General features: G+C 70.2%; 90 protein-coding genes and 7 pseudogenes (1 of these 97 running past the window's edge). 49 read left to right on the forward strand and 48 right to left on the reverse strand.

Annotation, left to right across the window (positions count from 1 at the left end):
- Window positions 1–573, forward strand: the 3' portion of a protein-coding gene (locus ACZ418_RS32170; RefSeq protein WP_468370065.1) for a helix-turn-helix transcriptional regulator. 60 nt of this gene lie to the left of the window's left edge; only the last 573 of its 633 coding nucleotides appear in the window; the start codon falls outside the window, past its left edge; its stop codon occupies window positions 571–573.
- 87 nt (window positions 574–660) lie between these two features.
- Here ACZ418_RS32170 and ACZ418_RS32175 read toward each other — a convergent pair whose 3' ends face one another.
- Both ACZ418_RS32175 and ACZ418_RS32180 read right to left on the reverse strand, forming a co-directional pair.
- On the reverse strand, window positions 661–1,458 hold the full coding sequence (locus tag ACZ418_RS32175) for a PIG-L deacetylase family protein (protein ID WP_468370068.1): 798 nt from the start codon (window positions 1,456–1,458) through the stop codon (window positions 661–663).
- Between the two features lie 14 nt (window positions 1,459–1,472).
- Window positions 1,473–2,288: a class I SAM-dependent methyltransferase gene (locus ACZ418_RS32180; protein ID WP_468370071.1), complete on the reverse strand. Its 816-nt coding sequence runs from the start codon at window positions 2,286–2,288 to the stop codon at window positions 1,473–1,475.
- Window positions 2,289–2,391: 103 nt separating this feature from the next.
- On the opposite strand from ACZ418_RS32180, the gene ACZ418_RS32185 reads away from it, so the two are divergent.
- From ACZ418_RS32185 to ACZ418_RS32195, 3 genes are all read left to right on the forward strand, one after another.
- On the forward strand, window positions 2,392–2,943 hold the full coding sequence (locus ACZ418_RS32185; protein ID WP_468370074.1) for a YciI family protein: 552 nt from the start codon (window positions 2,392–2,394) through the stop codon (window positions 2,941–2,943).
- A 418-nt stretch (window positions 2,944–3,361) separates the two neighbouring features.
- Window positions 3,362–3,619: a hypothetical protein gene (locus ACZ418_RS32190; protein WP_468370076.1), complete on the forward strand. Its 258-nt coding sequence runs from the start codon at window positions 3,362–3,364 to the stop codon at window positions 3,617–3,619.
- Window positions 3,620–3,769: 150 nt separating this feature from the next.
- Window positions 3,770–4,174, forward strand: a complete 405-nt coding sequence (locus tag ACZ418_RS32195) for a VOC family protein (RefSeq protein WP_468370078.1) — start codon at window positions 3,770–3,772, stop codon at window positions 4,172–4,174.
- A gap of 777 nt (window positions 4,175–4,951) precedes the next feature.
- On the opposite strand, the gene ACZ418_RS32200 is transcribed toward ACZ418_RS32195, so the two are convergent.
- On the reverse strand, window positions 4,952–5,935 hold the full coding sequence (locus tag ACZ418_RS32200) for an alpha/beta hydrolase (RefSeq protein ID WP_468370081.1): 984 nt from the start codon (window positions 5,933–5,935) through the stop codon (window positions 4,952–4,954).
- A 125-nt stretch (window positions 5,936–6,060) separates the two neighbouring features.
- Entirely contained in the window at window positions 6,061–6,984 is a 924-nt protein-coding gene (locus ACZ418_RS32205; protein WP_468370084.1) for an SDR family oxidoreductase, read from the reverse strand.
- A gap of 137 nt (window positions 6,985–7,121) precedes the next feature.
- Between ACZ418_RS32205 and ACZ418_RS32210 the strand changes: the two genes are divergently transcribed.
- Window positions 7,122–7,379: a helix-turn-helix domain-containing protein gene (locus ACZ418_RS32210; RefSeq protein WP_468370086.1), complete on the forward strand. Its 258-nt coding sequence runs from the start codon at window positions 7,122–7,124 to the stop codon at window positions 7,377–7,379.
- 35 nt (window positions 7,380–7,414) lie between these two features.
- Window positions 7,415–7,738, forward strand: coding sequence for an acyl-CoA-like ligand-binding transcription factor (locus tag ACZ418_RS32215; RefSeq protein WP_468370297.1), 324 nt, complete (start codon window positions 7,415–7,417; stop codon window positions 7,736–7,738).
- Between the two features lie 119 nt (window positions 7,739–7,857).
- Here ACZ418_RS32215 and ACZ418_RS32220 read toward each other — a convergent pair whose 3' ends face one another.
- On the reverse strand, window positions 7,858–8,697 hold the full coding sequence (locus ACZ418_RS32220) for a Tn3 family transposase (RefSeq protein WP_468370089.1): 840 nt from the start codon (window positions 8,695–8,697) through the stop codon (window positions 7,858–7,860).
- Between ACZ418_RS32220 and ACZ418_RS32225 the strand changes: the two genes are divergently transcribed.
- From ACZ418_RS32225 to ACZ418_RS32270, 10 genes and pseudogenes are all read left to right on the forward strand, one after another.
- On the forward strand, window positions 8,683–9,114 hold the full coding sequence (locus ACZ418_RS32225; RefSeq protein WP_468370092.1) for a hypothetical protein: 432 nt from the start codon (window positions 8,683–8,685) through the stop codon (window positions 9,112–9,114). The genes ACZ418_RS32220 and ACZ418_RS32225 overlap by 15 nt on opposite strands.
- Before the next feature lie 390 nt (window positions 9,115–9,504).
- Complete coding sequence (locus ACZ418_RS32230) at window positions 9,505–13,578, forward strand: molybdopterin-dependent oxidoreductase (RefSeq protein WP_468370300.1); 4,074 nt, start codon at window positions 9,505–9,507, stop codon at window positions 13,576–13,578.
- 152 nt (window positions 13,579–13,730) lie between these two features.
- On the forward strand, window positions 13,731–14,747 hold the full coding sequence (locus ACZ418_RS32235) for a cytochrome c oxidase assembly protein (RefSeq protein WP_468370095.1): 1,017 nt from the start codon (window positions 13,731–13,733) through the stop codon (window positions 14,745–14,747).
- Between the two features lie 72 nt (window positions 14,748–14,819).
- A pseudogene (locus ACZ418_RS32240) lies at window positions 14,820–15,308 on the forward strand (flavin reductase family protein); the annotation flags it as partial.
- 125 nt (window positions 15,309–15,433) lie between these two features.
- A complete protein-coding gene (locus ACZ418_RS32245) occupies window positions 15,434–16,729 on the forward strand; it encodes an FAD-dependent oxidoreductase (protein ID WP_468370097.1) in 1,296 nt (431 codons plus the stop codon).
- A gap of 96 nt (window positions 16,730–16,825) precedes the next feature.
- On the forward strand, window positions 16,826–17,167 hold the full coding sequence (locus ACZ418_RS32250) for a YciI family protein (protein ID WP_388631366.1): 342 nt from the start codon (window positions 16,826–16,828) through the stop codon (window positions 17,165–17,167).
- A complete protein-coding gene (locus tag ACZ418_RS32255) occupies window positions 17,154–18,389 on the forward strand; it encodes an RNA polymerase sigma factor (protein WP_468370099.1) in 1,236 nt (411 codons plus the stop codon). The genes ACZ418_RS32250 and ACZ418_RS32255 overlap by 14 nt, the downstream gene beginning before the upstream one ends.
- Before the next feature lie 674 nt (window positions 18,390–19,063).
- Window positions 19,064–19,153 (forward strand): annotated as a pseudogene (locus tag ACZ418_RS32260) (FMN-binding negative transcriptional regulator); the annotation flags it as partial.
- A gap of 61 nt (window positions 19,154–19,214) precedes the next feature.
- Entirely contained in the window at window positions 19,215–19,370 is a 156-nt protein-coding gene (locus ACZ418_RS32265; protein WP_468370102.1) for a hypothetical protein, read from the forward strand.
- Window positions 19,371–19,424: 54 nt separating this feature from the next.
- The gene (locus tag ACZ418_RS32270) at window positions 19,425–20,132 is read left to right on the forward strand and encodes a B3/B4 domain-containing protein (protein WP_468370106.1); all 708 of its coding nucleotides are present in this window, start codon (window positions 19,425–19,427) and stop codon (window positions 20,130–20,132) included.
- A gap of 35 nt (window positions 20,133–20,167) precedes the next feature.
- On the opposite strand, the gene lpdA is transcribed toward ACZ418_RS32270, so the two are convergent.
- On the reverse strand, window positions 20,168–21,580 hold the full coding sequence (gene lpdA / locus ACZ418_RS32275) for a dihydrolipoyl dehydrogenase (protein WP_468370303.1): 1,413 nt from the start codon (window positions 21,578–21,580) through the stop codon (window positions 20,168–20,170).
- A gap of 182 nt (window positions 21,581–21,762) precedes the next feature.
- On the opposite strand from lpdA, the gene ACZ418_RS32280 reads away from it, so the two are divergent.
- Window positions 21,763–22,632, forward strand: coding sequence for a helix-turn-helix domain-containing protein (locus ACZ418_RS32280; protein WP_468370109.1), 870 nt, complete (start codon window positions 21,763–21,765; stop codon window positions 22,630–22,632).
- 22 nt (window positions 22,633–22,654) lie between these two features.
- On the opposite strand, the gene ACZ418_RS32285 is transcribed toward ACZ418_RS32280, so the two are convergent.
- From ACZ418_RS32285 to ACZ418_RS32305, 5 genes are read right to left on the reverse strand one after another with little or no spacing between them, the layout of a single operon-like run.
- Complete coding sequence (locus tag ACZ418_RS32285; protein WP_468370111.1) at window positions 22,655–23,845, reverse strand: thiolase family protein; 1,191 nt, start codon at window positions 23,843–23,845, stop codon at window positions 22,655–22,657.
- Window positions 23,842–24,486: a CoA transferase subunit B gene (locus ACZ418_RS32290; protein WP_468370114.1), complete on the reverse strand. Its 645-nt coding sequence runs from the start codon at window positions 24,484–24,486 to the stop codon at window positions 23,842–23,844. Before ACZ418_RS32290 ends, ACZ418_RS32285 begins: the two co-directional genes overlap by 4 nt.
- Window positions 24,483–25,241, reverse strand: a complete 759-nt coding sequence (locus ACZ418_RS32295; protein WP_468370117.1) for a CoA transferase subunit A — start codon at window positions 25,239–25,241, stop codon at window positions 24,483–24,485. The genes ACZ418_RS32290 and ACZ418_RS32295 overlap by 4 nt, the downstream gene beginning before the upstream one ends.
- Window positions 25,242–25,253: 12 nt before the next feature.
- The gene (locus ACZ418_RS32300; protein ID WP_468370119.1) at window positions 25,254–27,026 is read right to left on the reverse strand and encodes an FAD-dependent oxidoreductase; all 1,773 of its coding nucleotides are present in this window, start codon (window positions 27,024–27,026) and stop codon (window positions 25,254–25,256) included.
- Window positions 27,027–27,043: 17 nt separating this feature from the next.
- Window positions 27,044–28,972 carry a maleylacetate reductase and hydroxyquinol 1,2-dioxygenase domain-containing protein gene (locus ACZ418_RS32305; protein ID WP_468370122.1) on the reverse strand — a complete coding sequence of 643 codons (1,929 nt, stop codon included), beginning with the start codon at window positions 28,970–28,972 and terminating at the stop codon, window positions 27,044–27,046.
- A gap of 336 nt (window positions 28,973–29,308) precedes the next feature.
- Between ACZ418_RS32305 and ACZ418_RS32310 the strand changes: the two genes are divergently transcribed.
- On the forward strand, window positions 29,309–29,992 hold the full coding sequence (locus ACZ418_RS32310; RefSeq protein WP_468370124.1) for a response regulator: 684 nt from the start codon (window positions 29,309–29,311) through the stop codon (window positions 29,990–29,992).
- 244 nt (window positions 29,993–30,236) lie between these two features.
- Window positions 30,237–31,328 (forward strand): hypothetical protein, encoded by a 1,092-nt coding sequence (locus ACZ418_RS32315; protein ID WP_468370127.1) that lies wholly within the window; start codon window positions 30,237–30,239, stop codon window positions 31,326–31,328.
- Between the two features lie 224 nt (window positions 31,329–31,552).
- On the opposite strand, the gene ACZ418_RS32320 is transcribed toward ACZ418_RS32315, so the two are convergent.
- Window positions 31,553–31,903, reverse strand: a complete 351-nt coding sequence (locus tag ACZ418_RS32320) for a hypothetical protein (RefSeq protein WP_468370129.1) — start codon at window positions 31,901–31,903, stop codon at window positions 31,553–31,555.
- Window positions 31,904–32,373: 470 nt separating this feature from the next.
- On the opposite strand from ACZ418_RS32320, the gene ACZ418_RS32325 reads away from it, so the two are divergent.
- Window positions 32,374–34,443 (forward strand): SpoIIE family protein phosphatase, encoded by a 2,070-nt coding sequence (locus tag ACZ418_RS32325; RefSeq protein ID WP_468370131.1) that lies wholly within the window; start codon window positions 32,374–32,376, stop codon window positions 34,441–34,443.
- Between the two features lie 922 nt (window positions 34,444–35,365).
- Here the strand turns inward: ACZ418_RS32325 and ACZ418_RS32330 are convergent.
- Complete coding sequence (locus ACZ418_RS32330; RefSeq protein WP_468370133.1) at window positions 35,366–36,073, reverse strand: TetR/AcrR family transcriptional regulator; 708 nt, start codon at window positions 36,071–36,073, stop codon at window positions 35,366–35,368.
- A 154-nt stretch (window positions 36,074–36,227) separates the two neighbouring features.
- Between ACZ418_RS32330 and ACZ418_RS32335 the strand changes: the two genes are divergently transcribed.
- Complete coding sequence (locus tag ACZ418_RS32335) at window positions 36,228–37,451, forward strand: saccharopine dehydrogenase family protein (protein WP_468370136.1); 1,224 nt, start codon at window positions 36,228–36,230, stop codon at window positions 37,449–37,451.
- A 52-nt stretch (window positions 37,452–37,503) separates the two neighbouring features.
- On the opposite strand, the gene ACZ418_RS32340 is transcribed toward ACZ418_RS32335, so the two are convergent.
- A complete protein-coding gene (locus tag ACZ418_RS32340; protein WP_468370139.1) occupies window positions 37,504–38,781 on the reverse strand; it encodes an ATP-binding protein in 1,278 nt (425 codons plus the stop codon).
- A gap of 191 nt (window positions 38,782–38,972) precedes the next feature.
- Between ACZ418_RS32340 and ACZ418_RS32345 the strand changes: the two genes are divergently transcribed.
- Window positions 38,973–39,512, forward strand: coding sequence for a hypothetical protein (locus tag ACZ418_RS32345; protein WP_468370142.1), 540 nt, complete (start codon window positions 38,973–38,975; stop codon window positions 39,510–39,512).
- 60 nt (window positions 39,513–39,572) lie between these two features.
- Here ACZ418_RS32345 and ACZ418_RS32350 read toward each other — a convergent pair whose 3' ends face one another.
- The 5 genes and pseudogenes from ACZ418_RS32350 to ACZ418_RS32370 form a co-directional block, all read right to left on the reverse strand.
- Entirely contained in the window at window positions 39,573–40,067 is a 495-nt protein-coding gene (locus tag ACZ418_RS32350) for a hypothetical protein (RefSeq protein ID WP_468370145.1), read from the reverse strand.
- A gap of 185 nt (window positions 40,068–40,252) precedes the next feature.
- Window positions 40,253–40,819: a nucleotide exchange factor GrpE gene (grpE, locus tag ACZ418_RS32355; protein WP_468370147.1), complete on the reverse strand. Its 567-nt coding sequence runs from the start codon at window positions 40,817–40,819 to the stop codon at window positions 40,253–40,255.
- A 2-nt stretch (window positions 40,820–40,821) separates the two neighbouring features.
- On the reverse strand, window positions 40,822–42,678 hold the full coding sequence (gene dnaK / locus ACZ418_RS32360) for a molecular chaperone DnaK (RefSeq protein WP_468370149.1): 1,857 nt from the start codon (window positions 42,676–42,678) through the stop codon (window positions 40,822–40,824).
- A gap of 78 nt (window positions 42,679–42,756) precedes the next feature.
- Complete coding sequence (locus ACZ418_RS32365) at window positions 42,757–43,641, reverse strand: hypothetical protein (RefSeq protein ID WP_468370151.1); 885 nt, start codon at window positions 43,639–43,641, stop codon at window positions 42,757–42,759.
- A 60-nt stretch (window positions 43,642–43,701) separates the two neighbouring features.
- A pseudogene (locus ACZ418_RS32370) lies at window positions 43,702–44,331 on the reverse strand (GntT/GntP/DsdX family permease); the annotation flags it as partial.
- A 161-nt stretch (window positions 44,332–44,492) separates the two neighbouring features.
- Between ACZ418_RS32370 and ACZ418_RS32375 the strand changes: the two are divergent.
- Window positions 44,493–44,777 (forward strand): hypothetical protein, encoded by a 285-nt coding sequence (locus ACZ418_RS32375; RefSeq protein WP_468370154.1) that lies wholly within the window; start codon window positions 44,493–44,495, stop codon window positions 44,775–44,777.
- Window positions 44,778–44,804: 27 nt separating this feature from the next.
- On the opposite strand, the gene ACZ418_RS32380 is transcribed toward ACZ418_RS32375, so the two are convergent.
- Window positions 44,805–45,617 (reverse strand): amidohydrolase family protein, encoded by an 813-nt coding sequence (locus tag ACZ418_RS32380; protein ID WP_468370156.1) that lies wholly within the window; start codon window positions 45,615–45,617, stop codon window positions 44,805–44,807.
- 957 nt (window positions 45,618–46,574) lie between these two features.
- Here ACZ418_RS32380 and ACZ418_RS32385 point away from each other — a divergent pair.
- The 3 genes from ACZ418_RS32385 (at window position 46,575) to ACZ418_RS32395 (ending at window position 49,145) form a co-directional block, all read left to right on the forward strand.
- Window positions 46,575–47,723, forward strand: coding sequence for a carboxylate-amine ligase (locus ACZ418_RS32385; protein ID WP_468370159.1), 1,149 nt, complete (start codon window positions 46,575–46,577; stop codon window positions 47,721–47,723).
- A 244-nt stretch (window positions 47,724–47,967) separates the two neighbouring features.
- Window positions 47,968–48,168 carry a hypothetical protein gene (locus ACZ418_RS32390; RefSeq protein ID WP_468370162.1) on the forward strand — a complete coding sequence of 67 codons (201 nt, stop codon included), beginning with the start codon at window positions 47,968–47,970 and terminating at the stop codon, window positions 48,166–48,168.
- 212 nt (window positions 48,169–48,380) lie between these two features.
- A complete protein-coding gene (locus ACZ418_RS32395) occupies window positions 48,381–49,145 on the forward strand; it encodes a DUF1963 domain-containing protein (protein ID WP_468370165.1) in 765 nt (254 codons plus the stop codon).
- Window positions 49,146–49,266: 121 nt separating this feature from the next.
- On the opposite strand, the gene ACZ418_RS32400 is transcribed toward ACZ418_RS32395, so the two are convergent.
- The 5 genes from ACZ418_RS32400 to ACZ418_RS32420 all read right to left on the reverse strand — a co-directional run bounded on the left by ACZ418_RS32400 (window position 49,267) and on the right by ACZ418_RS32420 (window position 56,791).
- Complete coding sequence (locus ACZ418_RS32400; protein WP_468370168.1) at window positions 49,267–50,448, reverse strand: permease; 1,182 nt, start codon at window positions 50,446–50,448, stop codon at window positions 49,267–49,269.
- Between the two features lie 175 nt (window positions 50,449–50,623).
- Complete coding sequence (locus ACZ418_RS32405; protein ID WP_451003389.1) at window positions 50,624–51,046, reverse strand: hypothetical protein; 423 nt, start codon at window positions 51,044–51,046, stop codon at window positions 50,624–50,626.
- A 700-nt stretch (window positions 51,047–51,746) separates the two neighbouring features.
- The gene (locus ACZ418_RS32410; RefSeq protein WP_468370170.1) at window positions 51,747–53,651 is read right to left on the reverse strand and encodes a glycosyltransferase family 39 protein; all 1,905 of its coding nucleotides are present in this window, start codon (window positions 53,649–53,651) and stop codon (window positions 51,747–51,749) included.
- 763 nt (window positions 53,652–54,414) lie between these two features.
- A complete protein-coding gene (locus ACZ418_RS32415; protein WP_468370173.1) occupies window positions 54,415–55,752 on the reverse strand; it encodes an alpha/beta hydrolase family protein in 1,338 nt (445 codons plus the stop codon).
- A 124-nt stretch (window positions 55,753–55,876) separates the two neighbouring features.
- Complete coding sequence (locus tag ACZ418_RS32420; RefSeq protein ID WP_468370176.1) at window positions 55,877–56,791, reverse strand: GNAT family N-acetyltransferase; 915 nt, start codon at window positions 56,789–56,791, stop codon at window positions 55,877–55,879.
- A 191-nt stretch (window positions 56,792–56,982) separates the two neighbouring features.
- Between ACZ418_RS32420 and ACZ418_RS32425 the strand changes: the two genes are divergently transcribed.
- The 3 genes from ACZ418_RS32425 (at window position 56,983) to ACZ418_RS32435 (ending at window position 59,234) form a co-directional block, all read left to right on the forward strand.
- A complete protein-coding gene (locus ACZ418_RS32425; RefSeq protein ID WP_468370179.1) occupies window positions 56,983–57,153 on the forward strand; it encodes a hypothetical protein in 171 nt (56 codons plus the stop codon).
- 681 nt (window positions 57,154–57,834) lie between these two features.
- Window positions 57,835–58,401: a DUF2243 domain-containing protein gene (locus ACZ418_RS32430; protein WP_468370182.1), complete on the forward strand. Its 567-nt coding sequence runs from the start codon at window positions 57,835–57,837 to the stop codon at window positions 58,399–58,401.
- Window positions 58,402–58,409: 8 nt separating this feature from the next.
- On the forward strand, window positions 58,410–59,234 hold the full coding sequence (locus tag ACZ418_RS32435; protein ID WP_468370185.1) for a cytochrome c oxidase assembly protein: 825 nt from the start codon (window positions 58,410–58,412) through the stop codon (window positions 59,232–59,234).
- A 146-nt stretch (window positions 59,235–59,380) separates the two neighbouring features.
- Here ACZ418_RS32435 and ACZ418_RS32440 read toward each other — a convergent pair whose 3' ends face one another.
- On the reverse strand, window positions 59,381–60,514 hold the full coding sequence (locus ACZ418_RS32440) for an FAD-dependent oxidoreductase (protein ID WP_468370188.1): 1,134 nt from the start codon (window positions 60,512–60,514) through the stop codon (window positions 59,381–59,383).
- A 140-nt stretch (window positions 60,515–60,654) separates the two neighbouring features.
- Here ACZ418_RS32440 and ACZ418_RS32445 point away from each other — a divergent pair, with 140 nt between their 5' ends.
- A complete protein-coding gene (locus ACZ418_RS32445) occupies window positions 60,655–61,326 on the forward strand; it encodes a TetR/AcrR family transcriptional regulator (RefSeq protein ID WP_468370191.1) in 672 nt (223 codons plus the stop codon).
- Window positions 61,327–61,675: 349 nt separating this feature from the next.
- On the opposite strand, the pseudogene ACZ418_RS32450 reads toward ACZ418_RS32445, so the two are convergent.
- From ACZ418_RS32450 to ACZ418_RS32475, 6 genes and pseudogenes are all read right to left on the reverse strand, one after another.
- A pseudogene (locus ACZ418_RS32450) lies at window positions 61,676–61,969 on the reverse strand (M23 family peptidase); the annotation flags it as partial.
- Between the two features lie 1,721 nt (window positions 61,970–63,690).
- The gene (locus ACZ418_RS32455) at window positions 63,691–67,302 is read right to left on the reverse strand and encodes a glycoside hydrolase family 172 protein (RefSeq protein ID WP_468370193.1); all 3,612 of its coding nucleotides are present in this window, start codon (window positions 67,300–67,302) and stop codon (window positions 63,691–63,693) included.
- Window positions 67,303–67,333: 31 nt separating this feature from the next.
- On the reverse strand, window positions 67,334–68,332 hold the full coding sequence (locus ACZ418_RS32460) for a C40 family peptidase (protein ID WP_468370196.1): 999 nt from the start codon (window positions 68,330–68,332) through the stop codon (window positions 67,334–67,336).
- Window positions 68,333–68,357: 25 nt separating this feature from the next.
- Complete coding sequence (locus ACZ418_RS32465) at window positions 68,358–69,632, reverse strand: SH3 domain-containing protein (RefSeq protein ID WP_468370198.1); 1,275 nt, start codon at window positions 69,630–69,632, stop codon at window positions 68,358–68,360.
- Window positions 69,633–69,719: 87 nt separating this feature from the next.
- Complete coding sequence (locus tag ACZ418_RS32470; protein ID WP_468370201.1) at window positions 69,720–71,291, reverse strand: DUF1906 domain-containing protein; 1,572 nt, start codon at window positions 71,289–71,291, stop codon at window positions 69,720–69,722.
- A gap of 316 nt (window positions 71,292–71,607) precedes the next feature.
- Window positions 71,608–73,323, reverse strand: a complete 1,716-nt coding sequence (locus tag ACZ418_RS32475) for a glycoside hydrolase family 43 protein (RefSeq protein WP_468370204.1) — start codon at window positions 73,321–73,323, stop codon at window positions 71,608–71,610.
- A gap of 731 nt (window positions 73,324–74,054) precedes the next feature.
- On the opposite strand from ACZ418_RS32475, the gene ACZ418_RS32480 reads away from it, so the two are divergent.
- Together ACZ418_RS32480 and ACZ418_RS32485 are read left to right on the forward strand one after the other, a co-directional pair.
- A complete protein-coding gene (locus ACZ418_RS32480; protein WP_468370207.1) occupies window positions 74,055–74,660 on the forward strand; it encodes a TetR/AcrR family transcriptional regulator in 606 nt (201 codons plus the stop codon).
- A 47-nt stretch (window positions 74,661–74,707) separates the two neighbouring features.
- Window positions 74,708–75,667, forward strand: a complete 960-nt coding sequence (locus ACZ418_RS32485; RefSeq protein WP_468370209.1) for a DMT family transporter — start codon at window positions 74,708–74,710, stop codon at window positions 75,665–75,667.
- 204 nt (window positions 75,668–75,871) lie between these two features.
- Here ACZ418_RS32485 and ACZ418_RS32490 read toward each other — a convergent pair whose 3' ends face one another.
- Window positions 75,872–76,222 carry a hypothetical protein gene (locus ACZ418_RS32490; protein ID WP_468370306.1) on the reverse strand — a complete coding sequence of 117 codons (351 nt, stop codon included), beginning with the start codon at window positions 76,220–76,222 and terminating at the stop codon, window positions 75,872–75,874.
- Between the two features lie 245 nt (window positions 76,223–76,467).
- On the opposite strand from ACZ418_RS32490, the gene ACZ418_RS32495 reads away from it, so the two are divergent.
- Window positions 76,468–76,929 (forward strand): DUF6228 family protein, encoded by a 462-nt coding sequence (locus ACZ418_RS32495; RefSeq protein WP_468370211.1) that lies wholly within the window; start codon window positions 76,468–76,470, stop codon window positions 76,927–76,929.
- A gap of 304 nt (window positions 76,930–77,233) precedes the next feature.
- Window positions 77,234–77,731 (forward strand): GNAT family N-acetyltransferase, encoded by a 498-nt coding sequence (locus tag ACZ418_RS32500; protein WP_468370213.1) that lies wholly within the window; start codon window positions 77,234–77,236, stop codon window positions 77,729–77,731.
- 62 nt (window positions 77,732–77,793) lie between these two features.
- On the opposite strand, the gene ACZ418_RS32505 is transcribed toward ACZ418_RS32500, so the two are convergent.
- Window positions 77,794–78,390, reverse strand: coding sequence for an IS630 family transposase (locus ACZ418_RS32505; RefSeq protein WP_468370215.1), 597 nt, complete (start codon window positions 78,388–78,390; stop codon window positions 77,794–77,796).
- A 14-nt stretch (window positions 78,391–78,404) separates the two neighbouring features.
- Between ACZ418_RS32505 and ACZ418_RS32510 the strand changes: the two are divergent.
- Window positions 78,405–78,628, forward strand: a pseudogene (locus tag ACZ418_RS32510) (IS5/IS1182 family transposase); the annotation flags it as partial.
- A gap of 233 nt (window positions 78,629–78,861) precedes the next feature.
- Here ACZ418_RS32510 and ACZ418_RS32515 read toward each other — a convergent pair.
- Window positions 78,862–79,017, reverse strand: a complete 156-nt coding sequence (locus ACZ418_RS32515; RefSeq protein ID WP_468370218.1) for a DUF6131 family protein — start codon at window positions 79,015–79,017, stop codon at window positions 78,862–78,864.
- Between the two features lie 332 nt (window positions 79,018–79,349).
- A complete protein-coding gene (locus ACZ418_RS32520) occupies window positions 79,350–79,646 on the reverse strand; it encodes a hypothetical protein (RefSeq protein WP_468370220.1) in 297 nt (98 codons plus the stop codon).
- A gap of 174 nt (window positions 79,647–79,820) precedes the next feature.
- Between ACZ418_RS32520 and ACZ418_RS32525 the strand changes: the two genes are divergently transcribed.
- Together ACZ418_RS32525 and ACZ418_RS32530 are read left to right on the forward strand one after the other, a co-directional pair.
- On the forward strand, window positions 79,821–81,104 hold the full coding sequence (locus tag ACZ418_RS32525) for a phosphatase PAP2 family protein (protein WP_468370222.1): 1,284 nt from the start codon (window positions 79,821–79,823) through the stop codon (window positions 81,102–81,104).
- Between the two features lie 109 nt (window positions 81,105–81,213).
- Entirely contained in the window at window positions 81,214–81,801 is a 588-nt protein-coding gene (locus ACZ418_RS32530) for a histidine phosphatase family protein (protein WP_468370224.1), read from the forward strand.
- A 285-nt stretch (window positions 81,802–82,086) separates the two neighbouring features.
- Here ACZ418_RS32530 and ACZ418_RS32535 read toward each other — a convergent pair whose 3' ends face one another.
- Window positions 82,087–82,245 (reverse strand): hypothetical protein, encoded by a 159-nt coding sequence (locus tag ACZ418_RS32535; RefSeq protein ID WP_468370226.1) that lies wholly within the window; start codon window positions 82,243–82,245, stop codon window positions 82,087–82,089.
- Window positions 82,246–82,404: 159 nt separating this feature from the next.
- Here ACZ418_RS32535 and ACZ418_RS32540 point away from each other — a divergent pair, with 159 nt between their 5' ends.
- On the forward strand, window positions 82,405–82,704 hold the full coding sequence (locus ACZ418_RS32540) for a hypothetical protein (RefSeq protein ID WP_468370308.1): 300 nt from the start codon (window positions 82,405–82,407) through the stop codon (window positions 82,702–82,704).
- Window positions 82,705–83,000: 296 nt separating this feature from the next.
- Here ACZ418_RS32540 and ACZ418_RS32545 read toward each other — a convergent pair whose 3' ends face one another.
- The 9 genes and pseudogenes from ACZ418_RS32545 to ACZ418_RS32585 all read right to left on the reverse strand — a co-directional run bounded on the left by ACZ418_RS32545 (window position 83,001) and on the right by ACZ418_RS32585 (window position 97,178).
- The gene (locus ACZ418_RS32545; RefSeq protein WP_468370228.1) at window positions 83,001–84,752 is read right to left on the reverse strand and encodes a cellulase family glycosylhydrolase; all 1,752 of its coding nucleotides are present in this window, start codon (window positions 84,750–84,752) and stop codon (window positions 83,001–83,003) included.
- A 48-nt stretch (window positions 84,753–84,800) separates the two neighbouring features.
- Entirely contained in the window at window positions 84,801–86,312 is a 1,512-nt protein-coding gene (locus ACZ418_RS32550) for a glycoside hydrolase family 43 protein (RefSeq protein ID WP_468370231.1), read from the reverse strand.
- An 84-nt stretch (window positions 86,313–86,396) separates the two neighbouring features.
- On the reverse strand, window positions 86,397–88,166 hold the full coding sequence (locus ACZ418_RS32555; protein ID WP_468370234.1) for a cellulose binding domain-containing protein: 1,770 nt from the start codon (window positions 88,164–88,166) through the stop codon (window positions 86,397–86,399).
- 170 nt (window positions 88,167–88,336) lie between these two features.
- A pseudogene (locus ACZ418_RS32560) lies at window positions 88,337–90,477 on the reverse strand (glycoside hydrolase family 36 protein).
- A gap of 34 nt (window positions 90,478–90,511) precedes the next feature.
- Complete coding sequence (locus ACZ418_RS32565; RefSeq protein ID WP_468370237.1) at window positions 90,512–92,497, reverse strand: beta-galactosidase; 1,986 nt, start codon at window positions 92,495–92,497, stop codon at window positions 90,512–90,514.
- 27 nt (window positions 92,498–92,524) lie between these two features.
- The gene (locus tag ACZ418_RS32570; protein ID WP_468370239.1) at window positions 92,525–93,553 is read right to left on the reverse strand and encodes a LacI family DNA-binding transcriptional regulator; all 1,029 of its coding nucleotides are present in this window, start codon (window positions 93,551–93,553) and stop codon (window positions 92,525–92,527) included.
- 96 nt (window positions 93,554–93,649) lie between these two features.
- The gene (locus ACZ418_RS32575) at window positions 93,650–94,624 is read right to left on the reverse strand and encodes a carbohydrate ABC transporter permease (RefSeq protein WP_468370242.1); all 975 of its coding nucleotides are present in this window, start codon (window positions 94,622–94,624) and stop codon (window positions 93,650–93,652) included.
- The gene (locus ACZ418_RS32580) at window positions 94,621–95,610 is read right to left on the reverse strand and encodes an ABC transporter permease (RefSeq protein WP_468370245.1); all 990 of its coding nucleotides are present in this window, start codon (window positions 95,608–95,610) and stop codon (window positions 94,621–94,623) included. Before ACZ418_RS32580 ends, ACZ418_RS32575 begins: the two co-directional genes overlap by 4 nt.
- On the reverse strand, window positions 95,565–97,178 hold the full coding sequence (locus ACZ418_RS32585; protein WP_468370247.1) for a type 2 periplasmic-binding domain-containing protein: 1,614 nt from the start codon (window positions 97,176–97,178) through the stop codon (window positions 95,565–95,567). Before ACZ418_RS32585 ends, ACZ418_RS32580 begins: the two co-directional genes overlap by 46 nt.
- Before the next feature lie 278 nt (window positions 97,179–97,456).
- Between ACZ418_RS32585 and ACZ418_RS32590 the strand changes: the two genes are divergently transcribed.
- The 9 genes and pseudogenes from ACZ418_RS32590 (at window position 97,457) to ACZ418_RS32630 (ending at window position 111,051) form a co-directional block, all read left to right on the forward strand.
- Window positions 97,457–100,312 carry a glycoside hydrolase family 3 C-terminal domain-containing protein gene (locus ACZ418_RS32590; RefSeq protein ID WP_468370249.1) on the forward strand — a complete coding sequence of 952 codons (2,856 nt, stop codon included), beginning with the start codon at window positions 97,457–97,459 and terminating at the stop codon, window positions 100,310–100,312.
- 143 nt (window positions 100,313–100,455) lie between these two features.
- Window positions 100,456–101,499: an acetylxylan esterase gene (locus tag ACZ418_RS32595; protein ID WP_468370251.1), complete on the forward strand. Its 1,044-nt coding sequence runs from the start codon at window positions 100,456–100,458 to the stop codon at window positions 101,497–101,499.
- Between the two features lie 48 nt (window positions 101,500–101,547).
- Window positions 101,548–102,948 (forward strand): GH1 family beta-glucosidase, encoded by a 1,401-nt coding sequence (locus tag ACZ418_RS32600; protein WP_468370253.1) that lies wholly within the window; start codon window positions 101,548–101,550, stop codon window positions 102,946–102,948.
- Window positions 102,945–105,227 (forward strand): alpha-xylosidase, encoded by a 2,283-nt coding sequence (gene yicI / locus ACZ418_RS32605; RefSeq protein ID WP_468370255.1) that lies wholly within the window; start codon window positions 102,945–102,947, stop codon window positions 105,225–105,227. Before ACZ418_RS32600 ends, yicI begins: the two co-directional genes overlap by 4 nt.
- A gap of 86 nt (window positions 105,228–105,313) precedes the next feature.
- A complete protein-coding gene (locus ACZ418_RS32610) occupies window positions 105,314–106,303 on the forward strand; it encodes a phosphotransferase family protein (protein WP_468370257.1) in 990 nt (329 codons plus the stop codon).
- A gap of 108 nt (window positions 106,304–106,411) precedes the next feature.
- The gene (locus ACZ418_RS32615; RefSeq protein ID WP_468370260.1) at window positions 106,412–108,394 is read left to right on the forward strand and encodes a glycoside hydrolase family 31 protein; all 1,983 of its coding nucleotides are present in this window, start codon (window positions 106,412–106,414) and stop codon (window positions 108,392–108,394) included.
- Between the two features lie 23 nt (window positions 108,395–108,417).
- Entirely contained in the window at window positions 108,418–108,867 is a 450-nt protein-coding gene (locus ACZ418_RS32620; protein ID WP_468370262.1) for an IS110 family transposase, read from the forward strand.
- Window positions 108,773–109,357, forward strand: a pseudogene (locus ACZ418_RS32625) (transposase family protein); the annotation flags it as partial. The gene ACZ418_RS32620 and the pseudogene ACZ418_RS32625, both read left to right, overlap by 95 nt.
- A gap of 275 nt (window positions 109,358–109,632) precedes the next feature.
- Complete coding sequence (locus tag ACZ418_RS32630) at window positions 109,633–111,051, forward strand: non-reducing end alpha-L-arabinofuranosidase family hydrolase (RefSeq protein ID WP_468370265.1); 1,419 nt, start codon at window positions 109,633–109,635, stop codon at window positions 111,049–111,051.
- 205 nt (window positions 111,052–111,256) lie between these two features.
- Here ACZ418_RS32630 and ACZ418_RS32635 read toward each other — a convergent pair whose 3' ends face one another.
- Window positions 111,257–112,051, reverse strand: coding sequence for an AraC family transcriptional regulator (locus ACZ418_RS32635; protein WP_468370268.1), 795 nt, complete (start codon window positions 112,049–112,051; stop codon window positions 111,257–111,259).
- 73 nt (window positions 112,052–112,124) lie between these two features.
- Between ACZ418_RS32635 and ACZ418_RS32640 the strand changes: the two genes are divergently transcribed.
- Window positions 112,125–112,943: a phytanoyl-CoA dioxygenase family protein gene (locus ACZ418_RS32640; protein WP_468370270.1), complete on the forward strand. Its 819-nt coding sequence runs from the start codon at window positions 112,125–112,127 to the stop codon at window positions 112,941–112,943.
- A complete protein-coding gene (locus ACZ418_RS32645) occupies window positions 112,940–113,215 on the forward strand; it encodes a hypothetical protein (RefSeq protein WP_468370273.1) in 276 nt (91 codons plus the stop codon). The genes ACZ418_RS32640 and ACZ418_RS32645 overlap by 4 nt, the downstream gene beginning before the upstream one ends.
- A gap of 707 nt (window positions 113,216–113,922) precedes the next feature.
- Here the strand turns inward: ACZ418_RS32645 and ACZ418_RS32650 are convergent.
- The gene (locus ACZ418_RS32650) at window positions 113,923–114,384 is read right to left on the reverse strand and encodes an SRPBCC family protein (protein WP_468370276.1); all 462 of its coding nucleotides are present in this window, start codon (window positions 114,382–114,384) and stop codon (window positions 113,923–113,925) included.
- Window positions 114,385–114,884: the final 500 nt, after the last annotated feature.

A 114,884-nucleotide genomic window follows, 5' to 3' on the forward strand; every position in this document is an offset into this window, starting at 1 on the left:
CTGGGGCGCATGTTCCCGGGGCTGTGCGAGGTGGTGCTCCACGATCTGCGGGATCCCGAGCACGCGATCCGGGCGATCGAGAACAACCTCTCCGGCCGTCGGGTCGGGGACTCCGCCACGGAGCTGGGCCTGGCCCGTATCGAGGACCCCGACTACCCCAGTGTCATTCAGAATTACCCCAATCAGTTCCCGGACGGCCGCCCCGCGAAGAGCACGTCCATCGGCATCAAGAACGCCGCGGGGGAGTACATCGCGGCTCTCTGCCTGAACCTGGACGTGTCCGTGCTCTCGCCGGTGACCCTCGCCCTGTCCAACCTGGTGGCCACGGACACCGAGCACCGCGAGCAGCCGCTGGAGAGCCTGCGCGACCGCACCGCCCGCGAGCTGCGCCAGGCGGTGGAGGCACATGCCGCGGAGCGCGCCGCGACGCCCCGCTCGCTGAGCCGGGAGGACAAGAAGGCGCTCGTACGGCAGTTGCAGCGGGACGGCTACTTCGACTCGCGCGACGCCGCACAGACCATCGCCGACCTGCTGGGTGTGTCCCGGGCGACCGTCTACAACTACGCCAAGTAGGGGCAAAGGCCTGCACCTGCTCGGTGTCTCGGCACCGGAACGGATGTGAGGCCGGTTGGCAGACGCTGGACGGCCGGTTGGCAGACGTTACGAGACCGGTTGGAATATGTCGCCGATGACGTCGGACGACGCCGTCGCCGCCTGTGCCGCCACGAACCACTCCCGCCCGAGCAGCCACCCGAAGACAGGGGCCGGAATGCGGACCAGCACCCTGAGCACCGGAGCAAGCCGACCCGTGCCCGACACCTGCGAACGATGAGCCGCGAGAGCCGCCTGCTTCCGCGCCGCGAACCGTCGGACGTCCACGGTGTGGGTGATGGCGGCGCGCTCGGTGTAGGCGGTGCGCACCGCGTCCGCGTCGAACCGGAACGGGATCCTCAGCACACGCACCAGCCGCACCAGACGCGCCATCACATCGCGTGGGATCGTCGCCTCCAGCACACGCGGCACCCCGGCGAGCTCGGCGGTACGCCTGCCGACCTCGTGCACCCTGACGTGGTCGCGGTGGCCGTACCCGCCGCGTGCGTCGTAGCTGAGCAGCAGGTCCACCTCTTCCTCGCGGAGGATGGCGGCCAGCCGCTCGGCCGCCTCCTCCGTGTCAGCCCGCACGAAACGTGTCCGGTCCGGCGGATCCGGATAGAGCACCGCACCGTGGCCGCTGTCCGCATACCCCAGATGCGTCACCCGCTGCACGCCCAGCACGGCAGCACTCGCCCGAAGCTCGTCCAGCCGTGGTGCTCCGCCCTCCGGCACGGCGTCCATCAGCCCGTCCGCGGCGACCACGATCACGACACGATGCCCCTCGGCCGCGGCCCGTGCGAGCGTGCCGCCCGTCAGAAACACCTCGTCGTCCGGGTGCGCGTGAAAAGCGAGGACAGTTGCCATGGGCCAATCCTGTACTACACAGGCGCGTGCACGCTCGCGTCGGCCGTGCCGGACCCGCTGTCTCCCGCGATGAGCAGTCGATAGCCGTAGTCCATGGCGTCCTGGTTCAGCAGATCGGCGTGGCTGCGCTGCCAGGCGCCGGAGGCCAGGTCCGCCCGCAGTCTCGCGATCGCCGGTTCGACCATGGACGGCGGGAGTTGGGCGAACGTCGAACTGGCCTGCCGGATGACGGGGTCCAGGTAGTACTCCGGGCGGCGCCAGTACGCGATCTGGAAGCCGTCGCTGAAGTCATGCGGGATGGCGAAGGGCACCACGGTGTGTGCGTCCACCACGTCGGCCAGGGGCGTGAAGCGGGCCTGTTCGAGCTGCCTGATCTCGGGGAGGTACTCCTCGATCAGCCACAGCTCGGGCAGATGCCGGGGATCCCAGGTGAAGACGACCTGCCGCCGGGATACGCGCCGCAGTTCGCCGAGGCCGCGACGAAGGTCGGGCCAGTGGTGCACGGTCATCACAGCCATGGCGGCTTCGAACGCGCCGTCCTCGAAGGGGAGTTCCTCCGCCCCGGCGAGGATCTTCCGGCGGCCGGGATGCTGATCCAGCATGACCCGTGACGGATCCACCGCGGTGACCTCCGCGTCGGCCGGCTCATAGGACCCGGTACCGGCCCCCACGTTGACGACCGTGCGCGCCCCGGCCAGGGCGTGGTGAAGCAGCGTGGACAGACGGGGGTCGGGCCGGCGGACTTCCCGGTATCCGATGCCGATGCGGTCGTACGTCGCCGTCGCCGGACTTCCCCCAGGCGCAGAACCAGAAGCAGTCATGCGGATCATCTCACCAGGCTGATCACACCGAGGCGAGACCCGAGGTGCCCACTGAGTCGTTCTCACCGATAACCGCTGTGCTGTGGCGCCCCGGGACCGACAGACTGCGCGTATGGAATTCTTCTGCTACCACCGCGATCGGCGAGGCTCGCTCGCGCAGCGCATGGAGCTGCTGGAAGCGCACTGGTCCTACATGGACCGGTTCGACAAGGAGATGATCGCCCGCGGCCCGACCCTCACCGACGACGGCGAAGTGCCCACCGGCAGCGTGCACATCGTCGACCTGCCCGATCCCGCCGCCGCCCGCGCATTCGCCTTCGACGAGCCCGGCTACCAGGCCGGTGTGTACCGTGACGTGCTGCTGCGCCGATGGCACAACGTGCTGGGCCGCACCATGTGGGACTTTCCCGGAGGGCGCACCGGCGGCCGCCGGTACCTCGTGCTCGGCCTCGGCCAGGGAGTGGCCGCCGACCTCACCGTGCCCCCGGAGCACAACGAGCTGATCGCATACGGGCCACTGCTGTCCGACGACGGCAACACCTGGCTGGGTACCGCAGCGCTGGTCCGGGCGCCGGACCCGGCCACGGCGCGCGCCGTGCTGACCGTGGACCGGTATGCCGACATCGAGGTCCACAACTGGCAGTTCGGCGGACGGCAGTCCTGAACGGGTACCGATCAGCTGCCGGTGCAGCTCAGGCGTTGCAGTGCCGTCAGGTCGGCCGGCTCCTGGGCGCCACCGTGGGCGTCGGCGGCGGGACGTCGAGGGGCCCTTCGCTGGTTCGCTCACCGGAGCGTCGCCGGACTCGATGCGACGGGCAAGCGGCACAGGCATGCCGACCCCCGGGCCCAGCCGGCTCTCGCCTCGACGGTCATCCTGTTGAACACGGCTGCCGCGAGACCGCATTCCTCGTGCGACGACCATGACCTGAGCGGCCGTCAGAACGCGGAAGTCTTTGCCCGGGCCGATGCGTTTCTTGGGCTGGACGCGGCATGACGGTCTGCTGGCGTACATGTTCCGCCTCTCGGATGTCGGTGCACGACGCGCACCCGCTCGCCGACTCGACACAGTCCGAGGAGAAGCCATGTCCCGACGTCCGGCCCACCCCGCACGTTCCGTCACGGCGGCCGCGGCCGCGCCCGGCTCCGCGCACCCGGCTGCCCGGCATGTCCTGCTGCTGTCCGTCGACGGTCTGCACCAGTCCGACCTTGCCTGGTACATCGCCCGGCACCCCCACTCGGCGCTCGCCCGGCTCACCGCCGGCGGTGAGCAGGCCCTGGGTACTGGTGGGCTCGCGTATTGGACTGTCGCCAGTTCTCGACCTGGCCTGGGTATGGGGTGACGCTCCGTGGCCGAAAAGGTCTACCTCCTCGGAAGATGCCTCGACGGCGTGGGCGCTGCTGTTTAAGATCATGCGCACGCATCGCGTGTCGGTCACCGGCTGGGTGAGACATGGAGGTGCCGTGAGGTGCCTTACGGAGGCATTCCACACATGTCAGTCGAGTTGAATCACACCATCATCCATGCCCGGGACAACCGGGAGTCGGCCGAGTTCCTGGCGCGCATCCTGGGGCTTGAGGTCGGGACCGAGTGGGGCCCGTTCATTCCCGTGGCCACCAGCAACGGGGTCACCCTGGACTTCGCCGCCATTCCGGCGGAGTCGATCGTCATGCAGCACTACGCGTTCCTCGTCTCCGACGAGGAGTTCGACGCGGCCTTCGCGCGGATCCAGCAGGCCGGGATCACGTACTACGCCGATCCGCATCTGAAGCAGCCTGGAGAGATCAACCACCACCACGGTGGGCGCGGCCTGTACTTCATGGATCCGGCCGGGCACGGCATGGAGATCATCACGCGGCCCTATGGCAGCCACGAGCAGACACCGACGGCTTCGTGAGGCAGTGGCAGGTCAGGTCGTGCCCTGGCCTGCCACTCCGTTGCCCGGTTCAACTGCCGTGAGTATCTTGCGGAGTCCAGCCTGCGGGTGGTCGTGTGTGGTCGCCGGGGGCGTATCGGCTCCATGCCCCGCCGACCTCGTTGCGGAGCCGGGCGGTGGTCTTGTCGTGGTAGCCGAGGGCGTCCGCGACAACGGGGGCGGGCAGTTCGAGGAGCTGCTGCCGGATAGCGGCGCCGCGGGCCGCGGCGGTCGGGACCCCGACCTCGTTCAGGAGCGCGGACAGGTGATCCGGGCGGGACGGTTGGCCTGCCCGGCGCCCTGGGAAGAGCCCGAAGCCAGCCCCTACATGGACCACGATGAGACCCGAGGCGCGGGTATCGTCACCTCCGGAGACCACGCTCAAGTCCGCAGGTCCGCGGCCCCATTGCCCTCGTCTCCTCGGAGATTCGCAGACTGTCGCGAGTTAGAATCGGATGCAATTGGCGGCGGTCGGAGTATCGGAACGGGAATTAGCGGTAGCGGCTGACGCGGCGCCGTGTCAGCGAGCGGGTTCCGTCGTCGGCGTGCGCGGGCTGGGAAGTTCGCCGGGCTGGAGGTCGGCGAAGTCGGTGTGTGCCTGTTCGATGGCTTCGGGGTATGCCTCGCGCTTGGCGTGCTCGGCGAGCGCCCGGTAGATGCTGGCGACGGACGGGTTCTGTCCCTTGCGCTTCCCAGTGGGGATGATCAGGTCGGGCTGGATCTGCTCGACCGACTCCCCGTTCGCCCGGCGCCGGACGCTCAGGGCTGACGGGCAGTGAACTGGCGGCGCAGGTATCCGTACCAGGCGTGGACGTACGCGGCACTCACCGCGGCTTCGGGAGCGAAGAGGTCCCAGGCGTGGTAGGCGCCGGGGTACAGGTGCAGTTCGACGGGCACGCCGCTGGCCTGGAGCCTGGTCGCGTAGCTCAGGTCCTCGTCGCGGAAGACGTCGAGTTCGGCGGCTGCGATGAAGGTGGGCGGCAGGCCGGTGAGGTCCGTCGCGCGGGCGGGTGCGCTGTACGGCTGCACCTCGTCGGCGTCGGCGCGGTCCCCGAGGATCAGGTTCCAGGCCAGGATGTTGGTCGCGCGGTCCCAGATACCGATGTCGGTGACCTCGTGACTCGAAGCGGTGGTGTTGCGGTCATCGAGCATCGGATAGCTCAGCGCCTGGAACAGCGGCGCCGGCTCGCCCTGGTCGCGGATCATGAGCGCGGTGGCTGCGGCGATGCCCCCGCCGCCGCTTTGCCCGGCCAGGGCGACGCGGCCCTCGTCGATGCCGAGCGCGGCTGCCTGACTGCGAAGCCAGCGATAGGCGAGCAGTCCGTCCTCGGCGGCGGCCGGGGCGGGCGCCTCCGGTGCGAGCCGGTAGTCGACGGAGGCGACGATGCAGCCGACCTCCAGGACCAGGTGCTTGAGGGTGGGATCGTCCTGGGCCGCGTACCCGAGGACCTGCCCGCCGCCGTGGAACCAGAGCAGCACCGGAAGCGGCCCGGCTGCCTCGGTGGGCCGCAGCAGCCGGATGGGGAGGGTGGATCCGTCCGGGCGGACCACGGCGACCTCTTCGACCGACACGGACGGCTCGTCCGGTATCTGGGCCGCGATCGCCTCGGCGAAGGCGCGGACGCCTGCGCGCGTGCCCTCCAGGTCGCTGAGGTCGAACACCCCAGCCTCCGTCATCGGCACCGCCTTCAGGACCTCGGCGAGTTCGGGGTCGAGCCGCTCGTGTGCGTTCTTGGTGTTCATGTCGTTCGTTTCCTCTCGGCTGCGCAGCAGCCGGTCGTACAGGGGGGATGGTGGGTCGTTTGGACCGGTTCCGCCGGGCCGTCTGGATGGGCGAGGTGACCGGACCGGGATGGAGAAGAGGGGCCTCAGCGCGGGGTGGTCGCGGGGGCGTCGAAGTAGTGGCCCTGGCCGAGGTCGTCGATGAGGCCGGGCTGGACGGGCTTCCAGCCCAGGAGGTCGCGGGTCAGCGTGCTCGAGGACGGGTTGTCGGCCTGGGCGTGGGCGCTCAGGAAGCCGAAGTGGGCCTCGGCCTGGGTCGGCGGGATGCTGACCACGGGCAGGTTCAGGCCGCGGCCGATGCCCTCGGCGATCTGGCGGAAGGTGATCCCCTCGTCGTCGACGGCGTGCAGCCGTGACCTGGCCGGGGCGGATTCCAGCGCCAGCCGGTACAGGCGTGCCGCATCCAGCGTGTGCACGGCGGGCCAGCGGTTGGCCCCGTCGCCGACGTAAGCCGAGACGCCCTTGGAGCGGGCGATGGAGATGAAGGTCGGGATGAAGCCGTTGTGGTCGAGCGAGCTGTGCACGGTCGGAGTGAGCCGGACGACGGACGACCGGATGCCGCGCTCGGCGAGTGCGACCACCGCGTTCTCGGCGTCGATCCGCGGTCCTGCGTCGAGCACGTCGGCCTCGGTGAGGACGCCCTGCAGTCCCGCGAAGGCGAACAGCGCGGTTCCCGACGTGGCCACCAAAGGCTTGCCGGTGCCGGCGAGCGCGTCCCCGAGCGTGTTGATGGCGCGCAGATCCGCTGCGACCGCGCCGTCGAAGTCGCCGGCGAACATGGCGTCGTGCTTGAAGGCCAGGTGGATGACCCCGTCGGCCGCAGCGGCGGCCACGGCGAGGCCGTCGAGATCGTCGAGGTCGCCTCGGTGCACCTCAGCGCCAGCAGCCGTCAACGCGGCGGCGGACTTGTCCGAGCGTGCGAGCCCGACGACCTGGTGTCCCGCTTCGAGGAGCTCAGGGACGACGGCGGAGCCGAGATGTCCGGAGGCTCCAGTGACGAATACGCGCATGGTGTTGCCCTTTGCTGCGGGCTCCCCACCAGGGGCGAAGAGCCGTGATGTCAGTTCGTGACATCACCGTAGCACCCATGTCAGCCTCTGTCATCACTTTGATGTCAGATTCTGTCATCGGTGGGTAGGATCGGAGCATGAGCCGATGGAAACCCGACGCACGAGGCCGCCTGGAGAAGGCGGCGATGGAGCTCTACAACGACAAGGGCTTCGAGGCCACCACCGTGGCGGAGATCGCCGCCCGGGCCGAGGTCACCGAACGCACCTTCTACCGGCACTTCGTCGACAAACGGGAAGTCCTCTTCCAGCCCAACGCCCTCGCTGACGTCCTCGCGCACGCCACGGCCACCGCCGCCGCCCCTCTGGCGCCACTGGAGGTGATCACCACGCCCTGACCGAAGCCGCTCCGGTCTTCGAAGAACGGGCAGAACTGGTACGGCAGCGCCAAGCCGTCATCGCCGCCAATCCCGAACTGCAGGAACGTGAACTGGCCAAACTGGCCTCACTCGTCTCCACCCTCGCCCACGCGCTTCGGGAACGCGGTCTGGATTCCACCACCGCAGCACTCGCGGCCGAAATCGGGATCGCCGCGTTCAAGGTCGCCTTCGAACGCTGGATCGACGACCCCGACCGGCACACCCTCGCCCAGCACATTCGGGAAACCCTGGACGCCACCAGGCACCTCGCCGCGCCCGCCGAACATGCCGCCGCGACCGACGACGGGAGCCTCCCAGGCCAGGAGAACGTGGCATGAATGCGGTGGGCACCCCGAGCAAGGGGCCCGCGGCTAACCATCCTCTCCGTCGCCCGTCGCGTCGTCTCCGTACGGGTCGCGCAGCCGCCGCAGGCCCGGCGCCGGCGGCCGGGTGAAGGCTAGCGGCCGAGGAAGTTGATGTGGTCGTACTGGAGCGGGGACAGCCGGGCGAGCAACTCGTCGGTGACGGGAAAGCCGTCGGCCGCGAGCTGCTTGACGGCGGCGTCGATGTAGAGGCTGTTGAACAGCACCACGGCGTTCAGCGCCAGGCCGAGCGCGCCGAGCTGGTCCTCCATGCCCTCGCGGTAGTGCTGGCGCAGTTCGCCGCGCTGACCGAAGAAGATCTTCCGGGCGAGGCGGTGGCGGGCCTCGGTGACGTTGAGCTGGGCACCGATCATCCGCCGGTACCCCTCGTCGGAGACGAACTGGAGCAGGTGCAGGGTCTTGAAGATCCGCCCGTAGTGGGCGAATGCGTCGCCGAGCCCGGTGGGCTTGCCGTCGCGGGAGAGCATGCGGATCAGGTCGTGGCCGCGGATCTCCCCCAGGGTGAGCGACCCGGCCACGCGGAGCATGTCGCCCCAGTGGGCGCGTATCCGGTCCAGGCGGATGGTGTGGTTCGAGACCGGCTGGAGCGGCCCGTAGTCGGCCGTGGTGTTCGTGCGCCACAGCCGGGCGTCGGAGATGTCGGCGATCCTCGGCGAGAACTGGTAGCCGCAGATCGCGAACAGGCCGAAGACGATGTCGGAGTACGACGCGGTGTCCGTGATGACGGTCTCCGGCTTCGGCCCGCCGTCGCGGGCGTGGATGGCGTCCAGGATGAACAGCGAGTCGCGCAGCGTGCCCGGCACGACCACGCCGCCTAGCCCCATCACCTGGTCGTTTACCACGTTTAGCCAGGTGGCGCCCTTGTACCGCAGGCCGAAGTACCGGGGATTCGAACCCGCGTGCAGGGTCTGCACGGGGACCGTGAAGCGGACGCCGTCGGCGGAGGCGACCAGGCCGCCGCCCCAGGCCCCGCCCTCCTGCCGGCCGGCACGACCAACTGCGCCGGCGCCAAGCCCGGCGCCGAGCTCGACCTCACCGAGGACCTCGACAAGAACCAGGACTCGCTCGAGGTCGGCCGGGGCCTGAGCGGACTGCCCGGCAGCATCCTGCAGATGACCGGCAACGCCGACACCGCGGTCCTGCGCGACGACCGCGGCCGCCTCGTCGACGCCGTCTCCTGGGGCCGCCGCAGCCACCGCGCCGAGGACCTGGACCGCCGCGACGAGGCCGGATGGCACGACGGCGGTCTCCGCCACCACGGCGACGGCCACTACGTCCCTGGCGCCGGCGACTACCACCCCGGCGACCACGTCGGCGGCTACCGCCGCTGATCCGCCGACCCGCGGCCCGCGCCGCGGGTGCACCACCGCCGACACATGTGCACGGGTACAGCAGCCCCGGACGGCCTCCTCGCCGACCGGGGCCCCTGCCTGGCGTCGGCGGCACGCAGGCCATGAGCCGGGCCGGACCTCGGCGCCGACGCGGGTGGCCGGCGTGCCCCTGGCCGGGGCTCACACCCTGCTCCCGAGCCCTGTGCGGCGGGCGTAACCCCTGATGATCAGGCGCCGAGACACCTCCGTAATGAGCGGTTCGTACCGTCACGAAGGGTGGGATCGGGTCGAGCACAGGAGAGGGAGGCGCCCGTGGCCGCGCCGGGCTCGCGGAGCGAGGGCACGACGAAGGTGCGGACGGTCTGCTCGTACTGCGGCGTCGGCTGCGGCATGGTCCTCGACATCGGCAGGGGACCGGACGGGCGGCGTGCGGTCCTGAAGGCGACGGGCGACAAGGAGCACCCGGCGAACTTCGGCCGGCTGTGCACCAAGGGCGCGACCACCGCCGACATGCTCGCCGCGCCGGGCCGGCTCACCACCGCCCTCGTCCGGCCGGACCGCGGCGAGGAGCCACGGCCCGCGCCCCTCGCGGCCGCCGTCGCCGAGACCGCCCGGCGCCTGCGCGCGATCATCGACGAGCACGGCCCCGACGCGGTCGCCCTCTATGTCTCCGGACAGATGAGCCTGGAGGCGCAGTACCTGGCGAACAAGCTGGCCAAGGGCTTCATACGGACCAACCAGATCGAGTCGAACTCCCGGCTGTGCATGGCGAGCGCCGGCACCGGATACAAGCTGTCGCTCGGAGCGGACGGGCCGCCCGGCTCGTACCAGGACTTCGACAAGGCCGACGTGTTCTTCGTCATCGGCTCCAACATGGCCGACTGCCACCCCATCCTCTTCCTGCGCATGATGGACCGGGTGAAGTCGGCGGGCGCCAAGCTGATCGTCGTGGACCCGCGGCGCACCACGACCGCCGCCAAGGCCGACCTCTTCCTGCAGATCAGGCCCGGCACCGACCTCGCCCTGCTCAACGGTCTGCTGCACCTGCTGCACGCGAACGGCCGCACGAACCCCGAATTCATCGCCGCGCACACCGAGGGCTGGGAGGCAATGCCCGCCTTCCTCGCCGACTACCCGCCCGCCACCGTCGCCGAGATCACCGGCCTTCCGGAAGCCGGCATCCGGGAGGCCGCCCGGCTCATCGGTGAGGCGGGGGAGTGGACGAGCTGCTGGACGATGGGCCTGAACCAGTCCACGCACGGCACCTGGAACACCAACGCCCTGGTCAATCTGCACCTCGCCACCGGCGCGATCTGCCGCCCGGGCTCCGGACCCTTCTCCCTGACCGGCCAGCCCAACGCCATGGGCGGCCGGGAAATGGGCTACATGGGGCCCGGGCTGCCCGGACAGCGCTCGGTCCTCGTCGATGCCGACCGGGCCTTCGTCGAGGAGCTGTGGGAACTGGAACCGGGGACCCTGCGGGCCGACGGCGTCGGCAAGGGCACGGTCGAGATGTTCCGGAAGATGGCCGACGGGGACATCAAGGCGTGCTGGATCATCTGCACCAACCCGGTCGCCTCCGTCGCGAACCGCAAGACGGTCATCGAGGGCCTGGAGGCCGCCGAGTTCGTCGTCACCCAGGACGTGTTCACCGAGACGGAGACGAACGCGTACGCCGATGTCGTCCTGCCCGGCGCGCTGTGGACCGAGACCGAGGGCGTCCTGGTCAACAGCGAGCGCAACCTCACGCTGGCCCAGCCGGCCGCCGATCCGCCCGGCGAGGCGACGGCGGACTGGCGGATCATCGCCGCCGTGGCCCGAGAGATGGGTTACGAGAAGGGCTTCGCGTACGACAGCGCCGAGGAGGTCTTCGAGGAGATCAAGCGCGCCTGGAACCCGGCGACCGGCTGGGACCTGCGCGGAGTGAGCCACGAGCGGCTGCGCACCACCCCGGTGCAATGGCCGGCGGCGAGCGAGGAAGGGCCCGACCGCAACCCGATCCGGTACGTCGGAGCGGACGGCTCGCCCACCTTCCCGACCGCGAGCGGCCGCGCGGTCTTCCACGCCCGCCCGCACATCCCGGCGGCGGAGCTGCCCGACGACGACTACCCGTACGTCCTCAACACCGGCCGCCTCCAGCACCAGTGGCACACCCTGACCAAGACGGCGAAGGTGGCCAAGCTGAACAAGCTCGACCCCGGACCCTTCGTGGAGATCCACCCGCAGGACGCGGCCGAACTGAGCCTCGCCGACGGGGACTCGGTGGAGGTCGCCTCGCGGCGCGGGCGGGCCGTGCTGCCCGCGGTCGTCACCGACCGGGTGCGGCCCGGCTGCTGTTTCGCGCCGTTCCACTGGAACGACCTGTTCGGCGAGTACCTCAGTGTCAACGCGGTGACCAGCGACGCCGTCGACCCGCTGTCGTTCCAGCCCGAGTTCAAAGTGTGCGCGGTCGCGCTGAGCAAGGCCCCCACCCCGGTGACGGTGCGGACTCCAGCCCTCGTCGGCACCCTGGCCACGGCCTCGGCCGAGGCCGCCCCACCGTCCGCCGCGCCGTCCACCGTGTCCGCTCCCTCCGTGTTCGGGCTGGAACCCGCACCGCCACCGGTCCTGGCCGAACACGAACGCCGCTATCTGACCGGCTTCCTCGCCGGCATCCCGTCCGGCTTCCCGGGCGTGCCGGTGCTGCCGCCGGACGCCCCCTTCAGCCCGGAGCACGCCCTGTGGGTGAACGGCGTACTCGCCGGGATGTACTCCAGAACCGAAGCACCGTCGGCCACCGCCCACGGCCCTGCCGGCACCGTCCAGCCCACCGCAGACTCCCTTCGCCGTCAGGTCGTGATCCTCTGGGCGTCGCAGACCGGGAACGCGGAGGAGTTCGCGAGCGCGGCCGCGGAACGGCTCACTGCGGACGGCCATCCCGCCTCCCTGGTGCCCATGGAGGAGGCCGACCCCACCGCGCTGCCGACCGACGCCGACCTGCTGCTCATCACGAGCACCTTCGGCGACGGCGACGCCCCGGACAACGGCGCCGGATTCTGGGACGCCCTCGCCGCTCCGGACGCGCCGCGCCTGAACGGCAGGCGCTACGCGGTCCTGGCCTTCGGCGACTCCTCCTACGACGACTTCTGCGGCCACGGCCGCCGCCTCGACCGGCGCTTGGCCGAGCTCGACGCGATACCGCTGGCCCCGCGCACCGACTGCGAACCGGACTACGAGACGGCGGCCGGGGCCTGGCTCGACCAGGTGCGCACCGCGCTGAAGAGCACCGACCGGCCGGTCCCCGCCCCGGCCGCCTCGGTCTCCGCGGCACCCACGGCTCCCACAGCTCCTCGGCCGAGCCGCCGGCCCGCCCCCGTCACCGCCCGCCTCACCGGCAACCGCCTGCTCAGCCTGCCCGGCGCGGGCAAGGAAGTCCGCCGCTTCACCTTCGACACCCGCGACAGCGACACCCCGCTGGTCTACGAGGCCGGGGACGCCCTGGCCGTCCACCCGGCCAACGCGCCGGACCTCGTGACGGAGTGGCTCGCCGTGACCGGTCTCGACGCGGACGCGGCCGTTCAGGTCAGGAGCGCCGGAGAGCTGCCCTTCGCCGAGGCCCTGCTGCGCCACCTGGACATCACCCGCATCACTCCCGACCTGCTGCGCTTCGCCGCCGACCGGGCCCGCGACCCGCGCGAGCTGCGCAAGCTCCTGCGGCCGGACAACAAGGGCGAGCTGGCGCAGTGGTCCTGGGGACGCCAGGCCGTCGACGTGGTCGCCGAGTTCGGCATCCGGGCCGGGGCACAGGAGTGGGCCGACCTGCTGGGGCGCCTGCAACCGCGCATGTACTCCATATCCTCCAGCCCCCTCACGGACCCCCACCTCGTGTCGCTGACCGTCTCCGTCGTCCGGTACGAGAACCTGGCCGGCCGGCCCCGCCAGGGCGTCTGCTCGCCCTTCCTCGCCGACGCCGAACCCGACGCGCCGGTGCCGGTCCGCGTCCAGCGGGCACCGCACTTCCGTCCGCCCGCCGACCCCGCCACACCGGCGATCATGGTGGGCCCCGGCACGGGCATCGCACCCTTCATCGGCTTCCTGGAGGAACGCCGGGCCCGCGGCCACCGCGCCCCGAACTGGCTGTTCTTCGGCGAACAGCACCGCGCGACGGACTTCTACTACGAGCAGGAGCTGACCGCGTTCCTGGCCGAGGGCACCCTCACCCGTCTGGACACCGCCTTCTCCCGCGACCAGCGCGCCAAGGTCTACGTCCAGGACCGGATGCGCGAGCACGGGCCCCTGCTCTGGTCCTGGCTCCGCGACCGCGCCCACTTCTACGTCTGCGGCGACGCCTCCCGCATGGCCAGGGATGTCGACCAGGCCCTGCGCGAGATCGCCACCGTCCACGGCGGCCTGGACGAGGCGGAGGCGGCGGCGTACGTCAAGCAGCTCGCCGCCGAGAAGCGGTACGTGCGGGACGTGTACTGACCGAGGCCTTACGCGCGCCGGTCCCGCCGACCCCGCATTTCACCCCGGCGTGCGGCACCCTGATGCCCGCCGCCGGGCCGCGGGGGACTAGCGTCGTCCCGTCATGGATCCGAGCCGGTTCTTCCATGTCGAGCCGAAGGAGGACGATCTGCATGGATGGTCACGCGATGACCGAACTGTCGGCGGGCCAGCTCCCCGAGCTGACCACAGGGCGTCTGCTGTCCACGTGGCACCTGGACGTCCCCGCGCTGCTGCTGGTCATCGCCCTGGGCGCGCTCTACGGCTGGGGCGTCGCACGGCTGCGCGAGCAGGGTACGCCCTGGCCGCCCGCCCGTGTGATCGCGTTCGCGCTGCTCGGCCTGGGCGCGCTGGTGGTGGCCACGATGTCCGCCCTGGCCGTCTACGACCACGTGCTGTTCTGGCCGGCCGCCGTGCAGAACATCCTCCTCGACCTCGTCGCACCCCTGGGCCTGGCCCTCGGCGATCCGCTGCGGCTCGCCGTCGAGGCGCTGCCGGAGGGTGCCGCCGTACGAGTGCGCCGGGCCATGACCGGCCGCCTGGTGCGGGTGCTGACGTTTCCGCTGGTCAGCACCGCCCTGGTGCTCGGCACCGAGCTGACGGTGTACTTCACGCCGTACTTCGAGACCGCCCTGCGCGTGGGCTGGCTGCACGAGCTGATGTATCTGCACCTGCTCGCGGCCGGCAGCCTGTTCGTCGTACCGGTGCTGACCCGCGAAGAGGCGCTGCCGGCCTGGTGCACCCACCCGGTACGAGCGGCGCTGGTGTTCCTGGACGGGATCGTCGACGCGGTCCCGGGAGTCGTGGTGATGACGCACAGCACGCTGATCGCGGGCGCCTGGTACCTGCACCATGCGCCGAGCTGGTCCCCGGACGTCCAGCATGACCAGCAGGTCGGCGGCGGCGCGATGCTCAGCATCGCCGAGCTGGTCGCGCTGCCGTTCCTGCTGGCGCTGCTGTTCCAGTGGGCGCGGGCGGAGCGGGTCCAGACCGCGGCGCTCGACCGCCGCCTCGACGCGGAACTGGCTCCCGTGCCGGCACCCTCCCCGGACCACGGCCAGGCAACTGCTCCCGAACGGGTACGCCCCTGGTGGGAGACCGAGCAGAACGAGGTGGCCGCGCGGATCCGGAGCCAGCACCGGGAGAAGTGAGCCCTCCGTGATCGCGTGTGCACGGTTCGGTTCGCGCCGAACGGTCGGCGCGCTGGGAACAACACCGGCCACCTGACCATTACATCGAGCATCCTCTACTTCGGCACCCCCGGCGTGCTGCTGACCACCGAGAACGCCGACGGCACCGTCAACCTGGCGCCGATCTCGTCGGCCTGGGCGCTCGGGTAGGTGGTGGTGCTGGGGCTCGGCAGGCAGGGCCAGACCGGTGCGCACCTGGCGGCCCGGCCGGAGCTGGTCATCAGCCTGCCCGAACCCTGGCACTGGGCGGCCGTCGAGCAGCTGGGCGAGCTCACCGGCCGGCCCGTGGTGGCCGGGCACGGACCCCGTCGCGCCCGCTGCGAGCCGGACAAGTTCACGGCGGCCGGCTTCCAGGCACAGGCCTCGCACACGGTCCGCCCGCCGCGGGTGGCCGAGTGTCCGATCCAGCTGGAGGCGCGCGCCGCCCGGGTGGGAACCGACGCCGCCGGAGACTTCCTGATCGTCGAGGCCCGGGTGCTGAAGGTGCACGCCGACCCGCGCCTGGTGGTCCCCGGAACCCAGCGAACTCGGGCACAGCTCCGTCTCCGAAACGCCCACCAGGCCTCGTGCCATAGGCCGGGAGCCGACAGAAGCGGTAGAATATTCATCGAATGGTGAATTAATGGCCGCGTGAAGGGCAGACCGCCATGGAACAGACCACATGCTGCGTCGTGGGAGGCGGCCCCGCCGGCATGGTGCTCGCTCTGCTGCTGGCCCGGTCCGGGGTCCCGGTGACGGTGCTGGAGAAGCACGGCGACTTCCTGCGCGACTTCCGCGGCGACACCGTCCACCCCTCCACGCTGGCGCTGCTGGACGACCTCGGCCTGGCCGAGCGCTTCGCCGAGCTGCCGCAACGCCGGGTCCGCACCGTCCAGCTGCCCATCGGACCCGACGGCGCGGCCGTCATGGTCGGGGACCTCTCGGTCCTGCCCCGCCCCTACAACTACGTGGCGATGGTGCCCCAGTGGGACCTACTGGACCTGCTCGCGGACGAGGCCCGGCGCGAACCGTCCTTCGAGCTGCGGATGAACACGGAGGCCACCGACTTCCTGATCGAGTCCGGACGGGTGAACGGGGTGCGCTACCGCACCGCCGACGGCCGCACCGGCGAGTTGCGCGCCCTGCTCACCGTCGCCTGCGACGGCCGCGGATCACTGGCCCGATCCCGCCCGGAACTGGGCCTGCGCCGCTTTCCGTGTCCGATGGACGCCTGGTGGTTCCGGCTGCCGCGCCGGGACAGCGATCCGCAAGGGCTCTACGGGGCCGCCGGTGACCGCTTCCTGACCGCGATGATCGACCGCGGCGACTACTGGCAGTGCGCAGGGATCATCCCCAAGGGCACCGACGCACAGCGCCGCGCCGCCGGGCTCGACCGCTTCCTGGCCGACTTCACCGCGGCCGTCCCCTGGATCGCCGACCGCGCACACGCCCTGAGTTCATGGGACGAGGTCAAGCTGCTCGACGTACGGCTCGACCGCCTGCGCCGCTGGCACCGCCCCGGCCTGCTGTGCATCGGCGACGCCGCGCACGCGATGTCCCCGATCTTCGGCATCGGCATCAACCTCGCGGTCCAGGACGCCGTGGCCACCGCCCGCTACCTCACCGAGCCACTGCGCCGGGGGCGGGTGGCACCACGCGACGTACGCCGTGTGCACCGCCGCCGCCGGCCCGCCACGGTCGTCACACAGACCCTCCAGCGGCTGGCCCACGCCCGCATCATCGCTCCCGTCCTGCAGGGCCGGCCACCTCTCGGACGCGAGCAGCGGGCCCGGCGCATGGCACGCCTGCTCGCCGAGTCACGGTGGGTGCGCCGGCTGCCCGCGTACTTCATCGGCTACGGCGCACTCAAGGAACGGCCACCCGAATCGGCCGTCCGCCGGGCACGGCCGGGCACCGCGGCGCCGCCCGGCGAGACGGACACAGCCGCCGAGGTGTCCCCTTGAAGTGGTCGGCACTGAAATTGCCGGGACGTCCCTGTCCTGTCGGCGTCGGCTTGTTCGTCGTGAAGGTGGACAGCACACACGACCGAGGAGGACACCATGAAGTACGTACTGCTGCTGACCCGCGGCGCCTGGCAGGAAGAGGGCTCCGACCAGGAGCGCGGCGAGGTGTACGGCCGGCTCATGGAGTGGTTCACCAAGCACCGCGCCGACGGCACGATCGTCGACGCCCAGCAGCTCCGCGAACCCGAGACCGCGACCACGGTCGTGGTCGAGCAGGGCCGCTCCACCATGATCGACCGCCCGCTGCTGGAGGCCAAGGAGGCGATCGGCGGCTACGCGATCGTCGAGGTGCCCGACCTGGACGCCGCGCTGGAGCTGGCAGCGAGCTTCCCGGTGCCGGACGGCAAGGTGGAGGTGCGTCCGATTGTCGAGCGCTGACTCGGCAGGCGCCCGGGACACCCGGTCACTGATCGAGCGGGTCTTCCGCGAGGAGGCGGGCCGGCTGACCGCCAGCCTGGTCCGCCTCCTCGGCGACTTCGACCTGGCCGAGGAGATGGTCAGCGAGGCCGTCGTCGAGGCGCTGCGGCGCTGGCCGAGCGCCGGTCCGCCCAGCCGGCCCGGAGCCTGGCTGCTGACCTGCGCGCGCAACAAGGCCCTCGACCGTATCCGCCGCGAGGCCCGCTTCCAGGACCGGCTCCCGCAACTCGCGGCCCGCATCGAGGCCCTGCCCGAGACGGCCGAGCGCGAGCCCGACGACCGCCTCCGGCTCATCTTCACCTGCTGCCACCCGGCGCTGGACCCGGACGCCCAGGTCGCGCTGACCCTGCGCGCCGTCGTCGGCCTGACCACCGCCGAGATCGCGCGGGCGTTCATGGTGCCCGAGGCCACCCTCGCCAAGCGGGTGACCCGGGCCAAGCGGAAGATCGCCACCGCCGGCATCCCCTACCGCGCACCCGAGCCGGAGGAGCGCGCCGGACGCCTGCCCCAGGTCATGCGCGTGGTCTACCTCGTCTTCAACGAGGGCTGCTTCACCACCGGGGGAGACCTGGGGGTACGGCGCGAACTGGTCGACGACGCCGAATGGCTCGCCGCCCTCCTCGCCGGCTCACTGCCGCACGAACCGGAACCCCTTGCCCTGCTGGCCCTGATCCGTCTGCACGCGGCCCGCTGGCCCGCCCGCCTGGACCCCGAGGGACGGCTGATTCCGCTCTCCGACCAGGACCGTTCCCGGTGGGACACCCGGCGCATCCGCAGCGCCACCGCACTCATCGAGCGGGCGGCCATGCTCGGCAGGCCGGGTCCTTACCAGATCGAGGCCGCCATCGCCGCCGTGCACTGCGAGGCGCCCAGCTGGAAAGACACCGACTGGGCCCAACTCCTGTACCTCTACGACATGTTGCTGGCCGTCGACCCCTCACCGGTCGTACGCCTGAACCGCGCGATCGTACTCAGCCACACCGACGGCCCGGCCATCGCACTGGCCCAGGTCGAGGCACTCGGCGACCAGTTGGGCCGTTACCATCTGTTCCACGCCACCCGGGCCGCACTCCTGCGTGACCTCGGCCGCGACGAGGAGGCCACCGAGGCCGACCGGCAGGCCCTCCACCTCACCACCAACCCCGCCGAACGCTCCCTGCTCACCGCCCGCTTGACGCCGTAGACGCAACGCAGGCTTCAGGGTCACCAGCGCGGCCGCGCCGTCCCGGTCGCCGGCGCTCGCGCACCTCGGCGGCGATGTCGCCCAGCCCTGACGACTGAAGGCGCTGTTGTGGAAGTTGGTGGACGCCGACCCCATGCACGCCCAAGCTGAAGGCGAGTTCCTTCTTGCGTCGGGCGCGAGGGCGACCTCGGCGTCCTGGCAGACGTCCACGTCGCCGCGGGTGCGGCCGCTGAGGGTCAGGCCGTCGTCGAGGTGGGTGAAGTAGGCGTCGCCCGCGCCTTCACGCCGGGCAGCGGGATGGTGAACAGGGCGCTGACGATCTGCCATGCCCCGGCCCGCTGCCACCGCCGGAACACCCGCCCTCACCGCGCTGCACCTCGCCGCGGCCCTCGCGTCCGCGGACCTCAGGGCCGCGCCCGCCCGCGGCGCTCGCCACAGCGATCAGCAAGCGCAGGAGCGCAGGGCAGCGGGCGGACCGACGTCCTGAAGAACGCCCGGACCCGTTCCACGGAGGAGACCCATTCCGCGCCCGTGCGCGGGTCGCTCGACGTGCCGCTGCGGCGCTGTGCAGGTTCCTCGCGGCCAGGGCCGATCGCCGCCCGGGGGCGTAGCGTCCCCATAGGAGGGGGCCCACCAGCTACTACGCGGCCGTCCAGTTCACCTGCCGCGCGCATATCGTCGACGACCCCGAGACCAAGGCCGATCTGCTGCGCCGTCAGCTCGCCCACTTCCAGCCCGACGGCGGCCACGCCCCCGTCGCCGTGGACCAGCCGCCGTACGGCCGCATGCTGTCCGGCATCCGCGGCCTGCGCCTGGAAGTCACCGATGTGCGGGCCAAGTTCAAGTACGACGACCAGCAAACCGGTCGAGCACCGAGCCGCCGTCGCCGACCGCCTCACCGAGCGCGGCGCGGGGCTGGACGTACCGACCGCGCGCCGGCAGCTCCGCCGCCTGGACCGCATCGGCCCCTGGAAGCCCTGAGCTCCGGTGCCCCACCTACGCATGCTTGCCCGCAGGAAACGGAAACCCCTTCCCATGACCTCCTTCCGCCTCGCCCCCGCCGTGGCAGAAGCCTTCCCCGGCACCCTCATCGCCCTGGTCACCGCAAGTGGCCTGCGCGGCCACGAGCCCTGGCCCCTCACCGCCGCCGCTCTACAGGACCTGGAGCAGCAACTCGCCGACGGCACCTGGGAGCCCGCCGACGAGACCGACCCCCGCATCGAGGCCTGGCACACCGCCTACCGTTCCTTCGGTACCAACCCCCGCCGCATCCGCCCCAGCGTCGACGCACTCGGCCGCCGCCTCGCCAAGAAGGGCAGCCTGCCGCGTATCAACCATGCCGTCGACTCCTACAACTCCGTCTCCGTACGGCACGGTCTCCCGGCCGGCGCCTTCGACCTCGCCCACGTCACCGGCGACGTGGACATCCGCCACGCGGACGGCACCGAGTCCTTCACCCCGCTCGGCGAACCCGACGCTGTCGAGAACCCCAAGCCGGGCGAGGTCATCTACGCCGACACCACCGGCGTCCTCACCCGCCACTGGAACCACCGCGACGCGCACCGCACCCGTGTCACCGAGGACTCCACGCACATCGCCTTCGTCCTCGAAACCCTCCATGCGGACCGGGACGGCGGCCTCCTCAAGGTCGCGGCCGAGGAGTTGCAGGGCCTGCTCGCCCCGCACGCCGATCAGACCGCCGTGCACTACCTCGGCCCGACCCAACCCCGGGCCACTGCCTGAGCCCGCCGGGACGAGGGGCGGGCTGTCGGTGTCCGTCACAAGTTGATCATGTGCCCGGCCAGGCCGTGGACCGCCTCCTGGAGCGCCTCGCCGAGCGTCGGGTGGGCGTGGACGTTGCGGGCGACCTCATGGACGGTGAGGTCCCACTGCTGGGCCAGGGTCAGCTCGGGCAGCAGCTCGGTGACGTCCGGGCCGATGAGATGCCCGCCGACCAGCTCGCCGTACTTGGCGTCGCTGATCAACTTCACGAAGCCGGTGGCGTCGCCCAGGCCGTGCGCCTTGGCGTTCGCCGTGAACGGGAACTTCGCCACCTTGACGTCGTAGCCCCGTTCGCGCGCCTGCGCCTCGGTGTAGCCGAAGCTCGCGATCTGCGGCTGGCAGAAGGTGGCCCGCGGGATCATCGCGTAGTCCAGCTCCATGGTCTCCGCGTCCGCGAGGGTCTCGGCGGCGATCACGCCCATCGCCTCGGCCGCGTGCGCGAGCATCAGCTTCGCGGTGACGTCCCCGATGGCGTAGAAGTGCGGCACGTTCGTACGGCAGCGGCCGTCGACGTCGATCGCGCCGCGCTCGGAGACCTGCACACCGGTGTTCTCCAGGCCGTAGCCGGTCACGTTCGGGGCGAAGCCGAGCGCCTGGAGGACCTTGTCGGCCTCGAGGATCTGCTGGGAGCCGTCCTTGCCGGTGACCGTGACGCGGACCCGGGGGCCCGATTCGTCGATGGAGTCGACGCGGGTGGAGGTGAGCGCGTCGATGCCCAGCCTGCGGTACTGCTTGGCGAGCTCGGCGGAGACCTCGGCGTCCTCCAGCGGGGCGAGACGGTCCAGGAACTCGACGATCGTGACCTTCACCCCGTAACTGTGCAGGATGTAGGCGAACTCGACGCCGATCGCGCCGGCGCCCGCGACGATGATCGACTGCGGCAGGTCCTCGGCGAGGATCTGTTCCTCGAAGGTGACCACGCGGGAGGTGCGCCGGGTGCCGGGCAGCAGCTTGGGTGTGGCACCGGTGGCGATGATGCAGTGGTCGAATCCGATGGTGCGCGTGTCGCCGTCGGAGCCGGACACCTGGAGGGTGTGCGGGTCGAGGAACGTGCCGTGACCGTCGATCTCCGTGATCTTGTTCTTCTTCATCAGGTAGTGCACGCCCTTGACCCGGCCGTCGGCGACCTTACGGCTGCGGCGGAAGGCCTCGCCGTAGTCGAAGGACACCTGTCCGTCGACGCGGATGCCGAAGGTCTTCGCCTCGCGGGTGAAGATGTGAGCCAGTTCGGCGTTGCGCAACAGGGCCTTGGTCGGGATGCAGCCCACGTTCAGGCAGATGCCGCCCCAGTACTTCCGCTCGACGACGGCGACGCGTTTGCCCAGCTGGGCGGCGCGGATGGCGGCCACATAGCCACCGGGGCCGGCTCCTAGTACCACCACGTCGAAGCGGTCGTCCTGCTCGTCCACCATCGATGCCTCCTGCAGTGGGACGCGTTCGGGCTCCGGCCAGAGTTCCCCGTTCGCTGCCGGAGGCAAACAGCAGGATCATCCCGGCGGTCGCCGACTTCACCCGCGCGATCGGGGGCCTTCTCGATGGCCGGCACCTGGTTTACGCTTCAACCATATGGGTGCCGTGAGGAGGTCGCACCATGACGGAACTCGGCCTGGCCGACACGGTCGGCATCCTGCGACAGCCCGGCGTGCGGACACGACACAGCAGCTCAGGGCTTGGCTGGGACCGGCTGTACCTCTCCGCGCAGCTGGAGCAGCCCTACCGCGCCGCCTTCGACCCGGCTCCCACCCACCTGTTGATCCTGCACCTCAGCGGCCCCGTCACAGTCAGGCGGGGCCAGGGGGCGGACCGGCGGTCACGGGCGATCCCGGCCGGTGGCCTCTTCCTGCAGCCGGCCGACCGGAGTCTCGCCGTCGAGCTCGGCGGGCGGCTGGACACGATCCACGCCTACCTCACGGACGACGCCCTGCGTGACGCGAACGGCGGGCGGCCCGTGGAGCTGACCGAGGAACTCGGGGCCAGCGACCCACTCGCCGAACAGCTCATGCTCGCGCTGGAGAACGCGGTCCGCACCTGGGAGCCGTCGGCCCGCACCTACACCGACCAGCTGACCGGGATGCTCGCCGCGCAGCTCGTACGCCGCCACGGTGTCCGCGCGGTGGCGCCTCCGCCCGACCGGTCCGGGCTGTCCGACCGGCAGCTCGCCGCCGTCCGCGACCTCATGGACCAGCGCCTCGCCGAACCACTGCCGATCGCGGACCTCGCCGCGTCGGCCGCGCTGAGCCCGAGCCAATTCACCCGGAGGTTCCGGGCGAGCACCGGCCAGTCGCCCCACCAGTTCCTGCTCAAACTGCGCCTGGAGGCCGCGTGCCGACTGCTGCGCACCACCTCCACCCCGGTCGCGGACGTGGCCGCCGCCTGCGGCTTCTCCCACCAGGAGCACCTCACCCGGGTGATGCGCGCCCGGCTTGGCACCACCCCGGCCGCGCTGCGCCGGTCCGGCTGAAGCGGCCCCGTACGGCCTCCCCTCAGCGCTCCAGCACCAGGGCCAGCGCCTGGCCCACCCCGATGCACAGCGCCGCCAGGCCGGTGCCGGTGCCCGCCGCGGCAAGCTGGTGCGCGACCGCTCCCGTGATACGGGCGCCCGATGCGCCCAGCGGGTGGCCGATGGCGATGGCGCCGCCGCGCGGGTTGACCACCTCCGGGTCGAGGTCCGGCAGCGCGGCCAGGCAGGCCAGCGCCTGGGCCGCGTAGGCCTCGTTCAGCTCGATCGTGTGCAGATCACCGGCAGCGACCGCCGCCTTGTCGAGCACCTTGCGGATGGCGTCGACCGGCCCGAGCCCGAAGTACTGCGGCTCGATGCCCGTCACCGCCGCCGCCCGCACCCGGGCCAGGGGCTCGCGCCCGATCGCCGCGAGCCCGTCCTCGTCGGCGAGCAGCAGCGCGGCCGCCCCGTCGCTGAGCGGCGAGGCATTGCCCGCCGTGATCGTGCCGTCCGCGACGAAGGCCGGCCTGAGCCGGGCGAGCGCCTCCAGGGAGGTGTCGTCCCGGATGCCCTCGTCGCGGGGCAGGTCCACCCCCTCGACGGGGACGACCTCTCCCGCGTACCGGCCCTCGCGCCAGGCGCGGGCGGCGTTGCGGTGGCTGGCCAGGGCGAACGCGTCCTGTGCGGCCCGGGTGACGGCGTACTTGGCGCCGACGAGCTCCGCGCTCTCGCCGAGCGGGATCGTCCACTGCGCCGGCATCCGCGGGTTCACCATCCGCCAGCCGAGCGTGGTCGAGTACAGCTGCTGGTCCTTGGCCGGGAAGGCCCGCTCCGGCTTCGGCAGCACCCAGGGCGCCCGGCTCATCGACTCCACACCGCCCGCCACCGCGATGGACGCGTCGCCGAGCGCGATGGCGCGGGCCGCCTGGATGACGGCCTCCATTCCGGATCCGCACAGCCGGTTGACCGTGGCGCCGGGCACGCTGACCGGCAGCCCGGCGAGCAGGACGGCCATGCGGGCCACATCACGGTTCTCCTCGCCCGCGCCGTTGGCGTTGCCGAGCAGCACGTCGTCGATGCGGGCCGGGTCCAGGCCGGGGCTGCGGTCGACCAGGGCGCGCAGCACACCGGCGGCGAGGTCGTCCGGGCGTACGCCCGCCAGGGCACCGCCGTAGCGGCCGAAGGGGGTACGGACGGCGTCTACGACGTACACGTCACGCGGTCGCTCGATCATCGGTTGCTCCCGACACGACTGACGAGGAACGGTGTAAGAGCGGCTGCCTGATCAATCGTCACTCCCGGTGCGGTCTCGACGAGTTCCAGCCCGTCGGGCGTGACGTCGAGGACGCACAGGTCGGTGATGATCCGGTCCACGCAGGCACGGCCCGTCAGCGGCAGCGTGCACTCCTGGACGATCTTGGAGGTGCCGTCCTTCGCCAGGTGCTCCATGAGCACCACGACCCGGCCGGCGCCGTGCACGAGGTCCATCGCACCGCCCATCCCCTTGATCATCTTTCCGGGGACCGCCCAGTTGGCGAGGTCGCCGCGGACCGAGACCTGGAGCGCGCCCAGGACGGCGGTGTCGATGTGGCCGCCGCGGATCATGCCGAAGGAGAGCGAGGAGTCGAAGAAGGACGCCCCCGGCCGTACGGTCACGGTCTCCTTGCCCGCGTTGATGAGGTCGGCGTCGACCTCCTCGGGCGACGGGTACGGCCCGACGCCGAGCAGCCCGTTCTCCGAGTGCAGGACGACATCGACGCCCGCCGGCAGGAAGTCGGCCACGCGGGTGGGCAGTCCGATGCCCAGGTTGACGTAGTCGCCGTCTTTCAGCTCGCTCGCGGCGCGCGCCGCCATCTCGTCCCTGCTCCAGCTCATCGCTCGCGCACCGTCCTCTTCTCGATTCCCTTGTCGGCCGCCTGCTCGGGGGTCAGCGCCACCACACGCTGCACGAACACCCCCGGCAGATGGATCTCGTCGGGGCCGAGCGCGCCCGGCTCGACCAGCTCCTCCACCTCGGCGACGGTGATGCGCCCGGCCATGGCGGCCAGCGGGTTGAAGTTGCGGGCCGCCCGGCGGAAGACGAGGTTGCCGTGGCGGTCCCCGCGCGCCGCCCTCACCAGCGCGTAGTCCGTGGTGATGGCGTGTTCCAGGATGTGGTCCACGCCGTCGAAGGTCCGCACCTCCTTGGGCGGCGAGGCGACGGCGACCGAACCGTCCGGGGCATGGCGCCACGGCAGTCCGCCGTCGGCGACCTGGGTGCCGACGCCGGCCGGGGTGTAGAAGGCCGGGATGCCCGCGCCGCCCGCGCGCAGCCGCTCGGCGAGCGTGCCCTGCGGCGTCAGTTCGACCTCCAGCTCGCCCGCGAGGTACTGGCGGGCGAACTCCTTGTTCTCGCCGATGTACGAGCCCGTGACCCGGGCGATGCGGCCGGCGGCCAGCAGGATGCCGAGGCCACGGCCGTCGACGCCGCAGTTGTTCGACACGACCGTCAGGCCGCTCGCCCCGCTGTCGTACAGGGCGCCGATGAGCACCTCGGGGACACCGCTCAGCCCGAAGCCGCCGACGGCGAACGACCGTCCGTCCGTCACGTCCGCCAGGGCCTCCGCGGCCGTGGCCGTCACCTTGTCCATCCTGTTTCTCTCCTACCGGGCCAGCACCCGGCGCAGTACGCCGAGCAGTTCGTCCTGGGCCGACTGCGCGCTCTCGGGGGCGGTGGCGCGGCGCCAGGCGACATAGCCGTCCGGGCGCACCAGCAGCACGCCGTCCTCGGCGATCTCGCCGACGCGGCTCCATTCGCCGTACGCGTCACGGAAGTTGTCGTCCCCGATGCGCACCACCCGCAGTGGAACCCCGAGGTCTGCTCGGCACGCGGTCGCGGCCGCGTCCCAGACGCCGCCCGACAGGCCGGTCAGCACGGTGAACGTGCCGCCGCCGACGACGTCCAGCGTGGACAGCCGCTCGCCGCGGGCGTCGACGAGCCACGCGTGCGGCAGTTTCGCGCCGGGACGGGTGGTCGGCCGGGCCACCAACTCGCGGTCTCGCTCGAAGACTTCGGCGGGCCCGTCATCGGGAAGCACGGCCGCGGAATCATAGCGCTGGTTCATCTCGACGCCGTGCGCGTTGAACTCGTAGTTCTTCAGCTGGATCGCCTCTTCCAGCAGGCGCCGCTTCTTGGCGCCCTCGGGCGTCGGTGCGCCGATGGCCGCGAGCCCCTCGGCGATGGCCTCGTGGTCGCCGCCACCACCGATGCCGAGTACGTCGAAGATCGGGCCGAACTGGTCCCGGCTGAGGTTGGCCCGCTCGACGATCTGCCGCCCGACGGGAGCCCGTTCGGCGGAGTAGCTGTCGAGCAGCCCGGGGCCGGCCTCACCGCGGATCACCATCGCGAGCTTCCAGGCGAGGTTGTACGAGTCCTGCACGGAGGTGTTGGAGCCGAGCCCGTTGGACGGCGGATGACGGTGCACTGCGTCGCCCACGCAGAAGACCCTCCCGGACGCGTACTCCGTGGCGTAGGCGTGGTTGACGGTCCACAGCGACGTGGAGGTGATCTCCACCGGCAGGCCGGGGTCACCGACCAGGTCGCGCACGATCCGCCGCGCCGACTCCTCGTCCACCTCCGGCGGCGGCTGCTCGATGTCGTACCCCCACACCAGCAGCCACTCGTGCCACGGACGGACCATCCGGACCAGGCCCATGCCGATCCCGCCGGTCTCCGCCCCGGGCTGCAGCACCCAGTACAGGACGCTCGGCCGGTGGGCGCAGTACCGGGTGAGGTCGGCCTTGAAGACGATGTTCATGCTGCCGGCCTTGGCCATACGGCCGTCGAAGGGGAGGCCGAGCTGCTCGGCGACCGTGCTGCGCCCGCCGTCCGCGCCGATCAGATAGCGGGCCCGTACGGTGAACTCGTCGCCGCGGACCCGGTCGCGCAGCAGCGCGGTGACGCCGTCCTCGTCCTGGGTGAAGCTGAGGAACTCGGTGTCGAAACGCACCTTGGCACCACGGGCCGCCGCGTTGTTCGCCAGGATCGGCTCCAGGTAGGTCTGCGGGAGGTCGATCATCCGGCAGGGGCTCATCGAGGCGTATTCGGTGACCGACGCAGGCCCCGTGCCCCAGCTGCGGATACGGCCGATCTCCGGCCCGCTGAGCGCGGTGCACAGCACCGTGTCGCCCATGAGGTGGGACGGGCTGCCGACGGCCAGTGCCTCGGACTCCACCCCGAGGTCGCGCAGCACCTCCATGGTGCGCTGGTTGGTGATGTGCGCCCGCGGCGTGTTGGCGAGCCAGCCGTACTTCGTCACCAGCAGGGTGCGGATGCCGTAGGTGGCCAGCAGCAGCGCGGCCGAGCCGCCGGCGGGGCCGCTGCCGACGACGAGGACGTCGGTGTCGTACGCGCGTTGCGCATCGGTGATGGTCATGGGTGGGCGCTCCTCGGTCATCCGGCCAGGGGGGCGAGACGGAAGGTGTAGGAGAGCCGGCGCCACTCGCCGTCGACCGGGCGGCCGTCGGGGGTGGGACCGGTCTGGGGTGCGAAGTCGACGACGAGCTCGTCCTTGACGCCGAAGACGGTGTCGCTGTCCAGGTAGGCGCCGCCCGACACGAACAGCTGCGTGACGAGCCGGCGGTGGCCGGGCGCGTCGACCATGAAGTGCAGGTGGGGCGCGCGGAAGGGATGGCGTCCGGTCGCCTTGAGCAGCTGGCCGACCGGCCCGTCCTGGGGGATCGGGTACTCCGAGGGCAGGATGGACCAGAACGCGATCCGCCCCTGGCCGTCGGTGCGCAGCCGGCCGCGCAGCACCGGCCCTTCCAGTTCCGGGAGTTGGACGTCGTAGAAGCCGTCCTCGTTGGACTGCCACACATCCACGACCGCGTCCGTGACCGGCTCCCCGGCGGTGTCCGTGATCCGCGCGTCCACCCGGAGCGGGGTGCCGGGCAGGCCTCCGGAGATGTCACCGCCGTACGGGGTCTCGGGCGGACCCTCGGCGTAGAAGGGCCCGAGCACCGCGGACGGAGTGGTGTGCGGCGTACGGGAGTTGGTGAGCAGATCCACGGCACTGGAGACGCCGAGCGTGTCCGACAGCAGCACGAACTCCTGACGCGTCGGGCTGCAGCTCTCGCCGGTGCGGGTGAGGAAGTCGATGGCGTACTGCCATTCGGCATCGGTGACGTCGTTGGCGGCGACGAAGGTGTGCAGATGCCGGACCAGATCGCTCAGCAGGGTGCGGACGCGCGGGTCGGGGGCCTGCGCGAAGCTGGCCACGACCTGCTCGGTGAGGCGGGCCAGCTTGGCCCCCGCGGCGGGGGGCGCCTCGGGGCGGCGTCCGTGCCAGGCGCCGGCCAGCAGCTCCGCGATGCCCTCGGTGGTCAACTCACGCGGGTTCGGGTACGGCGTGGAGGTGGCCAGCCCGGCCGCGCGGGGGAGACCTGACTCCGGCATGCCGAGGTCGCGCAGCGAGGTGGGGCCACCCAGGGAGGCGACCAGGTCGTACACACCGCTGGGGGCGTCGGGCACGCCCAGGGCGCCGGCGATGCGGCCCATCACATCGGGCACCGCGGGCGCGTTGTAGGCCATGGCGTGCGGCAGGACGACGGTGTGCGTCTCGGCGTGCGGCAGATCGAAGCTGCCGCCGAGGGTGTGGCACAGCTTGTGATGCAGGCCCATACCCACGGTGGCGAGGCAGGTCCCGGCGAGCCAGGCCGCGTGCAGCAGATCGGCGCGCGCTTCCACGTCGGCCGGGTCTGCGGCGAGGCGGGGCAGCGCCCGGGCGATGCGGGAGACCGCGTCGAGGGCCTGCTGGTCGGTGACCGGGTTCGCGTCGGCGGAGTACAGGGCCTCGACGGCGTGGGCGAGCGCGTTCACGCCACTCGTGACCGTCAGGGACAGCGGCAGGGTGAGGGTGAAGTCGACGTCGTAGACGACGGTCTCGGGCAGGATGTCCGGAGACGACCGCGTGACCTTGCGACCGTCCCGCGTCTCACCGAGGACGGGGGTGACCTCGGAGCCGGCGTACGTGGTCGGCAGGATCACCTGCGGCAGTCCGGTGCGCAGAGCCAGCGCCTTGGACAGGCCCGTCGTGGAACCGCCTCCGACAGCGACGATGCCGTCCACGGAGGCCTCCCTGAGCACGTCGAGCGCCTGCTCGGTCACCTCCACCGGGGTGTGCATGGCCGCGCCGTCGAACTCCGCCGCCAGCAGGCCGCCGAGCGCCTGGCGGATCCTCTCGGAGGCCGACGCGAGGGCCCCGCCGGCCAACAGCAGCACCCGCGAGCAGCCGAGCCGCTCGACCTCCTCGCCGAGGCGGCCGACCGTGCCGGCACCGAAGACCACCCGCGCCGGGTGGGATGTGTAGACGAACGTCCGCATGGAACTCTGCCTCCGCGTGTCATCCGGTCCCGTCGGTTCCTTGAGCCACCGAGTATGCGAATGACATCCGCGTTAACTCCTGCACGATCCGCGCGCTCCCCTGCACGAAACACGCGTGCGTGCCACGACCGACTGCCGGGACCGCCCCGTGGCCGGGGCAGGTTTTCGGCGGGACGATCGGCGGGAGGCTCTCAGCCCCCTGGGTGGGTCGGACCGGTACCGAAAGAGGGCCGAATGGCCCTGGCCGTTCGGCCCGGACGGGGGAAGGATCCCGGCGGGGGCCCGATCCCGTCCACGAGCGGACATCGGCACAGAACGCGGAACGAGGAGCGATCGATGGCGGACGGCGAGCAGGACAGCCCGATCCGGGTCTTCCTGCTGGACGACCATGAGGTGGTACGGCGCGGTGTGCGCGACCTGCTGGACGACGAGCCGGACATCAGTGTGATCGGCGAGGCAGGCACGGTGGAACAGGCACTGGTACGGGTTCCCGCGCTGCGTCCGCAGGTGGCGGTGCTCGACGTGCGTCTGCCCGACGGTGACGGCGTGACGGTGTGCCGGGAGTTGCGCTCCCGCATGCCCGAGCTGGCCTGCCTGATGCTGACCTCCTTCGACGACGAGGAGGCCTTGCTGGACTCGATCATGGCGGGTGCCTCCGGGTACGTCCTCAAGCAGATCCAGGGCTCCGACCTGGTATCGGCCGTCCGCACGGTGGCCGCCGGCCAGTCTCTGCTCGACGCGAGCGCCACCACCAAGCTGATGGCCCGACTGCGCGGCAGTCAGCAGCAGGAGGAGGAGCCGGACGGTCTGCCGGGCCTGACCGACCGGGAGCGGGAGATCCTGGCTCTGATCGGCGAAGGACTCACCAACCGGCAGATCGGCCAACGTCTCTACTTGGCCGAGAAGACGGTGAAGAACCACATCTCCCGCCTGCTGGCCAAGCTCGGTGTGGAGCGCCGCATCCAGGCCGCGGTCATCGCCACTCAGTTCGAGGACCGGCGGAAGCAGGAGAGCCAGTGAATGCAGGTGCCGGTACGGCACTCAAGCCGATTCGGGCTGGGTGCGGTGACGGCACCGGGGCCATCGGCGTGAGCTGAGCCCGAGCCGATGGAGCCCGAGCAGTGTTGCCGGTCGGTGGACATGCCGGACAACCGTCGCGACGTTCTTGCCCTCTTCCTCTGTGACCGAGAGGGGGACCATGAGGGCGAGCTGGCAACGGGTGGTGGCCGTCGGCGTATGCGGCGGAGTGCTGATGTGTGGGGGCTTGGTGCAGCCGGCGGCGGCCGGCGAAGACCCTCCGCGGATCAGCCAGGCGTACGCGGGCCCACACCCCGGAGAGGCCATCGGTATCGATCTGCTCAACTACGCATGGAAGCCGGGCGTGCACCTGGTGGCCGAGTCACCGGTCTTCGCGGCCCCGATCTTGATGGACGGCCCTGCCGGGAACACCGGCGGGTTCGGTTTCAAGGCGCCCATCCCGGCGTCGGCCAAACCCGGATCATATCCGCTCGTCGTCAAGGCCCGCGGCAAGGTCGTGGCCCGGGACACCATCGATGTGAAGCCGATGAAGGGCCCGTCCATCGACGTGGACGGTGGCAACCCGAGGCGGCCGGGCATGAAGGTGAATCTCTTCTTCGACGACCTGTACCCCGGTGAGCGTGGGTATTCCTTCACGGCTCATTCCACGGCGTTCACCTCGCCGGTCCGCCTCGCACACGACAAGAAGTCCTGGAACAACACCCGCACTTTCAACGCCTTCGACGTGCCGCTGCGGTACACCCTCCATGACGGGAGCTACCCGGTATGGGTGACCGATGCGGGCGGGAAGCGGAAGGCCGAGGCCCGGCTGGAGGTCCGCTCGGCCCGCCCCGGCGACGACGACTACACGGGCAAGGCCGATGGCCCCGCGTTCTTCGGGAAGGAGGGCGATCTGTTCGACGCCCGGGCCAAGGGCTTCACGATCGCGGCGGGCAGGACGGCGTATGTCAGGTGGCAGGACGCGCACCCGGACCTCGGGGAGGACGAGCGGATGAGCGCGACATCGCCGGCGTTCCAGGCCCCGGCCAGGCTGACATTCGATGTACCCAAGGGGCATGAGGGGGACGACCCGGTTTACTGGGGCCCGGCACGGATCAAGCCCGGCCTGAAGCCGGGCACGTATCCCGTCACGGTCGTCAGCCACCACGGGCGGGTGACGAAGACCGGCTACCTCACCGTCACCCAGGGCCCCGCTCGCGACGACGGTGGGCACAAACTGTCGACCGCCGAGTGGGCGGGCATCAGCATCGGAGCCTTCGCTCTGGGCGCCGCCGCAGTGCTGCTGGCCCGCCGGCGCAGGCGGGCGCCCCTGTCCTGACCGACCGGCGACCGGCGACCGGACCCGTCACCGTCGTGCTTCGTCGTGGCCGAGGCAGTCGGTCCACGAGCCATGCCAGGCCTGGCGAGCGCCGGACCCTCGACGTGAGGGAAAGGTGCTTCGTGGTTGCGTGACCGCGATCCGACCTGGCCGCGACGCGGCGCGCCGGGCGGACCGCGATCGTCATGCCGTCCCTGCTCGGGCTGTGCGGTCAGCTGCTCCACTTAGACAGGGCTCGCGGATGCCTGGGCGGTGCTGATCTGCGTGGGGACATTGGTGGCGCGCGTGACCTGGCTCGCCCTCGTCAGGACGCTCCTGGTCGGCTTCGGCGTCCTGTTCTTCGGCGTCGTCAGCTCCCTCCCGGCGGCCAGCACGACCGCGCTCCTGCCGACGTTCGTCCTGCCGGTCGCGACACCGGTGCCGCTGTCCCAGCTGTTCGACCGCCTCGCGGGCGCCGGGCCGGTGGCAGCGGCGGCGCTGCCGCCGGACTGCCTGCCGTGGCCGCGGCCCGTCGCCGATCCGCTCAGCGCGCCGGCCGCCCGGGTCTGTCGTGCCGGCGGCGCACACCTGCGCACGGACGCCTCCGGGCTGGGGGACGGGACCGGTGGCCGAGGCCGCGCAGCGCCGGGCGACAGCCGACCTGACCGCCGGCGCCGACGCGGAACTGCGGCGCGCCTTCGACACCACGCCGTACCGCCCGACCGGCCTGTCCACGACCTCGCGTGCCGTGGTCCGCCCGGCTCGTGGCATCCGCCCGCACCGACCTGGTCGACGGTGCGGGCCAGGGAAGTGTCGTCCACTGATCTGCCAGGTGCCGCGCTCGTGTGCCGGGCAGGTGAGCAGAGGCAGGCGTCGATTCATCGATCTCGGCGCTGATCGTATCCAGGACGATATGGAGGCTTCCGGCGAGGTACTCGAAGGTCGCGGGGCTTTGTCAGGAGTCCGTCCAGATGTGTACTGCCTCGGTCTGGGGCGACCATGGATGGAGGCAGAACGCCCGCCGGTACGGCATGAGCCGAGGCGCCGAGCGGGAGGGAAATGAGGCATGGGCACGACGGACTCCTCCCGAGCAGGCGACGCCCGGTCAGCAGCGGGCCCCGCTGCGCCGCCCAGTGGCCTGCTCGATCTGCTCGGCGTCGCCGCGGTGGTTCTGAACGCGCAGGGCCAGGTGGCCTTGTGGAGTCCGAAGGCCGAGGAGCTGTTCGGCTACACCGCGGCGGAAGCGCTGGGGCAGTACGCCGCTCCGCTGACGGTCCACGAGGAGTACCGGGACGAGGTGATCAAGCTGTTCGCCGAGGTCTTGGAATCCGGCACCGACTGGGCCGGGGCCTTCCCGATCCGGCACAAGGACGGCAGCACCCGCCTGGTGGAGTTCCGCAACATGCGACTGCTGGACGACCTCGGTGACACCTATGTCCTGGGCCTTGCCGCGGACCAGGCGGCCGTGGAGCGGGTCGAGCGGGATGCCGCCCTGGCCATGCGCCTGGTGTCCCAGTCCCCGGTCGGGCTGGCCGTGCTGGACCCGGACCTGCGGTACGTGGCTGTGAACCCTGCTCTGGAACGCATCACCGGTCAGTCCGCCGCCGAGCGCCTCGGCCGGCCGGTCGGCGAGGTTCTGACCTTCCTGGACACGGACCCCGAGGCACGTCTGCGCCGTGTCCTGGAGACGGGCGAGTCGGTCGTGGACCGGAACATCGTCTGTCGTCCGCCCGCCGACCCGGACCACGAGCACGCCTGGTCCGTCTCGTACTACCGGCTGGAGGATTCCGCTGGGCGGGTGCTGGGCCTGGCCTACTCCGTCATCGACGTCACCGAGCGTCATCGAGCCGCTGCCGAGGCGGCGCGGGCCCGGCAACGGCTGGCCCTGATCGCCACGGCTTCAGCGTCCGTGGGCACCACCCTCGATCTGGAAACGACGGCGTGCGAGCTCGCCGACGTCGTCGTACCGGTCCTGGCCGATGTGGCAGTGGTGGACGTGCTCGACAGCGCCCTTGACGGCCGGACCGCGCCAGGCGAGGGCCCGGCCCTCTTCCGCGCCCTCGCCGTCAGCGCGGCCCACTCCGCCGAGGCGGACCGCGCGGCCGACCCGCCAGGGGGACTCGCCCCCTACGACAGCGACCGCCTGATCACCCAGTGCGTGCGCACCCGGCAACCGGTACTGGTGTCCCACACCACCCGTCAGGATCTGGAGCGCATCGCCCGACACGGCGAGGCCGCCTCCCTCCTCGCGGCGGCCGGCGTTCACTCCTACCTGACCGTACCGCTCCTGGCCCGGGGCGAAGTCCTCGGCGCCCTCGACCTCAAACGCACCCGCAACCCGGCACCCTTCGACGACGACGACGCGGTCCTCGCCTGGGAGTTGGCCGCCCGAGCGGCGGTCTGCATCGACAACGCCCGCGGATACCAGGCCCAGCGCCAAGCGGCCCTCACCCTTCAACGCAGTCTGCTCCCCGAGTCCCCATCGCGCCTGCCCGGCCTGGAGGTTGCCTGCCGCTACCAGCCCGCCGGCGCCACGAGCGAGATCGGCGGCGACTGGTACGACGCCATACCTCTCCAGGGTGACAGAACCGCCCTGGTCGTCGGTGACGTCATGGGCAGCGGCATCAAAGCCGCCGCCACCATGGGGCAGCTTCGCAGTGCCGCCCGTGCCTTCGCCGAACTCGCCCTCGCCCCCGCCGAGGCCCTTCGTCACCTCGACCATCTGACCGAAGGTGTCGAGCAGACCATCACCACCTGCATCTACTGCGTCTACGACCCTCACCAGGGCCAGTGCGAGATCTGCCTCGCCGGCCATCTGCCCCCGGCCCTGATGCGTCTCGGCCACGCAGCACAGCTGCTCGACCTTCCCACCGGCGCACCGCTGGGCGTCGGCGGGGTCCCCTTCGAGGCCGCCACCATCCCCTTCCGCCCCGGCGACGAGCTGGTCCTCTACACCGATGGCCTGGTGGAAACCCGGAGTGAACCCATCGACGCTCGCCTGGACGCCCTCCTCGACGCCCTCACCGCGTCGCACGGCCACGATCTGGAGGCCACCTGCGACCGCGTCCTGGAGATTCTGCGCCCGCCCGGTGGCGAGGACGACGTCGCGCTGCTCATGGCCCGAGCCCGGTCCTGAGCGGATATTGGCTTCGACGTCTCTCCGACGAAGTGCACAGCCGCATCGAGGCCGAGCGCCGCTTGCCGTGTCGGCGACTTCGGCGCCCGTCAGCGCGTCGGCCTGCCGCTCCGAGGCGTCGGCGATCCGCAGCAGTGCGGTCTGCCGTTGCGCAGGCCGACCAGCCTGCGAGGGCGTCCTGCGCGGCCCGGCAGGTGCCTCACGTCCCTGGCGTGATGCACTTGCAAAAGCACACGCGGTCCTGGCCGGGGCCGTCGTAGTCGCTGTGCACCGGTAGGCCGTCAAGGTCGCGGTCGCCCGCTTCGAGATCGAACCCCATGGCCCGGGTTTCAGCACAGGATTGCGCCTTCCTGTCATATCTTCAGGCAGCCTTGAGCCTCAGCGGCGTCGAGGAAGTGGATACCGGAGTGGACTTCGCCGCAGCCCGGTGCGAACTCGCCGCGCTCACCGGTCCGGTGTCCACCCCTGACTGCCGCGTCGTCCATGCCCTGCGCACCTGCGGACGGTGGGCATCCCGCTCGCCCGGCTGCGCCAGTGGCAACAGCTGCCCACCGCGATCGCCGCCCCGGGCCGGTGACGCGCCCGCCTCCGAGGCAGTCATGGCCCGCATCCGTGTGCTCAGAACCGGCCCCGGCCTGCCGCGTACCCGCCCCGCGGTGCTCCTGGCGGACCGCGCCCACTCCTCCCATGCCATCCGTGGTCACCTGCGGCAGCGCGCGATCCGCGCGGTCATTCCACGGCCGTCCGACACCGGTGAGCTGGGGCGCCACTGCGGCACCGTTCTCGCCGACATCGAAACCCGGCGGCCTGTCGACCTGCCGGCAGGTGGTTGCGGACTCGGACCTGTGCGAGGCCGGGCCCGCTCGGACCCGCCTGGCCGGGAAACGCACGCGCCACGGATGCAGTGGCGGAGCCGTGAGTGTCACGCCCCCGGTCGGGGCAGTTGCGCGGCGGTGTGTTCCAGCAGTATTTCCAGGGCGGCCGGATAGGCGCTGTGCGGCATGTAGCGGGCGAGGAGGTGTGCCGTGGCGGCGATGTTCGGATGCGACTCGGCGGGCAGGCGCGCATAGGTGGAGTGCCACATCTCCTCGTCGCCCGCACGAGCCTCGTCCGCCAGGGCGAGCGATCCGGCGTCGAGCGCGGCGAAGGCGAGACTCTGGTCGATGAACGCGTGGTACACGCGGACCGCCACGGGGTCGGGCAGCCCGGCGCCGCGCAGGATGCCGAGGATGGTCTCGTCCACGGCGATCTCGCGAGGCCTTCCGGTGACCCGGCTGGCGGTGAGGACGGCGGCCTGCGGGTGGGCGAGGTAGGAGGCGTGGATGGCCCGGCCCAGCGCGCGCAGGTCCGTGCGCCAGTCCCCGGTGGCCGTCCAGCTGTCCAGAGCCCTGCCCATCAGCTCGTCCCCGATGGCCCGGGCCAGATCGTCCATCCCGGCGAAGTAGCGGTAGAGGGTGCTCGGATCGGCGCCCAGTGCCGCGCCGAGACGGCGTGCCGTCAGCCCGGTGCTGCCGTGCTCCCGCAGCACCCGCAGGGCGGTCTGCACGATGATCTCCTCCGACAGCACGGTGCCTCCCCGCGTGGGCCGCCGCCGCTGACGCGCCGCCTCGGGCACCACTTGCTTCGCCATCTCGGTCGTACCTCCGTTGCCGCCCGCGAGCCGCCTGCGCCCACCCTCCGCCTGCTCGCACCTTATGCCAACGGGGTTGACCTTATAACCCGGCGTCGCGTTGCATCGAGCCTGTCCGGAGGCGCTCGCCTCCCGTGGGAGAAAGGTGTGTGACATGCGCGTACTTCTGGTAGGCGCGGGCGGCGTGGGGACGGCCGTCACCCGGATCGCCGCCCGCCGTGAGTTCCTCGCCCACATGGTCGTCGCCGACTACGACCTCGTGCGCGCCGAGGCGGCGGTCGCGGCGCTGGGGGAGCGGGGCGCCCGGTTCAGCGCGCGGCGGCTGGACGCCTCGGATCAGGGTGCGGTAGCCCGGATGCTCGTCGAGGAGCGGTGCGACGTGCTGCTCAACGCCACCGACCCCCGCTTCGTGATGCCGCTGTTCCAGGCCGCCCTCGAGGCAGGCGCGCACTACCTGGACATGGCGATGTCGCTGTCCGTGCCGCACGACTCGCGCCCCTACCAGGAGTGCGGTGTCAAACTCGGGGACGAACAGTTCGCACTGGCCCGGCGCTGGGAAGAGGCAGGACGGCTGGCACTGGTCGGAATGGGCGTCGAGCCGGGCCTGTCCGACGTCTTCGCCCGGTACGCGGCGGACGAACTCTTCGACGACATCGAGGAGATCGGGGTCCGGGACGGCGCCAACCTGGGGGTCGAGGGCTACGACTTCGCGCCCTCCTTCAGCATCTGGACGACCATCGAGGAGTGCCTCAACCCGCCGGTCGTGTACGAAAAGGGCCGCGGCTGGTTCACCACCGTTCCCTTCAGCGAGCCCGAGGTCTTCGACTTCCCCGAGGGCATCGGCCCGGTGGAGTGTGTCAACGTCGAGCACGAAGAGGTGCTGCTGATTCCGCGCTGGGTGGATGCGCGTCGTGTCACGTTCAAGTACGGGCTGGGCGACGACTTCATCGCCAAGCTGAAGACCCTCCACGAACTGGGCCTGGACTCGACGGCGCCGGTGAGCGTGCCCGGGGACGACGGACCCGTACGGGTCTCGCCGCGAGACGTGGTCGCCGCGTGCCTGCCCGACCCGGCGGGCCTGGGGGAGCGGATGACCGGCAAGACCTGCGCCGGCACGTGGGTCAAGGGCGTCAAGGACGGGGCGCCTCGGGAGGTGTACCTGTACCACGTGGTCGACAACGAGTGGTCGATGCGCGAGTACGGCTCGCAGGCCGTCGTCTGGCAGACGGCGCTCAACCCGGTCGTCGCCCTGGAACTGCTGTCCACCGGCGCCTGGTCCGGCAAGGGCGTTCTCGGTCCGGAAGCCCTGCCCCCGCGCCCCTTCCTGGACCTGCTCACCGAGTACGGCTCTCCCTGGGGCCTGCGCGACGACAGCTGATGTCAGTGCCGTCCTCGCACGAGGACAGCCGCGCACCGGGCGGCGTCATGGCTCAGAGCCGGCTGTACTTGTCGATGTCCTCGGTGAACTCCTCGATGGCCTGTGCGGTGAGTGTCGGCCGAGTGTCGGCGATGGCGGTCATGTAGTCCTCGGTGGTGGGCGGCCGGCCCCGGCGCTGTGTGACTTCTCGTTCGAACGCCGCCTGCGCACCCTTGCGGGCGGCGAATTCGATGTCGGCCGGGGTGAACAGCGCGCTGGCCTCGACCAGTTGGTCGAGGTCGACCGCGGCTGCGGATGCCCTGAGGTAGCGGTCCCAGATCGCCGCGCGGGCGGTCGGGTCCGGAGGGCCGACGGGAATGACGTAGTCGAACCGGCCCGGCCGCAGAAAGGCCGCGTCGAGAGAACGCACCGAATTGGTGGCACAGGCCAGCAGCCGCGAGTCGTGCTCGCGGAAGACAGGGATGAGTTTGAGCAGCTCGTTGGTCACTCCGTGGCCGGGGTCGACCGCCTTTCCGGAACGCACCCCCGCGATCTCCTCGACTTCGTCGATGAAGAGCAGTACCGAGTCCAGTTCCGCCAGGTCCGCGAAGGTTTCTCGCAGCGCCGCGGCCAGGCCCTCACTCGTGTCGGCCGCGAGCCGGGACGGGAAGAGTTCCACGAACGGCCAGCCGAGCCGCGAGGCCACCGCCTTGGCGAAACTGGTCTTGCCGGTGCCGGGCGGGCCGAACAGGATGATCGCCTTGGGCGGGGTGACACCGTAACGGTCCGCCAGCGCGGGCTCGGTCAGCGGCAGTACGACACGGCGCTCGATCACCTCTTTCTCGCGCTCCATGCCGGCCATGGTGTCCCAGAGCCCCTCGGGAAGCACACGGCCGCCCAGCGCGGCGAGGACGTCGGCGTTGGCGGTTCCCGGCGGTTCGAGTTTCTCGTAGTAGGTCAGGTCGTCGCGGAACCGGTAGCCCGACTTCTCCAGAGCCTTTGTTCCGGCGGCACCGGCGGGCAGCAGCGCGCTGATGTGGCGCACGTCCAGTGCGCGCAGGCGCCGTTCCAGTTCGGCGAGCAGCGCACTGCCGATCCCGCGCTCACGCCATCGGGAGGCGAGTGCCACCAGAAGGATCCAGCCCCGTTTGCCGTGGGCCTGCGCCACGGCCATGCCCACCAGTTCGTCGCCGACCACGGCGACGACCGCCGTCTGACCGGACTTGGCGGCGGCCATCACCTCCGAGACGGGAAACACCCGGTCCTCGTCGGCCCGGCGGCTCTGGTCCCAGATCTGTATGGCCTGGTCGAGATCGTCGTCGTGATAGTCGCGCAGATGCCAAGCGGGCATCGCCACCACCTCGCCCGGTGTCGGAGTCCCATTGTCGCCGATCGATCACGAGTACGCCCCCAGCCCGCCCTGCGGGTCCGTCAAGATCACATAAAATTCCCACGTCAACCGTGGTGCACGGCCCCGCGTGGGGTCACACTGCGCTGCCGGCGTCTTCCGTTGCCGGCGCTTCGGGAGGGACGGGACCAGGGATGTACACACTCGCATCGCAGCAGATGTCGGAGCCGGACTCGGCTCTGTTCGACCTGACATGGGGGCTGGGCGCCACCGCGATGGGCTGGGTGGCGCTGATCAACCCCCGTGGCATCCTCGAGTGGATCGAGCTGCGGCGGGGCACAGGCCGGAAGGTGTGGCGCGGTCGCCTGGCCGGTGGTGTGTTCGCTGTGGTGGGACCCGTGATGCTGATCAAGGGGATCGTCCATCTGCTGGCGCCGAAGGGTTCGGAGCGCCTCACGCTGTTCCACCGAGTGCATGGTTTCCCGTTGGTCTCCGCCGCCGTCGCGATCGTGGTCATGGTGTTCGCCGCGATTCATGCCTGGCGCACCAACGCCTTCCTCCAAAACGCCTGGACGGCCGGCGGCCTGCCCCGTGCCTGTGCCGCCCTGAGCACCCTCGCAGGCCTGGCGTTCGTCACGTTGACCGTCTTCGGCTATGTGGCGGCAGGCATACTGTGCTCTGCCCTGTCCGGAGCGGCAGTGGCCGGACTCGTCTTCACCCGGAACCGCGTCTAGGGGTGTCTTCCGGGCCAGGTCGGCCGCAGGCAACAGGCCGTTGGATACGGCGGCCGGTGGTCAGTAGCGCAGCGCCGTGCCGACGACCGCGTGCACTTCGCCGTTGAGTTTGCGATTGCTGCGGGCGGTGCCCTCGCCCGAGGCACCGGCGGCCACGTCCTTGAGCGTCACCACGACCACGTCCAGCAGATTGCCGCTCTTGTCGGTGAAATTGACCTGGACCGCGAAGGACTTGGCCGAACCCGCGGTGTTCTTGGCGGTCACCTTGGCCGTGGCCCGGCCGTCGCCGCCGATCGCGACGGCGCCGAGTGTCACCTCGTTCTTGGCGTTGACCCCGCCCTTGACCTCGTCGAGCCTGCGCTTGGCCTCCGCCGAGGCCGAGGCCAGCGCATCGGCTCCCCGGGAGGCGAGCGAGGAGGCGACGGAGGAGGCCGCCGAGGCCGCCTTGCTGGCGCTGCCGGAGGGGTTTCCGGAGCTGCCGGAGCACCCGGTCACCGCGACCGCGATCACGGCCAGCACTGCGCCCGCCGTGCCCCGTGTCCCGTGCCCATTCATACCGCGACTCCCGTGCCCTCGGAACGATCCGCTCCGCTCAGTGAACAGCGCACGGCCGTGGCCCGCACATTGTGTGAGACGCACGGGTGTCACAGGCACCCGAACGGTCCCGTCGCAGCCGGGGGGAACCGACCAGCGCAGCCACTTCGCGACCGGTACGCAGACACGGTGGTCACAGCAAGGCGTCACAGGTGCCGGTGATCCTTCCCCGCCGGCGTGAGGCTCGGACGGGCGGCGGCTCTCGTTGCGCCGTGCTGCGGCTCGCCTCGAACGTGCACGAGCGGGTTCATCGCGGGTGGCGGTGGCCCGGTGACCTCCACGTGGGCGGGACGGAGCAGTCGGGGACCGAGCCGGTAGCCGGGGCGCAGGATCTTCGTGCAGATCAGCTGGTCGCTGTCGGGGGAGATGTGGTGGGTGACGGCGTCGTGGCACGCCGGGTCGAAGGGGTCGCCCTGCTCCCCGAACACCTCGAGTCCCAGGGACCCCAACTGGGTGCCGAGGGTGTCGGCGATGTCCTTCAGGCCCACCGTCATGGGCTCGTGCGCGCATGTGCGGTCGACCGAGTCCAGTACCGGCAGCAGGGCACGCAGGACATTGGCCACGGCGATCTCGCGCACGGCCATACGGTCCCGCCGCACCCGCTTGCGGTAGTTGTCGTACTCGGCCTTCACCCGCTGCAGGTCGGCCGTGCGTTCCTCCAGCAGACGCTGCAGCTGGGCGAGGTCCGGGTTCTGCAGCCGACCCTTGTCCATCGTCAGCCCGCCTCCGGCTTGTCGTCGTCGACGATCTCGGCGTCCACCACGCCTTCGTCCGAGGAGGCGGCGGAGGACGTGTCCGTACCGGAGGTCGCCTCGCTCTCCGTGCGAGACCTCTCGTACATCGCCGCCCCGATCTTCTGCGCCGCCTCGGCCGCGCGTTCCATGGCCTGCCGGATCGCGGTCGTGTCCTCGCCCTTCAGCCGCTCCTTCAGCTCCGTGAGCGCGCTCTCCGTCTCGTTCTTCGCGTCGGCCGGGATCTTGTCGGGGTTGTCCCTGATGAGCTTCTCGGTGGAGTAGACGAGCTGTTCGGCCTGGTTGCGGGTCTCCGCGGCCTCCCGGCGCCTGCGGTCCTCCTCGGCGTGCTGCTCGGCCTCGCGGACCATGCGGTCGATGTCGTCCTTGGGCAGCGCCGAGCCGCCGGTCACGGTCATCTTCTGTTCCTTGCCGGTACCGAGATCCTTGGCGGAGACGTGCATGATCCCGTTGGCGTCGATGTCGAAGGCGACCTCGATCTGCGGCACGCCACGCGGCGCCGGGGGCAGACCGGTCAGCTCGAACATGCCGAGCTTCTTGTTGTACGCCGCGATCTCCCGTTCGCCCTGGTAGACCTGCACGGTCACCGAGGGCTGGTTGTCCTCGGCGGTGGTGAAGATCTCCGAACGGCGGGTCGGGATGGTGGTGTTGCGCTCGATGAGCTTGGTCATGATGCCGCCCTTGGTCTCGATGCCGAGGGACAGCGGGGTCACGTCGAGCAGCAGGACGTCCTTGACCTCGCCCTTGAGGACACCGGCCTGGAGCGAGGCCCCGACGGCCACCACCTCGTCCGGGTTGACGCCCTTGTGCGGGTCCTTGCCGGTCAGCTCCTTCACCAGGTCGGTCACGGCCGGCATCCGGGTCGAGCCGCCCACCAGGATGACATGGTTGATGTCGGACACCTTGATCCCGGCGTCCTTGATCGCATTGTGGAACGGGCCCTTGCAACGCTCCAGCAGATCCGACGTCAGCTGCTGGAACTGGGCGCGGGTGAGTTTCTCGTCCAGGTGCAGCGGGCCCTCCGCGGAGGCCGTGATGTAGGGGAGGTTGACGTTCGTCTCCGTCGAGCTCGACAACTCGACCTTGGCCCGCTCCGCGGCCTCCCGCAGCCGCTGCACGGCCATCTTGTCCTTGGCGAGATCGATGCCGTAGTTGTTCTTGAAGGTCGTGATCAGGTGGTCGACGATCCGCTGGTCCCAGTCGTCGCCGCCGAGGTGCGTGTCGCCGTTGGTGGCCTTGACCTCGATGACGCCCTCGCCGATCTCCAGCAGGGACACGTCGAAGGTGCCGCCGCCGAGGTCGAAGACGAGGACGGTCTGGTCGTTCTCCTTGTCCAAACCGTAGGCGAGCGCGGCGGCCGTCGGTTCGTTGATGATCCGCAGTACGTTCAGGCCGGCGATCTCACCGGCCTCCTTGGTCGCCTGCCGCTGGGCGTCGTCGAAGTAGGCGGGGACGGTGACCACGGCGTCGGTGACGTCCTCGCCCAGGTGCGCCTCCGCGTCCCGCTTCAGTTTCTGCAGCACGCGCGCGGAGATCTCCTGTGCGGTGTACTGCTTGCCGTCGATGTCACCGTGCTCGGGGAACCGCCAGCCGTGATCGCCCATGTGCCGCTTGACGGAGCGGGCGGTGCGATCGACGTTGGTGACGGCCTGCCGTTTGGCGACCTCTCCGACCAGCACCTCGCCGCTCTTCGCGAAGGCCACGACCGAAGGCGTCGTCCGGGCACCCTCGGCGTTGGTGACCACGGTGGGCTCGCCGCCCTCGAGGACCGAGACCACGGAGTTCGTCGTTCCCAGGTCTATACCGACTGGACGCGCCATCTGGACTCTCTCCCTCCTGCCCCGCCTCCATTCTCGGCCCGGTGGCTGACCACTGCGAGCTGCTCATGCGGACCGATGTCACCCTGTGCCAGGTCGTGACTCATAGTGCAGGCTGTGAAAACGTCCCTCATCCTCGCGCCCGGCAGGGTCATGACCCAGTGCCCGTACCGTGGCGATCGCAAACCGCTGTTCCCGCTCGTCGGTGAAGAGCCGCTGGGGATAGGTGCGCGAGACATCGAGCGTGGTGTGCAGACCGTGTTCGGCCAGGGTGCGCACGATCGGGTGGTACGACACCGTCCGCAGCACGAACGCGCTGATCCATACCGGTCTCCGGGTGCCGTCGAGCAGTGCCGTGAACGTTCGGGCGGTGATGTAGCTGCTGCCGCCGGTCAGCGTGATGAGCCCGACGTCGGCGAGCGCACTCCTCAGCCCGGGGCCGGGCGGTCCCTGTTCCAGGTCGTCGGTGAAGGCGGCGTCCAGGAGACCCACCTCCAGCGCGTACCGCACGGCGGGGGCCGCGACGTCCAGGCCGAACACCGGCACCGCGTCCGCTCGGCGCCGCTCGGCGTAGTACTCCCTGTCCCACGCCGCGAGTTGCGCCGTCGACATGTCCTGGCAAGCGGGTGAGGTGTACCGCTCGTACATCTCCGCGAGTGTCACGTCGTGGTTGAGCAGCGCGGCGTTGATCCCGTACGAGCAGCACAGGTCCAGCACCGCGGGCCTGTGGGGGCGGCCGTCGTCGAGCGCGGCCCGTTCGGTGGCGGCCTGTCGGAAGATCGGCTGGGCATGGTGCGGGATCTCGTACTCCAGCGGGGCGAGCCGGCGGAAGTACATGCGGGGATCCGGCCGGTCGTAGATGTCGTCGAACCGCGATTTGCCGCCCGCCACGCCCGCCGTACCGCCAGAGCCCGACTCGGCCATGCCGTACTCCTCCTCGCGGAACACATCGGTACCCCCCATCATGTCTCGCCCCTTATGCCCTGGGATGTCTGCCACACCGAGGTCCGAGCAGGTACGACGACGTCACACGCTCAAGGCGTCCAGAATCGACTCCGTGGCGAGGACGCCGCCGAGGCCGAGGACGGAGAGCACGGTCGTGTAGGCGGTGCGCGCCTTGATCGCGCTCGATGACCGAGGCGGTGACCACGGCGACCGTGGCCGAGCCGAGGGCCACCGCGGTCCACGAGGACCTGCTTGAACGCGTCGCCCGTGCTGATCACGAGGAGGATCATCGCCATCGCCTGGGCGCCGACCGGCAGGAGGGTGAGGAGCAGGGCGATGGGCGCCGAACCGATGAAGGCGAAGAAGTGCAGGAGGGCCACGACCCCGAGGCGGCCAGGTCCGTGACCGGGGCTGAGGCGATGAGCACCACGGGCAGCAGGGCCACCGACAGCGACCAGCCCATGCCCGGCATCTCCTCGTCGGTGAAGACGCGGTCACTGACCAGGCCGGTGGGTATGGAGGGGTTCATCTTTCGGACGAACGGAAGGCGTGGCCACGTCAGTGCGACCAGCGCACCGGCCGGGACGGCGATGAACAGGCCGTAGAGCAGGGTCAGTCCGACCGAGGCGTGGAAGGTCGCGGCGACCGAGGTAGGGCCGGGTGCGGCGGCAGCGGCCTTCGGTGCCGCGGAGAAGGCGCTGACTCCATGGGCCGCACAGGCCGCGTCCGCGCCCTCCGGCGATCGGAACGACGGCCGACCGGCCGCTCCGCCGACGCCCCCGGACGCGGTTCCGCCCGACCGCCCGGACGCGGATCCATCCGGTCCGTCGCCCCAGCCGCCCGGCGGACGTCGGTGGCTGACCAGGGGCCGCGTGACGACCGCAGTGGTGTCGGTGGCCGTCACGGCCGCGGTGGGCGGAGTGATCTACGGGGTTCTGGCGCCGGAGCCCGCCCCGGACGACTACACCCCGGTCTACCGTCACCGGACGCTGTCCTTGAAGAACTACAACTACTACTCCGACCTGCGCGCGGGCGCGGTCCGCGGCTCGGAGACCGCCTGGAGTGTCGGCACGGACGCCGGAGGCGACGGCAATGGGGTCTTCGAACTCCAGAAGGGTTGCTGCGCTTCCGTCAGGCGCTACCGCCGGCGCACATGACCGCCCCGTCCCGGACCGACTTCGCGATCAGAGGCTGAAGACCCGACGGGCGTTCCCGGAGAGGAACAGCTCGGTGGCTTCTTCGTCCAGGCCGAGATCACTGAGGTGTTCCAAGGCCTGGACAGGGCTGATCATGGGGTAGTTCGTGCCGAACAGCACCTTCCTACGGCCACGGCCGCGCAGATACTCGACGAGTTCCCGCGGGTAGCGGCGGGTGGTGTAGGCGCTGGTGTCGATGTAGACGTTGGCGTGTTTGTCGGCCACGGCGATCATCTCCGTGGTCCACGGGTAGCCGATGTGACCGCAGACGATGGTCAGTTCGGGGAAGTCGAGCGCGACCTGGTCGATGTAGGGGATGGGACGACCGGTTTCGGAGGGGCGCAACGGGCCGGTGTGCCCGACCTGGGTGCAGAAGGGGATGCCGAGGTCGACGCAGGTGGCGTACAGCGGGTAGTACAGCCTGTCGGTCGGCGGCAGTTGCCACAGCCAGGGCACGATCCGCAGGGCGACGAAGCCGAGTTCCTGGGCGGCCCGGCGCAGCTCGCGCACGGCCTGCACGGGCCGGGTGAGGTCCGCCCCGGCCACCCCGCGCAGCCGTCCGTCGGACTGGGCGACGAACTCGGCCACCTCGTCGTTGCTGATCAGCGGTCCCTGCGGCCCGTACCAGGCCGCCGAGAGACCGATCTCCACATCTGCCGCGGCCATGGCCGCCACGGTGGCCTTGACCGGCAGTGGCTCCTCCAGCTGTCCCTGCCCCGTCCATCGGCGCAACGACTCGAACATCTCGTGGTTGGAGTGACGGAGCGTGGGGTGCTGCATCCACACATCGATGGCCGGCACGGCTTCTCCCGAGGTGGCTGAGCGATCGCTTACTGCAACAGTACCTGGGCAGGACCGGATTACGATCATAGGTTTGTACGGCGGCTGGGCCCCTTCTCCAACCTCAGGTCCGGTGCTGGGGCGCGCCGCATCTGCGCCGGCGCGGCCGCCGAACACGCTGGAGGTCCGGGCGTAACGACCCCGTCGGCCCGCGCGGCGGGAGTGCAGCAGCCCGGAGGGCCTCATGGCCGGCGGCGAGGCGAAGTACATGGGTCCGTAGCGGTCACGTTCTACGGCCCGGGTCTTCCCACCGGCTGAAGATCCTCTCGGGGTGTGAAGATTTGGCCCCCGCTGGCCCGCCGTCCCGGGACTTGGCGGACCGGCGCCTGTGAGGGCGCTCTCACGGGGTAAACGGAACCTACGCCTCCACCTGCCGCGGCGGAAACCCTTCCGAAGTGTGGTCCAGGTCATATCGGCACGGCGTCCCAGATCTCCTCGGTCACGCCCGGCTTCGCACCGGCCTTCTTCGCCGACTCGATCGCGGTGCGTTCAGTGTCGGACACAGCAAGCTGAGCGTCTCGCGGCTGCAGGCGCCCCTCCCTTCCCGTGCTGCTCGTGCGCCAGCGGCCCGGCACCGGCTGGGAGTGCCGTTGGCCCGCCGCGCGCTGCGCAGGCTCTGTGGGCGACTTCCCTGGTCACTGCCGGGTCCGGGCCTTGGGCGGACCCGCGGTGCCGCGGTCCCCGACCACCGAATCGGTCATGGGCCGTCTGTGCGCGCTCATGCTGGCTTGGTAGCCGCTTGCAGGGCTTCGGTCGAAGGCTCAGCATGACGTTCCCACTCGTTGTTCCGGCAGTAGGTCGGCTTGTCCGCTCAGGTGCGTGAGGAGTGAACGTGACCTGTGCGGAGCCGGCGACGGGTGGTTCCCGGTGTCCCGTGTCCTTCGGAAAGGGCTGGATGTGCCAGAGCCGTTTGATGCCGTGACCCCTGCTGCCGTCGGCGGGGCGGGGTGCTCGCCGGAGGCGGCCGCACCGCCGACGGTCGGTGTGGAGGAGGAGTTCGTCCTGGCCGACCGGCGCAGCAGGTCGGCAGTCTGCAGGTCTCTTTCCGTGGTGCGTGCCGCTCGTGCTCGGCTCGGCGGGGCGCATGTCACGCCGGAGCTGTCGCAGTCTCAGGTGGAGACGGTCGGTGCGGTGTGCCGTACCGGCGTCGAAGTGGAGGCGGAAGTCCTTCGATTACGCGCGGGTACGGCTGTCGCAGCGGCCGAGCAGGACTGTCTGCTGGTGCCCAGTGGTGTGGCGGTCCTGGGCCGTTCCGGGCCGCCGCCCGTCCTCGATCAGGCACGGTACCGGGCCCTCGCGCACCGCTTCGGGCCCTTGATTCACGGGCAGGGGGTCAACGCCTGCCACGTGCACGTCGGCGTGGCCGACCGGGAGGATGCCGTTCGGGCCGTCAACCATCTGCGGGGCTGGATGGCGTTGCTGCTGGCCCTGACTGCCAACTCACCGTACGACGTCGGCGCGGACACCGGTTACGCGAGCTGGCGATCGGTGGTGTGGAGCCGGTGGCCCTCGGCGGGACCTCCTCCCCGCCTGCGCGACGCGGCGCACTACCAACGGGTCGTCGACCAGCTCGTGGCCTCCGGGGCGGCCCTGGATCCGGGCATGGTCTATTGGCATGTCCGGCCCTCGGCGCACCTTCCCACCATCGAGGTACGCATCGCGGACGTGATGCCCGACGCCGAGACCACCACCGCGTACGCGCTGCTCGTTCGTGCCCTCGTCGGGCACGCCGTGGAGTTGGTGCGCTCCGGCGAACCCGCGCCCGACGTCCCCGATCTGCTGTTGAGGGCGGCGTGCTGGCAGGCCGCCCGGCACGGGCCGGTCGGCACCCTGCCCGGCACCCACACCCGTGACTGCGCTCCCACGTCCGTCGGGCGGCTGATCGAGGAGCTGTGGAAGCGGGTCGAACCACACCTCAGCCGGCACGGCGACGACCGGCGGGTCGGCAACTGGCTGGACGAAGTGCAGCTCCATGGATCCGGCTCCGCGCGGCAGAGGCGTGTGGCGGAACGGCACGAGGGTGACCTACGGGCTGTGGTGGATGACCTCGCCGTCGAGGTTCCGTGAAGCCGCCGAGGCTCTGTGGGGGGAGATGAGTGGCTCTTGTGGCTCTTGTTGCATGGGGGCCGCCCGAGTGGGCACCGGACCCGTCTGCCCGGTCGGAACTCGCCTTCCAACCGTCACCACCGAAGGACACCCGGCGGGTACGGTGGTCACGAGGGCTCTGTTCGGCCATTGAGCTCAGCCCCGCATACTCGGCTTCGCCGAACCGTGCCGCTCCTGCTGGTCGAGGGGTGCCATGAAAGTCGAAATGATCCAACGGGCCGCCAACGTTCTCTTCGACGTCCCCGACGAGATGCACGAAGAGATCATCATGCTCATCAGCGCGGTCACCGACGACGCCGAGACACGGGCGCCGGACCTTGCGGCCGCGTTCGGGGAGTGGTGTTGGCTGGTGTACACCATCCACGGCGACGTGGTCGAGGTACTGGACGTCGGCTGCGCCCGGTGACGGCGCGGCGTCCCCTTACGCCTGGGCACGAGGCCGGACGTCGTATCGCAGCGCGGTGGTTCTCACACCGTCTCCGACACGTTGCGCGGTGCGGATGCGGATGGGCGGACCGGACGGCTGTCGGTGTCAGGGAGTAGCTTGCCTCGATTCCTGCTGCACTCCCGAGGAGAAATGACACGGTGGCCCCAGAACTTCGTAGGACGTCTCTCAAGGTGGACGAGCTGATCCCCGAACTGGCCCCTCTCGGTAGGCGGACGACGGTGCTGCTGCCGAAAAGCGGACTTCCCGGAGCTGGGGAGAGTTCGATCGGCGGCCCGTTGCTCTGGCCCGTCGACGAACCCTGGCCCTACTGCGAGCAGCCTGGGCACTGGGCCTGGCCCAACGAAAAGCATCCGACCGGGCCGGCGCCCATGGTGCCGGTGGTCCAGCTGTTCGCCCGCGACGTCCCCGCACTGCAGTTCCCCGAGGGCAAGGACGTGCTGCAGTTGGTCTGGTGCGCGCTGCTCCATCCTCAGGACCCCTCCTACGCCGCGCTGCCCAGGCTCTACTGGCGCAACGAGACGGAGGTCCTGGCCGCCGGCGTGCTCAAGGACTTTCCCGAGCCGGCCGAGGGTGAGTACGACGCGGACTTCATGCCCCGTCCGCCGTGCACCCTCTCGCCGACGGTGGTCATGGAGTACCCGAACTGGGATCTGCCCGAGGATCTCAGACCGCGTGTCGCGGAGATCGAGGAAGAGTTCGGCATCTTTTACACGGAGCTGGCCTGCGCGCTGCAGAACAAGGTCGGTGGCTATCCGGCCTGGACCCAGCAGCCGGACTGGCCGTCCTGCGACCGTGGTCACCGCATGGAGCACCTCCTCAGCGTCACCGGCGAGGAGGACCTGGACATGGACATGGGCGACGCAGGAGGTATCTATATCTTCCTCTGCCGCCACTGCCCCGAACTCCCGTATGCGCACCGCTACGACTGCCACTAGGTCCTGTCGTCGAACTCCCGCCGTCCGCCCGGCGGGCGGACGGCGACAACGCGTGCTCTGGGGGTCCCCGGCCATGGCACGGAACCCCTCAAGTGGGCTGACGGCGCCGACTGAAGCCGGCTCAGTGATGGTGGTGCTCGCCCTGCCCATGCGCCTGCTCGTGTTCGCCCTGGTCCGGTGAGCCACCCATCATGCGCAGCATCTCCCGGCCTCCGGTGCGAAGGAAACGGACCAGCAGGGCGGCAGCCAGCAGCAGGAAGGCTATGTTGAGCCAGGTCGTGTAGTTCCAGCTGACGCCCTCCTGGGGAATCCTCGCGTCGGCCTGGTCGGGGATGAGGCCCAGTCCTCCGAAGGCGAACTCCACGAGGTAGCCGGCCACCGCCATCGCGACGAAGAACGTGCCCAGCAGGAAGGCCGCCATCCGGGCGCCGTAGTACTTCCGGTAGATGTTCAGGATCGGCAGGATCAGCAGGTCGGCGTAGATGAAGGCGATGACACCGCCGAAACTGATGCCGCCCTTCCACAGCACCACGGCCAGCGGCACGTTGCCGATGGAGCAGACGAACGTGGCGATGGCCACCACGGGCCCGATCAGCGGCCCGATCAGCTTGGCGGCGAGCGGATGGTCGGCGAGGAAGAAGCTGCGCCAGAAGTCGTCCGGTACCCACGCGGCGATCGCCCCTGCGATCAGGAGTCCCGCCACCAGGTCGCGCAGGATCGCCGCCCACTCCATGACGAAGATGTGCGAGACCGAGGTGAGGCCGTCGCGGGAGAGGAGCCGGCGGAGGAAGCCGCCCTCGCCGTGCACGGACATGTCCATCGCCGCATGCCCCTCCATCGATCCGGCCAGCCCGCGTTCGGCCTGCTCCCGTGCCTTCCGCAGCAACCGCTCACGCAGGAGGAGCCGGAACAGTACCGCGAGTACGACGATCATGATCGGGCCGCCGACGAACTCTGCGGCGGTGAACTGCCACCCCATCAACAGCGCCAGGATCACACCCAGTTCGACCACCAGGTTGGTCGAGGCGATCTCGAAGCCCATCGCCGCCGTGAAATTCGCCCCCTTGCGGAACAGGGAGCGGGCGAGTGCGACGGCGGCGTACGAGCAGGACGACGAGGCCGCGCCGAGCCCCGCGGACAGGGCGAGCGTACGGGGCCGGTCGTCCCCCATGAGTCGTACAACCGTCTCTCGGTGAACCACCGCCTGCACAACGGCGGACAACGTGAAACCTAGGATCAGTGCCCAGGTGATCTCCCACGTCATTGACCCGGCAATGGACAACGCGTGTCCGATCGCATGCATGGTGCACACCTTTCGCCGTTGTCTGGCGCCAGCGGGCTCGATTGTATACCCCAAGGGGGTATATTGCGCCGACAGAGGTGTGGCAGAGGTGTGGCAGAGGTGTGGCGCTGGCAGGCCGATGAGGGACAGCCTCGCCCCTGGGCGACGTCCCTGTGTCGGCCGCGCCCGGCCGGGGTCAGCCGATGAGTGAGTGGAACTGCTCGATCGTACGGCGCCGCATGGTGAGGAAGGCGAGCCAGGAGCCGTCGGCGTAGTGCAGCCGGAAGCGGGCCATCAGCTGCGTCCGGGGCCGGCGTTCGACCCGGGTCACCCACGCCCGCGGCACCTCCCACACCGGGGTGCCGTCCAGGGGCTGGACCAGTCCGACGCGCTGGTCGGTCACACGCAACAGCAGCGCTCCGGAGGTGCGCGGCATCCCCGCGGCGATGCTGCCCGCTCCACCGGACTGCGCGCCCACGCTGTTGACCATATGGTTCGCGAGGGATGCCCCGATCCCGATGCCCTTGGCGCTCCTGGCCGGGACGACGGAGGCGTATGCCAAGAGCTGCTCACCGGGGGCTAGTTGACTGTGGGCGGAACGCTCGCGAAGAACCGACATGCTCATGATCTTAGGCGACTGAGAGGGGTATGCGGCAACGGGCGCCGTCCTCCCTCGGACCCCCGCGCCGTCGCCGAGATCTCGGTGGCCTTGCACGCGCTGCGGCTGCTTCCGCCGCCGCCCGAGAGTCCCTGACCCGAGGCGCACGGCGCCGTATATGCCGTCCTGGCCTGGCGCGCCACGCGCCCGGGACCGGGCGGGGAGTGAGCCTGGCAGGGCTCAGGGGTTGCGGACCGGTGAGGCAATGTACCGAGGAGCATCGCCTGGCGATACGGCGGCTGAACGACCTGATCACGGCCGACGTGCGGATGGACTCGGTGATGCGGTGGTGGCGGCATGGACAGCGGCTGCGCCCTCAAAGGCGGCTGGGCGTGGCTTGGGCCGCCGTAGTGTGGTCCGTCACCGTCAGATCGCGGCCGCACTCGTCAGCGTGTCGCGTCGCGCGGGCGTCTGGATCTGATCGGGCCAGGGACCGCGGCAGCGAGCTCCGGCTCGGCCGGCGCCGGCGAGTCCCATCGCGGCTTTTCGGGCAACGTCCGGAGCAGACCGCGAGCGCCCGGCGTCACTCGGCGTGGCTGCACCACACCAACCGAGCCGGCACCACGACTCGTGAACACAGCCAAGCTCTGAACTCGCGCGGCATCCGGCTCTGCGTGCCCCCGTGCCCGCCTGCCTATTCCGTCCGGCTCTGCGCCGTGCCTCAGCCGTGCCGGCTGCAGTCGTAAAGGCGGAAGCTTCCCTTGGTGCGCCAGCCGTAGGCCCCGGAGCGGATGCGGGTGCAGTGGGACTTCACCCAGGTCGTGGCCGGGGTGGTGGGCCGCAGGGGAGTGAGCAGCACGTAGCGGAGTTGGTGAGTCGCGATCAGTGTGCTGAGTTGATCGGCGCTGGGGAAGGGGGTCTTGCCGGTGAAGCCGCCCATCACGAGCATGGGCTGGGACTGGGCGCGCAGCAGGCGCTCCGCGGGGTAGGCGGCCTGGGTGGCGAGCAGGTACTTCTCACCGTGGTGGTGCGCGGTGAGGTAGTCGAGCAGGGCGGTGTCGCGGGTGCTGGGCTGGTCGAGTCCGACCCGGCGGAGTGCGGATCGGTGGTGTACGGCGTTGTGGTAGGCCTTGCCTACCGGACCGGCCGTCGGTGAGGTGGAGGCGCCTGCGTAGAGCGGGTCGAGGGAGGAGGCGGCCCAGCCGGCGGGTACGAGCAGGGTGGCGGTGATTCCGGCGGCCAGGGCGCCCTGGACCAGGTCTCGGGAGGCGCGCGAACCGCTGATCCACAGGCCCAGCGCGCCGCACACCGCGAGCGGCACCGCGAGCAGGAGCAGCCAGGAGACGAACAGGGTCGGCAAGTCGAGTACCAGCGCCCAGACCACTGTCAGCACGATGGCCGACGGAAGCCACAGCCGTCGCCGACCGCCTGCCTCGTACTCGGAACGGAAGACGGCGAGTCCGCCCCCGGCGAGTGCGGCGATCGCCGGTGCCAGTACCGCCGTGTAATAGGGGTGGTTGCCGTTCGAGACGCTGAACACCACGGCATGCACGGCCAGCCAGCCGCCCCAGAGGAGGAAGCCGGCACGCAGCAGGTCGGTTCGCGGTTCGCGGGCCCGCCAGACCAGGCCCAGTACGGCGGCGAGCACGGCGAGCGGCAGGAACCAGGCGATCTGCGGGCCGACGGTGTGGTTGACCAGCATGCCCCAGCCGGTGTTTCCGGAGGTCCGGCTGGCGGCGGTCCCCGAAACCGCACCGAGCGCGGTGTCGTCGTCGCTGAAGCGACTCAGGCCGTTGTAGCCGAAGACCAGGCTGAAGGGATTGTTGTTGGAGGTACCGTCGACATACGGCCGGTCCGCGGCGGGCGTCGCCCAGGCGAGCAGCGCCCACGAGCAGGAGACGGCCAGGGCGACCGCACCGCTCAGCAGCAGGCGCAGGGCTCGTCGCACCGCTGTGCCGCTCGCGGCGAGTTGGTAGACGACGGCGAAGACCGGCAGCACCAGCCATGCCTGCAGCATCTTCGTCTGGAAGGCCAGCCCGACCCAGACACCACAGATGATCAGCGGCAGCAGCCGCCCCGTTTGTATGCCCTTCTGCAGGGCGCCGGCGGCTGCCACCAGCAGCAGAGTGAGTGCGGTGTCCGGGATGGTGGCCCTGTTGAGGACCACCGTGACCGGGGTGAACGTGAGCGTCAGCGCGGCGATCAGCGCGGCGAACGGACCGGCCCAGGCCCGTACGATCCGGTGGAGCAGCCACACGGTGAGCACGCCCTCGATGACCTGCGGCAGCGCGGCCGCCCACGTGCTCGGACCGAAGATCCAGACGGTGATGGCCTCGGGCCAGAAGGCGCCGGGCAGCTTGTCGAGGGTGATCGAACCGCTGGGGTCCAGACCGCCGAAGAAGAAGGCCCGCCAACTGGTGGCCATCGACCGTATCGCCGCGCTGTAGTAGGGGTGAATCGCGGCGTGCCCGATGCCCCAGCCGTACAGCAGCGCCGCGACGACCAGCACCGTGGCCAGCGCCGGGCGCTCCCAGTTCGGCGGAGCTTCCGGCCGGTTGCCGCGCCGGCGCGCTGCTCGGTGGCCGCTGTAAGAGCCGGTGGTCTGGTCGGTGGGGATGGTGGGCATGGTGGGGGTCCTCGGATCAGTGGTCAGGCGGGGCGGCGGGGCGTAGGTGGCGGGCTGTCCCGAAGCCGTGGGCTCAGCAGGTGCGTGTCGGCCGGTGATACGCCGTCCGGCCGATCGTCGGTGGTCGTGCCGTTGGCGTCAGATCGGCTGGGGTGAAGGCTGTGGCGGACCTGGCCGTCGAGGCCCGTGCACACGCCGCAGTGGTCAACGGCCGCGGCCGACGACGCCGGCCCGTCGGGGACAGCGACGCCGGCGGCACCGGGAATCGGGGTGCCGGTCGCCGTGGACGCGTCGGCGGTGCGGCCCTCCGCTGTCCTCCCAGTGTCGATCGCGAGGCGCGCCAACAGCGGGATGTCCACGGCGAGCGGCTCTGCATCGGCCCGTACGGCATCTGGCGCCCCTCCGGATCGCATGCGGCCCAGGCCGTCCACGGTGCGGACGGCCACCAGGGGCAGCAGTACGACGAGCGACGCGCCCGGCGGACGCGCCTCGCCGGGGAGCGGCAGTGCGGCGGGCGGAGGAGGCGCTGTGGCGCGGGGCCCGGGACGCGGTGGGCAGGGCAGAAGATCCTCTCAACCGGGCGACGAGCGCTCGAACGTTCGATGAACGCACACTTTAGTGGCATGAGATCACACAACAATCACACTTACGTCCCTGCGTCGTCCCTGTGTCGTCCCTGCGACGGAACCGCGCAGTGGCCTGCTCCGGAGGGCCTGCGACCAGGGTGGGCCCCACGGTTGGGGGCCCGATTCTCGGAGTCCGGTCAGCGGACGAAGGAGATCTCCGGGTAGCTCTTGGCGGGTCCGTCCAGCAAGGTGCTGTGCTTGTGACGCAGCTCCCGGTCGAAGTACGCCGCGAGGTACACACGCTGGATCTTGATCGCCCGGTTCGGGTCGATCGTGCCGTACTGCTGCCGCACCTGGTCCTGGGAAAGCCCGAGCAGTGGCGCCACCTGCGGCACCAGCCACTCGTTGTCGCTGAACGACAGGTGCTTCGAGCCGTGGAGCTGGATGTCGACCCGGTATCCCTTGAGATGCGGCCACAGCTTGCGCCACGACGAGTCGTTGTTCCGGTTGTGGCTGCCGGAACTGAAGAGCATGAAGGGCCGGCTCAGGTCCTTGCCCGGCGCCGTGCCGAAGAACTGGCCGTCCAGGTTCGCGCCGGCGTCGATGCGGTGGTCGAGCTGCATGGCGGTGTCGACCGCGGCGCCGCCCAGCGACCAGCCGAACATCCCGATGCGATCCGTGTCCACGGCGTGCGACAGCCCGGAGGGCAGCTTGGCGTGGTCGACGTCCGGGTTGCCACCCTTGGCGATGGCGCCGAGCTGGTTGATGACGAAGCGGATGTCGGCAGCACGCACGTTGAGCGTGTCGGAGGAGTGCGCGCCGGACGGCATGGTGTTGACTTCGAGCCGTCCGCCCGGGAACTCCACCTCATTGGCGTCATGAGTGTGATCGACGGCGACCACGAGATAGCCGCGGCTGGCGAGATCCTCGGCCAGGGCGGTGCCCATCGCGCGGTCCGAGTGCAGCCCGGTCGAGTACAGGAGCACGGGCAGCTTGCCGAGGCCGGTGTCGACGGGGGCAAGGACGCGGCCGGCGGTCTGCGGCAGCTTGACCTGCTGCGGCGACAGGTGGCGCGAGTGGAGGAAGTGAGTGCCCGACACCGAGGGCATCCAGGACGCCTGAGCGTGCCCGGACGTGGAGGAGGCCGGATACCAGTACGTCACCATCAACTCGCGCGCCCTGTTGCCCGGCACGTACGGATCCGTACGGGACTTGTCGACGAGGTGCTGGCTGAAGGTGCCGACCCGGTAGCGCCCGCTCGGCGCGGGAAGCGCGAGCTGAACAGCGGAGTTGCGGCCCTGCTTGAGCGCGGCCGCGAGGTGCGTGCCCTGCGGCGGTAGCGCGGTGTCGTTCTCGGGCGCCCAGGGCGTGGCCTGCTGGCCCGGCGACGCCCCGGTGGCCGCCTGCTTGTGGGAAGCCTTGGCGGCGGCCACCGCCGGCGTCACCCCGGTGCTCAGGGCGACGGCGAGCACACCTGCGGCACCGACTGCTCGGGCTATGAGTCTTTGGCGGCGGCGCGGTCTGCGGTGTTGCATAGAACTCCCCTGGTGAACACGGGCCAATGGCCCGGCGGTGGTCAGGGCACACCGTACCGCTGCCCGGACCGACGGATCACAGGACCACGCGTTTACCTCGGAGTTGCACGCACGGACCACCGCGTCAGGCCGCGGAGGCAGGAAGGCTGACGGAACGGCTTTCCTCCATGACGTGGTAGCCGGCGCTCGTGTACAGGTTCATGGCCACCTCGTTGCCACCCCACACGGTGAACATCAGAGCCGTGTCGCCGGCTTCGAGCGTCGCGAGCTCACCGGCTGCCATCGCGGCCCGCCCGTACCCTTTGCCGCGGTGCTGCTCCTGGATGTGCAGCGAGTAGCCGTAGGTGACCCCGGGGAGGTACCTGTGCTTCAGCCAGCCGGTGCCGATCTGCGCGCCCGCCGCCTCGAGTACCAGCAACGTGTTGTCGGGCGTCGCTAGGCCTTCGGGGATGAGGTCGGCGAAGTCGCGGTCGGACTTGCGTGCGGCCTCCTCGGGGCTCAGGGCTCCCGAGCGGACGATGTCGCCGACATAGGCGGCCTTCTCCGAGGCGAGCCAATGGGGGTATTCGGCCTCTGTCATGGGCCGTGCGGTGACGCCGGCGAGTGGTTTCGGCGGGGAGTCGATGCGGCGTGTCCTGAGCTGGCCGCGGACGCCGTAACCGTCGAACAACTCACCGGCGGGCTCGGTGAGCCGTATGTTCAGCCGGCGAGCGCCGCGCTCGGCACACCATTGCTCGGCCCAGTCACGTGCGGCCTGCTCATGTCCCCGGCCGGTGTGGGGCGCGTCGACGTGGAGGTCGCCGATACGGCCCGCGAGGGCGCCGTGGTTGTCGGCCACGACCACGGCGACGTATCCCACTCGCTTCCCGGCGTCCGTGATCTCGGCGACGGTCCAGTCGCCGGTGCCGGCGCGTACATCCTCGAGCATGCGCTCCGCGGCGGCCGTGCTCAGCCCCGCGGCCGTGTATGAGGCGAGCAGCCGCCGCTCGAAGTCCGCCTGCCACTGCGTGCTGTCATCAAGGATGCTGAAGTCTGTCACCTGATCACACTAGTCATGTTGGCATGGACGGAACGCGTGATTTTCGCGTGGGCCAGGCGACCGTTGCAGGACCCGTGCGAGTCGCCTCACCGGCGCCGGCCGCCGCGGTGAGTGCAGGCGCCCGTAGTAGTCGCGGTCGGGCTGGACGAGGTTCGGCGAGGTCCAGGCCGAAGGTGTCCAGGACGAGGCGCTTGCGGATGATCTCCTCGTCGGTGCGGACGAAGCCGGTGACGGGCCGCAGCGCGTGGGCGTCGGCCGTCGAGGACGCCGGTGCAGGAGCGGGCGCCGACGCCGAGCCCGAGCAGCGGCACGCCCTGGAAGGTGAGCACGTTCTCGTCACCTGCCACGACGCGAGGCACTGAACGGGCTTGTCGCGGCCGCGAGTTCACTCGCTTGCTGGCTGTACGTCACCGACGCCGCAGCCGCCGAACTCGCCGACGTCTGCGGCGCTGAGCCCATGCCCCGGGGCCAGAACTGCCCGCATCCCACTGCCCGGTGCGGCACGTTCCACGACTGTCTCGGCGGTCTGCCGTCCAAGCGGCGCGTCGCCATCCGCCGCGAACGACCGGCCTTCACCGAAGCCGGATACGAGCTGTGCACCCCACGGCCCTCCGAGTGCGCCGATTCCGGCGGGGCGCTGCTCGCCGGACTCCAGGAACGACACGGCCCCGCGGCAGACCAGCCTCTTCCACCGCCACGCAGACACCGCCTGGCTCCGCGCCACCGGCTACGACCAGGCGCGACTGCAAGGCACGTACGAGTAGTTCAACCTCGTCTGATACCTGCCGATCGAGCACGCCTACCGGGACGCCCGCATTCACGAAATGCGTGTGGGTGAACAGGTCTGGTTCGGCGCCGGTGTACATCCCGGAGACGATACGGCGAGGTGCCACCGACCTCGATATTTTCCGTGGCGTAGCCGTCAATCGCTTGGTAGGGGTGACATGGCTGAAGCTGTTCGGACAAGTTGATTGAGGCAGGCCGGACGGGAAACCGTGTCGGCAAGGTCTGACTCACACTGTCTACGGGACGGACAACAGGTGATGGCCACGACGGCGGGCAAGGCCCGCGCGCTTCCGGCGGCGGCGAACAGTCTGCGGCTGCCGGGGATTGTCCTCGGGGTAGGCCTCGGCGGATTTGTCGACGGCATTCTGCTGCACCAGCTCCTTCAGTGGCACCACATGCTCACCAGCACCAACCACGACCACATCGGAGTGAAGTACTACGACCCCCACACGGTGTCCGGGCTGGAGATGAACACCGTGTGGGACGGCATCTTCCATGCGGTGTGCTGGATCGCCGTACTGGCGGGCCTGGCCATCCTGTACGCGAGGGTCACACACGACCGGCGAGCGGTGTGGACCTCGCGGGTTCTGTGGGGCTGGATCCTGGCCGGCTGGGGCTTGTTCAACCTGGTCGAGGGCATCCTGGACCACCAGATCCTCGGCATCCACCACGTCCATGGCGGCCCTCACCAGGCTTGGTGGGACGCCGGCTTCCTCATCCTGGGCGGCCTGTTCGTGATCAGCGGACATCTGGTGCAGCGAAGTGGCCGGCCCTTCGACCCCGACGCCTCCCGTGCCGGCGAGCAGGCCGGGGGTCGCGCCTGATGGGCCCGATGCACCAGCAGGGGGAGGGCGGCGGGGCCCTGCCGGGAGCGGTGCTGACGGGGTTGCTCCTGCTCGGCGCTGCCGGCGGCTATCTGCTCGCTGCGCGGCGGGCGCGGTGCCGCAATCCTGTACAGGGCTGGAGCGGCCGGCGGTCGGCGTCCTTCCTCACCGGGCTGGCGCTGCTCGCCGTCGCGCTGCTGCCGCCGCTGGCACCCGCCGCGCACTCCGACTTCCGCGGGCACATGGTCCAGCACATGCTCATCGGCATGTACGCGCCCCTCGCTCTCGTACTTGCCGCGCCGATCACGCTCCTCCTGCGCACGCTGCCCCACGACCACGCCCGCAGAGTGGCCGCAGTACTGCACAGCCCACCGGCCCGCCTGCTGGTGCACCCCGCGGCAGCGCTCACCCTGAGTACCGGAACCCTGGGAATGCTGTACTTCACCCCCGTGTACAACGCCGCCATGGCCCACCCGGCGGGCCATTGGCTCCTGCACGCCCACTTCCTCGCGGCGGGCTGCCTGTTCGCCCACGTCATCGCCGGTCCCGACCCCGCGCCCGCCCGCCCCGGGGTACGGAGCCGACTGGTGTACCTGGGCATCGCCATCGCCGCGCACGCCCTGATCGCACAGGCCATGTACGGCGGCTTCTACGTCGACGTCCACGCCCCCATCGACCAGGTCCAGCAAGGCGCGGAGATCATGTACTACGGCGGGGACATCGCCGAACTCCTCCTGGCCGGCGCACTGGTGGCAACCTGGCGGCCCGAGCGCCGCACCACGACGACCAGGTGGCGCGGCCGACCGGGCATCGGCGCGCCGACGCCGCACTGAACCGACACCGCACCCCGCCGGCCCACTTCCAGGTCCGCCGCCAAATTCATCGTGGAAAACGCCAGGTTGCGGGTCCGGGGACAACGTGTGGTGGAGCCAGGCCGTGCGGCTTGCGGTTGTGGGGCCCGTGCCGGAGCGGCTGTGGTTCAGCCGGTCTGCCCGTAGCGGGTGAAGAAGCCGACGAGGCTGTGCGGGGCGTCGTCGTCGAGGCACAGCTTGTGGACGCGGAAAGCCTCGGCGGCAGCGGCGGCGCTGCGCGGGAACAGGGCCTCCTCGTACGCGGTGAGCGCGGCCTCGATGTCGTCCGGGTGCGCGGCGAGGGCGTTGCCGAGTTCGGCGCCGTCGTACATGGCGAGATTGGCTCCCTCGCCGGACGGGGGCATCAGGTGGGCGGCGTCGCCGAGCAGCGTCACGCCGGGTACGCGGTCCCAGCGGTGTTCGACCGGCAGGGCGTTGATGGTGCGCGGGACCGGTGCGGTCTCGCCGTCCGTGAGCAGCGCGGTGAGTTCCGGGGCCCAGCCGTGGAACTCCGCGGCGACGCGGGCCGTGGCCGCGCCGGCGTCGGTGAAGTCGATGGCGTCCAGCCACCCCTGCGGCTTGCTGAGCGTCACGTAGGTGTGCAGGACGCCGTCCGGCTCGCGGTGGGCGCAGATCCCCTTGCCGGGGGCGAGCGCGAAGAGCGAGCCGTCGCCGACGGCCCGGGCACAGGCCGGGTGGCGGGTGTCGCTGTCGAACAGGTAGGTCTCGATCAAGGACGTCCCGACGTACTCGGGCCGGGCGTCGGACAGCAGCGGACGGATCCGTGACCACGCTCCGTCCGCGCCGACCAGCAGGCTCGTCGTCACGGTCGCCCCGTCCGCGAACGTCACCTCGTGCCGGCCGCCGCCGAGGGGCCGAACCTCGATGACTTTGCGCCCCCACTGGACCGTGCCGGCGGGCAGCGAGTCGAGCAGAATCTGCCGGAGGGCGCCGCGGGGCACCTCCGGACGCCCGCCGGTACCGTCGTCGGGCTCGTCCAGCAGGACCGTTCCGTCCTTGTCGAGTATCCGCGAGGCCTCGGCGCCCTTGTGGACGATACCGAGGAATTCCTCGAACAGCCCGGCCGCCTTGAGCGCGAGCTGCCCGTTGTGGTCGTGGATGTCGAGCAGGCCGCCCTGGGTGCGAGCCGTCGGCGCCGTCTCCGCCTCGTAGACCGTCGCCGGGATGCCATGGACGTGGAGGACACGGGCGAGCGTGAGTCCTCCGAGCCCCGCGCCGATGATCGTGACCGAAGTGGTCATGTGCTTCCTCCCTGATCGCGGACCGCCGGCCGGACACCCGGCAACCTCGCCTGGAACGCCGTTCCAGCAACCCAAGAGTGGAACGGCGTTCCAGAGCTTGTCAAGCTGGAACGTTGTTCCACGATGTCTAGAATGGAGGCATGGCAACCAGGGCACGTCGTCCGGAGCGACGGCAGGAACCGCTCTCCCGGGAGCGCATCGTCAGCGCCGCCGTCGAGCTCCTCGACACGGTGGGCGAGGGCGGGCTCACGTTCCGCGCACTGGCCGACCGCCTCGCGACCGGACCCGGGGCGATCTACTGGCACGTCACGGGCAAGACCGAACTTCTCGCCGCCGCCACCGACGCCGTCGTCACCACGGTCATCGCCGACGGTGACACCGGCGCGACGCCGCAGGAAGTGATCCGCGCCCTCGCGCTCGGCCTGTTCGATGCGATCGACGCCCACCCATGGGTCGGCACACAACTGGCCCGCACACCGTCGCGCTTGCCGCTGCTCCAGGTCTTCGAACGCATCGGACGCCAGGTCCAGGCGCTCCGAGTGCCCGAAGCCGCCCAGTTCACCGCAGCGTCCGCGCTGATGAACTACATCCTCGGAGTGGCGGGCCAGAACGCCGCCAACGCCCGAGCGCACCAGCCCGACACGAACCGGACCGAGTTCCTGGACGCCGTGGCGACCGCATGGGCAGAACTCGATCCCGACCAGTACCCGTTCACCCGGACTGTCGCCGAACAACTGCGCATGCACGACGACCGGGCAGAGTTCGTCGCCGGCATCGACCTCATCCTCGACGGAATCACCGCTCGCCAGTAGCCGGCCGGCCGTCACGTGGGCGCGCTGGGCTCCAGAGCGAGCGGCGCCATGAACCGTCGGGGCGTGATCCCGGGCCCCGGCGGAGCACGCCTGTTCACGCTGGTCCGGGGCGGGATCTGGAGTCCGACGGGCCTTGTAGAGCCGTACCTTGGCGGCGATTTTCCGTATGGTCGCGTCCGGTACCTCGCCGGGCACGCCCAGGGTGCCTTTGTACCCACCTGGGCCAGTGGTGTGTCCTTGACGACACGGCACCCTTCCAGGGAGCGACGCGCAGGCCGCTGGTCCGGCGTTGGTGCCGATGGGCTCGGGGGTGGTGCCTCCGGCGGGGGGCCCGCCGGAGGCGTGGGGGTCAGCAGTCGGGGATGACGGTGCCGTTGTTGTCCTTGGCCTCGTCGTTGCCCCAACGGGAGAGGTAGTAGGCGGACACGTACTGCCCCGAGGGCCCGGTGTCGGGGTCAGTCTTCAGCCACCAGTGGTTGTAGCTCGTGGCATCGCCGACCTGACGGCCCCACACCTTGCAGTAGACGTAGTTGGTGCCCGCCTTCAGGGTGCCGCTCTGGGTGGTGCTGGTCGGCGAGGCGTACACCGGCGCGTCGGCGTAGGTGTCGACCCAGTACTTGACCGGCGCCCCGGATGCGCCTCCGCTGTAGTAGGCCTCCAGTTCGCCGATGGACGTGAAGGTCTTCGTGCCGCCGGGCACGCCGATGATCCGCACACCGTCGCCCGAGGTCGGCGTGAAGTCGAACTGGTAGGTGTGGTTCTGGCCGGCGGAGGAGTCGTACGGGTAGGACGGCGACGTGCGGAGACCGGCCACGTCCGTCCAGGTGCCGTTGTTGCGGACCTGTACCCGGAGATTCTGCGCGAACCAGCCACCGTCGGAGAACATGTTGCCGGTGGTGTAGACGACCCGGTCCAGCGTGTAGGTGCGGGGCCAGGTGTAGCCCCACCAGCTCGCCGTCTTGTTCTCGTCGTTCCAGTCGTCGTCGGACTGGGTGAGGTTGCCGTCGTTGTAGTACTGGACGTTGCCGTAGTGCGTGGCGCGCTCGATGCCCACCGTGCCGGGCTCACGGGCGAGGTTGCGGGCCGGGTCCGCGGTGTTGGACGGGGTGGTCGGCACCTGTGGTTCGAGATGCATCTGGCGCAGCGAGAAGGTGTAGGCCCAGTTGTCGTTCGCCGGGTAGCCGCCGCCGCAGGGGCAGACGTTGGACTGCAGCCACACCGACTTGCCGTCGGCGCTGATGTACTTCGAGGGGATGGTGGTGGCATAGCCACCGTGTTTGGTGTGGGTCCAGGGATAGCCGCCGAAGTCCTTGGTCTCGAAGTGCTTCCACGGACCCCACGGGGTGGGCGACTCGTAGAACTCGAAGGTGTACTCGGTCCACGAGGTGTAGAGGTAGCGGTTCAGCGGCTTGTCGTAGACGATGCCGCCCTGGCTGATGGTGGTCAGGTTGCTCGCCCGGCCGGCGGTGTAGACGTTCTGGTAGATGTGGCGGTCGTCGTGCAGGACCGCGGTGCGCTGGTTGATGTCGGAGGACCAGGTGGGGTTGCCGGCGGAGTCGAAGCCGTTGACGAACTGCCAGGCGGAGCGGTCGAGCACCGACGCCCGGGGCACCCGGGCGAGGTAGACGTCCACCGGGTCGGGCACTCGGTCGTTGAACGAGTCCCGCCAGTTGTGGTCCAGGCCGTAGGCGTAGACGTAGCCGTCGGGCGCGTTGGCGTAGGCCTTGCCGTAGTCGAGGAACATGACCGTGGTGAAGACGCCGTTCGGGAACATGGGGGCCGTCTTGTCCCAGGTCCAGGTGCGGCCGTGGTCGGTCGACTTGGCGATGGTGGCGGCGGGGGCGTCGTTGAAGTCGGTGGCCAGGTCCTGCACGGCCAGGTAGAGGTTGCCGTCCACGCAGGCCATTCCGGTGGGCTTGCGGGTGTGGTCGGCCGTCCACACCTGGCCGACGGCGTCGCCCTGGGCCAGGCTGGTGCCCTGGAGGTTTCCGGGGGTGCCGGAGATGCGGGCGACCCCGATGTCGCTGTAGGGGGCGTTGAAGCCGACGCCGTCACCATAGGCGCCGTAGACGTTGTCGTCGTCCGACCAGCAGTTGGGCCACAGGTCGCCGTGGTTGGCGTTGTCCCCGACGGCCGGTGCGCCGACGGTGGCTCCGGAGTCGATCTGCACGGTGGAGAAGAAGTCGCTCTCCGGGGGCGAGCTGAGAGCGGTGGCGGCGGGCGCCAAGGTACGGGACTGCGCGGGCGTCGCGCTCGCCGTTGTCGGGGCGAGGGTCAGGAACAGGGCGGTGGCGATGCCGATGGCAGTGCGCCAGGGTCTGGCGGCTATGCGCATGGGGCGGCTCCAGATGAGGTGGGTGGTGGTCAGCAGTCGGGGATGACGGTGCCGTTGTTGTCCTTGGCCTCGTCGTTGCCCCAGCGGGTGAGGTAGTAGGCGGAGACGTACTGGCCCGCGGGTCCGGTGTCGGGGTCGGTCTTCAGCCACCAGTGGTTGTAGGTGTTGGAGTCACCGATCTGGCGGCCCCATGCCTTGCAGTAGACGTAGTTGGTGCCCGCGTTCAGGGTGCCGGTCTGGGTGGTGCTGGTCGGTGAGGCGTAGACGGGTGCGGTGGGAGAGGTGTCCACCCAGTACTTGACGGGGGACCCGCTGACGGTCACCTGGACGTCGGAGGACGCGGCCGAGGCGTTGCCCGCGGCGTCGAGGGCGACCACCCGGTAGTGCCAGGTCTGGCCGGCCGTCAGACCGGCGTGCACGAAGGAGGGGACCGCGGTGGTGCCTACCTGGTGCCCGGCGTCGATGGTCGGCGCGGCGTTCTGGGCGGCGTAGACCGCGTAGTGGTCCACCGCGGCGTCGTCGGTCGACGCCGCCCAGGTCACCCCCACCGTGCCCGCGCCGGTGGCGCGGGCCTGCGCGCCGGTCACCGCGGCGGGCGGCGTGGTGTCGGTGAACACCGGTACGGTCGAGACCGCCTGGTAGCGGCTCGCCGACCAGGCGGGCGAGCCGGACGCCGGCGCGAGCGTCACGGTGATCTTCGACTTGCCCTGGGTGAGCGACGGCGGCAGCGGGAAGGTGTCGTCCAGCCAGGCGTGGTTGGCGTTGCCCAGGGGTTCCAGCCAGGTGCCCGCGCTCTGGCCGTCGACCGAGACGTCGGCCCGCTGGTACTTCTGGCTCTGGTCGCCGGTGCGCCTGAGGACGACTCCCGTGTTGGCCGGGTCGACGGCGAGCGTGAAGCTGGTGCTCGCGGTGGTCGCCCGCCCGGTGGCGGTGACCGGGGTCTGCGTGCCGTCGTTGCCCTCGTAGGTGGCGGTGATCGTCGACACGCTGCCGGGGTCGGCCGAGGTGTAGGAGTGCGCGCTCTCGTCGCTGCTGTCGCCGACGTTCAGCGTGTCGGTGGTGCGCGCGGTCGGGCCCGGGTCGCCGTACCAGAACGCCGTGGAGGAGTACGACGCGGAGACGTCGTCGCCGTGGCCGCCGTCCGCCGCGTGGAAGTCGAAGCCGTGCTCGATGTCGTAGGTGATCGAGGAGGTGAACGGCACCGCGTCCTGGATGGTCAGCCGGTAGGCCGAGGTGCAGTCGTTGTTCGCCGGGCAGCCATAGGTGCCGGCCTGGTGCGACGGGTTTCCGGTCAGCGGCAGGGTGTACGGGCCGTTGATGAAGTACCAGCCGCTGTCGAAGTAGTCCTCGGTGCCGGTGCCGTTCGGGTTGGGGGTGGCCGAGCCGTCCACGTAGACGTGCTCGTTGCCCTCCAGGTAGACCCGGTTGCCCGGGCCGGTCATGCCGAGGGCGACACCGGCGAACTTGCCGTGTCCGGCCGCGTGCAGGATCTGGTAGTCCTGGCCGGCCTTCTGGTCGGCGGCCGAGACCGCGTGGGAGGTGGCGTGGAAGTGCGCGATGGTCCCGTCGGCCAGCTGGGAGGCACAGCTGCTGCACGGCGCGGACGTCACTTCGGCGGTGGCGCCGCTGATCGTGCGGTTCGAGCCGTTGTAGACGCTGACGGTCGCCGTGTCGGAGAACGGCATGGGCCACCAGGCCGACAGCCAGCCGGTGCCGCCCGGGTCCATCCCGGTCATCAGCGAGCGCACCCGGCCGTCGTACTGACTGGAGCCGAAGAACTCTCCCAGCGGGGCGTCGACGGTCTGCGTGCCGTCGAAGCTGATCCGGATCCGCGAGGAGGCGAGGACCTGGTTGCTGTCCAGCACCCCGGTCGGGGTGTAGCCGAAGGTACGGCTGCCCGACCAGGTCTGCCCGGTGATGGAGTACGCGTGCGCCGACTCGGATGCCGTGTCGCCGACGTCGACCGTGTCCGTGCGCTTGGTGGCGCCGGAGACGGTGGAGTCCACCTGGTAGGTGAACTCGTTGAAGTCCGCAGCCGAGGAGACGAATTGGTTGCTGATGGTGATGTGCGACTTGCCCGCGGTCAGCGAGGGCGGCAGGTCAAGGGTCTGGTCGACCCACGGGTGGCCGTCGGAGGCGGTCGGTACGGCGGTCCACTTCCCGGCCGGTGAGCCGTCGATGGTGACGTCCGCGACCTGGTCGGCGATGGTGGAGTCGAGACGTCGGGTGAGCCGCACCCCGGTGTTGCCCGGGTCGATCGCGACGGTGAACCGGCTGGAGCCACCGGAGCCGAACGCCCGCCCGTCGTCGGTGATCAGCGGCACCGAGTTCGCCGCATAGGTGAGCGAGTTCCGATCCCGCGTGCCGGACCAGGTCTGTCCGGTGATGGTGTACGCGTGCGCCGACTCGGATGCCGTGTCGCCGACGTCGACCGTGTCGGTGCGCTTGGGGCTGCCGTCGACCACGGAGTCGGCCCAGTAGGTGAACTCGTTGAAGTCCACGGCCGAGGAGACGAACTGGTTGGTGATGGTGAGCTGCGACTTGCCGGCGGTCACGGAGGCGGGCAGGTCCACGCTCTGGTCCACGAAGTGGCCCGTGCTCTGCGCCAGAGCCGTCCACCGGGCGACCTTGGTGCCGTTGACCAGGACGTCGGCGACCTGGTCGGCGACGGACTGGTCCAGCCTCCGGGTGAGCCGTACGCCCTGGTTGTCCGGGTCGATCGCGACGGTGAACTTGCTGGAGCCGCCGGAGCCGAAGGCCCGACCGTCGTCGGCCGGATCCAACTGGCTCGGTGGCGCGGTGAGTTGGGGCAGCTTCAGCCGCACCGCCGACAGGGCCGCCGGGCCGGACACCGAGGCGACCTGCGCGGAGGCGCCGGGCGCGAGCGTGAACGGTGTGGTGCTGGTCGTCGCCCCGCTCTGCGCGGGCTTCGGGTCCGCGGTGCCGGCTGCGTTCAGCGTTGCCAGGACGTCGCTCGCCTTGTCGCTCGGGTCGAAGGTCGTCACTCCCGAGGCGTCGGCGAAGGACCGGTAATCGACGTGGTAGTAGTCGGGGTCCGGCGTCTGGGTGGTGTAGACGAGCATGGAGGAGGTGTAGGTCATCGGCGCGTCGATGTGCACACCGCCGGACGACTGCGAGGCGTTGGCCACGAGCGGATATACGAACGGCGCGCCGAGCGAGCCGTTCACCACGCCCTGCAGACTGGAGTTGATCACCGTGGTGCCGTCGAGCACCACGACGAGGTTGCCCATGTCGGAGACGTCGCCCTGCACGCCGTTGGTGATCGAGGTCAGCCAGATCTGGTCGATCTCTCCCGGACCGGTGGCCTCCGCCATGACGCAGCCCGCGGCGCCGATGGTGCGCAGGCAGTTGCGCTGGTCGCCGTTGCCCTGGTTGCGGTCGAAGCTGGAGAACTGCTTCAACTGGACGCCACGCGGCACGGTGTCGAAGGCGTCGAGGTGACGCAGGGTGTCCCAGCCGACCGGGCCCTTGGCGGTGAAGGCGGACGCGGCCGCGGACGCGGCGGGTGCCGCCGCTGTGCCGACGGCGAAAACCGTCAGACATACGACGAGGAGGTGGGCGAGACGCCTGCGGAGCCCCGGGGGCCGGGGAGGGCGGGTACGGGTTGTCGCAGCATGCATGAGACGCGCTCCAGCAAGGAGTGAGGGGGGATCAGCAGTCCGGTATGACGATGCCGAGGTTGTCCTTGGCCTCGTCGTTGCCCCAGCGGGAGAGGTAGTAGGCGGAGACGTACTGGTCGGCGGGGCCGACGTCGGGGTCCGTCCTCAGCCACCAGTGGTTGTAGGTCGTGGCGTCACCGATCTGACGGCCCCACACCTTGCAGTAGACGTAGTTGGTGCCCTGGTAGAGGGTGCCGGTCTGGGTGGTGCTGGTTTCCGATGCGTACACCGGAGCGGTCGGCGAGGTGTCGGCCCAGTACTTGACGGAGACGGGCGCGGTGCCGCGGTAGAGGCGGACAGCGGCGAAGTAGTCGTCGTGGATGCTCATCGGCACCATGCGGACGTAGCCACCCGAGTACGGTGCCTCGACGATGTAGCCCTGCCCGATGTAGATCGCCACATGATGGACGGTGTCGGCCGACGTACCGAAGAAGACCAGGTCACCGGGGAGCAGCGGCGCTGTGCCGGCACTGGCGGGGAAGTGCGCGACCTGTGTGGAGTTCTGGATCTGCTCGTACGTCGGCCCCGGCACGACGTCCGCCCCGGTGGCGAGGTAGTACGCGTAGCGCACCATGCCCGAGCAGTCGAGGCCCTTCACGTTGCAGTCGTTGGGGGCGCCGTTGGAGGGGTCGCACGCTCCGTACGACGGGCCCGGGACGGACTCGTGGCCGCCGCCCCAGGAGTAGGGGGTGCCGATGAGGCCGCAGGCCTCGTTCACCGCGGCGTTCGCCTGGTCGGCCGCGCCCGGGGCGAGGACTCCGCAGGCGGGGTCGGCGTGGGCCGGCTGGGTGCCGGTGCCGAGGCCCACGACGAGCAACCCCGCCAGCAGTGTCAGTAGGGCGGCGAGTCTGAGGGCCGCCGGTGGGGGACCGTTGCGTGTTCTGCCGTGCAGGACCATCTCAACCTCGATCTCGAACGGGGAGGAATGACCGATCGGGTCGCCGGGAGCGGCGACGGTGCGGGAGGTGGCTGCGGCGGGACTCGGCGGCACCGTGCGGCCGCTGGTCCGCAGCCGTTCAGCAGTCGGGGATGACGGTGCCGTTGTTGTCCTTGGCCTCGTCGTTGCCCCAGCGGGAGAGGTAGTAGGCGGAGACGTACTGGTTCGCGGGGCCGACGTCGGGGTCGGTCTTCAGCCACCAGTGGTTGTAGGTCGTGGCGTCACCGATCTGACGGCCCCACACCTTGCAGTAGACGTAGTTGGTGCCCGCGTTCAGGGTGCCGGTCTGGGTGGTGCTCGTCGGCGAGGCGTAGACGGGTGCGGTGGGAGAGGTGTCCACCCAGTACTTGGCAGGGGGCGGGGTGCTGGCCGGGAAGGTGACGTCGACCCAGTCGTTGTCGGTCATGCCGAGTCCGTCCCAGAACGTACCGTCGGCGAGGTCGATGCCGGCCGGATTGGTGACCGTGAGTCCCGACTCGTCCAGGCCGTTGTTGTAGCCGTTCTGGTAGGCCGCCTGGGTCTCCGGCGTGCCCTGGGGAAGGTCGGTCCACGACTCGCGCACCGTGGAGGGGTTCCAGTAGTCGTCGGTGGTGTTGCGCGGGCCGACGTCCCAGACGGGTGCGGTCTCACAGCGGCCCAGGTGGCAGACCTGGACCTCGTACTCGTGGCCGCCGTTTGAGGCCAGGAGGCGTCGGGAGGGCAGGGCGACGAAGTGGTCACGGCTGGTGATGACGTGACCGTTGGCGGTGGTGCCGCCCACCAGTCCTTCGCGGGTGGCGTAGACCCGGTAGGTGACGGGGGCGTCCGCGGCGGGGGACGCCAGCGCGGGGCCGGTGGTCTGCTCGGATACGGCGGAGAGCGTCACCGACGACACCGTGGGGGCCGCGCCGTCGTCGGGCGAGGTGAGGACGAGGCGTACCTGGACGGTGGAGACCGGCTCCGGGAAGGTGACGGGGCGGCCGGGAACAGCGGTGCTCCACTGGGTCCAGGCGCCCGAGCGGTCCTGGCCGCGTACCTCGGTGTCCACCGTCGAGCCGGCCGGGTGGCTGGCGGTGGTCTCGACCGTCAGCGCGGTGAGGGTGCGGCCGAGCCGGGTGCGCGGTGCGGTGTACTCGGCGTAGGACCGGTCGGCGGGCCGCGCCGCCGGATGGTGGTGCCGGTCGCGTATGGTCAGGCCGTGCCCGGCCGGCGCGGTGTTGGTCCGGTCGGTGGTGTTCGCCGTCAGGTCGACGGACCAGGTCGAGTTGGCGACGGGGGCGGGCCGTGCCTCGGCCGGGGTGGGCAGCATGAGCGAGGCCAGCAGGGCTCCGAGGGCGGCGAGGGTGTGCGGAGCCCGGGACATGGTCGGTCTCATGGGAATCCTTGGTTCGGTGGGAGGGGGCCGGGGGAGGTCGGCCCGCCGGTGGGCGCGGGCGGGCCGTGTGCGCGTGGTGTCCCGGGTTCAGCAGTCGGGGATGACGGTGCCGTTGTTGTCCTTCGCCTCGTCGTTGCCCCAGCGGGAGAGGTAGTAGGCGGAGACGTACTGGTTCGCCGGTCCGACGTCGGGGTCGGTCTTCAGCCACCAGTGGTTGTAGCTCGTGGCGTCACCGATCTGACGGCCCCACACCTTGCAGTACACGTAGTTGGTGCCCTTGTAGAGGGTGCCGGTCTGGGTGGTGCTGGTCGGCGAGGCGTACGCCGGGGCGTCGGCGTAGGTGTCGACCCAGTACTTGGTGGGCGGCGGGGGAACGCTGCCTCCGCCGTCGACGTCGAGGTAGTCGCCGTCGATGTTGACGGTGACACCGCCCCAGGTCTCGTCGGTGCCACCGAAGTACTGGTGGATGCGCTGGTGGTTCGCCCAGTCGCCGACGGGCACATAGGTGCCGGCGTCGGTGTCGGCGACGTCGTTCCACCAGGCGAACCAGATGTGGTCCGGCATGGTGTAGGCGCCGGTGGAGTACTGCGCGGCCAGGTCACGCATGCCGGAACTGGCGCTGGAGTACACACCGGAGCGGTAGCCGCGCGCGTGCAGTTCGTCGGTCCAGGCGGAGAGGTAGTTCAGGACGCCGGTGCTGCAGGAGGAGTTGGTGTTGTCGTAGCCCTCCATGTCGTTGTAGACCACGCTGTCGGCCGGGATCCCGAGCGCCTGTGCCTGGGAGACGGCGTCGTCGGCTTCCGCGCTGCCCTGGCTGCGGGCGGTGGCCGGATCGGTGGAGACCCGGTGGCCGAAGGAGCTGCACGGCGCCTGGGAGCCGACGTAAGTCGGGATCAGATGCCAGCCGTTGGCGGTCACGGTGCTGACCCACGACGAGGTGAGATCGGCCTGGGCACAGGCGCGGCTGTTGCCGCCGATGTAGACGCCCACGGCCCGATAGGGGGACGCCCCCCAGGCGTTCATCGTGTCGGTGCTCGGGGCGGCACATGTGTCGAAGCCCTTGCCGGTGTAGGCGCCGGGCTGTGCGGTGACGCTCAGGGCAGCGGTGGAGGCGGTCGCCTTATGGGCACCGCTCGTGCTGGGCCGGGCCTGGCCGTCGAGCCGGCCGGTGCGCAGGATCCGCTCGGCCGACGCCTTGCCGGTGCCGTAGGTGGCGGTGGTGATGACCCCGGCGGAGGGCACGGCCAGTCGTATCTGGCCGGTTTCGGCTGCGGTGGTGCGTCCGGGCGTGTAGGTCGCGGTTCCCTTCGCCGCGACGACCGTGTCGCGGTCGACGGTCGCGGTGCCGGTGTTGTCCAGGGGTTCGATGAGCAGGGCCTCGGTGCGTCCCACGAGGTGGGTGGGGCAGTGCTCCTGACCCGTGGGGTGGCCGAGGTAGACGGCGTGCCGGTCGAAGCGCACGCAGGTGTCCGGCGCGGTGGCCAGATCGATGACCGGCCAGTCGGCCGGGACCCGGAGGTGGTAGCCGTGGTAGGCCACCTCTTGGGTGGCAGCGGTCGCGGCCTGCGCGCTGTGCGCGGTCAGCGCCGCCGATGCCGCGGTGAGCAGCAGAGCCAGGGCAGTGCGGGCCGTGCGTCTGGCACGGACGGGTTTAGCCATGTGCATGACGCCTCTCTGACTTACATGATCATGACAATTGCTACTTGGTGGGTGATTCGTGCCGATTTGAGGACTCAGGCGCGGGAAATCGTTACCGCGACAGTGCACGACGACCGGGTCGACGAGATGCTGCGCCCTTTGCCAGATTCCTTGCCACAGGCCGCTGTTCGCCGCCCGGCCCACACCATAGCGTCTGTGATATCGATTTCAAGAGCGCGGAACGAGAACGCTCGACATTTGACGGAACCGAACGACCGGCCGACGCATGACGGAGGCGCTGCGACGCGGCCTCCGTCAAGGGTCCTCCGGGACTCGTTCAGAAGGTGTCGCTGACCGTGACGTTGCGGTAGTCGGCCGCGGTGTCCTCGGTGACCAGACCGGGCTGCCCGTTGAGCAGTACCGGGAAGGTCGTGCCGCTGAAGGTGCGCTGCTGGGTCTGGGTGCCGTCGAGGAAGAAGGTGTATCCGGTGCCCGCCTTCACCACCTTGAGCGTGTGGTACTGGGTCGGATCGAACCCGCCCGGCAGGGGGGAGTTCTGCCAGGGCTGCTCGACACCCTGCACCACGGCGTGGGTGGCGAGCACTCCGTACTTGCGGTCGATGAAGACCTCGACGTGGTTGTCCTTGTCGGCGTACGAGGCGTAGATGCCGTACTTGGGGTACGACGAGGTCGTGCCGGTTGCGCTCCAGCGCACGTCGGCCGAGACGGTGTAGTTCTCGTAGTTCGGGTTGGCGGCGTAGAAGAGCTGGGACCACTGGACGCCGTTGAGCGAGGTCACGCTCGCGGTGTGGGTGTCCGTGACGGTCCAGGTGCCGGCCTTGCGGCCGTTGGTGCCGTCGCCCTCGGCCGCATCGCCGAACGCGTCGCCCCAGCCCGAGGCGTACGGGTCGGCAGAGGGCGTCGACCCGGGCTCGCCGGAGGGCACGTCCAGCGGTACCCCGTCGTTGACGGGGTACCCCAGCAGGGGCGAGCCGTCGTGGGCGTCCCAGTACAGCCGCTGGGCGCGAAGCTCGCGACCGGCGTCACAGCCCTGGGTGTTGGAGTGCACCAGGAACCAGTCCTCGTTGCCGTCCGGCGAGGTGATGGCTTCGAACGAGGCGGATCCGATGACATTGCCGTGGTACTTGAAGATCGGCCCGGTCTTCGCCCAGGAGGAGGGGTTGAGCAGATTGCCGTCGGAGTTGGTCAGCAGCCCGACCGCGTAGCTGCGGGTGCCGCAGAAACTCGCGGAGAAGGTGAGGTAGGTCCTTCCCCCGTGCTGGAAGGCCTCGGGTCCCTCGTTGACCGGGAAGTATCCGACGGTGCCGCTGCTCGGGCCGTCCGGCAGATCCACGGTCTCCCACGGCCGGGTGGGTGCCGAGATCTGCACCCGGCTGCTGCTGATGTGGAGCGGGTCGCTCATCGTTGCCAGGTAGATGTTCTGCTGATGGGCGTTGGCGGTGGGCCACCCGGACCAGGCGATGTACAGCCTGCCGTCGCTGCCGGCGAACACGGTCGGATCGATCGCCCACAGATCGCTCGACTCGTGGAGCTGGCCGTGGGCATAGCCGGTGTCGGCCTCGCTGTACGGGCCTGTCGGGTCGCCACCGGCCGCCTGCAGGACGAACAGCCGGTGACCGGATCCGTCGCCCGCCGAGGTCGCCGTGTAGTAGATGTAGAAATGGCCTTGCACGTAATGGATTTCAGGCGCCCAGACCTCGGCCGAGTTCGACTGTCCGGCAGGGATGTGGAACACGTCGTACTTCTCGGCCGTGGCGAAGCCGGTGATGGTGGCCGACTTCCACACGCACAGGTAGCCGGCGTCGCAGCCGTCCGTACTGGTCATGTAGTAGTAACCGCCGTACTGGATGACGTACGGGTCACTGACGTGCTGCCGGATGGGGTTTGCGAAGGTCACGGCGCCGACTGCTGCCGCGCGCGCTGTCGCCCGGTCGGCCTGGGCGACGGTCGGCAGGAGTGCGACGACGAGGGTGACCAGTCCCGCGAGAGTGCGCAGGAGCTGTCTCCGCCGTTTTCCGAGGAGTTCCAGCATGGTTGGCTCCGTATGGGGGGAGTGAAGCCGCCGACAGTCAGCGCCGAATCGGCAGCAGGGCAGAGGTTGTGCCGGGTGAGGCGGCGATCGGACGGTCACCCTTGACGCGCGGGTGAACGGCTCGACTCGCGCCGGTTATCAGGTGCATGACATTCGGGGCGCGCAGTCGACGGATCGGTGCGCGGAAGCCTTTCTCAACTACCGGCAGGGAATGGCCTCGGCGGCTCCCGACTACTGCCGCCTGCCCGTGGGCTGTCAGGGCGTCGAGGTGGCGCGGCAGTCTCCGGTGAAGATGAGGTCGATGTTCGATCGGCACCCCCTTCCTGAAATCGATTTCCGTCAGTGTAGGAACGGGGTGAGTGGGCGTCAATGGGCCGGAGCCTGCGCGGGGTCGGACGCCATTGGGGCGCGGTCTGCCGCCGCGACGGGCAACTGTGGGATTACGTGTCCCAGTTCCGTGCCCTCGCATACGGCGGCGGCGACTCCTATTCCGCCTCGGCTGTCGAGTGGGAGGCGGTCTCGATCCAAGCGGGCGGCAGCGGAGCGGGCCCCTACCGGAGGCGGCGGCTGGGCAAGGCCGCGGGGGCGACCCGCCGGGGTCTGAGGCCGGTAGGTACACCCCTAAGTCGTCTAAGTCGTCGCCTGAGGCCGGGGCCCGCTGTCACCCCTCTTGCCTGGTACAGGCTGCCACCCATAATCTATGTAGACCTACCTACCTAGTTTGGAATGTGATGAGCGAGACCGGTGTGAGCGCGGGGGAGAGCGGAAGGCGGCGTCCTGCCCGGGACCGGCTGCTGGCGGCGGCGGCCCGCCGCTTCTACGCCGACGGGGTGTCGGCGACCGGCATCGACACGATCACCGCCGAGGCCGGCGTGGCGAAGATGAGCCTGTACAACAACTTCTCCTCCAAGGCCGACCTGGTCATGGCCTACCTCGACGCCCGGCACGAAGAATGGCTTGGCCTGTACCGGGCGCGCCTGGAGCAGGCCCGGGGCCCGCGTGACGGTGTGCTGGCGGTGTTCGACGCCTACGCCGACCACGCGGCCTTCGCCTACGAGCGCGGCTTCCGCGGCTGCGGGCTCCTCAATGCCGCCGCCGAGCTCCCGGCCGGAGACGCAGGCCGGGCGGTGGTGCGCGCGCACAAGGAGGAAGTCGAGCGCCTGATCGCGGGCCACTTGGAGCAACTGCTTCCCGGGCGCCCGGACGAGGCACAGGCGGTGGCCGAGCACCTCGCCTTTCTCCTGGAGGGCGCGATGGCCCGCGCCGGCCTGGAGGGCGACGGCCGCTGCCTCCAGCACGCCCGCTCCATCGCGGCGGCCCTGCTGGACCGGCTGTGAAACGGCCCGCCGGACACGGCCGGTCCGCGGGTATGGGGGCCTTGTGCGTGCTGGCGGCCTCCGTCCTGTGGGGCACGACCGGCACGGCCGCCACGTTCGCCCCGGGCGTGGGCCCGCTCGCCATCGGTGCGGTCGCCATGGGCCTGGGTGGACTCCTGCAAGCCATCGCCGCCGCCCCGCAGATCGCCCGCCACGCCTCCCGCCTGCGCGAGCAATGCCGCACCGTGCTCCTCGGCGCCGCCTCGGTGGCGGTCTACCCCCTCGCGTTCTACAGCTCCATGCGCCTGGCCGGAGTCGCCGTGGGCACCGTGGTGTCGATCGGCACCGCCCCGCTCGCCTCGGTCCTGATCGAACGCGTCGTGGACGGCCGCCGGCTCACCCGCCGCTGGACGGTCGCAGCCGCGCTCGGTCTGCTCGGCACCGTCCTGCTGTGCGTCGCCGAAGCCGCCCGCGCCGCCGACGACACAGGAGGAGCATCCGTGGCCAGCACGCTGCTCGGCGTGAGCCTCGGCCTTGTCGCTGCCGCGACCTACGCCCTGTACTCCTGGGCCGCGCACCGGCTCATCACCCGCCGGATCGCCTCCCGCGCGGCGATGGGTGCCGTTTTCGGACTCGGCGGGCTGCTCCTCCTGCCCGTCCTGCTGGCCACCGGTGCTCCGCTCATCAGCTCCTGGTCCAACGCGGCTGTCGGCACCTATATGGCGCTGGTCCCCATGTTCGCGGGCTACGTCCTCTTCGGCTGGGGACTCGCGCACGTGCCCGCAAGCACCGCCACCACTCTGTCCCTGCTCGAACCGGCCGTCGCGGCCGTACTCGCCGTTGCGGTCGTCGGCGAACGCCTCCCCGCCGCCGGCTGGGTCGGCATCGCACTCGTCGTCACATGCCTCGCCGTCCTCACCAGCCCAGCACTCGCCGTCCCCGGCCGGCGTCGGCGCCCCAGCGGGCCGGTTCCGGCAGACGATGTCACCGGTGCGGTGGAGCCCGATCTGACCCCTGGCCGACCCTGAGGCCATCGGCGCAGACCTCCCCGGTACAAGCGACCGAAGGGACCCACCGACAAACCGTCGGCCACCTGACGCCCCGCCCGGTTGTCCGCGTTCCCTCCTGCGCCACAAACTCCCTCACCCGCACCGGGGTTGACGTGCCAGCAGGAGGAGCGACGGCCGAGAGCTACGTCCTGGGTGGGCACGGCTGCCCAGGCCGGCCCGGGCTCACAGCCACCGGCTGGCTGCTTCGACACTGTCACCACCGCTGGTGTTGAACGCGATCGCAGCCTTTGGCGCATGCCGTCGGACCAGGTTCACGACCTGCTCGAAGAGCGGCAGAAGAGGTTCCGGTTTGCGGATCCCGCCACCGATGACGACGACGTCCCAGTCGCGCTCGGACAGTGCCGCGATCACCGCGGGCTCTGCTGACTCGTCCAGCGCAATCAGCGTCATGGATGCATCGATGGCGTGGTCACCAAAACGTGCCAGTTCCTGGTCGAGGGCCGCGCGGATCACGTCCCCGTCCATACCAGGCACTGTGCTCGGATCGACTCCAAGAATGAGAACGGCGGGCATGTCCGGGAAGACGATCAGCTGCCTGCGCTGGTTCCCGAGGCGCAACACTGCCGTCTGAGCACCAAGGCCGATGCGAGGGCCGACGGCCACCTGGGGTGCGATGGACCCCAAGCTCGTAGCCGCCGCCTTCGGGATGGATCCCGAGGCCCCCCTCGATCTATCGTGCCGATCGTGTCGATCCCGGACGACTGCCCGCCCCGGAAACACCGTGACGGCGGATACCCCGCTGACCTACCGTTTCGCAAGTGAGCCCCGAAGACACCGCCACCGACAACTCCGCCGACCTCGTCGTCCGCTGCCAGCGTGACCGGACGGTCCACGTCAGGCTCTGCGACCGGTTCCGGGAGGACGAGGACTGCGTGCACTACGCCGTCGAGGCCGGCGCACCCGGTTTCAACGCCCGCGTCGACGCAGTGGCAGCCTGGAGCTGGGACACGGACCTGGCGCGCTTCCTGGACAAACTCGCCGCGGACTTTCGCGGCTGGGACGGGGAACGCATATGGCAGACCGCTGACCGGGACCTCACCGTCCGGGCCGTCTTTCACTCCGGCGGGCGCGTCGCGGTGAGCTGGACCCTCCGGCCCTGGCGGAACCCCACCGACAGCTGGAACGCCACCGTCACCACCTGGCTGGAAGCCGGCGAGCAGATGTCCACGCTCGCGACCGACGTCCGTGACTTCCTCCGCCACGAGCCCGAAACCCTCTGAACCGAGCGGAACCTGTCGTATTTCGGCCTGCCTCGCACAGGTTCGTCGGATCATGTGCGCGATCTGCTCGCGTGCGACCTGGCCCTTGGGTGCTGCATCGTCGCGCTGGCGTTCGAGCGTGGAGCGGAATTCGGTCGTGGTGACGAAGAACGTGCACGACTTGCAGATCGACTCGAAATGGCAGCCCATCTCGACCGGGTGAGCGCAGTAGGCGTTGCCGAGCGTCCGACGGTGCGTCTAGTGGCTCAGCTCGGACCCGGTAATTCATTGGGGCCAAGGGGCTTCGCTGGCTACGCTTCCCGGCGTGAATCCCGTGATCGACGTCTTGGCTTCCTCTGAAGTGGACTGTTTGGAGCGCCTGTGGGGGCAGCTCTTGGTCCACCACAGCCGGGAAGCCCCACATCTGGCGGCTCTGGGCGCGGTTCGCTCGCGCAAGGACTCATGGCGTCTGCGACGGGGGCAGTACCTCGAATGGATGCAGGAGCCGCTCACCGCGGTACTGGTCGCTCGGGATGGAGATCACCTACTCGGCTATGCGGTAGTGCGCATCCTCCACGCCCCGGGATCATGGCAGTGGGGAGACCAAGTCGGCGTCCTGGAAACCCTCGTGGTCGATGACGAGGCCCGCGGCGCCGGAGTCGGGCAGGCCCTGCTCAGGGCCGCGCGCCAGCGTCTCGCCGAGTCGGGTGTCCAGGTCATGAAGATCTCCGTCATGGCAGGCAACGACGGTGCCCTGCGCTTCTACCGGCGTGAAGGCGCCGTCGACTTCGTGGAGACGCTGGTCATGCCCGTCTCGGAGTGACGGCGTAGGGCGGATTGGCGCCTGTGCGGACGGTACTGCCCGGGCCAGGTCCGGCGGACTCGTCACGCGGCCTTGGCCGGGTACTGAGTCCACGTACGGATGGGTGAGTCGGGGGCGAAGCGGGTCTTCGGATCGGCGCGCGCGTTGCGCCATCGGATGTAGGCGGCGATGGCGGCGTCCTGCTCGTCGTGAGTGCGGTGGTCGGTGCCGTTGAGGGCGAAGTAGCGCAGAGCCGCGAACTGCGACTCGATCCAGTTCAGCCACGAGCCGTAGGTCGGCAAGAACACCAACTCGACGTGGTTGTCAGCAGCCCAGGTACGGACCTCGGCATGCCGGTGCGGGGAGAAGTTGTCCAGTACCACGTAGACCTGCTCACCGGGCTGTCGTCCTCGCAGAGTCTTGAGCAGGCCGAGAAACTCCCGCCACCGCTTGCGCTTGCGGATCCGGTAGTAGATCTTGCCGGTGACCAGATCCAGGCCGGCAAGCACGTGCATCACCCCGCCGTACCGGTTGTAGGTGGCCCACAGGCGCCGGGGCCTATTGATCGGACGCCACGCTTTGCCCTTGCGTGGCTGGAGGTTGAGCGGTCCGAACTCGTCCACCCATATCACCCGCCCGTCGGCCGGCGGGCTGTCGTACAGGGCCAGAACCCGGTGCATCTTGGCGATGAAGTCCGGGCACCGGCCTGGTCATCCTGTACCGCCGCCGCAAGGGCAAGGAGCTCCCGGCATGGAAGCAGGCCCACAACATGAGCCACAAGCAGGGAAGAGCCCGCCTTCAGCACGCCTTCGCCCGCATGAAGACCTGGAACATCCTGCGCGATTGCCGCCTTCGCGGTGACGGCGTCCACCACGCGATATCCGGCACGCCCAGATACGCAACCTCATGCTTGCCGGTAGGCGCCCGGTCGTCGCAAGGCAGGACGACCCCGACCGCAAGAACGATCATTTAGGGACATCCCTGAGGGACCCGGCAACCGCAGCTGCGGCCACTGCTCCGGCAGCCCAGATTCGTAGCGTCTTACGCAGGGCGTCGGACGGGGCAGATGGCCTTCTCGCTATGTCTGCGCCGGGTCCCTCAGACGCGAGCCGGGAGGTCCGGCCCCGGCACCCGGAAATATGGCTCCACGTCTACCAGTAGTGCCGTCGGCCGGCGACCGCGTGCCCCATGGAGCCCAGGATCCACAGCACCGCCCCTACGACGACGAGGATTACGCCGATGGTCCACAGGATGGATATCCCTGTGACGAAACCGATGATGAGCAGGATGACACCCAAGGCGATCATGGCAAGCCTCCTGTGATGAATCGCTCGCATAGTCCGAGTGCCCGGACTGGAACGGGATACGCCACCGGAAATCAGCTGATTCCGCAGGAATCCCACTTCGTATTCCGGGGCATCTCAGCGTGCGCAAAGAGGACAGGATGGCTCACGAGGATCATTTCCGGATATGGATCGGGGAACCAGGCCCGATTCGTCGATGCGGGTTGCTACCCGAAGTAGCCAAACGACTACCGATCGAAGGCGCGGACCGGCATGCCTTGGGAGCGCGCGGATCACCGGGCCTCGACGTCTCCGCAACGACCGTGACAATGTCTGACGGCGCCCGGGCCGGAGGCTCACAAGCGTGCCGGCTGTTTCGCGATGATCAGCGCTGCTGCCGTGTTCGGTGTCGCCGTGCGCCTCGCGGCCCGCGGTCGGCGCGGGTACGCCTCGTCGGTCGGCGTGCTTGCCTTCGGCACCTGCACCTGCACCGCGACCGCGCCGACGCCGCAAAGGCGCACTGACCACTGTTCGTCGACATTGTGGCGGTATGTCAACCCCCAGGTGCAGGCACCTAGTTCACTGCCTGCCTTCGCGCCACCTGTAACGGGTGAAAACCACTTGTACGGCTCGGGTAGCATGATCGAACTCACGAGGCTACCCCTCACCGCCCGTCCTTCACCGGAAAGCCGCGCTGTCCGGACGAAGGGCATCCTATTTGATCAAAATCTAATAAATCGGCCAAATAATTGATACCTATCGCATCGCGGGTGATTTCGCGAATAAGACGCAGATCCAGGTTCGCCGCGTGCCGCCGGCCACGGGTGATGCTGTGGGCTGCGGCGGCCGTGGCGACCCTCGGATTCCTCGTCGCGCTGGAGGTCGCCGCGCGTCGCTACGGCCTGCCGGGACCCATCACCAGTCAGGTGCGGGAGGTGATATTGCCTCCCAAATCGGGTTTTCTGCTGTACGCCAGCATGGCGTTGATGATGGTGGTGCTCACCTGGCGGCAACGGTTCATCGCGGCTGGTGCCGCGATCGGCATCGACATCGCCTTCTTGCTCGTGCGGTGGGCGTTCAGCATCAAGATCACCCATGGCCACCCCTTCGGCAACGGCGCGTTGTGGGTGATTTTGGGCTGTGCGGTCATCGCTGTGACGCGCCGAAGGGGCCGGGAACGTGTCCTGCTGTTGCAAGGCGTCGGGCTGGGCCTGCTGTTGGTGGCCGGCCGCAAGGCCGGCGATACCTGGCTACTGATCACGTCGAAGACCCGCCCTGCTGTGTTCGACCAGTACGTGGCCACGGCCGATCACGCGCTGGGCAACCCGTCGTGGCTGGCAGGCCAGATGGTCAGAGCCTCCGGTCCGATCGGCGCCCATATTCTCGACTACGTCTACGTTCAGCTGGCGGTGGCCGCAGTCGTCGTCGCGGCGTACCAGCTGCGTAACGTGGCGGTCGAGCGCCGATTCCCAAGCCACCATCTCGTACGCACATTTCTGGCCATCGGCGTCCTCGGCCCGGCCATCTACATGATCTTCCCGGTGGTCGGACCGGTCTTCGCCTACGGCGCCGACGGCGGGCACTGGGCGGTGGCCAACCTGTGGCCGGACACACCGCCGCCGATCCATACCCCGCATCAGATACCGTTCGACGAGATCACCCCACGCAACTGCATGCCCAGCCTGCACACAGCGTGGGCTACCACGATTTTCGTCCATTCCCGCAAGGGCCCACGGCTGCTGCGCTTCGCCGGCGCGTTCTGGCTGATTGCCACGCTCGGCGCAACACTGGGATTCGGCTACCACTACGGCGCCGATCTCATTGCCGGTGTGGTGTTTGCGCTCACGATCGAGGCAGCGCTGCGCTCGCTCGCCCAGGGCTGGGACCGGTCAGGAATCCGGCTGGTCGCTTACGGCGCAACGGTCTTCGCTGCGCTGTTGCTGTCATACCGGTATCTGCCGATCCAGATGGCCGAACATCCGTGGACATTCGGACCACTTCTCATTCTGACGATGACCTCAGTCGTCCGCGGCTACGTACGCACCACCAAACTGTGGGATCCAGAGGCTGCACCGGTGCGGCAACCGGAACCGCAACCCGAACCTGTTTAGGGGCCGCCTCATTTGGTAAGTCCTTGGCAGCGGATGAGTGGCTGGGCGAAGGAGTCGATGGCGAGCAATATGTCCCTCTGCGTCGCGTGATCAGATAGCGTGCGCAGCCATGGGTGAGCTGATATTGATCAGGCACGGCCAGACCGAGTGGAGCCTCTCGGGCCGGCACGCCGGACGCACCGACGTTCCACTGACTGACGCGGGGGAGGCCGCGGCCAAGGCTCTCGCTCCGAGACTGGCTTTGCGCCGACCGGTCGCCGTGTTCAGCAGTCCGCTGAGCCGCGCCATGCGGACGGCCGAGCTGGCCGGTCTGACCGCCGTCAAACCCGATCCCGACCTGGTGGAGTGGGACTACGGCGGCTACGAGGGCCTGACAGCTGCGCAGATCCGCGAGCGGCGACCGGGCTGGGACCTGTGGCGAGACGGCGTCGTTCCCGGCGATGCCGACCATCCCGGCGAGCAGCTCCAGCAGGTGGCCGCGCGCGTGGACGCCGTGCTGGACCGGATCCGGCCGCTGTTGAGCAATGGCGACGTCGCCGTCGTCGCCCACGGCCATCTGGCGCGTGTGCTCACCGTGCGCTGGCTTGGCCTCGACGCGTCCGACAGCCGACTCCTCGGCCACCCGCATCCAGGCACGCTGAGCTTCCTGGCCACCGAAGACGGGCAGCCCCTCATCTCTGCCTGGAACGTCCCCTAGTGCTGTGACCGCGTAGGTTCGCCGGGTTGGTGGGTTCTTCTCCCCGCCCCCGAAGCGTTCCACGGCCTGCAGCCGGATGCGCTCCCGCCCGGCCCTCCCGGCATCGGTCAACCCACCTCCTTGCACGTATCTGAGGCCCGGAACCCACCGGTCACCACCAGGCGACCCGCCTGGTCTCACGCTCTCGCGTTCAGTAGCTCCCGCTGACGGCGCTCGGGGTCGCGGTCGGCGACCCCGAGCGCCATAGGTCCGACCACCGGCCAGTCCTCCCTCACGGAGCAGCAGTCACTGGGTAGCCGCGCCGAACAGCCACAATCCGTAGGGCATGAGGATCAAGGGAACCGACATCAGCAAGCCCATCCTCCAGGATGTCCTTGACCCGACAAAGAGGCCGAATGCCGCCATGAGGATTGGCCAGACGACCAAGACGGCGAAGACGATCACACCCACACCTGAACCCATGCCTGCCCCCCCTCTTGTCACCCGCCCGGCGTGCATCGGCAGTCTTCTCTCCGATCACGCACCATTATTTGAACACGTTCAAATAGCTCGTGGCCAGTGATCTGACCCGTATCGTTCGCCGGGTTGGAGGGGAGTGTCACGATGTTCGTTGAGATCGTCCTCGTCGATCTGCCGATCGATCGCGATGACGTCGAGGACGCGTTGGAAGCCGCGCTGGGCCCCGACCGCGAGATCACTGGAGCGGGCAGCGGCATGCGACGCTGCGACCGCGACGTGGACATCGAGGCGGCCGACGCCCCGCAGCCCGGGCACGGCACCGTGTTCGCCGACGTCCGTGCATTCACCAGAATCCGCTCGCCCTCGGCGGTCACGTCCTCGATGACCAGCGGCGAAAGACCTGAAAACACCATATGCACACGCTCGTTGACATCGCGTACATGAGTGTCGACGACCCAGGCAACCCTCCGTCACCACCGAATGTGAGACATGGCCGTTCGTTTGACAGACCCCAGCTTCTGCCTCGGCAGATGGTGGAGCAGGCCGGCGAGGACAGCGCGGTCGTTGTCTGTGAACGTGGGCTTGCTGACCTGGCGTTGCAGTACGAGCAGTTGGTGCCGCCGGGCAAGGATCTCGATGTCTTTGTCCTGGTCGCTCATCGGCAGCAGGCGCAGGAGCGACAGGGTGTTCCCGTAGCCCCGGCTGCGGAGGGCTCCAGCCGGGGCGAGGGAGGAATGCGGTCAGGAGGCGGTGCCGGTCACCGTGGTGCCGGACTTGGTCACGTGGTACGTGACGGTGGCGCCGGACCAGAAGTGGAAGGTGAGCGTCACCGGAGCGCCGTCCTTGAGTGAGTTGAGGAAGTCGGCTTTGACGGTCGTGGTGTTGGCGCTGTAGTCGGGGCCGTAGTTGGCGAACGACTGGAACGTGGTCCAGGAGGCCGGGCCGGCGGCGGTGCCGTCGGCGTAGGTGGACTCCACGTTGGCCATCAGGTCACCGTTGAACTGGGTCGGGATGGTGAGCCCGTCGGCGGTTCCGTTGGCGTCGGAGAGCACCGGCTTGTCGTACGAGCGCACGTTGAGCTGCCAGGGGACTCCGGCGGAGTACCGGACCTGGAGTGTGGCGTCGACGCCGTGGGTGCGGTCGCCGGCGAGCCGGGTGAGGGCGTCCGCGGTCAGTGTCAGCTGGTCGCCGTCGAGGGTGTAGTCGCGGGAGGGGACCAGCTGGCGGTCGCCCTGCCAGAGCCCGGTGAAGGTGAGGCCGTTGCGGTTCAGGGTGATGGTCTGTGCCGTGATGGGGGCGGACTTCGGCAGGAAGATGTTGTCGGTGGAGGCGGTGCCCGAACGGGTGGTCCAGGACGACTTGATCAGGGCTGCCAGCTCGGGGTCCCGCCACTGCATGGTGGAGCGGTTCAGGAAGTCGTTTTCGGCGTCCCAGACCGCGCTGGTCATGCCATTGGCCCGGGCCTCGTAGTTGACCGCCTCGAAGTACTTCAGCATCTCCCCGCGCTCGACGACGCCGGAGTAGGGCGAGGTGAGCAGGCCGTATTCGCCGAGGTAGACGGGGATGCCCTTGGCGACGAGGGTGTCGTGCACCCGGGCGAAGCCGTCGGTCAGGTCCTTCTGGGTCCTGGCGTCGAAGGTCGTGCCGTTGGCGATGTTCACGCTGAACGGATAGAAGCTGTAGTAGTGCACGGTCGCCACCAGGTTGCGGTCGTGCAGCGAGTTGATCGTCGTCGACAGGTCGTCGAGCCAGTGCTGGGCGGAGTTGGTCTCCTCCGAGGGCAGGACGAGCAGGCGGTCCTTGTTCCGCCCGCCGGAGTTGCGGACGATGCTGTGGAACGAGGTGTTGAGCTCTCGCAGGTACTGGGTCTTCTGGGCGTCGGTCGCGTTGGAGAACTGCGGCTCGTTGATGCTCTCCATGAGCAGCGTGCGTGGCTCGTCCTTGAAGGCGGTGGCGATCTGCTGCCAGGTCGAGTTGAACCGCGCCATGATGGTGTCGTGGTCGGTGGACATGTTCTCGATCCACTTCCACGAGTCGTGGTGGACGTTGATCTCGACGTAAAGGCCGTCCGCCAGCGCCAGGTCGACCACCTGCTTGACCCGCTTCATCCACACCGGGTCGATGGTGTAGGGGGCGGTGTCGGACTGGTGGGGGAACCAGGTGACGGGGATGCGGACGCTCCGGAAGCCCCGGGCCCTCAGGCCGTCGAAGGTCGCCTTGGTGGTGAGCGGGTTGCCCCAGGAGGTCTCGTCGGGGATGGCGTCCAGGGTGTTGCCGAGGTTCCAGCTGGGCTGCATCTGCGCCACGGCGGCCATCGGGTCGTGCGGAACCCGGGCCCCTGCCGCCTCGGCTGCGGACCGGGGCTGGTCGGCCGGTGCGGCGGTGGCCGTGCCGCAGGCGAGGCTGCCCGCGGTGAACAGGGCCACCACGAGGCCGGCCGTCCGGTGGAGTCGGCGGTGGCGCGGTCGCGCGGTATGCGGTGCGTCATTCACGGCGTGTCCCTTTCGTGTGAACGGGTGGGGGATCCCCTGACGGGTTGGTCAGGGGAGCGGGAGGGGCTCGTAGTCGAACCGGTCGAAGTGGACGGTTCCGGTAGCGGCGTACATGCCGATGACCCGGCCGGTGAACCCGCCGGCCACCTCGGTGGACAGGTAGCGGCCGTCGAGCGCGGCGAGTGCGGTGAAGGTGCCGTCCGGCTCCTCGATGCCGAAGGAGAGCGTGTCGGGCCCGGTCCTCGCGCCGCTCGGGGGCAGCGGAGCGATCTCGACACCGAGGACCACCGCGCCGGCGGCCACCGGACGAGCGGCGACCTCGGTGCGCAGCGAGCCGATCCGGGCGAGCACCCTCACCTCGCCGCCGGCCGCCTCGATCTCGTAGTGGTGCTCCTCGTCCAGGCGGACGGCGAGGCCGCCGCGGCCGTCGGTGGCGTCGACCAGGGTGCGGGCCCGGCAGGCGAGGTGCTGCTGGCGCCGGCCGACGAAGACCGCGTCGTTCTCGTCCAAGGAGGCACCCGCAGCGTGCAGGGTCAGCCAGCCGGATCGTTCCTTCGTGGTGCACAGGCGCTCCGGCCGCTCGCGCAGCGAGATCCACCGGGGATGCAGCTCGGCCTGGTCGAAGTCGTCCCGGGTCGGTACGGCGGGCGCGGGGTGCAGCGGCCAGGCGGGGGTGGGCAGTTCGGGGGTGACCTCGCCGACGACCGGCCAGCCGTCCACCCACTCGACCGGGGCGAGGAAGGTCTCCCGGCCGAGCACGTGCCAGCCGGGGGTGCCGCCGCGCGGCCGTACGCCGAGCAGCACCATCCACCAGGAGCCGTCGGGCGCCTGGACGAGATCGGCGTGCCCGGTGTTCTGGATCGGGCGGGCGGTGCTGCGGTGGGTCAGGACCGGGTTGGCCGGGCACGGCTCGAACGGGCCGGAGGGCGTGAGGCCGCGGGCGATGGACACGCCGTGGCCGCGCTCCGTGCCGCCCTCGGCGATCATCAGGTACCAGTACCCGCCGATACGGTAGAGGTGAGGGGCCTCGGGGGCCAGGGCGCCGGGGGTGCCGGACCAGATCCGGTACGGTTCGCCGAGGGTCTCGCCGGTGGTCGGGTCGATGCGGACCTGGGAGACGCCGGCGACGGTGCACCAGCAGGTGCCGTCCTCGTCCCAGGCGAGGTCCGGGTCGATCCCGGGGACTCCGGGCAGCCGGACAGGGTCGGACCACGGACCGGCCGGGTCGATGGCGGTGAAGAGCATGTTCCCGCCGTCGCCGACGTTGGTGACGATCAGCCAGAAGCGGCCGTCGTGGTGGCGCAGCGTCGGTGCGTAGATCCCTCCGGAGGAGGGCATGTCGCGCGGGAGGCGCAGCTGGCTCGGCCGGTCCAGGGCGTTGCCGATCTGCGTCCAGTTCACCAGGTCGCGGCCGTGGAAGACCGGGATGCCGGGGAAGTACTCGAAGCTGGAGCAGACGAGGTAGTAGTCGTCGCCCACGCGGCAGACGCTGGGGTCGGGGTGGAAGCCGGGAATCACCGGGTTGGGGACGGTGCCGGCGGGCTGGGACTGGTCTGACACGTGGTCGTTTCCTTTCGGAGGTCTGTGTTCGGGGGGTGGTGCCCCGGCCCCTGGGGAGTCCGGGGCACCACCGGCTCATCGGGTTCAGCCGATCGCGCAGGAGGCGCCGTTGAACCAGAAGGCGGACGGATCGGCGTCGCTGCCGGACCAGGTGGCTCTGAAGCCCCACTGGACGCTCCCGCCCTGCGGGACGGCGGCGTCGTAGGACACGTTCTTGGCGTTGATGCTCGGGCCGCTCTGCGACACCGAGGCGTTCCAGCTGTTGGTGATGCTGTTGTCGCCGGGGAAGTTGAAGCCGAGGGACCAGCCGTTGACCTGGCCGAGGCTGTTGTTGACGACCGTCACGGAGCCGACCATGACGCCCGGCCACTCGTTCTTGTTGTAGACGACCCGGCAGGCCGCGCTGGTCGGGTGCATCTGCACGACCGTGATGCTGTAGGCGGGCACGGTCTGGGTGGTCGGGCTGCCGCTCTGGGCCGTGCCGATCGAGTGGGCGTTCTTGAGGTAGGAGTGGACGGTCGGGGTGGCGGAGGAAGGGGTGAACCCGGTGTAGGAGAGGTTCACCGTGGCGTCGTTGTTCGGGTCCCTGTTGATCAGCATGACGTCCACGTCGCCGTTGGCGCGGCGGACGGCGTGCGCGGAGAGCAGCGAGGACGAGCTGGCGGCCTTGACCAGGGTGTCGCCGGGCGCGCCCAGCCTGCTGATCATCTGGATGCCGTAGTAGGCGGGGAAGGGCGTGTTGACGGGCGGCTCGCAGGAGGCGCCGCTGGAGACCATGCCGCCGTCGTTGTAGTCGGTGGCGCCCTCGACGGTGGTCACCTTGCTGCAGTCGGTGCCGTTGCGCAGGTCCCACCAGTCCACGTTGAACGCGCCGTTCTCCAGCCAGGTGAGGTAGTTGTCCGGCGCGAACAATCCGTTCGGGGAGGTGTCCAGGTAGGCCTGGGCGTTTGCCTCGGTCACCGCGATGCCGACGTTCGGGGCGTTGGATCCGGCGTACTGGTTGATCAGCGAGCGCACGGTGCCGGCGATGTTCGGGTTCTGGGCCTGCGGTTTGGTGAGCAGGTCGGCCGGGCTGGTGCTGGTGGGGTAGGCGTGCACGATGGCGAAGTCGATCTTTGAGCCGGCGATCGACAGGACGGTGTGGTTCCAGTCCATGGTGTCGCCCGGGCCGACGATGCCGTCCGGCCAGTAGCCGGGGGTGGTCAGCACGGCGCCGATCTTGATGCTCGGGTCGGCCGCCTTCATCGCCGAGATGTACTGCAGCAGGTTGTCGGCGTAGGTGGTGGCGCTGTGGCTGCTGTGGGTGTCGTACTCCCATCCGCTGCCGTTGCTGTACTCGCCGTTGCCGTAGACCTCGTTGCCGACCTCCCAGTACTTGACCCCGTAGCCCTTGGTGACGTTGGCGTACTGGACCCAGGCGGCGGCCTCCTGCGGCGTGCCGGAGCCGTAGTTGGCGGTGATGATCGGCTGCGCTCCGGCGGCACGCACGGTGCCCATGAAGGCGTCGAAGCCGGTGTTCGGGGCGACGTACGCACCGGCGTCGGCGGTGCCGGTCCGCCAGTGGTAGACGTCGGAGTGGCTGCCGCCGGGGTAACGGACGGTGTTGATACCGGCCGTGCTGAGCAGGCCGGGGGTGGCGGCGGAGTTCATGCTGGCGTCGTAGACCGGGATGTTGACGCCGACGCCGGTGGCGGGGACGGTGGCGAGCTGCAGGGCGGCGTCGACCGACACCGACACGGAGTTAGCGGCGGTGGCGGGCGGTGCGACGGCGGCGATCGCGCCGGTGACGGCGAGCGCGAGGGCCGCAGCGGCGGCTATGGCGCGTTCACGACAGGTGTGGGCGGGTGATTTCATTGCGTCCCTCCAGGGGGTGGGGGGTGCGTGGTGTTCGGGTGGGGGATCGAACTCCCGCGAGCTGGACGGTGGAGCCCGGCGGGTTGCTTGGGGTCGGGCCCGGACGCGAAGTGTGTTCCGCACGGATGCGGGCCGGCGCGGTGGGGCGCGCGCGGTCGCACGGCGCACGATCAACTTCCTTCGGGAGAAGTCCTGGTGAGGCGGAGCAGGACGGCGGACGGGGCCGCCGGCAGGGTCAGGGTGAGTCCGGCGGTGTCCGGGTGCCAGACGGTGGCGGCCTGGCTGGACGACGGGTAGAGCACTTCGACGCGGACGTCGGCACCGACCAGGTGGGGCAGGTCGAGATCCCGGATGGCCTCCGCGCCGTGGCGACGCCAGGCGGTGACGTAGGTGGTGGCCGGGGTGTGCAGTGCCAGGGCGATCCACGGGTCCTCCCAGCCCGGAAGCCCGAGCGGCCAGGCGGGCAGCGCTTGCGGCAGGTCGGCGCGGATCGCCTTGTGGGCGGCCAGCGCTTCGTGAACCAAGTCACGTGCCTCAGAGGTGAGTTTGGTGAGCCGGCCGGAGAGGTGGATGCGGCCGAGGAGCGCGTTGGCCATGGTGAGGGCGACTTCGTCGGGGGAGTCCTCGGGCAGCGGGTACGCCCAGACGGCGCCCTGCTCGGGGGTGACGGCGGTGGGGGCCGCCGCCGCGATGGGTGGTAGCGCAGCAGGTCCTGCTGGTCGCTGGTGGACTGCAGCTGGAGCCGGGAGAGCAGGGCGTGGTCCATCCGCATGCCGCCGGAGGCGCAGTTCTCGATCACCAGGTCCGGGAATCGGTCCAGGATGCCGTCCAACCAGTCGAGTTGGGCCCGGTTGTGGCCGAGCAGGCCGGCCGCCGGGGCCTCTCCCGGGTGGCTGCTGGTTCCGGAGCCCGGGTCGGTGTTGTGGTCGAGCTTCAGGTAGCCGATGCCCCACTCCCCGACCAGGCGGTCCACCACACCGTCCAGGTGGGCACGGGCGGCCGGGTGACGTAGGTCCAGGTGGTACCGGCCGCCGCCCTCCTCCACGCGCCGACCGTCGCGGCGGAAGAACGCCTCCTCCGGCAGGGACCTGGCGACCGGGCTGTTCACCCCGACCGCCTCCGGCTCCAGCCACAGGCCGGGGACCATGCCCCGCTCCCGGATGCGGTCCAGGACTTCGTGGATCCCCTTCGGCCCGGGGAAGCGCGAGGTCGACGGCTCCCAAGCCCCGACAGATGGCCACCAGTTGTCGCCGTCGTCGTACCAGCCGGCGTCGATGACGAAGTACTCCGCGCCGGCCTCGGCGGCGGCGTCGACCAGGGGCAGCAGCTTGGCCGTGGTCGGGTCGCCCATCAGGCAGTTCATGTAATCGTTGAAGATGACCGGCAGGCGGCGGTGGTCGGGGTGCGGCCGGCGAGTGGCGCGGCGGTAGTGGGTGAGGGCGGCGAAGGCACCGTCGGGCCCGCCATCCGCGCAGAACGCCAGAGCCACCGGCACGGTGCGGAACTCGGCGCCGGGTTCGAGCGGGTGGCGCCAGCCGTGGTCGGCGTCGTCAGGGCCGTACAGTGCCGCGTACGCAGTGTCGTCACGCACGCCGCACTCCCAGCGCCAGCCGCCGCCGTTGTGCTCGAGCTGCCACAGCCAGGTGCGGCCGGACTCACGGTCCGTCAGGCCGCCCATCGGCAGGTGGCCGCAACTGGACCACACGCCCTGCCCGGCCACGACGCGGGTGCTGCGGCCGGAGGTGGTGTGGAAGCGGCCGCTCCGCTCGGGCGAGGACACCCGCAACGGCTGGCGCTGCCAGCGGCATTCGGCGAACCACTCGTTCTCCGCCCACAGCAGCTCGGCGTTGTCCAGGGCCGCTGGGTCGCCCCCGGTCAGGCAGCCCGCCACGAGCGAGCTGACCGACTCCAGGTGCAGCGTCTGCCCCCCTTCGTTGCGCAGCAGGACTTCACTGCGCAGCACCGGCAGGCCGTCCATCGACCGGTAGACCGCCTCGGCGGTCAGACCGGTCTCCGGCTCGTGGAGTTCGACGGTGAGCACGTGCCAGTCGCCGTCCCGGCTCGCGCGGTGGGAGCGGTGGCGCAGCCGCGCACCGAGGACGGAGTTGATGAGGTGCCGGCCCGACCAGTGGCGGCCGAGGCCTGCGGTCGTCACCTCCACCAGCGGCAGCGGTGCGCCGGGGCGCGGAGTGTTGGTCTTCTCGCCGGGTGCGCCGAGGCGGACCAGGCGGGGCGGGCCCGGCTCGCCCAGGGAGATCTCCAGCTCCAGGGCGTCGTGGCCCCAGCGGATCGTCTCGTGCGGGTCGGTCATGATGCCTTCCTCGATGGGGAGACGCGGCGGGAGGTCAGTGCGCGCGCAGGACCGCGCAGCCGCCGGGCGCCAGCTCGCTCAGCGGCCCGTCCGTGAGCAGGTCATGGCCCGGCCGGGGCAGCGGTACGGCCTCGGCGCGGTGGTTGAGCAGCAGGTGCCAGCCGCGGCCGTCCGGGGCGTGCCGGGTGACGGCTTCGACGCCCGTCGGCAGGCCCGGAAGCTCCGGGGCGACCCTGGCCTCCGTGAGCAGTCGGCCGACCAGGGCGGCGTAGCCGGATTCGTCGAGGTGGGTGGAGAGGTACCAGCCGTGGCCGGAGCCGAAGTCGTGGCGGGTGAGTGCCGGGCTGCCGGCGAGCATGCCGTGGGTGTAGGCGGCGAGCGCCTCGGCGCCCTCGGTGCGCAGGGATTCGCTCCAGGAGGTGGCCGTCGAGCCGTCGGAGAGCGTGATCTGCTCGTCCTGGCGCAGTGGGCGGTACTCCTCGATCCGGATGCCGAGCGCCTCGCGCAGCGGGGCGGCCGGGTAGCCGCCGAGCCGGGAGTGCAGGCGCTCGTCGACCATGCCGCTGAAGTGCTGGACGAGTAGGGTGCCGCCGGCGGCGACGTAGCGACGCAGGTTCTCGGCGCCCGCGTCGGTGAGCAGGAACAGGGCGGGGGCGAGGACCAGCCGGTAGCGGCTCAGGTCGTGCTCGGGGTGGGCGAAGTCGACCGTCCGGCCGGTGTCCCAGAGCGCCCGGTGGGCGCGGTGCAGCGCGGCGAGGTAGTCGAGCTCGGACGACGGGAGCCCGTCGACGCGCATGGCCCACCAGGCGTCCGAGTCGTGCAGGACGGCGACCTCGGCCCGGACGGTGGAGCCGGCGAGTTCGCCGAGCCGGGCGACGGCCTCTCCGGCCGCCGTGACCTCCCGGAAGGTGCGGCTGTCCGGCCCGGCGTGCGGGACCATCGCCGAGTGCCACTGCTCGGCGCCGGCCCGGGACTGGCGCCACTGGAAGAACAGCGCGCCCTCCGAGCCGCGGGCGATGTGGGCGAGCGAGTGGCGCAGGATGTCCCCCGGCTCCTTGGCGAGGACGCGGCCGCCGGCGTAGACGGTGTTGGTGCCCTGTTCCATCAGCAGCCAGGGGGCGCCGCCGGCGATCGAGCGGGCCCGGTCGGCGTCGAAGGCGGCCTGGGCGGCGGCGTCGACGCCGGGTGCGCTGGGGTAGTGGTTGACGGAGACCACGTCGACCTCGCGGCCGAAGGCCCACAGGTCCAGGTTCTGGTAGCCGGGCAGCATGAGGTTGGTGGTGACGGGGCGGTCGCTGTGGGCGCGGATCGCGTCGCGCTGCTCGCGGTAGGCGGCGAGGGTCTCGTCGGACCAGAAGCGGCTGAAGTCCAGCGTCTGGCCGGGGTTGTGGTGCCACTGGCTGGCTCGGGGCGGGAGGATCTGCTCCCACGAGGTGTAGTTCTGGCTCCAGAAGGCGGTGCCCCAGGCCTCGTTGAGGACGTCGAGGGAGCCATGGCGGGCGCGCAGCCAGACCCGGAAGGCGGCGGCGGTGTGGTCGCACAGGCAGAGGGTCACGTACTCGTTGTGGACGTGCCACAGGGCGAGCGCCGGGTGGTCGCCGTAGCGTTCGGCGAGGGCGGTGGCGATGCGGCGGGCGGCCCGGCGGTAGGCGGGGGCGGTGAGGCAGTAGGTGTCCCGGCTGCCGTGGGTCAGGCGGGCGCCGTCGGGGCGGACCGGCAGGGCGTCCGGGTGGGCGAGGGTGAACCAGGGCGGCGGGGAGGCGGTGGGGGTGGCCAGGTCGACGGCGACGCCGGCCGCGTGGAGGCGGTCGAGGTGGGCGTCGAGCCAGGCGAAGTCGTACCGTCCCTCCTCGGGCTCCATCAGGGCCCAGGAGAACACGCCGACGGTGGCGAGGTTGACCCGGGCCCGGCGCATCAGCGCGTCGTCCTCCTTCCACACCTCCGCGTCCCACTGCTCGGGGTTGTAGTCCCCGCCGAAGGCGAGCCCGCCGAGGCGGTCGGTGAGCCGGCGGATGTCCATCGGGGAACCGTCCTTCTGGTCGTGGTGTCAACGGCGATGCGATGCCGGGGCGGTGCTTTCGCGGACCACCAGCTCCGGTGGCATCAAAAGGAGTTGATCCTCCGGCTGGTCGCCCGCGCCGGTCGCGGCGATCCTCGCCATGACCTGGTCGACGGCGACCTGCCCGAGGTCCTTCTTGGGACTGGTCACCGAGGTGAGCCGGGGGGAGTGCTGCTCCGCCAGCGGGTCGGGGCAGATGGCGAGCACGGAGGCGTCCTCCGGCACGGTCCGTCCGCCGGCGCGCAGCAGGCCGAGCAGCGGGCCGATCGCGGCCTCGTGCTGCACGACGAGCCCCGTGGTGTCCGGGCGGTCCGCGAAGATGCGGGCCAGGGTGCCCGCGGTGCTCTCGTACGTGCCCTCGCACGGCCGGTGGAGGACGCGCAGGCCACGTTGCTCGGCGCGTTGGCGGAATCCGTTCAGGGTTCGCTCGGCGTAGCCGGCGTGGCGGCGGTAGACGCCGCTGCTGTAGCCGATGAAGGCGACGTCGCGGTGGCCGAGGTCGGCCAGGTGGTCGGCGCACAGGGCGCCCGCAGTGGCGAAGTCGTGGTCGACGCAGGAGAGTCCGGCGGGGTCGTCGGGCAGGCCGATGAGGGCGGCCGGGATCTCCTCGGCCTGCAGGACCGGGATCCGGTCGTCGTCCAGCCGGACGTCCATCAGGATGACCCCGTCGGCGAGTCCGGTGGTGGCGACCCGGCGGATGCCCTCGGGCCCTTCGTCGTTGGTGAGCAGCAGAACGTCGTAGCCGTGTTCGCGGGCGGCCACGGTGGCGGCGATGGCGATCTCCATCATGGTGGGTACGTGCACTTCGGGGTGGAGCGGCACCACCAGGGCGATGATGTGGGAGCGCTTGCCCGCAAGAGCCCGGGCACCCGCGTTGGGGTGGTAGCCGAGGTCCGTGACGGCCTGCTCGATGCGGGTCCTGGTCTCGTCGGAGATCGGGCGCTTGCCGCTCAGTGCGTAGCTGACCGTGCTGGACGAGACGCCGGCGTGCCTGGCCACATCGGCGAGTGTCACCATCGTTCTGCTTCCTTCTGTCGGTTCTGGGGAGCGGTCCCTGTCACGCGGCTGGGGAGGGGCGCGCGGGACCGCTCCCGGTCTGCGGGAGCCCCGGGCTCAGCCCTTGATCGCGCCGGTGAGGACGCCGGTGCGCAGGTGCTTCTGCACGAACGGGTAGACGATCAGCAGGGGTACCAGGGTGAGGACCACGACCGCCATCTGCAGCGACAGTGGCGCGGTCTGCGCGTGGGTCGTGCCGAAGCCGGAGTTGACGGAGCCCGGCAGGCCGTTGCCCCGGTTGACGTAGGTGAGCAACACGTATTGCAGCGGCCACTTCTGACTGTCCGTCGGCATATAGAGCATCACGTTGAAGAACGCGTTCCAGTAGCCCACGGCGTAGAACAGCGCGGTGACGGCGGTGACGGCGCGTGAGGTGGGCAGGACGACGGACCACAGGATCCGCCAGTCCCCTGCGCCGTCCATGCGGGCCGCGTCGATCAGTTCGGAGGAGGTCTCCTGGTAGAAGGCGCGCAGCACCAGGATGTTGAAGACGGAGACGGCGCTGGGCAGGATCAGCGCCCACCACTGGTCGTACCCGCCGAGTCCGGTGACGACCAGGAAGCTCGGGATCAGGCCGCCGCTGACGAACATCGTGGTGATCAGCAGCAGCAGGACGAAGCGGTGCCCGAGGGAGCGCGGCCGGGAGAGGCCGTAGGCGCACAGGATGGAGACGGCCATGGAGATCGCGGTGCCGACCGCGGTGATGCCCAGGCTCACCATCAGCGCGGTGACGACCGTCGGGTCGCTGAGCATCTGGCGGTACGTCTCGGTGGTCAGGCCGTCCGGCCAGATCACCAGGCCGCCGGCCCGGTTGACGGCGCCGGGGGTGGAGAAGCTGGTCACCACGATGATCCACAGCGGGACCAGGATGACGGCGAGCGTCGCGCCGAGCGTGAGCCCCTTGGCGGCCTGGCCGACGGCGGTTGGCGGCTCCTCCCAGGGTGGGCGGGCGGAGCGGGCCCGGCGGCGTGCGGCTGCTGCCGCCGTGCGGCGCTGCTCGCGCCGCGAACCGATGCTGAGTGCGTTGGTCATCTGCGATACAGCCCGTCCTCGCCGAAGGCGTGCGCCAGCCGGTTGGCGCCCCAGATGAGCAGGAGGGAGACCACGCTCTTGAAGAGCCCGGCCGCCGCGCCGTAGCTGTAGCCGCCGGTGGCGATGCCGTAGTAGAAGGAGAAGGTGTCCAGGACGTCCGCGGCCTCGTGGCCGACGGCGTCACGCTGGATCAGGAACTGCTCGAAGCCCACCGACAGCGCGTTGCCCAGGCGCAGGACCAGCATCAGCACGATCACGCCGCGCAGGCCCGGCAGCGTGATGTGCCACATCCGCCGGAACCGGCCCGCGCCGTCCGCCGCCGCGGCCTCGTACAGCTCGCTGTTGATCGCGCTCAGCGCCGCGAGGAAGACGATGATCCCCCAGCCCGCCTCCTTCCAGATCACCTGGGAGGTGACCAGCAGCGCGAAGGTGTGCGGGTTGGTCATGATGTCCCAGGTCCCGATGTCGTGCTGGCGCAGGAACTGGTTGAGCACGCCGGCCCCGCCCAGCATCTGCTGGAAGATCGTGATCGCGAGCACCCACGAGAAGAAGTGCGGCAGGTAGACGACGGACTGGAAGATGTTGCGGATCCGCTCGCTCACCACGGAGTTGAGCAGCAGGGCCAGGGCGATCGGGACCGGGAAGAAGAGGACCAGCTGGACGAAACTCAGGTACAGCGTGTTCTTCATCGAGGCCCAGAACATCGGGTCGTCGAACAACTGCCGGAACTGGTCGAAGCCGACCCAGTCGCTGTGCCAGACCCCGACCAGCGGGTCGTACTCCTGGAAGGCGGTGAGGATGCCGAACAGCGGGACGTAGTTGAACACCAGGAGCAGGAGGACCGCGGGTACCGTCATCAGCAGGAGCGACTTGTCGCGCCTCAGCCTGATCCGCCAGTTGAGCCGCGCGGGGCCGGCCGGGCGTTTCGGTGCTGCGGTGCTCACTGGCCGGTGCCGTACTTGTCGAGGACTTTGTCGGTCATCCATCGCTTGAGCCGCTCCCCGGGGCCGGACCGCCAGCTGGCGATGGTGTCCTGCACGTCGGAGACCTTCTTCTTGCCGTGGTAGCAGTCCTTGATGGTGTCCTCGACAGCCTGTGCGGCTGCGGCCGAGGCGATCGCCTGCGGCATGGTGAAGTTCATGCCCCAGAAGGCCGGCTTGGCGAGGCGCTTGACGTTGGCGGCCTGCCAGGCCGCGTAGTCCTTGGTGACTATGTCGCCCCCCGGATTGCTGATCACGGAGGGGGGAGCGGCCAGGAACGGGTAGGTCGTCGCCTGGACGTCCTTCTTGCCCTCGTTCGTGAAGGTCGGCACGCCGTTGACGCGCTTGTGGTGCACGCCCTCGACACCGAAGTTGACCAGGGTGTACTCGGCCGTGCCGTAGGGAGCGGCGAGGTAGTTCGCGACGGAGAGCAGTTCCTCGATCTGAGCGGGCTTCAGATCGGCGTTGAGGTAGCTGATCATGCTGGCGGCGGTGCCCATCCAGATCACGGGCGTGCCCTTGCCGTCGCCGGTGAGGGCGTTGAAGGCGCCGCGTCGGTAGTTCGGGTCCGCGGCGACGCCGGACTGGTGGTCGGCCAGATTCCAGGCGCCTCCTCCGCCACCCGCGATGAGTACCTTTCCGCTGTAGAAGCGGGTAGCTCCGTTGGCGACGTCACCGGCGAGGGCGTCCGGGTGTATGTAGCCGGAGGTGGCCAGGCGGTGGTGCCAGTCGAGGGCCTCCAGGAACTCCTGGGTCTCGTACTTGTGCACCAGCTTGCCGTTGTCGACCTTCCAGTTCTGGGGAGCGCCCCAGGCCGTGAAGAGGTAGGTCCACACGTCGTCGAAGGCCCACACGCCCCTCTTGGCGTCGGTCAGCTCCTTGCCGAGGTTCATCAGGTCGTCGGCGGACTTCACCTGGTCGGCCGTGATGCCCCGGGCATCGAGGACGTCCCGGCGGTAGAAGGTGGCGCCGGGGATGCAGAAGCTGGTGGAGAAGCAGGGGATCCCGTAGAGCTTGTCGCCCCAGACCCCCATCTGCCAGGCGCCGGAGGGGATGGCGGCCAGGTTGGGGTACTTCTTGACCTTGTCGCCTGACAGGTACGGGGTCAGGTCCGCGAGCTGGGTGCCGATCAGCTCGCCGGTGTTGAAGTTGTTGTTCCACCAGGACGGCAGGTTGATCCAGTCCGGCAGCTTCTTGGCGGCGGTCATCGTCGGAACGATGGTGTCGTAGTGGGTGCCGTCGGCCGGCTTGATCGTGAGGTTGACACCCAGGGCCTTGTTCACTGCTCGGTAGAAGGAGTTGCCGGCCGGCGGAACGGTTCCCCACAGCGGCGTCACGGCCGAGTAGCTGCCGCCCTTGCCCGGAACGCCGGAGACGCTGGCGACCGGGGAGGCCGGGTAGGAGAGGAAGCCGGGGTCCGTCGCCGTGCCGTCGCCGCCTGCGACGGAGGGGATGTCCGGCTTGATGACGGTGCTGGGCACGTAGGTGGGCAGGGCCGCCTTCAGGCCCTGCGCGGTGTTCGCACCGGTCTTGTGTTGCGTGCTGCCGCCGCAGGCGGACAGCAGGGGCGCCATCGCGGCGGCTCCCGCGACTGTGGCGGCGGTACTCAGGAAGCTCCTGCGGTTCAAGCCGGATCTCATGGTGGCGTGGCCCCTCTCCGTCGAAGCGCGGTCGAAGCGTCGAAGCGCTTGAATATTTCGGGGACACTAACGACGCGTTACCTGGTTCGGCAAGAGGCTGAACAAATGCAAAATCCACTGACCTTGGGGAGTTGACACTCTCGTCGGAGCATGCCAGCGTCGAAGCGCTTCGATCACACCGCCGAGCCCAGTCCGCCCGAGGGGTATTCCACGTGAGTTCCGTGCCCGTGTACGCAGCCGGCCTGCCCGACTTCCGCAATCCCGCGCTGCCACTGCGCCAGCGCGTCGACGACCTGCTCGACCGGCTGACGCTCGACGAGCGGATCGCGATGCTGCACCAGTACGCGCCTGCCGTCCCGCGCCTCGGCGTCGCCGCGTTCCGCACCGGCAGCGAGGCCCTGCACGGGGTGTCCTGGCTGGGTGAGGCGACCGTCTTCCCGCAGGCCGTCGGACTCGGCGCCAGCTGGGACGAGGACCTGGTGCGCGAGGTCGCCGAGGCGGTCTCGACCGAGCTGCGGGCCTTCCACTACCACCGCCCGCCGGCGGTCGGCAGCCCGGAGCGCGGAGCCAACTCGCTGCAGGCCTGGGCCCCCGTGCTCAACCTGCTGCGCGACCCGCGCTGGGGGCGCAACGAGGAGGGCTACTCCGAGGACCCGGTGCACACCGCGCGGGTCGGCGAGGCGTTCTGCAACGGGCTCTCCGGCGACCACCCGACTTACCTGCGTTCTGCCCCGGTGCTCAAGCACTTCCTCGCCTACAACAACGAGGACGACCGCTGCACCACCTCCTCCGGACTGCGCCCGCGCGTGCTCCAGGAGTACGACCTGGCCGCCTTCCGGCCCGTCGTCGCCTCCGGCGCCGCGACCGGTGCGATGGCCGCCTACAACCTGGTCAACGGCCGCCCCTGCCACGTCAGTCCGCTCATCGAGGCGGAACTGCGCCGCTGGGCCGAGCCGACCGGCCACGAGCTGTTCGTGGTCAGCGACGCCGAGGCCCCCTCCAACCTGGTCGACCCGGAGCACTACTTCGACGACCACGCCGAGTCCCATGCGGCCGCGCTCAAGGCCGGCATCGACAGCTTCACCGACCACGGTGAGGACAGCGGGACCCCGGTCGGCCGGCTGCGCGAGGCGCTCGAGCGCGGCCTGATCGACGAGGCCGACGTGGACCGCGCCGTTCGCCGCCAGCTCGAACTGCGCTTCCGCCTGGGCGAGTTCGACCCCGAACTGGACCCGTATGCGGGCACCGGCCCCGAGGTGATCGACAGCCCCGAGCACCGCGCCCTGGCCCGCAGGGCCGCGACCGAGTCGACGGTGCTGCTCAAGAACGACGGCCTGCTGCCGCTGGATCCGGCCCGCACACCGCGGATCGCCGTCATCGGCCCGCTTGCCGACACCCTCTTCGAGGACTGGTACAGCGGCACCATGCCGTACCGGGTGAGTATCGCAGGCGGCCTCGCCGCGGCCCTCGGCGCCCACGGCGGCGAGATCGTCCCGGTGGAGGGCTCCGACCGGATCGCCCTGCGCTCGCGCAGCACGGGCGAACTGCTCGGCAAAACCGCCTTCGACCTGACCGACTGGGGTGGCGGTGCCGCCACGCTGCGCGCCGCCGACACCGGCCGCTACCTGAGCCTTCAGGACGACGACGTCCTGGCCGCCGACCAGGACACCATCAAGAGCTGGTTCGTCAAGGAGACCTTCCGGCTCGAACCGGCCGGCCCCGACACCGTGCTGCTGCGCTCCGTGTTCACCGGACGCTACGCCGCCGTGGACCCGACCGGCGGCCGGGTCACCCTCACCGCCGAGACCGCGGAGGAGGCCGAACACTGGCAGCGCGAGTTGGTGCGCGACGGCATCGCCGAGGCGCGGGCGGCCGCCGAAACGGCGGATGTCGCCGTGGTCGTCCTCGGCAACCACCCGATGATCAACGGCCGCGAGACCGAGGACCGCGCGGACATCGACCTGCCCGAGGGGCAGGAGGAACTGCTGCGCGCCGTCGCGGCCGTCCGCCCGGACACCGCCCTGGTCGTGATGAGCAGCTACCCCTACGCCCTCGACTGGGCCGACGAACACCTGCCCGCCGTGGTGTGGACCTCCCACGGCGGGCAGGAGACCGGCAACGCGCTGGCCGCCGTGCTGCTCGGCGAGGCCGAGCCCGCCGGCCGCCTGCCGCAGACCTGGTACCGGGGCGACGACCCGCTGCCCGCACCGCTCGACTACGACATCATCAAGGCCGGCTGGACCTACCAGTACCACCGCTCCGTACCCCTCTACCCCTTCGGCCACGGGCTGTCCTACACCGACTTCGCCCACCGCGACCTGCGCCTGTCGCAGCCGTCGATCGGCCAGGACGGCTCGGTCGAGGCCACCGTGACCCTGGAGAACGGCGGAGCGCGGCCCGGCAGCGAGGTGGTCCAGGTCTACGTCCGCGCCCTGGAGGCCCGTTACGAGGCACCCCGGCTGCGCCTGGCCGACTTCCGCAAGGTCCGGCTGGAGCCGGGGGAGAGCCGCGAGCTGACCTTCCGGCTGTCGGCCGAGCAGCTCGCCCACTGGTCCGTCGCCACCGGGGACTTCGCCGTCGACCCCGGCCGCTACGAGGTGATCGTCGCCCGCAGCGCCGACCACCCCGTGCTCATCGCGCCGCTCACCGTGACCGGGACGCCCGCCGCACCCCGGCCGGGCGTCGAACACCGGATCCTGGCCGCCGAGTTCGACGACTACGAGGACGCCGTCATCGTCGACGCCACCCGCTCCGACGGCGACGCCGTCACGCCCACCGATCCCGCACGGCCCGCGAGGCTCCTCTTCCGCGAGGTCGACCTCTCCGGCGCCCGCGCGATCGAGGTCGAGACCGCCCGCGAGGGCGCCGGCACGGGCGGGGCGCGGCTCGAGGTCCGCTCCGGCGGCCGGGTGCTGGCCGCGATCGAGGTGCCCGTGACCGGCGACCGCTACGCCTGGACCAGCACCACCGCCGAGCTCGCCGCCCCGCTCCACGGCGTGCACGACCTGAGCCTGACCCTGCACGGCGACTTCCGGCTGACCGCCTTCCGCTTCGGCGGGGCCGGCTGAGGCCCCCCCACCCCCACAGACCGGTGGTCCGCCCACGGGGGGGGTGGACCGCCCTCCCACCCCTGCCCGGCCTGCGCGCCGGAAGACCCGCCCGCTGCCGCATCCGTTCCGACCCCGTCACCCACCGCCCGGAGGCGGCCCCCATGTCGCTGCTGACGCCCCACCACCTCACCTCGTCCTCGCAACACCCGGAGGAATCCCCCATGCCGCTCGCCGACTTCGGACTCGACGAACTCGCCGGCTATCAGCCCGAGTCGACCATTCCGCAGGATTTCGACGAGTTCTGGCGGCGCACCCTCGCCGAGGCCCGCTCGCACGGTGGGGTGGTCAAGGCCGAACTCGTCACTGCGCAGTACGGACTGCGCACCGTCGAGGTCGATGACGTACGGTTCCCCGGCTGGAACGGCGAGCCGGTGGCCGCCTGGCTGCTGCGCCCGCGCGGCGTGGAGGGCCCGCTGCCGGTCGTCGTCACGTACATGGGCTACTGCGGCGGCCGCGGACTACCAACCGAGCACCTGTTCTGGTCTGCCGTCGGCTACGCCCAGCTCGTCGTGGACAGCCGGGGACAGGGCCACGACACCCCGGACCACACCATGGGCGACGGCACCCAGTGGGTCGAGGGCTTCATGACCCGCGGCATCGACTCCCCGGAGAACTACTACTACCGGCGGCTGATGACCGACTGTGTGCGCGCCGTGGACGCCGTCGCAGAGCTGCCCGGTCTCGATGCCAACCGGATCGTGGTGGCCGGCGGCAGCCAGGGCGGCGGCCTGGCCCTCGCCGTCGCCGGGCTCACCGGGGACCGGGTGGCCGCGGTGATGCCGGACGTCCCGTTCCTGTGCCACTACCTCCAGGGCGCGCAGATGTCCCTGGATGGGCCGTACCAGGAGCTTGTCAAGTATCTGCGCTGGCACAGTCGGCACCGCTTGCAGCCGACCTTCGCCACCCTCGACAACTTCGACGGCGTCCACTTCGCCCAGCGGGCCACCGCACCTGCCCTGTTCAGCGTCGGCCTGATGGACCCGATCTGCCCGCCCCGGACGGTCTACGCGGCCTTCAACCACTACGCGGGCGGGGACCGCACCATGACCGTCTGGCCCTTCGCCGACCACGCCGGCGGCTGCGGCTCCAACCCGCCCGTCCAGCTGTCCTGGCTGCGTGACCGCGGGCTGGCACCGGAGCTGTGACCGCCGTTCCCGATCACCAATCACCGAGAGAACAGTGAGGTGCGCCGCATGAGTAGGTCGGCCTTCCCGGAACTGCCACCCGGCTTCCGGTTCGGCGCCGCCACCGCCGCGTACCAGATCGAGGGCGCCCACGACGAGGACGGCCGCGGCCCGTCCATCCGGGACACCTACAGCCACACCCCGGGCCGTACCCTCGGCGGCGCCACCGGCGACACCGCCTGCGACCACTACCACCGCTACCCCGAGGACGTCGCCCTGCTCCGCGGACTCGGCGTCGACGGCTACCGCTTCTCGATCTCCTGGCCGCGCCTGCTGCGCGACGGCACCGGTGCGGTCAATCGGAAGGGCCTGGACTTCTACGACCGGCTGATCGACGAACTGCTCGCCGCCGGAATCGCGCCCGCCGCCACCCTCTACCACTGGGACCTGCCCCAGGCCCTGGAAGACCGCGGCGGCTGGCGCGTCCGTGAGACCACCGAGGCTTTCACGGAGTACGCGGCCCTTGCCGCCGAGCGCTACGGCGACCGGGTGGAGCGCTGGATCACGCTCAACGAGCCGTTCTGCTCCGCCTTCGTCGGCTACGCCGAGGGCCGGCACGCGCCCGGCGCCCGGGAGGGCCGCGGGGCCCTGGCTGCCGCCCACCACCTGCTGGTCGCCCATGGCCTGGCCGTGCGGGAGCTGCGTGCCGCCGGCGCCCGCGAGGTCGGCATCACGCTCAACCTCGACCGGCTGCACGCCGCCTCCGACCGGAGCGAGGACCTCGCCGCCCTGCGCCGGGCCGAGGTGCTGCACAGCGAGGTCTGGACGGAGCCGCTGTTCGCCGGGCGCTACCCCGAGCACGAGGCCGAGACCTGCGAAGGACTGGCCGACGGCCCCTGGCGCCGGCCGGGGGACCTACAACTGATCGGCGCACCAATGGACTTCGTCGGCATCAACTTCTACCGGCCGATCACCGTCGAGGCCGCCCCGCACCGCGAGGACGACCCCGAACTGCGCACCGCCATGGACATCGGCGTCGCCGAGCCGAACCCGTACGGCACCCGGCTCACCACCATGGGCTGGCCCGTCGTCCCGTCCGCGCTCACCGAACTGCTCTGCGGACTCCACGCCCGCTACCCGCAGCTCCCGCCGGTCTGGATCACCGAGAACGGCTCCGCCGAGGACGACACCGTCGCCCCCGACGGCCAGGTGCACGACGCGCAACGGATCGACTACCTGGCCGGTCACCTCACCGCCGTCGCCGACGCCATCGCGGCGGGCGTCGACGTGCGCGGCTACTACGTCTGGTCCCTGCTGGACAACTTCGAGTGGGCCCGCGGCTACGAGCAACGCTTCGGCCTGGTCCGCGTCGACTACGGCACCCTGACCCGAACCCCCAAGGACAGTTACCACTGGTACCGGGGCCTGATCACCGCGCACCGCGCGCGGACGGAGGAACCTGCCCGATGAAGTTCACCGACGGCTACTGGCTGATGCGCCCGGGCGTCACCGCGCGCTACGCCACTGAGGTCGCCGACGTCCGCACCGGCGAGGACCGGATGACCCTCTACGCGCCCGTCAAGCACGTGCGCGGCCGCGGTGACACGCTCAACAGCCCGCTGCTGACGGTCGAGTGTTGGTCGCCGGCCGAGGGCGTGATCGGGGTGCGCACCACGCACCACGCCGGATCGGTGCGCCGCGGGCCGGAGTTCGCGCTGCTCGGTGCGGAGCCGGGGGCCGGAAAAGTGCACCGTGAGGGCGAGGTGGTGCAGCTCAGCTCCGGAGAACTGACGCTGCGGGTAGACACCTCCCAGCTGTGGCGGCTGGAGTTCACCGCCGAGGGCCGGGTGCTGACCTCCGTGGGTGAGCGCGGCACCGGCTTCGTCACCGACGCCGACGGCCGTCACCACATGATCGGCCAGCTCTCCCTGGGAGTAGGCGAGTTGGTGTACGGGCTGGGGGAGCGGTTCACCCCGTTCGTCAGGAACGGGCAGACGGTGGACATCTGGCAGGCGGACGGCGGCACCAGCAGCGAACAGGCGTACAAGAACGTCCCGTTCCACCTGACGAACCGGGGCTACGGCGTCTTCGTCAACCACCCGGGCAAGGTCAGCTACGAGGTCGGCTCGGAGTCGGTCGGGCAGGTGCAGTTCAGTGTCGAGGACCAGTCGCTGGAGTACTTCATCGTCCACGGCCCGACCCCGAAGCAGATCCTGGCCCGCTACACCGCGCTCACCGGCCGCCCCGCACTGCCCCCGGCCTGGGCGCTGGGCCTGTGGTTGACCACCTCCTTCACCACCGACTACGACGAGGCCACCGTCAACCGCTTCGTCGGCGGCATGGCCGAGCGCGGCATCCCGCTGAGCGTCTTCCACCTCGACTGCTTCTGGATGCGCGAGTACCAGTGGTGCGACTTCGACTGGGACTCCGACACCTTCCCCGACCCGGCGGGCATGCTGGCCCGGCTCAAGGAGCAGGGCCTGCGGATCTCCGCCTGGATCAACCCCTACATCGCGCAGAAGTCCGCGCTGTTCGAAGAGGGCATGCGCGAGGGTTACCTGGTGCGTCGCCCGGACGGCACCGTCTGGCAGTGGGACCTGTGGCAGCCCGGCATGGCACTGGTGGACTTCACCAACCCGGCCGCCCGCGCCTGGTACACCGGCAAGCTGCGCACACTCCTCGCACAGGGCGTGGACTGCTTCAAGACCGACTTCGGCGAGCGCATCCCCACCGACGTCGTCTGGCACGACGGCTCCGACCCGGAGTTGATGCACAACTACTACACCCACCTGTACAACCGGGCCGTCTTCGAGCTGCTGCGCGCCGAGCGCGGCGAGGGCGAGGCGCTGCTCTTCGCCCGCTCCGCCACCGCCGGCGGCCAGCAGTACCCGGTGCACTGGGGCGGCGACTGCGAATCGCACTTCAACGCCATGGCCGAGTCACTGCGCGGCGGGCTCTCCCTCGGTCTCTCCGGTTTCGGCTTCTGGAGCCACGACATCGGCGGCTTCGAGGGCACCCCCACCCCCACCGTCTTCAAGCGCTGGGCGCAATTCGGCCTGCTCTCCTCGCACAGCCGCCTGCACGGCAGCAAGTCCTACCGCGTGCCGTGGGACTACGGCGAGGAGGCCGTCGAGGTCACCCGCGAGTTCACCCTCCTCAAGCACCGCCTCGCCCCCTACCTGCAGCGCGCCGCCCAGCAGGCGCACGCCACCGGCGTCCCGGTGATGCGCGCTATGGCGCTGGAGTTCCCCGAGGACCCCGCCGCCGCCACGCTCGACCGGCAGTACCTCCTCGGCGACGACCTGCTCGTCGCCCCCGTCTTCACCGACGACGGCACGGTCGAGTACTACGTGCCCGAGGGGACGTGGACCAACTTCCTGACGGGAAATCAGATTACCGGCCCGCGCTGGGTGCGCGAACAGCACGGCTTCCACACCCTGCCGCTGCTCGCCCGCCCCGACTCCGTCATCCCCCTCGCCGCCGACGACCAACACCCGGTCTCCGCCTGGGCCGAGGGCGTGGAACTGCGGGTCCACGCCTTCGCCGACGGCGCCGAGCGCACCGTGGTGATCCCGCGCAGCGACGGCCCCGGCCGGACCGCCGTCTTCCACCTGCGCCGCGAGGGTGGCCTGCTGCGGGTGACCACCGACAGCCCGCACCCCTGGCAGCTGCGCATCGGCGGCCCGGACGGCGTCCTGCACGTCAGCCCGCCCGGTACGGCGGAGGCCGAGCTGCCCCACCCGGACTGACGCCGGCCCCCGGACGCGAGGCCCCGCGCGCCCCCGCAAGGGCGTGCGGGGCCTTGCCCCTCCAAACCTGGCACCCGGAGGTACCCGTGCAGAGCCGCACCAAACGTCACCTCACGCCCGCCGCGCTCGACGCCCTGCTGCGCACCTCCGTCGGCATCGGATGCCGACTGGAGCACGAGCTGACCGACGGCTGGTTCAACAGCGCCTACCGCGTGCTGCTGGATGATGGCAGGCCCGCCGTCGTCAAGCTTGCGCCACCGGCCGACGCACCGGTACTGCGGTACGAGCGGGGCATCCTCGGGACGGAGACGATGGTCTACCGGCGGCTCGCAGCCCGGCCGGGAGGCACAGTTCCGGTGCCCGAACTGCTCCACGCGGAAGAGGAGTTCATCGTCCTGTCGCTCCTGGAGGGAACTCCGTGGGACAAGGCGGGCGAGCAGCTCTCCGCCGACGCAGGGGCCCTGCTCCGCCGGGAACTGGGCGCGATCACCGCCCGACTGCACACCCTGGCCCCGGCCGACGGCCGCTTCGGCTACCCGGCCGCTGAGTCCGGACTCTCCGCCCCCGACTGGCGCACGGCCTTCAGCGCCATGATCGAGGCCCTGCTCGACGACGCCGACCACTGGCGCTCGCCCCTGGCCGTACTGCCGTCGGACATCCGGACCCTGGTGTCCGAAGGCGAGTACGCCCTGGACGAGGTCACGGAGCCCCGGTTGGTCCACTTCGACCTCTGGCCGGGCAACATCTTCATCCGGCCGGGTGACGCAGGGCAGGCCGGGATCACCGGACTCATCGACCACGAGCGGGCCTTCTGGGGCGACCCGGCAGCCGAGCTGGTCTCCCTCGCCTTCGGCGGCGACACCGGCCCGGACAGCGACCTCGCCGCCGGTTACACCGCAGCAGGCGGCAGCCTGGACTTCAGCCCCGCCCTCCGGCACCGCGTGGCGCTCTACCAGCTCTACCTGGGCCTGCTGCTGGTCGTGGAGTGCGCCCCGCGCGGCTATGGGGAGGACCACCTTGCGTTCTGCCGCCGGATGCTCGCCGACTCCATCGCCCGGCTCCGGGCGCTGGGATAGACCGTGTTGGATCCAGGTCGTTGCTCCTGCTGCGGAAAGCACATACGACGCCGGTGATCGGCGACCGGCTTTACTCACCCACAACTTGAGAAGAACGGAGGAATCACCTTGTCCTACATCGTCCGCGCTGGCGGTCTGGAACGGCACACCGCCGCAGAGATTCTCCGCATCGAGCCCTGGGGACCGGACGCCGTCCGGGTTCGGGCCTCGTCCGGGACCGTCGACCCCGCAGCCCCCGGTGCGCTGGACAGCCCCTCGCCCGCCCCGCACGCCGAACTGTCCGTATCGGACGACGGCTGTGCCCGCCTGGTCAACGGCCGCCTTGTGGTCGAGGCCTCGGCGGACGGCCGGCTGAGGTTCAGCCACGCCGTCTCGGGCCGCGAACTCCTCGCCGACAAGGGCCCGTACGGGCCACCCGGCGGCCCTCGCGTCCACGCGGCGGGCGGCCGGACGGAACAGCGCTTCGAGGCGTATGACGGTGAACGGCTGCACGGCCTGGGGCAGAACCCCAACGGGCGCCTGGACCAGAAGGGTTGCGTGATCGACCTCGTCCAGAGCAACACCGTGGCGGCCGTCCCCTTCCTGCACTCCTCGCGCGGCTACGGACTGCTGTGGAACAACCCCGCCACCGGCCGGGTCGAACTGGGCGCCGACACCACCCGGTGGACCGCCGACGCCGGCGGGCGCATCGACTACTGGATCACCGCCGGCGACACCCCGGCCCAGCTCCTGGATTCCTACACCCGGGCCACCGGACGCCCGCCCCTCCTGCCCGAGTGGGCGTCCGGTTTCTGGCAGTCGAAACTGCGCTACCGCACCCAGGACGAACTCCTTGCGGTGGCACGGGAGTACAAGGAGCGTGGACTGCCGCTGTCGGTCATCGTCTGCGACTTCTTCCACTGGCCGAGGATGGGAGACTGGCGTTTCGAGGAGAGCGAGTGGCCCGACCCCGCCGCCATGGTCAAGGAACTGACGGCTCTTGGGGTGAAACTCGCCGTCTCGGTGTGGCCCACCGTCGAGCCCGGCAGCGACTCGCACGACGAACTGCGCTCGGCCGGCTACCTCGTACGGGACGCGGACGGCGGCCTGCTCACCTTCCCGTGGCCGTCCCGGTACAGCGGGGATGCGCTGATCCGCCCGATGGCGTACTACGACGCCACCCACCCCGGAGCACGCGCCGCACTGTGGCAGCGGCTGAACGACAACTACCGTTCGCTGGGCGTGGCGTGCTTCTGGCTGGACGCCTGCGAGCCCGACCTGCCCCGGGACCTCGCCGAGCGCGCCGTCTACACGGCCGGGCCGGCCGCCGAGGCCGCGAACCTCTACCCGCTGGAGCACACCCGCGCGGTTGCCGACGGCCTGCGCGCGGCGGGCGAGGAGCGGCCGCTGTCGCTGGTCCGCTCCGCCTGGGCGGGCAGCCAGGCTCACGGGGCCTTGCTGTGGTCCGGCGACATCCCCACCACCTTCGACTCCCTCGGGCGCCAGATCAGGGCCGGCCTGAACGTCGCGATGAGCGGCATCCCCTGGTGGAACACCGACATCGGCGGCTTCTTCGGCGGCGACCCGGACGACCCCGCTTACCGCGAGCTGCTGATCCGCTGGTTCCAGTACGGTACCTTCTGCCCCGTCATGCGTCTGCACGGGGACCGTAACCCCAATCACCCCACCTTCTCCGCGGACATGACGGGTGGGCCGAACGAGGTCTGGTCGTACGGGGAGGAGGCGTACGGCATCCTCCGCGACCACCTGGGGCTGCGTGAGCGCCTGCGCCCATACCTGAGGACGCTGTCCGAGGCCGCTCACCGCACCGGGGCCCCGCCGATGCGCCCGCTGTTCTTCGACTTCCCCAAGGACGAGCACGCCTGGGACGTGGACGACCAGTTCCTGCTCGGCCCCGACGTGCTGGTGGCACCCGTGTACGAGACGGGTGCCCGGGCCCGCCGGGTGTACCTGCCGTCCGGCGCCCGCTGGCTCGACCCGGCCACCGGACGGGTACTGGAGGGCGGAACGATGCTCGACGCCGAGGCCCCACTGGAGCGCATCCCGGCCTTCGTACGGGAAGGGGCAGACGTCGCAGCCCGGCTCGGCTGACTTGCCCCAGAGCCTTGTCCGGTATGGCTGTCATCAAATTGCCGCTGTTGTGGCTTGGAGGGGTTGGCCGCACGGGGTCCCATGACGACTCGGCCACGCATGGGACGCGCGAACTGAATCGCTTTGTATGGACATGTCGGCGAGGTCGTCTGCTGGGAACCAGTACACCTACGACGTCGGAGGTGACCGTGCCTGAACTCTGGGCTGGTACGGGCGCGGGCAAATCCGCGCATCACTGCACGGTGATCGACAAGGACGCCACGGTGTTCCACTCGCGGCGGGTGCCCAACGACGAGACCGAGCTGCTTGGGCTCCTCGGCGACGTCCTGGACCTGGCCGACGGCGAGCCGGTCACGGGGGCGTTGGACCTGAACGCCGGCGGCGCTGCGCTGTGGATCGCCCTGCTGGTCGGTCACGGGCAGAAGTGGCATCGGACTGGCCGCTGCCCACCGCTACGTCACCGAGGCCATTGAGTTCCTGGCCGCACTCGCGCCCACTTTGGAAGAGGGGATAGCCGTCGCCGCGACCAAGGCATTCGTGATCCGGCACCTTGCTGCCCATCCATCGCCTCCGACCGGCTCTACTACTCCGGCAACAACAAGCACCACGGCATGAACGTCCAGCTCCTGACCGACCCCTTCGGCCGCGTGGTCTGGGCATCGTCGGCTCTGCCGCCCGCACGCACGGCATCCTCGAAGCGCTGAACACCGCGAACATCCGGTGCTGGGCGGACAAGGCGTACCAGGGCGCCGGCCCAGCCGTCCGCGTTCCCACCGCGGCCGCTGGGACAAGCTCTCCGCAGGCCTGCAGGCTGTCAACCGTGCTCACGCGAAGATCCGCGCGGTCGGCGAGCAGGCCATGGCCGGCCTCAAGAGCCGGCGGCTCCTGCGCAAACTGCGCTGCAGCACCGCCCGCATCACCGACATCGTCAACGCCGTCCTCACGCTTCAACTCGCCGCATGAGATTGGAAATGGTCAGTGAGTACCACCGGCCTGCCGCGAGCGCGGGTCAGGCACCGAGTACTTGAGCCGCCTGCTTTCAGCCTGCGAATGTTTCGGCTCGCGAATTATGCGAGAGGTATTGACGCTGCTCACCGAATCCCTAACATCCACTTTGCTCGACACTTCGACCCTTGTTCGGTATGTCGAACGTCGTAGGAGTCGCATCGCATCGAGGTCCGCACAGCCTCCGACGAGGCCAACCGGAAACCCGCTCACTCAAGGAATACGAGGTCCCCATGCGCAGACGTAGTTCCCGCCGCAGACATCTGTCTGCGGTGCTCGCCGCCGTGGCCGCGGCCCTGATCTGGCTGGCGGCGATGCTCGTCGCCAGTCCGGCCCAGGCGGCCACCAGCGGTGCTTTACGCGGTGTTGGTTCCGGCCGATGTCTCGATGTGCCGGGCGCCAGCCAGACCGACGGCACGTTCCTGCAGATCTGGGACTGCACGGGCGGGACCAACCAGCAGTGGACGTTGACGGACAGCAACCAGCTGACCGTGTACGGCAACAAGTGCCTGGATGTTCCGGGCCATGCCACTACGCCCGGTACCCGGGTGGAGATCTGGGCCTGTAACGGCGGTGCGAACCAGCAGTGGCGGGTGAACGCCGACGGCACGATCGTCGGCGTGGAGTCCGGGCTGTGCCTGGACGTCGCGGGCGGCGGTACGGCCAACGGCACGGCGGCGCAGATCTGGACGTGCAACGGCGCCGGCAACCAGAAGTGGACCGGCCTGTCCGGGACGGGCAGCACGTGTTCTCTTCCGTCGACATACCGGTGGTCCTCGACTGGTCCGTTGGCGCAGCCGGCGAACGGGTGGGTCTCGCTGAAGGACTTCACCGACGTGGTGGACAACGGCAAGCACCTGGTCTACGCGTCGAACGTGTCGGGGTCGGGGTACGGCTCGATGGCGTTCGCGCCCTTCACGAACTGGTCGGACATGGCGTCGGCCGGCCAGACCGGGATGAGCCAGTCCGCGGTGGCGCCCACGCTTTTCTACTTCGCGCCCAAGAACGTCTGGGTGCTGGCGTCCCAGTGGGGCGCGTCGCCCTTCGTCTACCGCACGTCGAGCGACCCCACCAACCCCAACGGCTGGTCCGCGCCGCAGCCGCTGTTCACCGGCAGCATCCCCGGCTCCGCCCCGATCGACCAGACCCTGATCGGTGACGGCCAGAACATGTACCTGTTCTTCGCCGGTGACAACGGCAAGATCTACCGGGCGAGCATGCCGATCGGGAACTTCCCGGGCAACTTCGGCTCGTCGTACACGACGGTCATGAGCGACTCGGTGAAGAACCTGTTCGAGGCGCCGCAGGTCTACAAGGTCCAGGGCCAGAACCAGTACCTCATGATCGTCGAGGCTCGGGGTGCGAACGAGCAGCGCTTCTTCCGCTCGTTCACGGCCTCCAGCCTGAGCGGCTCGTGGACCCCGCAGGCCGCCAGCGAGAGCAACCCCTTCGCGGGCAAGGCCAACAGCGGTGCCACCTGGACCAACGACATCAGCCACGGTGACCTGGTCCGCACCAACCCCGACCAGACCATGACCATCGACCCCTGCAACCTGCAGTTCCTCTACCAGGGCCTGTCCCCCACCACACCGGCGGGCACCCCCTACGACCAACTGCCGTGGCGACCGGGCGTGCTCACCCTGCAGCGCTGACCCGCCCGATCCACGGTGACCGCGATGCGATGCGGTCCGCCGACGCGTAGACGTGCTGTTTGCGGCGCGGGCAACTCCACCTGCTGACCGATTACTCACCGCCTTGACGAACCCCAGCCGCGCGTCGGCTGGGGTTCCTCGCTGTGCCGGCGGATGAGCCGGGGCACGAGGGCTGTTCCGGTGACCTGGGTGTCTGCCGGCACCCTTACGGTCCTGGGCCGTCCAGCCCCGCAGGGGCAGCCGCACGTATGTCACGTGGGCTCGCGCCGAGTTCACGGCGGCAGGCCTTGTTGAAGGCCTGGAGATCGGCGATGCCGACGGCCGCGGCGATGGCTGTGATGGACAGGGTGGAGGACAACAGGAGGTGGCGGGCGCGCTGCAGGCGGCGATGCCGGATGTACGAAACGACTGTGAGGCCGGTTTCGGCACGGAACACGCGCGTCAGGTGTGTGTGGGAGATTCCGACGGCGCGAGCGACGTCCGGTACGGACAACGGGCCGGCCAGGTGTTCCTCGACGTAGGCCTGGGCGGCTGCCACGAAGGGGTGGCGGTGCCCGGCTCCATCACTCCTCGGCAACTCGGCGATGCGCCACAGAGCGGTCCAGACCTCGGCCGAGGCTCGCGGGGGAGAAGTCGGCATGGCCGTCACGGCGTGTCGGAGCAGATCGGCCAGGCGTGTGCTCTCGGCCGCGGCGTCCTGCATCACCGGCACCACCCGCGCGGTTCCGCTGTCGTGCAGCCGCAGATGGACGTAGAAATGCTCCGACCTGCCCCGGTAGTGAAAGTGTACCTCGGTGTTCGGCGGCACCAGGCTGACGTGGCCGGGGCGTATGGGGTGGACCGACTGCCCGAGGGACAGAGAACCCTCGTAGTTGTAGAGGTGCAGCTGCCACAGGTCGGGCAGCCGGAAGACGTCGTGGGCGGTGGAGACGCCGTGCACCCCGATGCCGGCATCGACCACGGTGGGCGCCTCGTCGAGCCGCAGTGTTGCGTGTTTCACGAGGATGGAAAATTACCAGCACTGGACGATTTCAACCCACGACCTATCCGTGCAGGGCACGTACGTTCGTCGCATGTCAACCAGCAAGCAACTCCTGACATCGGTTCAGGTGGCGCGCTTCGTCGCGCAGGGGTTTCTGCGCCTGGACGGGGCGGTGCCGCAGGAGATCAACGAACGGGCCGTCGCGGCCTTGACCGAGGGCCTGCCGGAAGTGTCCTACGGCACTCCGCTGGGCGGGGCGTTCGCGAAGGACACCTTCGTCCACGAGCTGCTCGCGCTGCCGGTCGTCGCGGGTGCCGTCGAGAGCCTGGTCGGCCCCGAACCGACCGTCGACCACCATGCGGTTCATGTGCGCGAGCCGCACGAGGGGCAGGCGCAGCCGCTCCATGGGGACGCGATCATCGATGTGCGGCCGGATGCGTTCGACATCCAGCTCATGTACTACCCGCACGAGGTGACGGCCGAAATGGGCGGCACCCTCAGTGTGCCCGGAAGCCATCTGCGCCGGATCAACGAGACGGACGTCGGCCGCGTCCAGAACCTCAGGGGGCAGACCCGTCTGACCTGCCCGGCAGGCACGGTGGTGCTCGTGCACCACGGCATCTGGCACAGCGGCCGCCGCAACGACACCGTGAGTCGTCGCTACATGTACAAACTCCGCCTCAACCCGACCGTGCCGCAGGTGCTTCTCTGGGACGTCTCCGATCTGCACGACCCGGCGGTGACCGCGGAACTCAATACGTACTTCCCCTGGTACGAGCAGGCCACTGCCCGACTGGAGATCTACAACCGGGTCCTGCTGTGGCGGGCCCTGACCGGTGACGACTCGTTCGATGTCGAGTACTGGGTCACGCGCGTGAGCAATCGGCCGGCCTTGAGGAGTCACGCATGAGGCAGCAGGTTCTGGTCCTCTATCTCGCGACGTCGGCGCTGGACTCCGACGTCGTGGGCTGGTCCCGATACGACGGGACCGACCGGACCCGTCCGACGACCGGCGACAGCGACGAGCCGCCCTATCCCACAGGGCTTGCCGCGCTGCACGACGGGTGGCGCCTGTTCCAGGCCTCCCAACTGCTGCCGCCTCAGTCCGGTCACGAGTACGACGTCTCCTTCCTCAAACACGAGTTCTTCTTCGAGAAGGTTGAGGACAGCTCTCGCCCTTGACCCGTGCTGGAACTGCTGCTCCTGTCCGGTGGGTGGCGTAGCCGTAGCGGGGCGTTGAGGTGGCGGACCCATGTGCTGGGGGCGGTTGAACCGGGCGAGGGCGGCGGAAATGACGCCCCGCAGGGGCGGGCGGAACGCTTGTGCTCTGGAGGCACGTCGGAGACCCGGATGAGGGGAATTACTGCTCAAGCAAGTAAATACGATTGCCCGTACGCCTCCGCCACCCGAGCCGCCGAACTGGGGCGCCCACCGCCAGCTGTGATGGGACCCGAAGGCGACGAATTCCGAATCAGCTGATCGTGAGCCACCCCCGGTCGCGCATGGCGACCGGGGGTGGCCAGCACGTATACGGCACCGTGCTGCGCCGCCTGCCGGCATGCGCCCGGGCCAGCCGCAAACAGTGGGGCGTCCGAAGCCTCGAACGACGCCGAGGCCGCCAATGGCGAGCCGATCTCCGCGCGCCTCGGCTGGGCGCCGCGTCGGTCGCGGCCCGCTGGAGCGAAGCGGGCGTGCCCCCTGGACTGAACCCCAGGCTGAGCGGAGTATCCGGGCGGGCAGGGCGGTCAGTGCTGTCGTTGCCGGCACGAATGTGAGGCGTCATCTCCTCGCGGTCTTGGCCCTTGCCGAGGCTGGTGGTTCACCGGGCGCTTTCGGTCCCCTCATCGCCCGGGACGGTGGCGGCGGGCCGTAGCCTCAGGGACGTACCGCTATCCCCCCGGCCTGATGCGTCCGCGCCACGCTCCGGACTCTTCTCCGCGCTGCTCGATGTACTGCTTGAAGCGCTTCATGTCTCCCTTGACGCGCCGGTCGAGTGTTCCGAGCATGTCCGCGGCCTTCTCCGCGACCCCACTCGGTTCGACATCCATGACGAGTTCCACCCTGGTGTGCATGTCGTCCACCCGCTGGAAGCGGACCGACCCCTTCTGGGCCGTGTCACCGCTGGTGGTGCGCCACGTGATGCGCTCGTCGGGAAGCTGGTCGACGATCTCCGTGTCGAACTCCCGGCGGACTCCACCGATCTTGGTGGTCCAGTGGTTGTGGCGATCGTCCAGCTGCCTGACTTCCTCGACGCCCTCCATGAAGTCCGGGAACGTCTCGAACTGCGTCCACTGGTTGTAGGCGGTGCGCACCGGAACGTCGACTTCCACTGTTTCCTTGACCGTGCTCATCAGTGCCTCCGTTGATCGATCTGATGCTGGGCGAGTACCCGACGCGTCACCGGCTACTACCCCGGGCTCGAGCTACCGCGACCCGGGGCGCCGCGGTTACGACATGGCCGGGCGGCCCGACGCCTTCACAGACCTCGTCCGCCGGCGGGCTCTGGCTTGCCGAACTGGAAGAAGTGCCGGCCGCCACCCACACGCACGCACTGAGCAGGGCGCCGGCCCCTCGCCCTCCTCGACCAGTTCCTCGCCGCACACGGCGACTGGGAGAAGTGGCGCACCTGGGACGACAACACCACCCCGCCCGGGAAGGCGGCAGCCGACTCCCTCAGGACGTCGTCCGGTGCCCGGCCGTAGCATCGAGATCGAAGGGTGGATCCCGGCTCCCTTGCAAGGGGCAGCACCTCAGGAGGCCGCTGCCTAATGCTGAAGTCAAGCCACGAGGCTGAGTTGTGGTCGGTCCTGGTAGGGCCGGCGGTCGCGCAGGATGGCGTAGAGCACGTTGA

The sequence above is a fragment of the Streptomyces sp. NPDC030820 genome, from assembly GCF_055572075.1.

Excerpts from the sequence above, each read along its gene's own strand:
- ACZ418_RS32175 (WP_468370068.1), bottom strand. The coding sequence starts at position 1,458 with ATGGCAACTGTCCTCGCTTTTCACGCGCACCCGGACGACGAGGTGTTT.
- ACZ418_RS32180 (WP_468370071.1), bottom strand. The coding sequence starts at position 2,288 with ATGATCCGCATGACTGCTTCTGGTTCTGCGCCTGGGGGAAGTCCGGCG.
- ACZ418_RS32185 (WP_468370074.1), top strand. The coding sequence starts at position 2,392 with ATGGAATTCTTCTGCTACCACCGCGATCGGCGAGGCTCGCTCGCGCAG.
- ACZ418_RS32190 (WP_468370076.1), top strand. The coding sequence starts at position 3,362 with ATGTCCCGACGTCCGGCCCACCCCGCACGTTCCGTCACGGCGGCCGCG.
- ACZ418_RS32195 (WP_468370078.1), top strand. The coding sequence starts at position 3,770 with ATGTCAGTCGAGTTGAATCACACCATCATCCATGCCCGGGACAACCGG.
- ACZ418_RS32200 (WP_468370081.1), bottom strand. The coding sequence starts at position 5,935 with ATGAACACCAAGAACGCACACGAGCGGCTCGACCCCGAACTCGCCGAG.
- ACZ418_RS32205 (WP_468370084.1), bottom strand. The coding sequence starts at position 6,984 with ATGCGCGTATTCGTCACTGGAGCCTCCGGACATCTCGGCTCCGCCGTC.
- ACZ418_RS32210 (WP_468370086.1), top strand. The coding sequence starts at position 7,122 with ATGAGCCGATGGAAACCCGACGCACGAGGCCGCCTGGAGAAGGCGGCG.
- ACZ418_RS32230 (WP_468370300.1), top strand. The coding sequence starts at position 9,505 with ATGGTCCTCGACATCGGCAGGGGACCGGACGGGCGGCGTGCGGTCCTG.
- ACZ418_RS32235 (WP_468370095.1), top strand. The coding sequence starts at position 13,731 with ATGGATGGTCACGCGATGACCGAACTGTCGGCGGGCCAGCTCCCCGAG.
- ACZ418_RS32245 (WP_468370097.1), top strand. The coding sequence starts at position 15,434 with ATGGAACAGACCACATGCTGCGTCGTGGGAGGCGGCCCCGCCGGCATG.
- ACZ418_RS32250 (WP_388631366.1), top strand. The coding sequence starts at position 16,826 with ATGAAGTACGTACTGCTGCTGACCCGCGGCGCCTGGCAGGAAGAGGGC.
- ACZ418_RS32265 (WP_468370102.1), top strand. The coding sequence starts at position 19,215 with ATGTGCGGGCCAAGTTCAAGTACGACGACCAGCAAACCGGTCGAGCAC.
- ACZ418_RS32270 (WP_468370106.1), top strand. The coding sequence starts at position 19,425 with ATGACCTCCTTCCGCCTCGCCCCCGCCGTGGCAGAAGCCTTCCCCGGC.
- ACZ418_RS32280 (WP_468370109.1), top strand. The coding sequence starts at position 21,763 with ATGACGGAACTCGGCCTGGCCGACACGGTCGGCATCCTGCGACAGCCC.
- ACZ418_RS32285 (WP_468370111.1), bottom strand. The coding sequence starts at position 23,845 with ATGATCGAGCGACCGCGTGACGTGTACGTCGTAGACGCCGTCCGTACC.
- ACZ418_RS32290 (WP_468370114.1), bottom strand. The coding sequence starts at position 24,486 with ATGAGCTGGAGCAGGGACGAGATGGCGGCGCGCGCCGCGAGCGAGCTG.
- ACZ418_RS32295 (WP_468370117.1), bottom strand. The coding sequence starts at position 25,241 with ATGGACAAGGTGACGGCCACGGCCGCGGAGGCCCTGGCGGACGTGACG.
- ACZ418_RS32300 (WP_468370119.1), bottom strand. The coding sequence starts at position 27,026 with ATGACCATCACCGATGCGCAACGCGCGTACGACACCGACGTCCTCGTC.
- ACZ418_RS32305 (WP_468370122.1), bottom strand. The coding sequence starts at position 28,972 with ATGCGGACGTTCGTCTACACATCCCACCCGGCGCGGGTGGTCTTCGGT.
- ACZ418_RS32310 (WP_468370124.1), top strand. The coding sequence starts at position 29,309 with ATGGCGGACGGCGAGCAGGACAGCCCGATCCGGGTCTTCCTGCTGGAC.
- ACZ418_RS32325 (WP_468370131.1), top strand. The coding sequence starts at position 32,374 with ATGGGCACGACGGACTCCTCCCGAGCAGGCGACGCCCGGTCAGCAGCG.
- ACZ418_RS32330 (WP_468370133.1), bottom strand. The coding sequence starts at position 36,073 with ATGGCGAAGCAAGTGGTGCCCGAGGCGGCGCGTCAGCGGCGGCGGCCC.
- ACZ418_RS32335 (WP_468370136.1), top strand. The coding sequence starts at position 36,228 with ATGCGCGTACTTCTGGTAGGCGCGGGCGGCGTGGGGACGGCCGTCACC.
- ACZ418_RS32340 (WP_468370139.1), bottom strand. The coding sequence starts at position 38,781 with ATGCCCGCTTGGCATCTGCGCGACTATCACGACGACGATCTCGACCAG.
- ACZ418_RS32345 (WP_468370142.1), top strand. The coding sequence starts at position 38,973 with ATGTACACACTCGCATCGCAGCAGATGTCGGAGCCGGACTCGGCTCTG.
- ACZ418_RS32350 (WP_468370145.1), bottom strand. The coding sequence starts at position 40,067 with ATGAATGGGCACGGGACACGGGGCACGGCGGGCGCAGTGCTGGCCGTG.
- grpE (WP_468370147.1), bottom strand. The coding sequence starts at position 40,819 with ATGGACAAGGGTCGGCTGCAGAACCCGGACCTCGCCCAGCTGCAGCGT.
- dnaK (WP_468370149.1), bottom strand. The coding sequence starts at position 42,678 with ATGGCGCGTCCAGTCGGTATAGACCTGGGAACGACGAACTCCGTGGTC.
- ACZ418_RS32365 (WP_468370151.1), bottom strand. The coding sequence starts at position 43,641 with ATGATGGGGGGTACCGATGTGTTCCGCGAGGAGGAGTACGGCATGGCC.
- ACZ418_RS32390 (WP_468370162.1), top strand. The coding sequence starts at position 47,968 with ATGATCCAACGGGCCGCCAACGTTCTCTTCGACGTCCCCGACGAGATG.
- ACZ418_RS32400 (WP_468370168.1), bottom strand. The coding sequence starts at position 50,448 with ATGCATGCGATCGGACACGCGTTGTCCATTGCCGGGTCAATGACGTGG.
- ACZ418_RS32405 (WP_451003389.1), bottom strand. The coding sequence starts at position 51,046 with ATGTCGGTTCTTCGCGAGCGTTCCGCCCACAGTCAACTAGCCCCCGGT.
- ACZ418_RS32410 (WP_468370170.1), bottom strand. The coding sequence starts at position 53,651 with ATGCCCACCATCCCCACCGACCAGACCACCGGCTCTTACAGCGGCCAC.
- ACZ418_RS32415 (WP_468370173.1), bottom strand. The coding sequence starts at position 55,752 with ATGCAACACCGCAGACCGCGCCGCCGCCAAAGACTCATAGCCCGAGCA.
- ACZ418_RS32430 (WP_468370182.1), top strand. The coding sequence starts at position 57,835 with ATGGCCACGACGGCGGGCAAGGCCCGCGCGCTTCCGGCGGCGGCGAAC.
- ACZ418_RS32435 (WP_468370185.1), top strand. The coding sequence starts at position 58,410 with ATGCACCAGCAGGGGGAGGGCGGCGGGGCCCTGCCGGGAGCGGTGCTG.
- ACZ418_RS32440 (WP_468370188.1), bottom strand. The coding sequence starts at position 60,514 with ATGACCACTTCGGTCACGATCATCGGCGCGGGGCTCGGAGGACTCACG.
- ACZ418_RS32445 (WP_468370191.1), top strand. The coding sequence starts at position 60,655 with ATGGCAACCAGGGCACGTCGTCCGGAGCGACGGCAGGAACCGCTCTCC.
- ACZ418_RS32455 (WP_468370193.1), bottom strand. The coding sequence starts at position 67,302 with ATGCATGCTGCGACAACCCGTACCCGCCCTCCCCGGCCCCCGGGGCTC.
- ACZ418_RS32465 (WP_468370198.1), bottom strand. The coding sequence starts at position 69,632 with ATGAGACCGACCATGTCCCGGGCTCCGCACACCCTCGCCGCCCTCGGA.
- ACZ418_RS32470 (WP_468370201.1), bottom strand. The coding sequence starts at position 71,291 with ATGGCTAAACCCGTCCGTGCCAGACGCACGGCCCGCACTGCCCTGGCT.
- ACZ418_RS32475 (WP_468370204.1), bottom strand. The coding sequence starts at position 73,323 with ATGCTGGAACTCCTCGGAAAACGGCGGAGACAGCTCCTGCGCACTCTC.
- ACZ418_RS32480 (WP_468370207.1), top strand. The coding sequence starts at position 74,055 with ATGAGCGAGACCGGTGTGAGCGCGGGGGAGAGCGGAAGGCGGCGTCCT.
- ACZ418_RS32490 (WP_468370306.1), bottom strand. The coding sequence starts at position 76,222 with ATGCCCGCCGTTCTCATTCTTGGAGTCGATCCGAGCACAGTGCCTGGT.
- ACZ418_RS32505 (WP_468370215.1), bottom strand. The coding sequence starts at position 78,390 with ATGCACCGGGTTCTGGCCCTGTACGACAGCCCGCCGGCCGACGGGCGG.
- ACZ418_RS32515 (WP_468370218.1), bottom strand. The coding sequence starts at position 79,017 with ATGATCGCCTTGGGTGTCATCCTGCTCATCATCGGTTTCGTCACAGGG.
- ACZ418_RS32525 (WP_468370222.1), top strand. The coding sequence starts at position 79,821 with ATGCTGTGGGCTGCGGCGGCCGTGGCGACCCTCGGATTCCTCGTCGCG.
- ACZ418_RS32530 (WP_468370224.1), top strand. The coding sequence starts at position 81,214 with ATGGGTGAGCTGATATTGATCAGGCACGGCCAGACCGAGTGGAGCCTC.
- ACZ418_RS32540 (WP_468370308.1), top strand. The coding sequence starts at position 82,405 with ATGTTCGTTGAGATCGTCCTCGTCGATCTGCCGATCGATCGCGATGAC.
- ACZ418_RS32555 (WP_468370234.1), bottom strand. The coding sequence starts at position 88,166 with ATGAAATCACCCGCCCACACCTGTCGTGAACGCGCCATAGCCGCCGCT.
- ACZ418_RS32565 (WP_468370237.1), bottom strand. The coding sequence starts at position 92,497 with ATGGACATCCGCCGGCTCACCGACCGCCTCGGCGGGCTCGCCTTCGGC.
- ACZ418_RS32570 (WP_468370239.1), bottom strand. The coding sequence starts at position 93,553 with ATGGTGACACTCGCCGATGTGGCCAGGCACGCCGGCGTCTCGTCCAGC.
- ACZ418_RS32575 (WP_468370242.1), bottom strand. The coding sequence starts at position 94,624 with ATGACCAACGCACTCAGCATCGGTTCGCGGCGCGAGCAGCGCCGCACG.
- ACZ418_RS32580 (WP_468370245.1), bottom strand. The coding sequence starts at position 95,610 with ATGGATGACCGACAAAGTCCTCGACAAGTACGGCACCGGCCAGTGAGC.
- ACZ418_RS32585 (WP_468370247.1), bottom strand. The coding sequence starts at position 97,178 with ATGGCGCCCCTGCTGTCCGCCTGCGGCGGCAGCACGCAACACAAGACC.
- ACZ418_RS32595 (WP_468370251.1), top strand. The coding sequence starts at position 100,456 with ATGTCGCTGCTGACGCCCCACCACCTCACCTCGTCCTCGCAACACCCG.
- ACZ418_RS32600 (WP_468370253.1), top strand. The coding sequence starts at position 101,548 with ATGAGTAGGTCGGCCTTCCCGGAACTGCCACCCGGCTTCCGGTTCGGC.
- yicI (WP_468370255.1), top strand. The coding sequence starts at position 102,945 with ATGAAGTTCACCGACGGCTACTGGCTGATGCGCCCGGGCGTCACCGCG.
- ACZ418_RS32620 (WP_468370262.1), top strand. The coding sequence starts at position 108,418 with ATGGCTGTCATCAAATTGCCGCTGTTGTGGCTTGGAGGGGTTGGCCGC.
- ACZ418_RS32630 (WP_468370265.1), top strand. The coding sequence starts at position 109,633 with ATGCGCAGACGTAGTTCCCGCCGCAGACATCTGTCTGCGGTGCTCGCC.
- ACZ418_RS32640 (WP_468370270.1), top strand. The coding sequence starts at position 112,125 with ATGTCAACCAGCAAGCAACTCCTGACATCGGTTCAGGTGGCGCGCTTC.
- ACZ418_RS32645 (WP_468370273.1), top strand. The coding sequence starts at position 112,940 with ATGAGGCAGCAGGTTCTGGTCCTCTATCTCGCGACGTCGGCGCTGGAC.
- ACZ418_RS32650 (WP_468370276.1), bottom strand. The coding sequence starts at position 114,384 with ATGAGCACGGTCAAGGAAACAGTGGAAGTCGACGTTCCGGTGCGCACC.